Origin of the sequence: Amycolatopsis sp. NPDC051061 (assembly GCF_040682935.1) — a bacterium.
Classification (GTDB): Bacteria; Actinomycetota; Actinomycetes; order Mycobacteriales; family Pseudonocardiaceae; genus Amycolatopsis.
This window is the reverse complement of record NZ_JBFBBZ010000025.1, coordinates 1-111,896: the sequence shown is the minus strand read 5'-3', so window position 1 is coordinate 111,896 and position 111,896 is coordinate 1. Positions and strand designations below refer to the sequence as shown.

At 68.2% G+C, this 111,896-nt stretch carries 111 protein-coding genes, 3 tRNA genes and 3 pseudogenes (1 of these 117 running past the window's edge); 51 read left to right on the top strand and 66 right to left on the bottom strand.

All coding sequences use genetic code 11. The features are described 5' to 3' along the window. From AB0N03_RS30450 to AB0N03_RS30440, 3 genes are all read right to left on the bottom strand, one after another. On the bottom strand, window positions 1–1,021 hold the 5' portion of the coding sequence (locus AB0N03_RS30450; RefSeq protein WP_364378460.1) for a serine hydrolase domain-containing protein. Its footprint begins 182 nt before the window's first position; the window shows 1,021 of its 1,203 coding nt (coding positions 1–1,021); the start codon lies at window positions 1,019–1,021; its stop codon lies off the left edge, out of view. Between the two features lie 175 nt (window positions 1,022–1,196). Beyond that, entirely contained in the window at window positions 1,197–1,487 is a 291-nt protein-coding gene (locus AB0N03_RS30445; protein WP_364378457.1) for a WXG100 family type VII secretion target, read from the bottom strand. Window positions 1,488–1,530: 43 nt separating this feature from the next. After that, window positions 1,531–1,854: a WXG100 family type VII secretion target gene (locus tag AB0N03_RS30440; protein WP_364378454.1), complete on the bottom strand. Its 324-nt coding sequence runs from the start codon at window positions 1,852–1,854 to the stop codon at window positions 1,531–1,533. A 359-nt stretch (window positions 1,855–2,213) separates the two neighbouring features. On the opposite strand from AB0N03_RS30440, the gene AB0N03_RS30435 reads away from it, so the two are divergent. Further along, on the top strand, window positions 2,214–2,357 hold the full coding sequence (locus AB0N03_RS30435; RefSeq protein WP_364378451.1) for a hypothetical protein: 144 nt from the start codon (window positions 2,214–2,216) through the stop codon (window positions 2,355–2,357). A gap of 690 nt (window positions 2,358–3,047) precedes the next feature. Here AB0N03_RS30435 and AB0N03_RS30430 read toward each other — a convergent pair. Then, on the bottom strand, window positions 3,048–3,530 hold the full coding sequence (locus tag AB0N03_RS30430) for a hypothetical protein (RefSeq protein ID WP_364378448.1): 483 nt from the start codon (window positions 3,528–3,530) through the stop codon (window positions 3,048–3,050). Between the two features lie 388 nt (window positions 3,531–3,918). On the opposite strand from AB0N03_RS30430, the gene AB0N03_RS30425 reads away from it, so the two are divergent. Together AB0N03_RS30425 and AB0N03_RS30420 are read left to right on the top strand one after the other, a co-directional pair. After that, window positions 3,919–4,071, top strand: coding sequence for a hypothetical protein (locus AB0N03_RS30425; protein WP_364378445.1), 153 nt, complete (start codon window positions 3,919–3,921; stop codon window positions 4,069–4,071). A 668-nt stretch (window positions 4,072–4,739) separates the two neighbouring features. Further along, window positions 4,740–4,910 carry a hypothetical protein gene (locus AB0N03_RS30420; protein WP_364378442.1) on the top strand — a complete coding sequence of 57 codons (171 nt, stop codon included), beginning with the start codon at window positions 4,740–4,742 and terminating at the stop codon, window positions 4,908–4,910. Between the two features lie 142 nt (window positions 4,911–5,052). On the opposite strand, the gene AB0N03_RS30415 is transcribed toward AB0N03_RS30420, so the two are convergent. Both AB0N03_RS30415 and AB0N03_RS30410 read right to left on the bottom strand, forming a co-directional pair. Beyond that, on the bottom strand, window positions 5,053–5,442 hold the full coding sequence (locus tag AB0N03_RS30415; RefSeq protein ID WP_364378439.1) for a hypothetical protein: 390 nt from the start codon (window positions 5,440–5,442) through the stop codon (window positions 5,053–5,055). Then, a complete protein-coding gene (locus tag AB0N03_RS30410) occupies window positions 5,435–5,737 on the bottom strand; it encodes a PadR family transcriptional regulator (protein WP_364378437.1) in 303 nt (100 codons plus the stop codon). Before AB0N03_RS30410 ends, AB0N03_RS30415 begins: the two co-directional genes overlap by 8 nt. Window positions 5,738–5,959: 222 nt before the next feature. Here AB0N03_RS30410 and AB0N03_RS30405 point away from each other — a divergent pair, with 222 nt between their 5' ends. From AB0N03_RS30405 to AB0N03_RS30395, 3 genes are all read left to right on the top strand, one after another. Further along, window positions 5,960–6,184, top strand: a complete 225-nt coding sequence (locus AB0N03_RS30405) for a hypothetical protein (RefSeq protein WP_364378434.1) — start codon at window positions 5,960–5,962, stop codon at window positions 6,182–6,184. A gap of 433 nt (window positions 6,185–6,617) precedes the next feature. After that, window positions 6,618–6,788 (top strand): hypothetical protein, encoded by a 171-nt coding sequence (locus tag AB0N03_RS30400; protein ID WP_364378431.1) that lies wholly within the window; start codon window positions 6,618–6,620, stop codon window positions 6,786–6,788. Between the two features lie 249 nt (window positions 6,789–7,037). Continuing rightward, complete coding sequence (locus tag AB0N03_RS30395; protein ID WP_364378584.1) at window positions 7,038–7,889, top strand: glycoside hydrolase family 19 protein; 852 nt, start codon at window positions 7,038–7,040, stop codon at window positions 7,887–7,889. Between the two features lie 31 nt (window positions 7,890–7,920). Here the strand turns inward: AB0N03_RS30395 and AB0N03_RS30390 are convergent, their stop codons facing one another. The 5 genes and pseudogenes from AB0N03_RS30390 to AB0N03_RS30370 all read right to left on the bottom strand — a co-directional run bounded on the left by AB0N03_RS30390 (window position 7,921) and on the right by AB0N03_RS30370 (window position 12,946). Then, complete coding sequence (locus AB0N03_RS30390) at window positions 7,921–9,015, bottom strand: IS110 family transposase (protein ID WP_364378428.1); 1,095 nt, start codon at window positions 9,013–9,015, stop codon at window positions 7,921–7,923. Between the two features lie 436 nt (window positions 9,016–9,451). Further along, window positions 9,452–9,965, bottom strand: a pseudogene (locus tag AB0N03_RS30385) (transposase); the annotation flags it as partial. After that, a complete protein-coding gene (locus AB0N03_RS30380) occupies window positions 9,911–10,912 on the bottom strand; it encodes a glycoside hydrolase family 30 beta sandwich domain-containing protein (RefSeq protein ID WP_364378581.1) in 1,002 nt (333 codons plus the stop codon). The pseudogene AB0N03_RS30385 and the gene AB0N03_RS30380, both read right to left, overlap by 55 nt. Further along, a complete protein-coding gene (locus AB0N03_RS30375; protein ID WP_364378425.1) occupies window positions 10,878–11,855 on the bottom strand; it encodes a glycoside hydrolase in 978 nt (325 codons plus the stop codon). The genes AB0N03_RS30380 and AB0N03_RS30375 overlap by 35 nt, the downstream gene beginning before the upstream one ends. Continuing rightward, window positions 11,852–12,946 (bottom strand): GDSL-type esterase/lipase family protein, encoded by a 1,095-nt coding sequence (locus AB0N03_RS30370; protein ID WP_364378422.1) that lies wholly within the window; start codon window positions 12,944–12,946, stop codon window positions 11,852–11,854. The genes AB0N03_RS30375 and AB0N03_RS30370 overlap by 4 nt, the downstream gene beginning before the upstream one ends. A 170-nt stretch (window positions 12,947–13,116) precedes the next feature. Between AB0N03_RS30370 and AB0N03_RS30365 the strand changes: the two genes are divergently transcribed. Continuing rightward, window positions 13,117–13,383 (top strand): hypothetical protein, encoded by a 267-nt coding sequence (locus tag AB0N03_RS30365; protein WP_364378419.1) that lies wholly within the window; start codon window positions 13,117–13,119, stop codon window positions 13,381–13,383. A gap of 243 nt (window positions 13,384–13,626) precedes the next feature. On the opposite strand, the gene AB0N03_RS30360 is transcribed toward AB0N03_RS30365, so the two are convergent. Further along, window positions 13,627–13,938 (bottom strand): hypothetical protein, encoded by a 312-nt coding sequence (locus AB0N03_RS30360; RefSeq protein WP_364378416.1) that lies wholly within the window; start codon window positions 13,936–13,938, stop codon window positions 13,627–13,629. A gap of 402 nt (window positions 13,939–14,340) precedes the next feature. Here AB0N03_RS30360 and AB0N03_RS30355 point away from each other — a divergent pair, with 402 nt between their 5' ends. Next, window positions 14,341–14,865, top strand: a complete 525-nt coding sequence (locus AB0N03_RS30355; protein ID WP_364378413.1) for a sigma-70 family RNA polymerase sigma factor — start codon at window positions 14,341–14,343, stop codon at window positions 14,863–14,865. Between the two features lie 789 nt (window positions 14,866–15,654). On the opposite strand, the pseudogene AB0N03_RS30350 reads toward AB0N03_RS30355, so the two are convergent. Together AB0N03_RS30350 and AB0N03_RS30345 are read right to left on the bottom strand one after the other, a co-directional pair. Beyond that, window positions 15,655–16,763, bottom strand: a pseudogene (locus tag AB0N03_RS30350) (ISL3 family transposase); the annotation flags it as partial. Further along, a complete protein-coding gene (locus AB0N03_RS30345) occupies window positions 16,658–17,965 on the bottom strand; it encodes a site-specific integrase (RefSeq protein WP_364378578.1) in 1,308 nt (435 codons plus the stop codon). The pseudogene AB0N03_RS30350 and the gene AB0N03_RS30345, both read right to left, overlap by 106 nt. Window positions 17,966–19,083: 1,118 nt before the next feature. Between AB0N03_RS30345 and AB0N03_RS30340 the strand changes: the two are divergent. Further along, window positions 19,084–19,176: pseudogene (locus tag AB0N03_RS30340) on the top strand (IS5/IS1182 family transposase); the annotation flags it as partial. Window positions 19,177–19,318: 142 nt separating this feature from the next. Here AB0N03_RS30340 and AB0N03_RS30335 read toward each other — a convergent pair. From AB0N03_RS30335 to AB0N03_RS30275, 13 genes are all read right to left on the bottom strand, one after another. Then, window positions 19,319–21,205, bottom strand: a complete 1,887-nt coding sequence (locus AB0N03_RS30335; protein ID WP_364378410.1) for a hypothetical protein — start codon at window positions 21,203–21,205, stop codon at window positions 19,319–19,321. Window positions 21,206–21,503: 298 nt separating this feature from the next. Then, window positions 21,504–22,193, bottom strand: coding sequence for a DUF3883 domain-containing protein (locus AB0N03_RS30330; protein ID WP_364378408.1), 690 nt, complete (start codon window positions 22,191–22,193; stop codon window positions 21,504–21,506). A gap of 264 nt (window positions 22,194–22,457) precedes the next feature. Then, a complete protein-coding gene (locus tag AB0N03_RS30325; protein WP_364378405.1) occupies window positions 22,458–24,347 on the bottom strand; it encodes a DEAD/DEAH box helicase in 1,890 nt (629 codons plus the stop codon). After that, on the bottom strand, window positions 24,344–25,804 hold the full coding sequence (locus AB0N03_RS30320) for a hypothetical protein (protein ID WP_364378402.1): 1,461 nt from the start codon (window positions 25,802–25,804) through the stop codon (window positions 24,344–24,346). Before AB0N03_RS30320 ends, AB0N03_RS30325 begins: the two co-directional genes overlap by 4 nt. Continuing rightward, window positions 25,801–27,045 carry a hypothetical protein gene (locus AB0N03_RS30315; RefSeq protein ID WP_364378399.1) on the bottom strand — a complete coding sequence of 415 codons (1,245 nt, stop codon included), beginning with the start codon at window positions 27,043–27,045 and terminating at the stop codon, window positions 25,801–25,803. Before AB0N03_RS30315 ends, AB0N03_RS30320 begins: the two co-directional genes overlap by 4 nt. A gap of 619 nt (window positions 27,046–27,664) precedes the next feature. Then, window positions 27,665–28,855: a site-specific integrase gene (locus AB0N03_RS30310; RefSeq protein ID WP_364378396.1), complete on the bottom strand. Its 1,191-nt coding sequence runs from the start codon at window positions 28,853–28,855 to the stop codon at window positions 27,665–27,667. Between the two features lie 584 nt (window positions 28,856–29,439). Next, window positions 29,440–29,940, bottom strand: a complete 501-nt coding sequence (locus tag AB0N03_RS30305) for a hypothetical protein (RefSeq protein WP_364378393.1) — start codon at window positions 29,938–29,940, stop codon at window positions 29,440–29,442. A 767-nt stretch (window positions 29,941–30,707) separates the two neighbouring features. Next, window positions 30,708–31,463 (bottom strand): GAF and ANTAR domain-containing protein, encoded by a 756-nt coding sequence (locus AB0N03_RS30300; RefSeq protein WP_364378391.1) that lies wholly within the window; start codon window positions 31,461–31,463, stop codon window positions 30,708–30,710. Window positions 31,464–31,532: 69 nt separating this feature from the next. Continuing rightward, window positions 31,533–32,270, bottom strand: a complete 738-nt coding sequence (locus tag AB0N03_RS30295; protein ID WP_364378389.1) for a GAF and ANTAR domain-containing protein — start codon at window positions 32,268–32,270, stop codon at window positions 31,533–31,535. Between the two features lie 136 nt (window positions 32,271–32,406). Further along, entirely contained in the window at window positions 32,407–32,781 is a 375-nt protein-coding gene (locus AB0N03_RS30290; protein WP_364378387.1) for an STAS domain-containing protein, read from the bottom strand. A gap of 142 nt (window positions 32,782–32,923) precedes the next feature. Further along, window positions 32,924–33,682, bottom strand: a complete 759-nt coding sequence (locus AB0N03_RS30285; RefSeq protein ID WP_364378385.1) for an ATP-binding protein — start codon at window positions 33,680–33,682, stop codon at window positions 32,924–32,926. Next, window positions 33,672–33,899, bottom strand: coding sequence for a hypothetical protein (locus AB0N03_RS30280; RefSeq protein ID WP_364378383.1), 228 nt, complete (start codon window positions 33,897–33,899; stop codon window positions 33,672–33,674). The genes AB0N03_RS30285 and AB0N03_RS30280 overlap by 11 nt, the downstream gene beginning before the upstream one ends. 248 nt (window positions 33,900–34,147) lie before the next feature. After that, window positions 34,148–34,537 (bottom strand): hypothetical protein, encoded by a 390-nt coding sequence (locus tag AB0N03_RS30275; RefSeq protein ID WP_364378381.1) that lies wholly within the window; start codon window positions 34,535–34,537, stop codon window positions 34,148–34,150. A 227-nt stretch (window positions 34,538–34,764) separates the two neighbouring features. Between AB0N03_RS30275 and AB0N03_RS30270 the strand changes: the two genes are divergently transcribed. After that, on the top strand, window positions 34,765–35,367 hold the full coding sequence (locus AB0N03_RS30270) for a histidine phosphatase family protein (RefSeq protein ID WP_364378380.1): 603 nt from the start codon (window positions 34,765–34,767) through the stop codon (window positions 35,365–35,367). On the opposite strand, the gene AB0N03_RS30265 is transcribed toward AB0N03_RS30270, so the two are convergent. The 3 genes from AB0N03_RS30265 to AB0N03_RS30255 all read right to left on the bottom strand — a co-directional run bounded on the left by AB0N03_RS30265 (window position 35,324) and on the right by AB0N03_RS30255 (window position 37,178). Beyond that, window positions 35,324–36,040, bottom strand: a complete 717-nt coding sequence (locus AB0N03_RS30265) for a trypsin-like serine protease (protein ID WP_364378378.1) — start codon at window positions 36,038–36,040, stop codon at window positions 35,324–35,326. The genes AB0N03_RS30270 and AB0N03_RS30265 overlap by 44 nt on opposite strands. 378 nt (window positions 36,041–36,418) lie before the next feature. Next, on the bottom strand, window positions 36,419–36,790 hold the full coding sequence (locus AB0N03_RS30260; protein WP_364378575.1) for a hypothetical protein: 372 nt from the start codon (window positions 36,788–36,790) through the stop codon (window positions 36,419–36,421). A 22-nt stretch (window positions 36,791–36,812) separates the two neighbouring features. Further along, window positions 36,813–37,178 (bottom strand): hypothetical protein, encoded by a 366-nt coding sequence (locus AB0N03_RS30255; RefSeq protein WP_364378376.1) that lies wholly within the window; start codon window positions 37,176–37,178, stop codon window positions 36,813–36,815. Between the two features lie 449 nt (window positions 37,179–37,627). Here AB0N03_RS30255 and lanKC point away from each other — a divergent pair, with 449 nt between their 5' ends. The 4 genes from lanKC to AB0N03_RS30235 all read left to right on the top strand — a co-directional run bounded on the left by lanKC (window position 37,628) and on the right by AB0N03_RS30235 (window position 44,207). Beyond that, entirely contained in the window at window positions 37,628–40,192 is a 2,565-nt protein-coding gene (gene lanKC / locus AB0N03_RS30250) for a class III lanthionine synthetase LanKC (protein ID WP_364378374.1), read from the top strand. Window positions 40,193–40,231: 39 nt separating this feature from the next. Continuing rightward, window positions 40,232–40,375, top strand: a complete 144-nt coding sequence (locus AB0N03_RS30245) for a SapB/AmfS family lanthipeptide (RefSeq protein ID WP_364378372.1) — start codon at window positions 40,232–40,234, stop codon at window positions 40,373–40,375. 128 nt (window positions 40,376–40,503) lie between these two features. Continuing rightward, complete coding sequence (locus AB0N03_RS30240; protein ID WP_364378368.1) at window positions 40,504–42,171, top strand: ABC transporter ATP-binding protein; 1,668 nt, start codon at window positions 40,504–40,506, stop codon at window positions 42,169–42,171. Then, window positions 42,168–44,207 carry an ATP-binding cassette domain-containing protein gene (locus tag AB0N03_RS30235; RefSeq protein WP_364378366.1) on the top strand — a complete coding sequence of 680 codons (2,040 nt, stop codon included), beginning with the start codon at window positions 42,168–42,170 and terminating at the stop codon, window positions 44,205–44,207. The genes AB0N03_RS30240 and AB0N03_RS30235 overlap by 4 nt, the downstream gene beginning before the upstream one ends. Window positions 44,208–44,445: 238 nt before the next feature. On the opposite strand, the gene AB0N03_RS30230 is transcribed toward AB0N03_RS30235, so the two are convergent. Together AB0N03_RS30230 and AB0N03_RS30225 are read right to left on the bottom strand one after the other, a co-directional pair. Then, window positions 44,446–44,859 carry a thioesterase family protein gene (locus tag AB0N03_RS30230; protein WP_364378365.1) on the bottom strand — a complete coding sequence of 138 codons (414 nt, stop codon included), beginning with the start codon at window positions 44,857–44,859 and terminating at the stop codon, window positions 44,446–44,448. After that, the gene (locus AB0N03_RS30225) at window positions 44,853–46,133 is read right to left on the bottom strand and encodes a hydroxyacid-oxoacid transhydrogenase (RefSeq protein ID WP_364378363.1); all 1,281 of its coding nucleotides are present in this window, start codon (window positions 46,131–46,133) and stop codon (window positions 44,853–44,855) included. Before AB0N03_RS30225 ends, AB0N03_RS30230 begins: the two co-directional genes overlap by 7 nt. Window positions 46,134–46,268: 135 nt before the next feature. On the opposite strand from AB0N03_RS30225, the gene AB0N03_RS30220 reads away from it, so the two are divergent. The 12 genes from AB0N03_RS30220 (at window position 46,269) to AB0N03_RS30165 (ending at window position 60,463) form a co-directional block, all read left to right on the top strand. Next, window positions 46,269–47,927 carry a thiamine pyrophosphate-dependent enzyme gene (locus AB0N03_RS30220; RefSeq protein WP_364378572.1) on the top strand — a complete coding sequence of 553 codons (1,659 nt, stop codon included), beginning with the start codon at window positions 46,269–46,271 and terminating at the stop codon, window positions 47,925–47,927. Between the two features lie 213 nt (window positions 47,928–48,140). Next, window positions 48,141–48,314 carry a hypothetical protein gene (locus AB0N03_RS30215; RefSeq protein WP_364378361.1) on the top strand — a complete coding sequence of 58 codons (174 nt, stop codon included), beginning with the start codon at window positions 48,141–48,143 and terminating at the stop codon, window positions 48,312–48,314. A gap of 205 nt (window positions 48,315–48,519) precedes the next feature. Continuing rightward, entirely contained in the window at window positions 48,520–48,723 is a 204-nt protein-coding gene (locus AB0N03_RS30210) for a cold-shock protein (RefSeq protein WP_020642940.1), read from the top strand. Window positions 48,724–48,787: 64 nt separating this feature from the next. Beyond that, window positions 48,788–49,012, top strand: coding sequence for a heavy-metal-associated domain-containing protein (locus AB0N03_RS30205; protein ID WP_364378359.1), 225 nt, complete (start codon window positions 48,788–48,790; stop codon window positions 49,010–49,012). Window positions 49,013–49,432: 420 nt separating this feature from the next. Further along, the gene (locus AB0N03_RS30200) at window positions 49,433–50,446 is read left to right on the top strand and encodes an NAD(+)/NADH kinase (RefSeq protein WP_364378357.1); all 1,014 of its coding nucleotides are present in this window, start codon (window positions 49,433–49,435) and stop codon (window positions 50,444–50,446) included. Between the two features lie 16 nt (window positions 50,447–50,462). Next, entirely contained in the window at window positions 50,463–51,419 is a 957-nt protein-coding gene (locus AB0N03_RS30195) for a thiamine pyrophosphate-dependent dehydrogenase E1 component subunit alpha (RefSeq protein ID WP_364378355.1), read from the top strand. Between the two features lie 11 nt (window positions 51,420–51,430). Continuing rightward, window positions 51,431–52,444, top strand: coding sequence for an alpha-ketoacid dehydrogenase subunit beta (locus tag AB0N03_RS30190; RefSeq protein WP_364378353.1), 1,014 nt, complete (start codon window positions 51,431–51,433; stop codon window positions 52,442–52,444). A 294-nt stretch (window positions 52,445–52,738) separates the two neighbouring features. Continuing rightward, on the top strand, window positions 52,739–54,001 hold the full coding sequence (locus tag AB0N03_RS30185; protein WP_364378351.1) for a GAF domain-containing protein: 1,263 nt from the start codon (window positions 52,739–52,741) through the stop codon (window positions 53,999–54,001). A gap of 22 nt (window positions 54,002–54,023) precedes the next feature. Next, complete coding sequence (locus AB0N03_RS30180; protein ID WP_364378349.1) at window positions 54,024–55,166, top strand: histidine kinase; 1,143 nt, start codon at window positions 54,024–54,026, stop codon at window positions 55,164–55,166. A 170-nt stretch (window positions 55,167–55,336) separates the two neighbouring features. Further along, window positions 55,337–56,758, top strand: a complete 1,422-nt coding sequence (locus AB0N03_RS30175) for a hypothetical protein (RefSeq protein ID WP_364378347.1) — start codon at window positions 55,337–55,339, stop codon at window positions 56,756–56,758. Next, window positions 56,755–57,723 (top strand): glutamate ABC transporter substrate-binding protein, encoded by a 969-nt coding sequence (locus AB0N03_RS30170; protein WP_364378345.1) that lies wholly within the window; start codon window positions 56,755–56,757, stop codon window positions 57,721–57,723. Before AB0N03_RS30175 ends, AB0N03_RS30170 begins: the two co-directional genes overlap by 4 nt. 52 nt (window positions 57,724–57,775) lie before the next feature. Continuing rightward, window positions 57,776–60,463, top strand: coding sequence for a tetratricopeptide repeat protein (locus AB0N03_RS30165; protein ID WP_364378343.1), 2,688 nt, complete (start codon window positions 57,776–57,778; stop codon window positions 60,461–60,463). A gap of 22 nt (window positions 60,464–60,485) precedes the next feature. Here AB0N03_RS30165 and AB0N03_RS30160 read toward each other — a convergent pair whose 3' ends face one another. Next, window positions 60,486–61,082 (bottom strand): PaaI family thioesterase, encoded by a 597-nt coding sequence (locus AB0N03_RS30160; RefSeq protein ID WP_364378342.1) that lies wholly within the window; start codon window positions 61,080–61,082, stop codon window positions 60,486–60,488. A 201-nt stretch (window positions 61,083–61,283) separates the two neighbouring features. Here AB0N03_RS30160 and AB0N03_RS30155 point away from each other — a divergent pair, with 201 nt between their 5' ends. Continuing rightward, on the top strand, window positions 61,284–62,651 hold the full coding sequence (locus AB0N03_RS30155; RefSeq protein ID WP_364378340.1) for an MFS transporter: 1,368 nt from the start codon (window positions 61,284–61,286) through the stop codon (window positions 62,649–62,651). 352 nt (window positions 62,652–63,003) lie between these two features. On the opposite strand, the gene AB0N03_RS30150 is transcribed toward AB0N03_RS30155, so the two are convergent. The 4 genes from AB0N03_RS30150 to AB0N03_RS30135 all read right to left on the bottom strand — a co-directional run bounded on the left by AB0N03_RS30150 (window position 63,004) and on the right by AB0N03_RS30135 (window position 65,721). Continuing rightward, window positions 63,004–63,465: a hypothetical protein gene (locus AB0N03_RS30150; RefSeq protein WP_364378338.1), complete on the bottom strand. Its 462-nt coding sequence runs from the start codon at window positions 63,463–63,465 to the stop codon at window positions 63,004–63,006. Window positions 63,466–63,470: 5 nt separating this feature from the next. After that, complete coding sequence (locus AB0N03_RS30145; RefSeq protein WP_364378336.1) at window positions 63,471–64,025, bottom strand: SigE family RNA polymerase sigma factor; 555 nt, start codon at window positions 64,023–64,025, stop codon at window positions 63,471–63,473. A 4-nt stretch (window positions 64,026–64,029) separates the two neighbouring features. Then, a complete protein-coding gene (locus tag AB0N03_RS30140; RefSeq protein WP_364378334.1) occupies window positions 64,030–64,326 on the bottom strand; it encodes a hypothetical protein in 297 nt (98 codons plus the stop codon). Between the two features lie 195 nt (window positions 64,327–64,521). Beyond that, complete coding sequence (locus AB0N03_RS30135) at window positions 64,522–65,721, bottom strand: Ig-like domain-containing protein (RefSeq protein WP_364378333.1); 1,200 nt, start codon at window positions 65,719–65,721, stop codon at window positions 64,522–64,524. A 469-nt stretch (window positions 65,722–66,190) separates the two neighbouring features. Here AB0N03_RS30135 and AB0N03_RS30130 point away from each other — a divergent pair, with 469 nt between their 5' ends. Beyond that, a complete protein-coding gene (locus AB0N03_RS30130; protein ID WP_003097368.1) occupies window positions 66,191–66,394 on the top strand; it encodes a cold-shock protein in 204 nt (67 codons plus the stop codon). 90 nt (window positions 66,395–66,484) lie between these two features. On the opposite strand, the gene AB0N03_RS30125 is transcribed toward AB0N03_RS30130, so the two are convergent. Next, complete coding sequence (locus tag AB0N03_RS30125) at window positions 66,485–66,934, bottom strand: hypothetical protein (RefSeq protein WP_364378331.1); 450 nt, start codon at window positions 66,932–66,934, stop codon at window positions 66,485–66,487. A 619-nt stretch (window positions 66,935–67,553) separates the two neighbouring features. Between AB0N03_RS30125 and AB0N03_RS30120 the strand changes: the two genes are divergently transcribed. The 5 genes from AB0N03_RS30120 to AB0N03_RS30100 all read left to right on the top strand — a co-directional run bounded on the left by AB0N03_RS30120 (window position 67,554) and on the right by AB0N03_RS30100 (window position 69,143). Continuing rightward, window positions 67,554–67,808, top strand: a complete 255-nt coding sequence (locus AB0N03_RS30120) for a hypothetical protein (RefSeq protein ID WP_364378330.1) — start codon at window positions 67,554–67,556, stop codon at window positions 67,806–67,808. Window positions 67,809–67,966: 158 nt separating this feature from the next. Further along, window positions 67,967–68,746 (top strand): hypothetical protein, encoded by a 780-nt coding sequence (locus AB0N03_RS30115; RefSeq protein ID WP_364378328.1) that lies wholly within the window; start codon window positions 67,967–67,969, stop codon window positions 68,744–68,746. A gap of 108 nt (window positions 68,747–68,854) precedes the next feature. Beyond that, a tRNA-Glu gene (locus tag AB0N03_RS30110) sits at window positions 68,855–68,927 on the top strand. 37 nt (window positions 68,928–68,964) lie between these two features. Then, window positions 68,965–69,038 (top strand) — tRNA-Asp (locus AB0N03_RS30105). 31 nt (window positions 69,039–69,069) lie between these two features. Further along, window positions 69,070–69,143: transfer RNA gene (locus AB0N03_RS30100), tRNA-Phe, on the top strand. Between the two features lie 89 nt (window positions 69,144–69,232). Here the strand turns inward: AB0N03_RS30100 and AB0N03_RS30095 are convergent. The 13 genes from AB0N03_RS30095 to AB0N03_RS30035 all read right to left on the bottom strand — a co-directional run bounded on the left by AB0N03_RS30095 (window position 69,233) and on the right by AB0N03_RS30035 (window position 79,806). Beyond that, on the bottom strand, window positions 69,233–70,555 hold the full coding sequence (locus AB0N03_RS30095) for a tyrosine-type recombinase/integrase (RefSeq protein WP_364378326.1): 1,323 nt from the start codon (window positions 70,553–70,555) through the stop codon (window positions 69,233–69,235). A gap of 12 nt (window positions 70,556–70,567) precedes the next feature. Then, window positions 70,568–70,870 (bottom strand): helix-turn-helix domain-containing protein, encoded by a 303-nt coding sequence (locus AB0N03_RS30090; protein ID WP_364378324.1) that lies wholly within the window; start codon window positions 70,868–70,870, stop codon window positions 70,568–70,570. Between the two features lie 186 nt (window positions 70,871–71,056). Further along, window positions 71,057–72,382 carry a DUF3987 domain-containing protein gene (locus tag AB0N03_RS30085; RefSeq protein ID WP_364378322.1) on the bottom strand — a complete coding sequence of 442 codons (1,326 nt, stop codon included), beginning with the start codon at window positions 72,380–72,382 and terminating at the stop codon, window positions 71,057–71,059. A gap of 120 nt (window positions 72,383–72,502) precedes the next feature. Then, entirely contained in the window at window positions 72,503–73,354 is an 852-nt protein-coding gene (locus AB0N03_RS30080) for a bifunctional DNA primase/polymerase (protein ID WP_364378320.1), read from the bottom strand. A 307-nt stretch (window positions 73,355–73,661) separates the two neighbouring features. Then, window positions 73,662–76,046: an FtsK/SpoIIIE domain-containing protein gene (locus AB0N03_RS30075; RefSeq protein WP_364378318.1), complete on the bottom strand. Its 2,385-nt coding sequence runs from the start codon at window positions 76,044–76,046 to the stop codon at window positions 73,662–73,664. Then, window positions 76,046–76,981 (bottom strand): hypothetical protein, encoded by a 936-nt coding sequence (locus AB0N03_RS30070; protein ID WP_364378317.1) that lies wholly within the window; start codon window positions 76,979–76,981, stop codon window positions 76,046–76,048. Before AB0N03_RS30070 ends, AB0N03_RS30075 begins: the two co-directional genes overlap by 1 nt. Further along, window positions 76,978–77,205, bottom strand: coding sequence for a hypothetical protein (locus AB0N03_RS30065; protein WP_364378315.1), 228 nt, complete (start codon window positions 77,203–77,205; stop codon window positions 76,978–76,980). Before AB0N03_RS30065 ends, AB0N03_RS30070 begins: the two co-directional genes overlap by 4 nt. Beyond that, window positions 77,202–77,519, bottom strand: coding sequence for a hypothetical protein (locus AB0N03_RS30060; protein ID WP_364378313.1), 318 nt, complete (start codon window positions 77,517–77,519; stop codon window positions 77,202–77,204). Before AB0N03_RS30060 ends, AB0N03_RS30065 begins: the two co-directional genes overlap by 4 nt. After that, window positions 77,519–78,088 carry an RRQRL motif-containing zinc-binding protein gene (locus tag AB0N03_RS30055; protein ID WP_364378311.1) on the bottom strand — a complete coding sequence of 190 codons (570 nt, stop codon included), beginning with the start codon at window positions 78,086–78,088 and terminating at the stop codon, window positions 77,519–77,521. The genes AB0N03_RS30060 and AB0N03_RS30055 overlap by 1 nt, the downstream gene beginning before the upstream one ends. Beyond that, window positions 78,088–78,522: an SsgA family sporulation/cell division regulator gene (locus tag AB0N03_RS30050; protein WP_364378310.1), complete on the bottom strand. Its 435-nt coding sequence runs from the start codon at window positions 78,520–78,522 to the stop codon at window positions 78,088–78,090. Before AB0N03_RS30050 ends, AB0N03_RS30055 begins: the two co-directional genes overlap by 1 nt. Window positions 78,523–78,718: 196 nt before the next feature. Then, window positions 78,719–79,183 (bottom strand): Pycsar system effector family protein, encoded by a 465-nt coding sequence (locus AB0N03_RS30045; protein WP_364378308.1) that lies wholly within the window; start codon window positions 79,181–79,183, stop codon window positions 78,719–78,721. Between the two features lie 127 nt (window positions 79,184–79,310). Beyond that, window positions 79,311–79,463, bottom strand: a complete 153-nt coding sequence (locus tag AB0N03_RS30040; RefSeq protein ID WP_364378306.1) for a hypothetical protein — start codon at window positions 79,461–79,463, stop codon at window positions 79,311–79,313. Between the two features lie 52 nt (window positions 79,464–79,515). Continuing rightward, a complete protein-coding gene (locus tag AB0N03_RS30035; RefSeq protein ID WP_364378304.1) occupies window positions 79,516–79,806 on the bottom strand; it encodes a hypothetical protein in 291 nt (96 codons plus the stop codon). A gap of 118 nt (window positions 79,807–79,924) precedes the next feature. On the opposite strand from AB0N03_RS30035, the gene AB0N03_RS30030 reads away from it, so the two are divergent. The 3 genes from AB0N03_RS30030 to AB0N03_RS30020 all read left to right on the top strand — a co-directional run bounded on the left by AB0N03_RS30030 (window position 79,925) and on the right by AB0N03_RS30020 (window position 81,624). Next, window positions 79,925–80,251 (top strand): winged helix-turn-helix domain-containing protein, encoded by a 327-nt coding sequence (locus tag AB0N03_RS30030; RefSeq protein ID WP_364378302.1) that lies wholly within the window; start codon window positions 79,925–79,927, stop codon window positions 80,249–80,251. A 150-nt stretch (window positions 80,252–80,401) separates the two neighbouring features. Beyond that, window positions 80,402–81,151, top strand: a complete 750-nt coding sequence (locus AB0N03_RS30025; protein ID WP_364378300.1) for an XRE family transcriptional regulator — start codon at window positions 80,402–80,404, stop codon at window positions 81,149–81,151. Next, window positions 81,148–81,624 (top strand): NUDIX domain-containing protein, encoded by a 477-nt coding sequence (locus AB0N03_RS30020; protein ID WP_364378299.1) that lies wholly within the window; start codon window positions 81,148–81,150, stop codon window positions 81,622–81,624. The genes AB0N03_RS30025 and AB0N03_RS30020 overlap by 4 nt, the downstream gene beginning before the upstream one ends. On the opposite strand, the gene AB0N03_RS30015 is transcribed toward AB0N03_RS30020, so the two are convergent. The 3 genes from AB0N03_RS30015 to AB0N03_RS30005 form a co-directional block, all read right to left on the bottom strand. Then, window positions 81,612–82,166 (bottom strand): HD domain-containing protein, encoded by a 555-nt coding sequence (locus AB0N03_RS30015; RefSeq protein WP_364378297.1) that lies wholly within the window; start codon window positions 82,164–82,166, stop codon window positions 81,612–81,614. The genes AB0N03_RS30020 and AB0N03_RS30015 overlap by 13 nt on opposite strands. A 53-nt stretch (window positions 82,167–82,219) precedes the next feature. Continuing rightward, the gene (locus AB0N03_RS30010; protein WP_364378295.1) at window positions 82,220–82,855 is read right to left on the bottom strand and encodes a hypothetical protein; all 636 of its coding nucleotides are present in this window, start codon (window positions 82,853–82,855) and stop codon (window positions 82,220–82,222) included. Between the two features lie 1,032 nt (window positions 82,856–83,887). Then, window positions 83,888–84,271 (bottom strand): hypothetical protein, encoded by a 384-nt coding sequence (locus AB0N03_RS30005; protein WP_364378293.1) that lies wholly within the window; start codon window positions 84,269–84,271, stop codon window positions 83,888–83,890. Between the two features lie 787 nt (window positions 84,272–85,058). Between AB0N03_RS30005 and AB0N03_RS30000 the strand changes: the two genes are divergently transcribed. From AB0N03_RS30000 to AB0N03_RS29990, 3 genes are all read left to right on the top strand, one after another. Further along, complete coding sequence (locus tag AB0N03_RS30000; RefSeq protein ID WP_364378291.1) at window positions 85,059–88,214, top strand: NACHT domain-containing protein; 3,156 nt, start codon at window positions 85,059–85,061, stop codon at window positions 88,212–88,214. A gap of 140 nt (window positions 88,215–88,354) precedes the next feature. Next, a complete protein-coding gene (locus tag AB0N03_RS29995) occupies window positions 88,355–88,705 on the top strand; it encodes a YciI family protein (protein ID WP_364378289.1) in 351 nt (116 codons plus the stop codon). Window positions 88,706–88,738: 33 nt separating this feature from the next. Further along, on the top strand, window positions 88,739–89,530 hold the full coding sequence (locus AB0N03_RS29990) for an arylamine N-acetyltransferase (RefSeq protein ID WP_364378287.1): 792 nt from the start codon (window positions 88,739–88,741) through the stop codon (window positions 89,528–89,530). Here AB0N03_RS29990 and AB0N03_RS29985 read toward each other — a convergent pair. Beyond that, window positions 89,524–91,836, bottom strand: coding sequence for an EAL domain-containing protein (locus tag AB0N03_RS29985; protein WP_364378286.1), 2,313 nt, complete (start codon window positions 91,834–91,836; stop codon window positions 89,524–89,526). The two genes, AB0N03_RS29990 and AB0N03_RS29985, sit on opposite strands and share 7 nt — an antisense overlap. Window positions 91,837–91,876: 40 nt before the next feature. Beyond that, the gene (locus tag AB0N03_RS29980; protein WP_364378285.1) at window positions 91,877–92,626 is read right to left on the bottom strand and encodes a rhomboid-like protein; all 750 of its coding nucleotides are present in this window, start codon (window positions 92,624–92,626) and stop codon (window positions 91,877–91,879) included. A gap of 170 nt (window positions 92,627–92,796) precedes the next feature. Here AB0N03_RS29980 and AB0N03_RS29975 point away from each other — a divergent pair, with 170 nt between their 5' ends. Then, a complete protein-coding gene (locus AB0N03_RS29975; protein ID WP_364378283.1) occupies window positions 92,797–93,309 on the top strand; it encodes a hypothetical protein in 513 nt (170 codons plus the stop codon). 92 nt (window positions 93,310–93,401) lie between these two features. Here the strand turns inward: AB0N03_RS29975 and AB0N03_RS29970 are convergent, their stop codons facing one another. Beyond that, a complete protein-coding gene (locus AB0N03_RS29970; RefSeq protein ID WP_364378281.1) occupies window positions 93,402–94,733 on the bottom strand; it encodes a nucleobase:cation symporter-2 family protein in 1,332 nt (443 codons plus the stop codon). 118 nt (window positions 94,734–94,851) lie between these two features. On the opposite strand from AB0N03_RS29970, the gene AB0N03_RS29965 reads away from it, so the two are divergent. Genes AB0N03_RS29965 through AB0N03_RS29945 form a run of 5 tightly spaced genes read left to right on the top strand, consistent with a single transcriptional unit; the run spans window position 94,852 to window position 99,126 of the window. Continuing rightward, complete coding sequence (locus AB0N03_RS29965) at window positions 94,852–95,991, top strand: 5-methyltetrahydropteroyltriglutamate--homocysteine S-methyltransferase (RefSeq protein ID WP_364378279.1); 1,140 nt, start codon at window positions 94,852–94,854, stop codon at window positions 95,989–95,991. Continuing rightward, entirely contained in the window at window positions 95,991–96,308 is a 318-nt protein-coding gene (locus AB0N03_RS29960) for an NIPSNAP family protein (RefSeq protein ID WP_086675711.1), read from the top strand. Before AB0N03_RS29965 ends, AB0N03_RS29960 begins: the two co-directional genes overlap by 1 nt. A gap of 1 nt (window position 96,309) precedes the next feature. Continuing rightward, window positions 96,310–97,101, top strand: coding sequence for an IclR family transcriptional regulator (locus AB0N03_RS29955; RefSeq protein ID WP_364378278.1), 792 nt, complete (start codon window positions 96,310–96,312; stop codon window positions 97,099–97,101). 25 nt (window positions 97,102–97,126) lie between these two features. Then, window positions 97,127–98,356, top strand: a complete 1,230-nt coding sequence (locus tag AB0N03_RS29950; protein WP_364378276.1) for an FAD-dependent oxidoreductase — start codon at window positions 97,127–97,129, stop codon at window positions 98,354–98,356. Between the two features lie 32 nt (window positions 98,357–98,388). Further along, window positions 98,389–99,126, top strand: a complete 738-nt coding sequence (locus AB0N03_RS29945) for a Clp protease N-terminal domain-containing protein (RefSeq protein WP_364378274.1) — start codon at window positions 98,389–98,391, stop codon at window positions 99,124–99,126. A 150-nt stretch (window positions 99,127–99,276) separates the two neighbouring features. Here the strand turns inward: AB0N03_RS29945 and gndA are convergent, their stop codons facing one another. Together gndA and AB0N03_RS29935 are read right to left on the bottom strand one after the other, a co-directional pair. After that, a complete protein-coding gene (gene gndA, locus AB0N03_RS29940; RefSeq protein ID WP_364378272.1) occupies window positions 99,277–100,716 on the bottom strand; it encodes an NADP-dependent phosphogluconate dehydrogenase in 1,440 nt (479 codons plus the stop codon). Window positions 100,717–100,801: 85 nt separating this feature from the next. Then, complete coding sequence (locus AB0N03_RS29935; protein WP_364378270.1) at window positions 100,802–101,722, bottom strand: MBL fold metallo-hydrolase; 921 nt, start codon at window positions 101,720–101,722, stop codon at window positions 100,802–100,804. A gap of 234 nt (window positions 101,723–101,956) precedes the next feature. On the opposite strand from AB0N03_RS29935, the gene AB0N03_RS29930 reads away from it, so the two are divergent. The 4 genes from AB0N03_RS29930 (at window position 101,957) to AB0N03_RS29915 (ending at window position 105,195) form a co-directional block, all read left to right on the top strand. Beyond that, entirely contained in the window at window positions 101,957–102,820 is an 864-nt protein-coding gene (locus tag AB0N03_RS29930; RefSeq protein WP_364378269.1) for a helix-turn-helix transcriptional regulator, read from the top strand. A 100-nt stretch (window positions 102,821–102,920) separates the two neighbouring features. After that, complete coding sequence (locus AB0N03_RS29925) at window positions 102,921–103,748, top strand: SAM-dependent methyltransferase (RefSeq protein ID WP_364378267.1); 828 nt, start codon at window positions 102,921–102,923, stop codon at window positions 103,746–103,748. Then, window positions 103,745–104,593 carry an SAM-dependent methyltransferase gene (locus tag AB0N03_RS29920; protein WP_364378265.1) on the top strand — a complete coding sequence of 283 codons (849 nt, stop codon included), beginning with the start codon at window positions 103,745–103,747 and terminating at the stop codon, window positions 104,591–104,593. Before AB0N03_RS29925 ends, AB0N03_RS29920 begins: the two co-directional genes overlap by 4 nt. Further along, window positions 104,590–105,195, top strand: a complete 606-nt coding sequence (locus AB0N03_RS29915; protein WP_364378263.1) for a class I SAM-dependent methyltransferase — start codon at window positions 104,590–104,592, stop codon at window positions 105,193–105,195. The genes AB0N03_RS29920 and AB0N03_RS29915 overlap by 4 nt, the downstream gene beginning before the upstream one ends. A gap of 78 nt (window positions 105,196–105,273) precedes the next feature. Here AB0N03_RS29915 and AB0N03_RS29910 read toward each other — a convergent pair whose 3' ends face one another. After that, window positions 105,274–105,528: a hypothetical protein gene (locus AB0N03_RS29910; protein ID WP_364378261.1), complete on the bottom strand. Its 255-nt coding sequence runs from the start codon at window positions 105,526–105,528 to the stop codon at window positions 105,274–105,276. A gap of 461 nt (window positions 105,529–105,989) precedes the next feature. Between AB0N03_RS29910 and AB0N03_RS29905 the strand changes: the two genes are divergently transcribed. Beyond that, entirely contained in the window at window positions 105,990–106,244 is a 255-nt protein-coding gene (locus AB0N03_RS29905; RefSeq protein ID WP_285482105.1) for a DUF397 domain-containing protein, read from the top strand. 132 nt (window positions 106,245–106,376) lie between these two features. Here AB0N03_RS29905 and AB0N03_RS29900 read toward each other — a convergent pair whose 3' ends face one another. The 5 genes from AB0N03_RS29900 to AB0N03_RS29880 all read right to left on the bottom strand — a co-directional run bounded on the left by AB0N03_RS29900 (window position 106,377) and on the right by AB0N03_RS29880 (window position 110,816). Beyond that, window positions 106,377–106,922, bottom strand: a complete 546-nt coding sequence (locus tag AB0N03_RS29900; RefSeq protein WP_364378260.1) for a hypothetical protein — start codon at window positions 106,920–106,922, stop codon at window positions 106,377–106,379. Further along, complete coding sequence (locus tag AB0N03_RS29895; protein ID WP_364378259.1) at window positions 106,915–108,057, bottom strand: hypothetical protein; 1,143 nt, start codon at window positions 108,055–108,057, stop codon at window positions 106,915–106,917. Before AB0N03_RS29895 ends, AB0N03_RS29900 begins: the two co-directional genes overlap by 8 nt. A gap of 22 nt (window positions 108,058–108,079) precedes the next feature. Continuing rightward, on the bottom strand, window positions 108,080–108,472 hold the full coding sequence (locus AB0N03_RS29890; RefSeq protein ID WP_364378258.1) for a FixH family protein: 393 nt from the start codon (window positions 108,470–108,472) through the stop codon (window positions 108,080–108,082). Further along, window positions 108,469–109,866 (bottom strand): hypothetical protein, encoded by a 1,398-nt coding sequence (locus tag AB0N03_RS29885; protein WP_364378256.1) that lies wholly within the window; start codon window positions 109,864–109,866, stop codon window positions 108,469–108,471. The genes AB0N03_RS29890 and AB0N03_RS29885 overlap by 4 nt, the downstream gene beginning before the upstream one ends. Before the next feature lie 95 nt (window positions 109,867–109,961). Beyond that, entirely contained in the window at window positions 109,962–110,816 is an 855-nt protein-coding gene (locus tag AB0N03_RS29880; protein WP_364378254.1) for an alpha/beta hydrolase, read from the bottom strand. Window positions 110,817–110,869: 53 nt separating this feature from the next. Between AB0N03_RS29880 and AB0N03_RS29875 the strand changes: the two genes are divergently transcribed. Continuing rightward, window positions 110,870–111,424 carry a CGNR zinc finger domain-containing protein gene (locus AB0N03_RS29875; RefSeq protein ID WP_364378252.1) on the top strand — a complete coding sequence of 185 codons (555 nt, stop codon included), beginning with the start codon at window positions 110,870–110,872 and terminating at the stop codon, window positions 111,422–111,424. On the opposite strand, the gene AB0N03_RS29870 is transcribed toward AB0N03_RS29875, so the two are convergent. After that, window positions 111,421–111,896, bottom strand: a 476-nt coding sequence (locus tag AB0N03_RS29870; RefSeq protein WP_364378250.1) for an IS481 family transposase, incomplete at its 5' end; no start/stop codon positions are given. The two genes, AB0N03_RS29875 and AB0N03_RS29870, sit on opposite strands and share 4 nt — an antisense overlap.

Below are 111,896 nucleotides of genomic sequence, written 5' to 3'. Positions count from 1 at the left end.
GGCCGGTAGCGGAGTCGATGCGCTGCGCGACGCCGAGCCCGAAGCCGACCGGGTCCTGCGGGGTGACGGTCGGGATGGGCTTGCCGGTGGTCACGGAGACCAGCGACTGGAGTTCGCGCTGCTGCGCCGGCGGCAGCAGCCGTCCCCCGTAGAGCGCTTTGGCCCAGGTGGTCAGGTCCGGCAGCGAGCCGACCAGGCCGCCGGCGCCTTGGGCCCAGGACAATGCGAGTGCGGGCACGGGCTTGCCGAGCCACATCGGCAGCGCGGACACCCCGGAGTACCCGGGTGGCATCCTGCGGGTGGTGTTGCCCGGGCAGGCCGGCGGCAGGCAGGTGTCGTGCATCCGCAGCGGGCCGAGGATGCGGCGGTGCAGCTGGGAGTCGTAGCTGTCGTGCGTCACTCGTTCGATGATCAGCTGCGCGAGGATGTAGTTGGTGTTGGAGTAGTTGTAGCCGGCCGGTCCCAGCGGCAGGCCGGAAACGAAGGACACCAGCCGCTTCGGCGTGAACACGGTGGTCGGATCGCCGACGATCACCTCGCCGAACGCGTCCTGCTGGGCGTAGTCGGGGATGCGGCTGGTCATCGACAGCAGCTGGGTGATGGTGACGTCGCGCCACGCCGGATACTGGGGGAGCCACTTCCCGAGCTTGTCGCGGACGGACAGCCGCCCTTCGGCTTCCAGCTGGAGCAGGAGCACGGACGTGAAGGCCTTGGTGTTGCTGCCGATCTGCCACAGCGCGTCATCCGGGACCGGCTGTCCGGTGCTGACGCTCACCGCCGTCGCGGGCCGCCGGTCCGGATAGGTCACCCGCAGCGCCACAGTGGACATGTGGTCCTTCGCGCGGTGTTCGTCCAGGTAGCTCTGGAGGACGTCGTGCAGTGCTTCGCTCAGGCCCGCGGCGGGCTGCTGGGCCGCGGTGGCCGACTGCGCGATGGAGCTGTAGGCGATCGCCCCGGCGGCCAGCGCCACGAGCACGACGACCACCGGGAGCCGCCGCCAGCCGAACTTCGTCTTTGTCATCGTCATCCTCTGTGCGTTCCAACTTGACGGTGATCACGGTAGAAGCGGCCGCCGCACCGGGAAATCACCCCAGCACCCCGATCTCGTGACATGCCAGCATGTCACCGCGTCCTGCCCCGCGGACGAAAACGGGGCCCACGCCGAGCGACGGCGTGGACCCCGTTCTCCGGCCGGTTCAGTGGAACAAGGCGTTGACGGCGTTGTCCGTCGACTGGTAACCGTCCGCGATCTGGGGGAGGGCGCTGGCGATCTGCGCCAGGACCTGGTTCAGTTCGTCGTGCTTCTCGTTCCACTTGCGCTGGTATTCCACGTAATCGTCCTTCGCCTTACCGGTCCAGGTGTTCATCAGCGGGCTGAGGTCGCTGATCAGCTGGTCGAAAGCTTGCTTCAGTTCGGAGCCGGTGGACTTGCAGTCATCGGCCGCCGCCTGGATGGTCGCGTAATTGACCTTGATGTCGCTGGGCATACGTCACTCTTCCGTTGCAGATGTGGTGTCTTCGGGAGGCGAATCAGGGGTGGAGCACGTCGAACCCCTTGTTGACGGCCTTCATGATTTCCTGCTGCTGCTGCTCGCTCCGTTCGTACTTCGAGCCGGCCTGCTCAAGCAGTTCCGCGATGTTCTGCAGCTCCTTGTTCATGCTCGTCGCACTATCGTGGAAACGTCGCATGATGTTGTCAAAAGCCCTCGCGGCCTCACCGACCCAGCCCGCGCGAGTCGCCTCGATGCGGTCCGCCAGCGTCATGATGTTCTGGTCCATGCCGACTCGGACATCGGTGACCCGGCGTTCGGCGTCGGTGAACTGGGCCGGTGTGCCCTCGAAACCAGTGCTCATCCGGATGGCCCCTTCTCAAGTGAAATCAATTTCTGAAGATATACAGACCTGGCAGCGAAAATAGGCGCGCTCGACTACATCTCGGGCCAGGGCAAGCTCGACTATATACAGCCAAGCGTGGAGCTTGGGAAACGTGCTGTGCGATCTGTCCTAAGGTGCATCGATCCTGGCACTTGGTGCAACAACCACTGCTCGGATCGGGCGTCAACTTCCCTTTGGGAACTTGTGTGCATTTGGGTAACCGCCCGTCGCTCCCTATATTGAAAGGCATGTCCAGCCAGTCATGTCGAAGCTCTGGTGGACTGTGCGCTTTTCTCCCGCCGATCATCCGGCCGACCGGTGAGAAGGCGAAGGAGGCCTTGACCGCCGCGACCGAGGGTGTCGGCGGACTGGCGGACAACGTCAAGGCGGCAGTCAAGGCTTATAGAGACAACGACGAAAGCAGCGCGGAGCCGTTCAAGGAGCGGTTGACCGGCATGTCGATCGCGGACAAGCTGAGTTAATGATGTGCCCTGTCGAAAATCAGTCGAATTGATCGACGATCACACCACTGAATGTCTGAAAAAAATATCTTCGAATGTCGTGGGTCGATCGCGTCAAGAAAGCCATGGCGAGATGGGCGTCCCCGGTGGTTCGCGGGCAGTGGGAGCCGATTCTCGCCGATGATCAGTACGCGGCCGTGGTGCGCGCCTGGGAGTCCGGACAAGAGCATGAACAATCCCGCGTCACTGCGGAACGCTACTTTCCGAGTCCTGCGCGAATGGAATATAGTCCACGGTGGACGTCAGGCGCGGGGACGCGGGGTCGGAAAGGACACAGCGTCGATGGATGCGCCGCAGAACCCCCGTCGTCAGCAGCATCGCGCCAAGGCTCAGGGGAGCCGCGCGCGTGACGAACCGGCGCTCTACTTCACCATGGGTTCAGGCTCTCCCGGCCATCCGTCGCAAGATTTCCATTCCGTTGGCCAGGCCGGGCCCAGCGTGCTGCCGCACGAACGAGACACTCCCGAAGTCGCCCAAGGACGACAGCGCCCGCCTGGCCGGCCGGCTGCCGCCCTTTCCTGCGCTGCAACTGCTCACCGCCAAAGCCAGCACGAGTACGACCAGTACTGGGCGCATCCGGTGTGGACGCATGCGGGCCATCCTTCCACTGGGTTCGCCGGTGTGTCCCCGTCACCGGCGAACCGAAAGTGATCAGCGCGCGGTCTTCATCGCCGCGACATAGTCATTGGAAGGCTTGACGAAGCACCCCACGGCGCCGACTACCGCGCACAGTCCGCTCACGTAGCCGAGAGTCGTGCTCTGTCCGAACGTGATGGCGAGCAGCTGGAGCCCGGCGACCACGGTCAGCAGGATGCGAGCCCAGTTGCGACCCGCCCGCACCTTGGCGGCGAAAAGGATGTACAGCAGCGACATGATCACCGAGAAGACCAGCGCGCCCGCACTGGCAGCCGTGGTGACCTGGGTGACCTGGGTGTCGGCCCCGTCTGTGCCGTCTCCGACGATGACGGTCTGCGCGACCTGTCCCACGGAATTCCCGCTGAGGAGGGTCACGACTCCGTTGGCCAACCCGAGAAGCGTCGAGGCGATGAATGCCCAGAAAGCGATGGTGATGGTCGTCGGCCGCGCGATGTGTCCGGGCGCGTTCGACCCTGCCTCGATTGATTGATTGCTCATGAGGCGAATTCTGCACAGAAGCTCCGGCGGTGCAACCACGGCCCGGCACAAGTGACCCAAAGGGCAGGGTTTCCGCTCCTTTGCGATTTGTCACTCGCCGCTTACGGGCCATTACGATGTCGATTGGTGAACGGCGAACCTGCGCTAAGGGGCACAAAAGTCACCCAGGTTGCCCGATCGTGTGTCCACCGTGGAACGGGTCGGGTACAAAGTCACGTTGGACGGCCCAGTCTTGCTGGCCTGGTAGCGCCGTCGGCACTCGCCGACCGGCTGATCATGCCCCAGCCGCTGCGGTCGTGCCACGGAGTAGCACTCTCACAGAAGGTCTCCATGAACTCCAACAGCAGTAAACGGCACGTTTCGGTTCGCTGAAACGATCATCGCCGCGATGGCCGTGCTCCTGGTCACCGCGGGAAGCCTGGCGGTGTACCTCGTCGAGCGCGAGGCCGGCCAGACCCAGCTCGTCATGGGTGACACCACGACACCATCGGCGTCCCAACGCGAGCGGGCGAGACTGCTCGATGCCGTCCGAACGGGCTAGTGGGCCAATGGGCTGCTACGGCAGGTCATCGAGGGGTCTCAGGGGACAACTGAGACTAAGACGGAAAACGCCGGGTGTCCCGAACACGGGCACCCGGCGTTTTGCCTGATCAAACGGCGGAGGATACAGGATTCGAACCTGCGAGGGCGTGAACCCAACACGCTTTCCAAGTCTGCACAGTGGCGTACGCCAGCGTTCGCCACAGTCAAAGTGCCTGCTCGAAGCGTCGAGAAGCCTTGATCGAACTTAGGTGTACCGCGGTGAATGAGACTAAGACTGAGACTAGGGCGCGTGTGACGGCTGAGGGCGCCGTCGTGCTGTTGGTCGTTGTAGTCGCTCGCCGGAGTATGGCGCCAGTAGGCTCACCTGGCTTCAAGTCGATAAAGAGATCTGACGAATGCGGGCGATCACGTGCAACGCGGTGTTGCGCGTGTGATGCGGGACGACGAATGGCCGCGGCAGCTGCGCTCTCGTCTCTGGCAGAGCCTGCGATCGCTACCCGGAAGCTCCAGCAGGCCGAGCGCACCTTGGCCACCGGTGAGCCGCCCGCCGACGTGTGCGCGCTGCTCCGCCGGTAGAACTCTGGTGTCGTACCGCATCGAGACGGACCCGCGCGTCCCCGACCAGATCCGCACGCCCCCGACGACGTCCTGCCCGAACTGGCCGGGGTGTACGACGTCCTCGAGCTGGTGCCCTGGAACGGCGCGCCCTGCAACCTCGTCAAGCCGAAGAGCCCGATGCGCGTGCTGAACTTCGCCGACGGGAGCAGCCTGGTGACTTACCTGGTGCTGGACGACCAGGAGCACGTCGACGTCCTCGCCGTCACCTGGCTCGGCTGACTTCCGCGGCTGCCCCGCGGCGGCGCGTTATGTTGCACTCGGGATCACTTCAGAGGTCGCTCGCGCCGGATGCGGGCCGCCTTTTGCGACCGTCGCGCGTGCCGTCCACTCGGACGCCGTGGCGGGTCTTCGACGGGCCAGATCAGCTTGCGCTCTCGTTCGTATAGCTGATCAAAGGCCGCCTCATTTCGGCGAGAACTTCGATGACGTCCCCGTCGTCGGTCACCTTGTAAATCCGGTCCGTGACCGACTTGGACTTCTGGGCCTTCTTGTCGCGCCGACGCTGTCGCGAGCTGCTGATGCGATGAGGCAAGCCGTCCGTCAAGACCGTTCCGAACTGCTCGCCAACCCAGAGAGGGCGTTCGATCCACTTCATCGCCTTGAGCTCGGCGATCAGTTCCTGCCGACGCGGGTCGTCCTTCGGGTAGACGAGAACGAGCAGCCGGAGCACGAAGTTGGGCGCGAACCCGAAGACGCCGACGACGAGCAGCAGCGTCTGCCACGAGGCGACAGCCTCGATCAGTTCAGCCATGCGCCCACCCCAGCCGAGGTCCGCGCTGCTCCACAGCGCGGACCGCGGCCGTCAGTTCGGCCCGGCCCTTGTCGGTCAGCTCGTAGTACCGCCGCGGGGGCCGCTTCTCGGTGATGGTGTTCGGGTCTTCCCAGCCGTCCGTGACCAGACCGTCGTTCAGGAAGCGGGTCAGCATCGGGTATAGCACGCCGGACCGCACGCCAGAGGCCTTGCTGAGGGAGTACCCCCAGTGGCGCCCGTGCGGATCTTCCAGGAACGCAGCTGCCACGTCGGCGAGCGCTCGCGTCTTCTTCATGCTGCTAATCCTACATAGGTAGTCGGGCTAAATCTACATAGGTAGTCTCACGGCGCTGACCGTTGCCGCTTGTGCGGCGGCTCGGCATCAATCCGCGACACCAGCCAACGCATCGCCCGACGCCGGCGACTCGTCGAGTCGGGCCAGCGCCACGTACGCCGAACGCATCGCGCTTACGTCGCACGTCGACGACGAGGTGTAGCCCGTGCGATACTGCCGGACATGGCGAAGGGGCCGAACCTCGCGGCCCGGCCCCAACGTCTTGCTCAGGAAGACAGCACTGCCTGCATGAGGGTGATGACCTCGCACAGGAACAGCATGATGGTGAGGAGCGCGCTGGTGATGTCCAGTGTGTTTCTCGCCGTGCAACGCCGACAATGGCAGGCGATGCACCCGGGTTGGTTGCCGGGCATGGTGACCTCCGTGTGGGAGACCGATACAACCTGACGCCAGCTGCAGCTGGCTTGCGGAGTGCCCCAGCGGGTTGCGCTGCGGATGCTCCTGCGACCGTGGCTGAGCAGGAGCCCAGGAGCCGCGAGGATAGGGTCACTTACGATTTTGGCACCTGGGTGGATTTCGCCTGCTCAGAACCCTTTTCGAGCGCTTCGAGTCCCTGACGACGCGCAACTCCGCTTCGACCCCGCAACACCCCTCGCCGACAGCCGATGGCCTCACGATCCCTGAGCCTGCAGCCTCGAATGCCCCACCCAGCGCGGTCACTTCTCGCCAACATTGATCATGAAATCGGTCCGCAAGTGCGGTCACAACACACGAACATCCGCGGTCAGTTCACACCGTCACAATCAACCTGCCGGACGACGGCCCCGCGGGCACGGTCGCCTGGTACTCGATCATCCACGCCCCGCCGGCGCTGCTGCCGGTGGTGGGCGCGGAGCTGTTCCGCGCGCTGCGCCCGGGCGGTCACCTGCAGCTGGCGTTCCACGTCGGGCTGGTCACCGGCGCGGAGTTCGAAGTCCTGACGCAGGTGCTGCGAGATCCGGCCGCCCGGATGCCGCAGGGTCGGGTGCTGGCGCGGAAACCGGCGGACTGACCCGCCCGGAGCCGGCGGGCCGAGACGGGTTCAATTCGGGAGTCTTCCGCGCACACCCGTTGACCGCAACGCCGGAATTCTTGACTGGACTAGACCAAACTGCTCTAGTGGCCGGTGTCACCCTTGTCCCGGCCGGACGAGCACCCCCCTCCGACACCGGGCGCCCCCGCGTCCGGGCTCTGTCGTGACCGAAGGAGTGAGCCAGTCTTGAGAAGACGTCTTGTCGCGGTCCTGTCCGCATTCGCCGCCATCGCCGGGCTCGCGTTCGGCGTGCCCGCCGCCACCGGCCAGGTCCCCCAGGCCGCGGCCGCCGCATGCAGCGCACCGAAATGGGTCGCGGGCCAGTGGTACGACGTCGGCGCGATCGTGCGCTACACCAACGGTGGCTACTACCGCGCCAAGAACGCCAACCCGGGCTACGACCCGATCATCAGCACCTGGTACTGGGAGCCCTACAATTGCGGTGGCGGTACCAAGCCGGGCGCTTTCGTCGTCAGCGAGGCCCAGTTCAACCAGATCTTCCCGGGCCGCAACGGCTTCTACAGCTACAGCGGCCTGACCGCGGCCCTGTCGGCCTACCCCGGCTTCGCCACCACCGGCAGCGACACGGTCAAGAAGCAGGAAGCCGCGGCGTTCCTCGCGAACGTCAACCACGAAACCGGCGGGCTGGTCTACATCGTCGAACAGAACACGGCCAACTACCCGCACTACTGCGACGCCAGCCAGCCCTACGGCTGCCCCGCCGGCCAGGCCGCCTACTACGGCCGCGGCCCGATCCAGCTCAGCTGGAACTTCAACTACAAAGCCGCCGGCGACGCCCTCGGCATCGACCTGCTCGGCAACCCCTGGCAGGTCGAGCAGAACGCGGCCGTCGCCTGGAAGACCGGCCTCTGGTACTGGAACACCCAGAGCGGCCCCGGCACGATGACCCCGCACAACGCGATCGTCAACGGCCGCGGCTTCGGCGAGACCATCCGCAGCATCAACGGCTCCATCGAGTGCAACGGCGGCAACCCCGCCCAGGTCGAGAGCCGGGTCTCGAAGTACCGCCAGATCAGCTCCATCCTCGGCGTCAACCCCGGCGCCAACCTCTACTGCTGACCTGACGCGAACGGCTCACCCCCCGAGGCTGCTATGTCGTGTCAAGCCGCCGCCAGGCTGGCCTGAGATTCGCCGATGCGGTCTTGGGGTGTGGTTCGTTCGAGGAGTTTGAAGATCGTGCGGCGAGAGCGCGTTTGATGCACCGTTGTGCGTCGCGTGATGTCTTGCCCTCAGCGGCGCGTTTGGCGATGTAGGCCCTGGTTGCGGGGTCGACGCGCATGCGGATCAGCGTGATCGTGTGGAGGGCTCGGTTGAGCTGGCGGTCGCCGCCGCGGTTGAGGCGATGCCGGTGGGTCATTCCGGAAGAGGCTGGGATCGGGACGGCTCCAGCGAAGGCGGCGAACGCGGCTTCGGAGCGGAAACGGCCGGGGTGGGACCAGCTGATGAGGATCTGGGCTGCGCTGATCGGGCCGACGCCAGCCAAGTTGATCAGATCGGGAGCGATCTGTTGGACCAGGGTGGCCAGTTCGGTCTCCAAGTCCTTCGCCTCGGCGCGCAGAGTCAGGATGCGTCGGGCGGCTGAGCGCATCGCCCGGATCGTCATGCGGTGCTCGAGTGAGTTGTCGGGCCGGTTGTTCAGCTCGGCGCAGTAGGTGATCTGGGCAGAGCTGGACTTGCCCCGCAACTCGGCGCGCAGATCTTCGGGCGCGGAGACGATCAGAGCTTTGAGGTGGTTGATGGCGGCGGTGGCGGCCAGGACCGCGCTGTGCCGGGTGGTCAGCAGGACGCGCAGGGCTTCGCGTTCCCCGCGGCGGCGTGGGTGGATCAGTTGTTCGCTGGCCAGCGCTTCGCGTGCTGCGCGCACGGCGTCGAGTTGGTCGGTCTTGCGTCCGCCGCGCTGCGCTGGTCGTTTCGGTCGGCAGACCTCGACGACGCGTTCGCCTTCGGCGTCGAGGAACGTGGCCAGGCCGGCGCCGTAGCTGCCGGCGCCTTCCAACGCCCAGCATCGGGCGCCGGGGATGTGCCGGCGGGCGAAATGGAGCAGTTCTTTGTAGCCGTGGGCATCTGCGGTGGCGTCGGTGTGGGCGAGGACGGCGCCGATCGGGGTGACGATGGCTGCGGCGAGGGTGTCGCGGTGGGTGTCCACCCCGATGACGCCGTCGACCTGTTCTGCGAGCATGGTCATGCGGTTGTGGTTCCGCTTCTCCAAGCGGGACAAGCCGTGTGTTCGGCGTCGGCCTGGGTGGAGGTCACCCGTGTGGCGAACTGTGAGGAGTCACGCCGCGTGCGGCGGACGAGCTGCTATCAAGCCAACCAGGTGGGCCAGGCCGACGCCGACGCTCCAGCAGACATCTCGGGGGCACGGCAGATCATCATGATCGCCAGTTACCTTTCGAGTCATGCCGGAGCGGTCGGCGCCGAGCCTGGCAGCAACCAGACCAGGCCGGGTTGCCACCCCAGAGTCACAGTTACCTTTTTCGTAGTTCCTGATCAAATCAAGGAGCTGTGGTCACCAGACCCGGCATGACTAACGCCCCCAGTCGAAACCATGATCCGGGGGGTGTCACCGGGTCTGGGTGGCATCGAGGCACCGCTGAATAGACCTCCGATCTTGCTAACTGTCAAGCCGCGGCCGCGGTTGGCGTGCGGAGAGCGGGGTCGAATGCCTTGGCTGGGTCGTAGGTCTGGCCGGTCTGAAGGCAGTGGTGGAGCTGTCCGAGGAAGGCGGTTGAACAGGTGCCGCAGGGCGGCAGCGTGCCGGTCACCGTGTGCTCGGCGACGGTGGTAGTGGTCGCGTGGTGCTCCGGCTCGGCCGATGCTGGCGAAGGCCCAGACGAAGCCGGCGGCGTTGAGGCGGTCCTTCTTGACGGTCCGGCGCGTGATGGAGATGCTCCGGCCGGACGCCCGGGTGACGGGTGCTGAACCGGCGTAGGCCTTGAGGGATCGGGCGTCGGTGAAGCGTGCACGATCGTCGCCTACCTCGCCAAGGACTCGTGCGCCGGACAGATCGGCCAGGCCAGGGAAACTCGTGATGATCGCGTAGTCCGGGTGCTGCTGGAACGCGGCCGTCGTGGTCTCGGTCAGCTTGTCCGCACCGGCGCACTCAGCGTTGAGCGTGGCCAGCAGCGCGAGAACGACCCCAGCCGGTGTCCCTCGGTACACCGGGGTTCCCGGCCCTTCGTATCCGGTCCGCCACCGATGCGTGCGTCGGCGCAACCGAGTGGGCTTGAGCCTTGCCCGGACATAGCATCGGGTGGAGTTCTCTGATCAGCCGGCCCCGAGGCTGTTCCTGTGGAGTAATCTCGGAGGGCTTTCCACCCGGCCAGGCGGGCCGGCTCGAGCCGATGGCAAGGCAAGGCACTGCTCCGGTTCCTCAGAGCGTCCCGCCGGACCAGCGCGCGTCGTCGTCGTCGTCGATCGCGGCAGGCGCCGGCTGCTGTCCTGGAGACGCGGTCGCGGTTCCTCTCGCGAGGGGAATGCAAGCGCGCCTTACTGTCGAGCAGTTTGCTCGCCGGCCAGACGAAGGTGGCCAACGCCCCGCCGGGCAGTGAATACTCGAAGGTCCGATCACCCAAGGTGACGGCGAAGCTGCGCGGGGCGTCGTTTTCGTTGTGGACGACCAAGGCGGTCGAGCCGTCGGGGTTGCGGAACGCGACGTCCATGATCTGGCCGTTCCAGCCGGTGGTGCCGAAGGACGTGCTGGCGATCCGGCGGGCGCCGGGCTTCACGAACTTGGCCAGGTGGCCGATGGCGTAGTACTCGGCGTCGGTGGTGACCGTCCCGTCCGCTTGGACGGTGACCAGACCGGTGCAGGTGCCGCAACCGCCGTTGTGCGGGCCACCGGTGCTGTCGAGCGCGATGTTCCAGTTGGCCGTCGATCGAGCCCAGTTTCGCATGGTGCCGAGGACGACGTTGCGCGAGTGCCAGGTCAGCGTCTCACGGAAGACCTTGGCGGGTGGGTCGTCCGGGCTCCGTGAGCCGGAACATTCGGTGAACCAGATGCCCTTGTCCGGGAACCGGTCGTGCAGTGTGCTCTGCGCGCTCGGATCACCGTAGTAGCAGTGGAACGCCGTCCCGGCGATCCAGCGCGCGGCCGGGCTGCGCAGCGCCTCGTATGGGTAGCCGGTCTCCGGGGACGAACCCTGGCGGGGTGGTGGCGATGTCGTCGGAGTGGGTGGCCCAGTTGTGGTCGTAGGCGAGGACTTTGGTGCGCGGGCTGACCGCGCGCAGCTTCGGGCCGAGTGCTTCAATCACCCGGACCTCCTGGGCGACCGGCATATCGGTGCCAGGATAGGCGTCCGGCTTGCGGTTCTGCGGTTCGTTCTGCACGGACAGAAAGTCGATCGGCACGCCGGCCGCCGCGTCGGCCCGGACGAACTTGACCAAGTAGCGCGCGTGAGCGTCGTAGACCGCCGGGTCATCCTTGAGCCGTCCACCAACGAGTGAGCCCGAAGTCTTCATCCAGGCCGGCGGGCTCCACGGAGTGGCCATGATCTTCAGCCCGGGGTTGAGCCGCTTGGCCTCCCGCAGCAACGGGAGGACCGCGATCTGATCGTGCGAGACGCCGAAGTGATCGAGGCGGAAATCGGTCCGGCCCGGCGGTACGTCGTCGTAAGTGTAGTGCTCGGCGGAAGCGGTGAAGTCGGAAGAGCCGATCGGCTGCCGCAGAAAGCTGACACCGATGCCTTGGACAGGGTCGAACAGGCGCTGAAGGGTGTCCTTGCGCACCTCCGGCGCGAGTTTCTGCAGTACGGCCGCGGAAGAATCGGTGATCGAAGCTCCGAAACCGTCGACGGACTGGTAGCTGCGCCCGGATTCGACCACGATCGCCGGCTGAGCGGACGGCGTCGTGCCGAAGACGACGTTCGGCCGTTCGGTCAGCAGTTCGGTGCGGTCGGGAGTGGTGACCCACACCTGCGCCGAGACGGTGCCGAAAGGTGGCCGATGGCCAGGCAGAACCGGCTGCGGCAGCCCCGTCAACACCAGTAGGGCCGAGGCCAGCACCAGGTTGAAGGCGGTTTTCACCGGCGTGCTCCTCGGCCCGAAGCCGCGAACAGAGCCAGCGGAACGTAGTCGGCGAGGGCCTGCTGGCCGAGAATGTTGGCGTGGATGCCATCGCCGTTGTCGTAGCCGGGATTGATGGTGTTCGGCTTGATCGCATCCTTCAGGACCTGGTCGAAGTCCACGATGCCGTCGCACGTGCCAGCGCAGTTGTTCCATTGTTTGACGAAGGAGCTCGTCGTGTACCGGTCGCGGTTATTCTGGTCGGTGTACCCAGGGCGCGGCGTGATCGGAGTGACGTAGACCGCGATCCCGGCGTCATGCAGGCGACTGAAGATCTGTCGGTAGCTCTCGATGATCGGAGTGGCCCCGCAGCCGAAGGCGAGATCGTTCGTGCCGTAGTAGTAGATCACCGCGCTGACACCGTGCAAGGCCAGTACGTCGCGGTCGAGACGCCTCGCCGCGTCGAGGCCGTGGCTGACCGACGGCGTCTGCGGGCAAACAGCAGCGCTGGTCGTCCCCGCGATCCCCGCGTTGGCCACCGCTAGCTGCTTCGAGGCGGGGAGCTCCGCGGTGATCCGCCGGGCGAGGTCGTCGGCCCACCTCCGGTTGGACCCGGTTTCGGTGCAGCCGCTGCCGCAGTTGGTGCTGCCGGTGCCGTCGACCGCGGAACTGCCGAAGGGCACGATCGTACCCTGGAGAGCCGGATTGTGGACGTCGACCGCACTGACCAGGTAGGTGGTCGTGACCGTGCGGGTATAAGCGGCTGCGGACGTGTCCCCGGTGTGTTCCCCGGCGCCGGGTGCGGTGACATAGTTGTTCCGGAACGCGTTGTCGTGCTGGCCGGGGACGACGCTGCCGGAGGCGAACATGCTGATGGCGATGTCTTCGTCCGGGTGGGTGGCCAGCGAGACGGGATCGCTCCAGATGCCACCACCGGGCGGGATGGTGACGGATCGGCGGCCGTCGAATGTGACCGTACGGATCCCGGTCACATCGGCCTGTCCCTTGCCGTGCGCGACCGTCGTGCGGTCCACCACGAGCGGAACAGTGCCGAAGGCGTTTTGGAGGCGCACCCGGACCGCGTCACCGCCCTGGCTCAGCCGCGTGATCATGCGTACCGACTGGTCCTTCAACGCCACCGAGGCGGGGCGCTGTTGAGACTGCGCCCATGACGTGAACCAGCCTCTGGAGGGCAGACCGCAGCCCGGCGCCGCAGCGACGGTCGAGATGGCGAGAAGGGGGGAAAATATGGCTATGACAGCAGCCCGCTTTGAGGAGCGCAATGTCGTTTCCTTTCGGGAGCGGAAAGATCGCTGTTCCGGCTTTGTCCGGTTCAGGTGAGCCTGCGGCCACGGACGTGAGCTGGTACTTGATGTCGCGCGCCGCCAGCAAAACGACGATCGTGGGTGGCGCCATCCCGGACGATCGCGACGGCTGGCGCCATCAACCGGGCGTTGAGCAGCTCGCCGCGCTGCATCGCGAGTTCGTCGGGGCGATAGGCGAGCACGAAGGGGATGAACTGGCAGAATGCTGCCTGATCGGACCATGACGAGCGCCGTGGTCAAGATCACCCGTGGGGGCATACGTGGGCCGCCCACGCCAGACGGCCTTTCACCGCGGCGAAGTCGTGGCCCGTCGGCACTCTCAGGCGAACTCACAGCCCGATGTCGATGAGCACGATGCTGAAGAGAAAGGGTACGCGCCAGGCCCAGGTCGTGAACTCCGCGACACCGACCGAGGTGCGGAACCGGACTATCACGGTCGATAGCAGCGGCCCGAGCGGGACACCCGGCTAGGGCAGGCCGGCCATCCGCACCGAGCCGCCCCCCGGCGCCTTGCACGATCCGCAGCATGGTGAGCAGGATCGGGGCGGCCGCGCCGATGGCCTTGCGGCTGATCCGTAGCCGAGGTGCTCGAAGATCGCGGCGCCGACCGGCTGGGCGAGGGAGAGCGGGTTGGGGAAGATCTGGGCGGCGATGGTGACGTAGGGGACGAAGCCGTACCATCCGATGGTCGTGCCGACGTTACTGGCGACGAAGGCACATCCGCAGTGGATGCGCACTCTCCCGGTCTGCGACACGATGACCTCCATTGGCTCGTCCACCTGACCAGTACCTTGGCAACCTCCTGCGGGGACCCGAACCCGCCGAGGACGTATCCGGCCGCCAGTTCGTGCGCATGGCAGCGCTGAGGTCGCTCCAGATCAAGACATCGAGTGCCTCCTGTCCCCACTCGCTGGTACTTGCTGGCTCAGGCTTCCCGGGCAAAGCGGGTCTGCATTGCCTCCCATCGATCCTGCCCGGCACGATGCCGGACATCAACACCGAGGGCTCGTACGGGGAGGGAGGCGAGTAATAGGGGCAATGCGCTTCGCTGAAAGTGCACCTCCGGTCATTCTGGCTGGACATCACTACGGCCGTCGTTATCGACTGACCGGGTACCCCGGTCAGTGGTATGGATGTAATCGGATTTCTCTCTCGAGGGGCCTATTCGAAAGGTATGTCGGATGCTGCACACATTAGAGTGTGAACGCACGCGCGACGAGCTGCTTCAAACGCTTCTAAAACAGTACGAGAAGCCCCTTTTGCGATACATTTCCAATTTGGCAAGTGATCGCGGTGTGGCAGAAGACATCCTCCAGGAAACACTGATCCGAACCTGGAAGAACGCCGGCATTCTCGATCTCGAGAGCGAGTCGATCTGGCCATGGCTTTACAGCGTAGCCAGGAATCTGATGATCGACCATGTGCGCTGGCGCCGACGGCATCCAGAGGCGGCCGAGAGCGCGATGACCACGCCTGTGCAGTCTGACCACGTTGATCGGATCATCGACAACATAATTGTATGGCATGCGCTTGCCCAGTTGCCGACGGTATACCTGGAGATCCTGAAGCGCCGCTATCTGCTGGGGCTGACAATCAACGAGGTCGCCGAGGATCTCGGGTTGCCCGCCGGCACAGTGAAATCACGGACGCACTACGCAATCGAAAAGCTTCGCGACGTGCTGACGATCGGTCAGGTCCTGGCGTAACCTCTGGTCTCCCGCTTGAGGGTGGGCCGTGATCGCAAACCACTCCGTGCAGGAGCCGAGCCGATGGCGGCGAGGAGCGGTGGTGGAGCCGACGGCGCCACTGACGGATGACCAGCCGCCGTGACGCGTTCCATGACGGTGGCGGTGCATCTGCGACGCCTTATGGCGGCGCGGCGGCGCCGTCCGCACGGCGGAGACCTGCCGTGCTTTCCGCTTCGATGCCGGTCCGGCCGGCATCGAAGCGACGATGGCCTCGTTCGAGGTGAGCCGAGCTGGCCAGCGTTCTCGGTGCTCGCTACCTGTGGTCCCGGCACCCAGAACGCTCCGCGGGCCCAGCCTGCCCGTATGCGAAGCCCGTCAAGCTGTCGCCGAACAGCTCACAGACCATATCGGGATCGCCGTCCACTCCAATCGGAGTGACGTCACCCGCGACACCGCTCGCACTCTTACTCCATAGCTGCCGGGCACCGCACACCGGCCGAACCCGGCTCAGCTACTACCTTCAGGTCCACACTGTCTGAAACCCCGTGTCCGCCCCACGGGGGCAACTCCAAAGCTCGCCTACCCCGACGTCGAGATCCGCCGGCCGGCACCCGAATCGGGCGAAATGGCCTCTGTCGACGGCGAGGGCGGCTTGCCCGTGCCAGCGTTCCTTGCCGACCATCTGGGGTATCAGTTTCCGTCGCCGGCGTTGTTCAAGCAGATCGGCGACCGATTCTGGCAGGCCGTCCCATTTTCGCCAAGAAGGGGACTGTAAAACGTTCGGCTCTGCCACTTTCGGTGGTGTTGTTACCCGAGGAGGATGCGGTGTCGCAGGAGAGCGAAGCTGGCTCTTCCGTACATCTGCCGTTTGAGGAGCTTCGTTTTGGTGTTCACACCTTCGGTGCGTCCGTTGTGGTGATCGAGGGTGATCGCAGCAGTGACGGCGTCGATGTCCTGTTCGATGCCTCGAGTGAAGGAGTGCACGTGGGGTAGATCCGCCTCGCGTGCGGCAGTGGTCCATGCTGCCAATTGGGCCGGGTTGTCCTTGCAGGGAACGAGAAGAGCGGCGAAAAAGAACGGACGGCGCTGGCCAGCGCCGCCATCTCGGGGCAGGCCGCCGCCAGAGCTTCGAGTCGTTCGCGTTGCCGTTCAGTGAGATTCTCGGGGCGGGTCAGCAGCAGCCGGGCGGCCCGGCGTGGCGATAAGTGCGGACGCTCATCAAGATGCCGCCCCTGGTTCAGGTACCGCACGAGCAGGTTCTGACTGCCGTTGTAGCCCAGAGCGCGGATTTCGCCCAGCAACGCGGTAGCCCCGACACCCGGCTCCTGTTCACGGCGGGCGCGTAAGTGGTCCCAGTACGGGTCGACCATGCAGGCCCGGTACTTGGGGACCCGCTGGATGCGCTCCGGTGTGGCCGCGCGGGCGTATCGCTTGACTGTGTTCAGCGCCAGGCCGAGGCGGCGTGAGCAGTCCAGCAGTCCAACTCCGGCCTCGAGCAGGGCATGGATCTGCTGCCACCGCCCAAGGGTGGTCTCGGCAAGCTTTCCTTGGCGCAGTCAGGTGGCCGAGGCCCAGCACGCACTGTGGGCTGCGACCTCCTTGCCCGCGGCGTCGCACAGGCCGTGCCAGAGATGCAATCGGTCCGCGACCTGGATCGCTTGCGGCAGCGCATCCCGCACGGCTTGCGCATAGGCTGCCGAACCGTCCCGGCACACGACCCCAACTCCTGGATTCGCCCGCAGCCAACTGGCCACCACCTCAGCGCCGCGCCCAGGCAGCACGTCGACCCGGGCGCCGGTGTCGGCGTCGATCAACACGGTGGCGTAGTCATGACACCTGCGCAGGGCGAAATCATCGATCCCCAGCATCCGCGGCACCGCGTGATTCGGTAACGGGATGCCCAGCAAGACCCGCACTTTTTAATCCGTAGGTTCTGGGTTCGAGCCCCAGGCGGCCCACTCGATCGACATCCTCGCCGACCAGCGGGAGGTCCGTGCCTGCCGATCTTGCGAGCCTCGACGTGATCTCGGGTGGGCTCGCGGTGGGCTCTCGCAGTGCTCTGACCAGCAAACATATAGGTTTTTGTTGAACTGGTGCGGTCGAGGGCGTGTTTCACCGCTCTCCATTTGCCCTTTCTGATCGGCTCGATGGTTGATTCAGCGTCGTGGGTTCGGGCGGCGGTCGTGGTGGCGTGGCCGGTCCGTCTTCCGGCGGTCACGGGGCGGCGGCTGGCCGCTCGACGTCGTCGGCGCGGCGTTCGGAGACGGGTACCGGTGGTACGGGCGGCGTCGAGGACGAGCCGGGCGGTGGCCTCGGCGGATTGCCGGGCGAGGCTGGGTAGGACGCTGGTGTAGGTGTCGGCGGTGAGGACGATGCTGGCGTGGCCGAGCATGTCTTGGACGGTTTTGAGGTCGTTGCCGGCGGCGAGGGAGAGGCTGGCGGCGCCGTGCCGCAGGTCGTGCAGCCGAACCGGTGGTAGCCCGGAGCGGGTGTTCAACAAGCGGAAGAGGCTCGTGAGGGCATCGGGGCGGATCGGCTGACCGAGTCCGTTGAGGAACAGGTAGCCGATCGGTTCGCCGAACAGTGGGTCGCGGCAGGTGTCGCGGTGGCGGCGTAGCAGGGCGATGGTGGTGTGGTCGAGGGCGATGACGCGGTTGCTGGCTTCACTCTTGGGTTTGCCGACCTCGATGGTGGCGCCGACCTGGCGGATCTGGTGGGACACGGTCAGGTAGCCGGCTTCCAGGTCCACGTCGCTCCATCGCAGGCCGATGACCTCGCCTCGGCGCAGTCCGAGTAGGGCGACGAGGTGGAAGAGCGGGTAGAGCCGGTGGTCGCGGATCTCGCGGAGGAAGGTGGCGGTCTGGGCGGCGGTCCAGACGGCGACGCGGGGGCGTTCGCCGGTGGCGTGCCACTGGACGATGCGGGGTGGTGTCCAGACGACGGCGTGGGGTCGTCGTCCGCGGGGGAGTTCGACGTACCGGGCGGGGTTGCGGTCGATGAGCCCGCGCCGGACGGCGGCGTTGAGGGCGGCGCGCAAGGTGGCCTGGATGCGCTGCAACGTTCCCGCTGTGACAGGCCGGCCCGCGACGCCGTGGGTGCGAATGATGGCGGTGAACATCGCCTGGACGTGGGCGCCGGTCAGCTCTGCGAGCAGGCGGCCGCCGAGGTAGGGGATGAGGTAGGCGTGGATGTGCTGGCGGTAGCCGCGCAGCGTCGACTCGCCCGGTCCCAGCCGGGTGTCCAGCCACAGCCGCAGCCACTGCGCGGTAATGGTCGTCGCCGGCGAGAGATCGTGCCCGCTGGGGTCAAGGAGGTAGCCACGGGCCTGCCGCGCGGTCTCCTGCGAGCGGAACCCACCGCGGCGAAGTTGCCCTCGGCTTGCGTCGGCGTGTGGTGGCATCTCGATTCGGAAGTACCAGCTGCCGTGTCCCCGTCCGGACAGCTGTGGGCATCGGCTGTTGAGTAGCCGCCCCGCGCCGTCTCGACAGCCGCAACGCTTGTACACACCTTTTGAGGGCCGCACCTGGATCACCCGCTCACGCCGACGATTTCACTAGCAGCATGTGCTTCGCGAACTCGGTTGTCGACCTACCGGGGACTGCAGTGAGTAACTGTGCGTTAGCGAGCGGCGACGACATCGCGCCGCTCGTGGACCGACGCTGGTCGAACGACCGTACCGCAGGAAATTAAAGGGCTCAGTGCACTAAAATTAGCTACTTTTATTAAGAACCGAAACTAACACCGTCGGCTAGGGCTGGATACAACAGGCGAAGTATAATTAGAGCGTGGAACGACGTGCTGACCCGGATATTGTAGTTAGGATCTGCGCTCCGAGAGTTAATTCGGCCACCGCGAACAACCTCAAAATGTAGCCAGGATCCACCGGGAGGTGGCCGCGCTCCACCTCAACGTTCCCGCTGGCAGAACGACAAGGCTGCCGTCGTTGGGGTGCTCCGGCGTCGCCCCGACTTCGATGCCGCCGGGCCGCCGGGGAACCGGCGGAGAAGTCACGCCGTTGGGCATCGTGGCCTGCAGCCATACAGCGAGCAGCTGTCCTTGACCGACGAGGTGCGATCACCGATCGCAATCCGGGAACCCGCGACATGATCGTCAGCGATGTGGGCGGTGACGACCGGACGGGGCAGTTCTTGGTCTGGCAGACCGCGCAGCGTCGACAGCCCAGCTGGCAATGGCTGATTGCGGCACCGAGATGACGCTGGCAAAGGGCGAGGGGAGCAGGTCGCGATCGACGCCGGGGCCCGCTTGGTGATCGCAACCGGAGATCTGCGACCGGGCAGCCGTGTCGACTACACCCTGTACCGCGACTCCCGTAACGCGGCGAGCACGCTCGGCGGCACGGCCTCTGGAATCGCGAGCGTGCGTAACATCTCCTCGCCACCTTGTCGCAAAACCAGCCCCACAACATCAGTTACGACATCCCTTAGCAGCCGCCGTCCGATGTACTTGGAAATCAAGTAGTGCTTGGTGGTGTGTCGCTCTGCTGGGCTTCCTCGGAGTTGGTCGCCCTAGCGGTTCGGTCAGCTGGCGGACTGATAAAGGGGTGCTCAGAAAGCGTCTTATGGACCTCGATGCGCCATCCGTCCTTGAGGGCACCAACCTGCAAAAACCTATCGGCGACGACGTTGAGGAACCGTCGTTCGTCAGTGAGCGGGATGTCCCGCGCGGGTCGTGGCCGGTGCTGCTCGACGGCAGACGGTCCAGCCGGAACCAGGTCGAGTAGAAGGTCGAGGGTACAGGCGCGCACTCCTCGCTTGGCGTGGTCAGTTTCATTCTCACTGTGCACCATCTCGCAGCCCGCGGCGCGCAGGCCGGCGCTTTGCAGCGCGCCGAAGACGGCGGCCCAAGCGCGTGGACTTCGGTTGGCGTAGCTGAAGATAAGGTGTCCGTCCGGGCGGAGCGTCCGTCGAGCCTCTCTAAAGATGCGACCCAGCAGCGCCTCGTAGGCGCCGTCGTCAACGAGTTGGCCAGTGGCGCTGTTGACCACGGCTTCGCCGGTAAGTGCCTCGTTGGTGAGCTTTTCGTTCGCGAGGCGAGCCCACGCACGCAGAGGGCCGGACAGTTCTGCGTATTGGACATCGTCGTGATACGGCGGATCAGTTAGGACCAGATGTACCGAGTTCGACGGCAGGACCATCCGCTCGCTGCTACCTTCGACGACTCGTACGTCCCACTCTTTCATTGCGGTGGCCGGTGTGTTGCTGGTCAGCGGACCTTGGACGAGCAGCTCACGGCCCGTCTTCTGCTGTAGCCAAGTCGCGGATTTGACGAGCTGATTGAGGCGTCGCAGGAGTGTTCCGCGGCCGCGGCCGACACCGCCCCAGACGTTCGGCTCGACGGAGAGTGTCGTGAGGTTGAAGCGGTGGCCCGCCATCGATTCAAAGCTCTTGAGGTAGTACCGGTCCCACCGAGACAGGTGACCGGCCATCTCAGCACTGCCGACGACGGCCAGTTCCGCTGCGCGCACGACTGAAGGATCTTTCGAACAGCGGCTCGCTAGGTCGAGCATGCGTTCAAGCATGTAGCGCTGCCGGTTCGGGTACAGATCCTGCCAGCGTTGGAAGCCGTGACGGATGAGCACGCTCGTTTCCTGGCCGGGCGGGATTGGTCCCAGGTTGTGCTTCGGCTGCCATCCGTCAGAGTCGGCCTTCTCACGTTCGGCGTCCGTAGGGATGTCGACCTCACGGGCGGTGCGGCTGGATCGGTCGACGAGGACGATCTCCCATTGCCAGGTTTTGGCGCGATCGGCGAGGTGATCGCTTCTGCCGCATGCGCAGGTAATCGTTCGCATCGGCGTGTAGGTGGCTGTTGGCTCGACGAAGACGTGGCAGGTCGGGCAGCGTCGGCGTTTGTCAGACTTGGCGGAGAAGAGATGGCCACGCCGACAAGCCATCCACGCTTGGGGGTTTCCGTTCTCCTTGCGGACGCGCAGCGAGACGAGGGCATGGGGGAACATCCGCGCGCGGGTACCGCAGCCGGTGCACTCGCCTGTTGCCACCCGGATGGTGTGGGAGACGACGCCTCTGGTGCCGTCTGTGAGGGTCGTGCCGTAGGCGGCTTCGACCTCTGTGTGAGTCCACTGCTCGATCGTCGACGCAGCCTCGCGCAGTTTGTCCGGTGCAGGGAGACCGAGCATGGCCGTGAGTCCGGCGGCTGGCCAGGGGTTGAGGTCCTGGGCGTACACCTGGTGGCCTCTCGCGACGGCTGCGAGCGGGATGACGCCGCCTCCGGCGAACATGTCGGCCACGAGGAGTCGGCCGGGGATCATCGCGTTGAAGGCCTCGATGACCGCGCCGTTGACAGCGCTGGTCCGTCGGGCCCACCAGCGGTAGGTACTCACGGGGGGAAGGTGAACTTCCCGGTTTCGGCTCTCGGCTCGCGCTTCCGCGCTGACTTTGAGGTAGTCGAGTTCGCCAAGAGGGCTGCGGAGTGGTGGTCCGTGCTCCGGGGACGACTGGGCCGACGGTGGCGGGTCGGTCGTTGGGGCCGTCATCGGGGTCATGCTTGTCCTATGTTCGTTCGCTCAATCGTCGGGGCGTTCGTGTCACGTCGTTGCCGTACTGCGTCGTACACCCGATCGATCGATCATGTTACGGGTCTGTTCGCCAGAGTGGGAGCCGTCCTAACGGACTACTTGTTCAGCCCGGTTCGTTCGGTTTTCTGAGTGGGAGACCGGGCCGCAGACATTGCGCGCTGATGGTGATCCGACATGACGCCCAGCGGCCCCGAAGCTGGCCTTTGCCAAGCGGCGGGTCTGCGGGCAGCGCTGCGGCGAAGTCGCTGGGAGCGAGCCATCCGGCGACACGCATAACCGGTTCACTGATGGTGACATCACGTTCCCGACGCGTGACCACCAGTGACCAGCGTGGATCACGTTCGGCGACAACGGCCTCATTTCGGCTAATGAAGAACTCGATCCAGCCTGGTGGCGCCGAGGTCGCTTTGACCTCGAGCCGGTGACGCTGGCCGGCCGCATCGGGACTGGCGATGTCGTAGCCCAAAGTGTCGTCGATCAGGCTGACCTGCGCCACATCGGGGAGCATGTGCTGCATGCCGGCGCCGCGCAAATGGGCCCGGCATGCCTCGAGTACCGCTTGCTCGCCTTCGTTTCCGAACTCCTGCAGCACTTGAAGATCGACCTTCCGGGCAGCGGCAAGCAGCATCGCATCGCGTTCGCGTACATCCTCGAACGTTGAGGCAAACGCTGTGGCGACATCATGGGGAACGAGTTCCCACCGGACCTCATCGATAGTCGCCATCTGCGCGAGCCACACCTCACGCTGGTCGGTCAGAATCTTGAAGAGTAGGGCCTCGACGAACGTGTCCACCGGCAACCGAGCCATGGCTAACAGGTCGTCAGACGGGACGACCAAGTGTCGCTGAGTGGCGAGTAGACCGGCGCGAGCGAGTAGACGTTCGCCCGCGGCGAGGCTGCGATGGTCGTGTAGTGCGCCCGTTGCAAGGCTGCGGTAGCTCCGGTCAAGGGCGTGCCGAGGCTCGCCATCCGGCTTGAGTAGCCGGGCGACGTAGAACGCTGCCTGGAGATGGCGATGACTCGGATGTATCGGTAGCGGCTCGGGCAGCACCGTTGCTCACTGGTCCTGGCCGTTGATATGAGCAAGCAGCGCGGCCATATCCGCATCGGTCTCGATCGGTGGTCCGTAGTCTTCGTCGTCGGGAAGGGACATCCGCACGAGTTCCTTGTCGTCCAAGGCGCGGGCAAGGTTAGTGGCCTTGTCTCGGATTCGGGTGTCAACGACCTGATCGACGGTGTCGCTCGTGATCATGAAAAGCAACGTCGTGCGCTGGTCGGGATCCATGCCGAGCCGGTGGATGCGGTCGATGCTCTGCAGGTAGTGACCTGCGTTGAACGTCCTGTCGAAATAGATCGCGTCGTGGCAATCGTGGTGCAGGCTGACGCCCTCGCTCATCGCAGCAGGGTTGGCCAGCAGTACCATGCAGTCGTCATCCTTCCGAAAGCGCTGCAACTCTGACTCCCGAGTGATGGTCGCATTCGGCGCGCTCGTGACGGACGGAACCCCGCCATGGATCATGGCGGGCCGGTACTCGGCGAGCCACCGTTTTAGGCCTTCCAGGTTCGAGACGAAGTTCGACCACACCAGCGTCTTGCGGGGACCAGCCGGATCGGCGACGTTCTGAGCGATGATCTCCCGCAGGCGAGTGAACTTCGGGGGCGTCTCATAGCGGCCGTAGCCGACGATCATTTCCCACAACCGGCTTCCGGGCTCGACGGGCAACGGTGGATGAGCGAACTCGCCGGCCAGGTCACGTGACCCGACCGCGAGCAGCTGAGGGTTGCTCGCCGCCTCGAGCAGGTACATGACGACCGTGCCCATACGTGCCAACTCGACGCGGTCATTCATCGACACGCGTAGCATGCCAGCGTAGCGATCGCGGAGACTCGCGTAAATCTCGCGCTGTAGGCCGCTCAAAGGGACTACGACTCGCCGCAGGGAAGGCGGCGGTAGCTCCAGTTCCTTCTTGGTGGTACGCACGAACAGCGGCAGAATAGCTCCGTTGATCGCATGAAGTGCCTCCGGTGGAGGATTCGGCGTTAACGCCTCGGCCGGGAGTATGCGCCGCGACTGCCCCGGCCACAAGAACTCGTATAAGGCGATGAAGTCCTGCGCCGACTGCGGGGCAGGGGTCCCCGTAAGGACGTCTCGCCGGGACGCGGAGAAGGCAAGGTCGAGACACGCGCTGCCATGCTGGCCGACACGGCCCGCCTTCATCCGGTGTGCCTCATCGAGCAGCACCAAGGTTCGCCGTCTTCGGACCCAGTTGGTGAGCTCGCTTAGGTTTGCCGTCAAGCGGTGATAGTTAACTAGCAGGATCTCGGCGTCGTGGCTTTTCGGCGTGCCAAACACCTTGACGGGGGGTGCCGTGCCGGGCTTGAAGCACTCCTCGACCTCGGTCTGCCACGCGTCGAACGCCGACAGGGGCGCAACGACGAGCAGCTGGTCGACTGTGTTGGCGTGATGCTCCGCCTCGTAGACGGCGTACGCAACGGTTGTCTTGCCAGCGCCGGGTACGGAGAAATTCGCACCATGCGCCAGACCGAGCAGCTTAGCCGCGTCGCGAAGCTGGAATGGCTTGAGCGTCCTGATGAAACGGCTGCCGTCAAGTCGCCTACGCACATCGTTGGCAGTCATCGGTGTGTTGACCTGGCGGCGTGCGCGTTCGAGTTGCCCGCGTTCAAGCTTAATCGTAGTGATGATTGCTTCAGCGGCCGGCTCCCACACGATGTTTACGTTGTATCGGTTGCAGGCCGGACCCAGCCAGCCGATGTGCTCGCGAAATCGTTCGAGTGGCACCAGGACGGAGCGTGCCGGGTTGCCGTCGTAGCCCCACTCGATTCGCAGTTGGCCCCAGAACACATCCGGGACAGCGCCGACCTTCTGGGCGAGGACCACGTTCGCCGCTGGGTCGAAGTCGAGCGAGATGGCGGGACCGTCCGTCACAGGCGGTTCTCCGCCGCGGTGAATCCGCGTTCTGCCATGTAGCGCAGCAGTTCATCGTGCGAGCGCAGGTAGCCTTCGAGGGCCTGTTCAATTGCAGCCTCGTCCGGCTGTTCGCCGTCGTCTTCAAGCTCCTTATAGGCGCGCTGCGCTCGGTCGCATGCACTGCCGGCAGCGATCAACTGGCGTCGAGGGATGTCGAGGGCGTCCTGCCCCTGGTCGTCGCGCGCCTTGTTGTCCGCGGCCGTCTGCATCGCAGCCTTGACTGCGTCAAAAAAGGTGTTCTTCGGCAACATCGTGGTGCCTTCGTCGGTCGGCACCTCCACCTCGGCGTCCCAGTCACTGGCGTCGTCGACCTTGCCGTGGCGGACGAGTACGTCGAACAACGGCTGAAGGGTTACCTCCGCGAGTTGATCATCGGGTGCCTGCTCGTCAAGGTCGTCAAGGAGGGAAAGACCGCTCAGATCTGCACGGGGAACCTCGAGTTGACCAATGGTCAAGGCTTTCGCCGCGGGCCGTAGGTTCGGCTGCTCCTCGAACGCCTGAAGTACGTAGCTGTCCAGGTATGACTCATCAATGTGCCGCACCCTCCGGTAGTCCAGGCCGGCGAGGAGGCCGACGAGTTTCGCCTGCCGGATACGACGAGCCGCACCCGGAGTTTTACGTACCGACATTCTTCGGTGGGACTCGTCGATTTCGATCAGGTTTTGTCGGTCGTCGTCAAAATCGGGCCAGCTCAACACGCCGCTGCTGGCGGTGATTAATTCTTCGATGATCTGCCGAAGTCGGTCTTCGGTCTCCACTTCCTCGGCGGCGGCTTTCCGATCTTTCGGCAACGTCGGATCGTAATGAGCCTTCATCTTCACGCCGATCTCGTGCGGCTTGAGTCCGGCGTCCAGAAGATCCTTAATGAAAAGGAGCTGATTCGTGAATGTGTAGTCCTGCTGGGTGTTTCGGCGCATCTGAAACTCGAATTCGAGCTGCATGATCTCGTCGCTGTCGGCATTCTCCGGCAGCACCTGGACCTTGACGTACTCGAAGGCCTTCTCGTGTGGAACCTGTTCATGAAGGTCGCGAAGCGCGACCGCTCGCGTGTTGGCATTGATCAACACGCCTTCGTGGGTGATGAGCCCTGGCTCACGCTGCTTCTCGCGGCGGATCGTGTTCTTGACGTCGTCGTAACCCTTGGTCTGCCGGATGAGGTCGGCCAGTAACTGCTGCGCCTCGTCGCTGTGTGGGTTCGTCTCGATGATGGCGCCCTCGGCCACGAGGCTCTCGATCTGCGCGCGAACGCGGTGTGTGCGGTGATTCAGCAACACCACGCTTACTGGCACCGTGACCACGGGCAGCATGAGGTTCTCGCCGCGCCACTCAAACGGCCGGCGCTCATTCTGCTCGGTAACTGCCGCCTTGGCTGCCGCAATGATGTCGCGCCGAGCGTGTTGGGTCAGCGAGTTCACGAGTGGCCCTCCAGGGGATCGACCGATGCGGCGGGCTGTGCACCGCCGTTCTGACCGGCAGATGTGACACTTTCATCTGGTGTGACCAACGCGTGGAGGGCGTCCGCCAGTGCCGTAACTGTGCGCTCTGTGTACATTCGCCCATAGAACGGGCGGGCAAGTTCGGCCGTGGTGTTCCGCTCGGCCCATCCAGGTCCCACTAGTACCACGCTGCAGGGGATGCCGAGGCGCGATGGCAGCGTGCCAAGCCTAGCTCCGCTTTTCCTTGCCGTACCTCCGTCCCGTGCGACCGATACGGCGACCGCGTGTGTCACCGTCCCTGCATGCACTAGCACGGCGAGTTGCCCGCCCTCGTTTCGTCCATCCTTCGCGGCGGCAGCCGGGTTGGCTCCCACCTGCGTCAACAGCTCTCGTGACGCAGCGTTCATTGCAAGCCGGTGATATGGTACTGATCGTTCGTCAAGGAGCTTACACAGGGTGGTCGTTACTGCGGCTTGCACGTGCTTGGCCTTGCTGCTCCTGTGAGCGACCCAGGCGCTACCGACAGCTCGCTGGGTCAGCAGAAGCTCATACGGGACGCCGTGGACCCGCATCTGCTCAACTAACTCCCATCCCCGCTGCCGCCCCGGCTCGTCGTCGATGTCGGGCAGCAGATGTTCAACCGGCCGCGCCGGCTCGGCGGCCGGACTGCTTGCCGTCACCCGGCCGGTGATGACCGCGTCGACGACCTCGAACACCGCCTTTAACTGGTCGTTCTTCCACTTGCGACGCAGATCGGTGGGGACCGACGCATCGTGGACCCTGGCGCGCAGATCCCGGTATGACAGCCCTGCTGCCGCACAGAGCGCGGTCACAACGTTGCGGTCGTCCTCCTGTGCAGCGATGACGGCAGCCAGCGTCACACTCGCTAGGGTCCGAGTCGCAGTCCTGGCGGCCAGCGCGTCGAGGGCAGCCCTGTACTGCGCCGGTCGCAACACCTCATCCAGCGCGAGAAGCTCCTGGCTCGGATCCAAGCCCGACACCACTTCGGCTCGGCAGACCTGCCGAATCACCCGGCCAGCCTGTCCTTGGGCGTCAGCTGTCAGGGCCTGATCCTCGATCGTCAGCAGAGAAGCCAACAGGTTCGGCAGATCGATCGGCCGAGACACCGCGCGTTCCTCGCCGAGCCATGCAAGCGCATCTTTGGTCGATCTTCTCCCAGTGACCGTCCTGACGTACGCCTCGGCGTCTTGCAGTTCCAACCTAGATCCTTTCGAACGCACGAGACGAGCAAGAGGGGAACCTAACCCGGACATGCACAGTGATCACCAACGCCAAGGACGGCGACCGGAAGGGAACCCCAGGTTCCCGATTCTGCCGTACAAGGGGTGGATACGTCCGCCCACTGAGGGTTGAGGTGGTCTCGTGATCGTTAACGCATTGATCGAGTCGCGGTTTCCCGGGCGACACTGCGGAACCCGCTGCATACCAGTAGCAGCTGCAGCTGCCGAAGGGTCTGCCGGTCGCAGCAAAGCTCGGCGACCAGTTGACGCTGCCGCCCATCTTGGCGGCCGCCGGGACCCGGGTACGAACGAGGCAATCCCCAGGCCATCGATTATCTGGGACTCGTGAGCACAGCAGGAAGAACGGAGACGTAACGGAGCCCAGCGCGACCGTTAGCCGCTGCGAACATGATCTTGACGGCCGTAAAACGCCAGGTAGAACCCATGCAATCGAAGGCCGCGTTTAGCCCGTCGTGGGCGATCCCGGGGGCTTTTAATCCGTAGGTTCTGGGTTCGAGCCCCAGGCGGCCCACCAAAAGACCAGGTCAGCGGCTCATGTATGATCGAAGCAAGATCATCCGGCCGGAATACGCCCGGTTTACTGGTTCGGCCCCAAGGTCGATCCGAGCGCATCCGCACCGCGACGGCTGGCCGTGCCGCGCCCCATGTACACGTCCTGAGTCATCGACGGGTGGGCGTGTCCGAGGATGTCGGCGATCTGGCGAGCAGTCAGGCCGGCATCGTCGAGCAGGGTGGCGACCGTCTTGCGGAAGGTCCGGAAGGTCACCCACTCGTAGCCGGCGCGAGCCACGAACGGGCGCCATGCACGGTCGCGCACGTTGGACGCCTCGCGGACCGTGCCCGTGCTGCTGGGGAAGATCGGCCCGTCCAAGCTCACCGCGGTCGCCCGGCGCTGAACCAGCATCGCAACACACCAGTCCGGCAAGGGGATGTCGCGATCCGCGTTGAGGGTCTTGCCCCGATTGAGGACCTTGCCGCGGCCCTTTGCGCGGATGACGTTCCCGGCCATAGCCAGCAACCGGCGTTCCTCGTCGAAGTCCAGCCAGTGCGCCGCCAAGCCTTCGCCGGTCCTCTCGCCAGTGGCGAGGAACAAGCGCGCCAGGTCCGGCAGGTCGTCCGCGATCGCTACCTGGTCGGTGTCCAGCTTGCTCAGCAAGTCGATCGCCTCGTCGGCAGTCAACGCGCGCGGCTTCGCCCGCTGGTGCTTGGCCTTCTTACTCTCCAAGCGGCCGATCTCCCGTACGGGGTTCGCGTCCAGGGCGCCGTGGCGGACGGCGAACGCGGAGAGCCCCGACAGGATGGCTCGAACGGTCTTCGCTGAGCTGATGCTGGACTCGTCGCGGACGCGCCGGCACAGGCGGTCAAACGCCGGCACGCCCACCTTCGGGTTGTCGACCTCCCGCATCCGCAACTCGCCGACGGCCGGGACGACGATCGTCTCGAACCGGTTCCGGTAGGTGTCGATCGTGCCCCAGCTCTTGTAGTTCTTCTCGGCATCCTTTTCGAGTTCGAGCAGCCACTTCCGCCCAACCTCGGTAAGCCGGGTCTCCGAGGTGACTTCCTGCTTGGCGTCCACGGGAGCAACCCAGTCCCGAATGGCTTCCTTTAGCCGGATCTCCGCTTTCGTGGCGGTCGAGCCGAATCGCGCGACCTCGTACGTCTTGCCGTCGAAGTCGCGGTAGAGGCACCGGGCGCGGAACCGCCCCTGGGACTCTTCGGTGGTGCGGATCTTGCCGTGCGTGCCGATCGGCAGGGCTGGCCGGCCCATCAGGCGGTGCAGGATTAGAGGCGGAGAGTCGAGCCGGTATCGGCCGCGAATGCGCCGGTGGCTCCGTAGGTGACGTTGTTCGGGGTGCTGACGACGTAGTCAGGCGTGTGCAAATGCAATGACTCTGCGCGAGGAGTGGCCGCCCCTTCGCATACGGTTATCCCGACCACGGCGAAGCAAGTCATGATCCAAAAGCTTGAGTTGTATATGCTGAGATCGACCATGACGTGAGTGTGAGCGGCGCAGGCTTGCAATCTGTGCACCGCCACGACCTATGTCCTCGCCGGACGGGCAGATCTCCGGGATGGTCGAGCCGAGCGCGGAAGTCGCGTCCGTGTGTGCCTGTCGTCCATCCCGTCAACCTCCTGAGGGCTATCAAGCCTGTCAAGGGGGCGGTTGGGCGGTGTGGTTGCCAGAGCGGCTGGTGCCCCCTTGACAGGCTTGATCGGGCTGACGCCAGGTCGACGGGATGGACGAAGAGGCCCCCACTTGCGGGTTGAAATGAGAGGGCTCGCGTGGATCCACGTCATGCTTCCGTCGTGGATGACAAGAGTCCATCTAGCCTGCGGTTGCGGCAAGGCTGCCTACTTGGATCGACTCGAAGTCTGCCGGCCTGCTGCAGACTTCGTCCGACGAATCACCCGCTCGCCCTTGCTGGCAGCGGTGCGCGCAGCCAGCGTCCTTTGGGCGACACCAACCTTGCGTGCGGAGGCGCCAATCAGTTGGCTTACTCGTTGAGGTGTCAAGCCCAGTACTGCAGCGATTTCCCGTCCCGACAGTCCGGACTTGCCGAGCTTCTTGGCAACTTCTCGTTGCTTTGCCGCCGCATCTCGCAGCCTGCGTTCTGCGTCCTTGACTTGAGCGCGAGCAGACCTAACTTGATCCGCCAACTTCGTGTCAAGCTGTGGCACCACGTCCACCTCAAACGACGTCTCATCGTCGATGTCCATGGCAAACGCGATGTACTCACGAGCAACGTCTGCTGCTTTGGAGAGGGTCCCGGCCTGCGTGACGCCAACCCCGTCGATATGAAGTTCCCAGCCGCGTGTCCAGCGCTTAGCTGTAACGGTGTACACGTCAGTCACTGCAGCCACCCCTCCGGTAGACACGTGAGCTTCCTGATGGTGTCACGAACGACACCCGGTGAGACGACCTTGTCGAATTTCACGATCGCTTGGTGCTGTCCGCAGGGGCACACCCACTTCTCGTGGCTTCCGCGGGTTGACTTGTGAGTGCAGCCCTCATCGATCAGCGCTCGCTGTACATCCTTGTACCTCATCGCCTTCACCACAGAGGTTAGTCTAGTCCCTCTAGATGTGCAACGTCTAGAGGGACTAGATCAATGGTATCGACGCAGGTCAAGTGGGAGATGTGGCCTTGGTGAGCAGGAGTGCTGTGTCGCCGAGTCGGCCGCTATTGGCCAGCCATCCCGACGAAGGAGCCCAGTGACTGACCACAAGGCCGGTCTCAGGTGGCAAGATCATCCGGCCGGTTTACTCCCGGAATTCGGTGATCATCGACGACAGGCGTCGGCGAGTGACGCGGGTTTGCACTTGCCAAACTCGCAGATGATGGCTGACAGTGGCCGATGTCCACGGCGAACGCTACTGGTGGACGGCTGAACCGTAGGTTCTGGGTTCGAGCCCCAGGCGGCCCACTGCGATCATGCTTCAGCCGGCGGGAATCGATCGATGATGCCGCCGTGGCTGGCGTCGGGTAGAAGGTGAGCCGGCGAACCAGGTCGGCCGAATTGCCGCTCGACACCATCCGGTCCTGGTCGCCGTTGGGCCACCAGGACCGTGCACCCAAGCCGAGCAGCAACTCGCCGACGGCCACTGATGTCCGCGCTCGGTCACTCGCGGGTGAGGATCGTCCGAGGATCACGGGTGCCGCGTGCCAGGTCCTCGGCGATCACGCTGAGCTGCAAGTTGTGGCTCCGGCAATAGGAACGCAGACGCTCGAACGCCTGGTCCATCGGGATGCCTCCCGCGTGGAAGAGCACGCCTTTGGCCTGTTCGATGATGACCCGGCTCGTGAGCGCGGTCTGGAGCTGCTCCGTGAGGACTTCGCCGTGGCGGATGGCTCGTTCCTGCAGGATGCCGACCGTGGCGGTGTCGGCCAGGGCGCGGGCGATTTCGAGGTTCTCCTGACCCAGCAGGGTGGCGTCCCGGCCGAAGAGGTTGAGCGCGCCGATGACCTGGCGCCGCAGGCGCAGGGGGATGGCCTGGACCGAGCGGTAACCCTCGGCCAGAGCTTCGGGGGCGAATACGGGCCAGCGGTTCCGCTCGACGGCGAGGTCGTCGGTGTGCACGGGCACACCCGTACGGTAGGCGTCCAGGCAGGGACCCTGGTCAGCCTGGAGCTGCAACAGCTCCAGTAGCCGGGTGCGCTCGTCGGACGCGGCCACGACGTGCAGGCTGCCTCGCTGGTCGGACAGCAGCAGACCTGCGGCGGTCGCGCCGAGCAGAGAGACGCAGTAACCGGCGAGGCGGTGTAACAGGTCGACCACGTCGTAGTCGTCGACCAGTGTGTCGGCCATGTCGACAAAGGCGCGCACCAACTGCTGCTCGCGAGTGGGGGCGCTCCCGGCTGGTGGGGTGTTCATCATTGTCATCTCCCCTGGTTCACGATACCGGCCCGGCGGGGCCGGGGAGCCGAATCCGTAGGCTGGTGGCGTTCATTCGTCGATCACTCTCGGGTGCAGCCGGCCGGTGACCAGGTCCTCGGCGACGCCCTGGATCTGGCGGCCGGTGACGAAGACGTAGCCCCGCAGGCGTGCCAGTGCCTGCTCGGCGGGGATCGCGAACTCGGCGACGACGATCCCGGTGGCTTGGTGCACCACCGTCCGGTCGCGGACGAGCTCCGTGAGCCAGTCCTCGCGGATTTCGCCCTCCGGCCCGGTGGCCGACACCGCCAGCAGGGCGCTGGTGGCGATGTCGACGATCTGCAGAGCGGTGGCCAGTTCGGCCGGCGAGAGCCAACCCGGTGTACGCCGGTACATGTCCATCGCGCCGAACCTGGCCGCCCCGCGGCGGAGCGGGAACGCGAAGATCGCGCCGACCTGCTCCGCGGAGATCTGGGCGGCGAACACCGGCCAGGTGTGGTTCGCCCGCTGGACCAGGTCCGGGACCAGCACGGGCCGGCCGGTGTCGAACGCCTCGAAACACGGGCCTTCGCCGAGACTGAACTGAGCCTCTTCCAGGTGCTCGGCCACGGCGTCGCTGGCGTAGAGGCTCTGCCGGTGCTGTGTTCCGAGCATGACCGAGATCGACGCCCCGTCCACGGGAAGGAGGGACACGCACGCCTGGCAGACGCGGATGAGCGGGTTCAACCCGTTGTCGCCGTCGCGCAGGGAAGCCAGCACCGCGGACAGCAGGTGCGGCACCGAATCGGCGACGTCCTCCGGCTTCGTCACCCGACCCCACCGCCTTCCCGCCGCAGAGAGCTACCAGAGCTTCCCGGCAGCGGCGAGGTGGTGGATCCATGCCGGACGTGCAGCCACGAGATACTCGATGACAACGCAAACCCCGACCCTACACCGGCTCCGCCGGTCACCCGTCTCCGTTGTCCGGCCGGGCCGGGTAGACCGCCAGTGCCTCGTCCAGCCCGGTGTCGGTGACGGTTCGCAGGGGCCTGCCGGTCGCGATCACCCTCAGCCGCGTGCGGTTCCCGGCCTCGTGCCGGGCGTCGAGCAGGACGTGCAGGCCGACGGAGGACATGAAGTCGACGTCGGTCAGGTCGATGACCACGTCGGCGGGCCGCTCGGCGACGGCGGCCGTGATCGCCCGGGCCAGCTGCGGCCGGGTACGCAGGTCGATCGTTCCCGAGGCGGTCACGACCTGCGCTCCGTCGAACCGGCGCACCGACACCGCCAGCTCTTCTCTTGGGCCTGCCGGTTCACCGGGATCGGCATCGCGACGTGTCACGTGCGCTATTTTCACCCGGCAACCGGGCCGGGCGCACCCGACAGACGAGCTAACGTCCGCCGAGCCGGTGTGCGGGCTCCAGGGTGATGCCGCCGGCGGTCACGGCGCCGGCTCACGGTTCGTGGTGCGGTGCTCTTCCACGCTAGACCGCGACATCCCGCTGCTGCGGCCGGCCGGATCCCAGCACGGCCCAGACGACCTTGCCCCCGGCCCAGGACCGGCTGCACCCCCAGACGTGCGCGGTCTGGGTGACCAGCCGGAGCCCTAGCCCGTGCGCCTCGGGGCGATCGAGCAGCACCGCCTGCCGCGAGTCGTCGTCGGCGACCGAGACGGTGAAGGCGCCCGGGCGCAGCTCCAGCCGCAGCCGGGGATGCGACGTCGTGTGCCGGATCGCGTTCTCCACCAGCTCGGTCGCGACCAGGAGGGCGTCCTCGACGTGTTGGCGGACGTTCCACAGCACGCAGGTCCGGCCGACGAACGCCCGGGCGGCCGCGGAGGCTTCCGGTGACGAGGCCAGCAGCTGCACGGCCCTGCGGCGGCGTGGGCGGACCCGGGCCCGTTCGGCTGTGGCGACGTCGGCGTGGACCGGCACCGCCTGACCCATGGCCCGCGTCGCCAGCCGGGCCACGTGGTCCGCGCGGTCGGTGACCACCGCGAACGGGAGTCCGGGCCAGTCACCGATCCGCATGGCGATCACGGTGAACACGCTCACCAGGCTGTCGTCGTCGATTTCGAGGCCGCTGATGTCGGCGATGACGCTCTCCGGCGCGTCGGTGGCCACCTTGAGCACGCCGTCGCGCAGTTCCGGGTAGTTCGCCAGGGTCAAGTCGCCGGTCAGCGTCGCCACCGTCGACTCCGCCCGGTAGTGCGGCACCACCCGGAGGCCGGTTTCACCGATCATGCGCTCGCCTCGACCTGGTGACGCGACACCGGTCACCCCGGACGGGGGTGCGGGAAGCCGGGATGTCCCGGCGACGGGGATCGGCGACGCCGTCGGCGGCTTCGAGACCGAGCGTGGCGAGCAGCGACGCGCAGTCGCGGGCGTCGGTCGCGGCCGAGGCCACCACCCGGGCACCGTGGTACCGCTGGTCGGGAGTGAGCCCCGTGGAGCCGGTCACTTCAGGTGGCGCCGCGGCACGCCTCATCGGCTTGGCCGCAACCACAGGGGTGCCGGTACTCGAAGTTTCGCGCTGGCCATCAGGTCCTCCGCCGGTGTCGACCACTTTCGGTGGTACCGCCGGGGGCAGGGGCGGGACGCGCGCCGCGGCTGACGCGAACGTCAACGCGGCCAAGCCATTGATGATAGCCCCAAAGCCGACGCGGCGAGAGAGGGAGCCGATGCGTCACCTGCCTGCTCACGGACGGATCAGCGCCCGGCCGTGAGGTACGGCTCCGGATCGCCGCCGGGGCGGGCGCCGCTGTCGAGCCAGCGGCGGAAGCCGTCCGGGTCGCGGCGCTCGATTTCGTCGAGGTAGTCCTGCCGGCGCTGGACCAGACACCGGCGCGCCGTCGCGTCCCGCGTGACCAGCAGCTGGAAGTAGCTGCGCTGCCAGGCCGTGCACAGGTCGCCGGTGTCCAGCTCGACGTCACTCCTGCCGGGCCCGGACGCGGACCATGGACCGGTCACCGCCGCGACGAAGCCGAGCACCACGAGAAGGGACGTCGTCAGTCCGCTGCCCGCGGTCGCGGACAGTTCGGAGACGGCGATGCACAGCGCGGCGCAGAGCCCCGCGGCCCAGGTCGTGCGTGCGAGCATGGTTCGCCTCAGCGTTCGGGCGAGCACCGGGCAGTTCGCCCCGCGCCGCCATCGGAAACCGTGATCGCCGAGGTCTGGGGCGTCGGTGCCGACCCTAGCGGCTGCGGGGGCACCGCACCGGGTCCGAAGGGGCATTACCGTGAACGTCGGGAGCGGGCTGTTCCGGGCCCGAGCCCGGATGGCCCACTATTCCTCGGCGCGGTCCACCGGGGCGAGAGGCGGTGAACATGGACGCGACCAGGCGGCTCATCGTCCTCCGGCACGCCAAGTCGGACTGGTCGGACGCCCTCCCCGACCACGAGCGCCCCCTTGCGCCGCGCGGGATCCGGGACGCTCCCCGGCTCGGCCGATGGCTGGTCGAACGCGGGTATGTTCCCGGCTACGTCGTCTGCTCGACCGCCCGCCGCACCAGGGAGACCTGGGAGCGGGTGAGCGAGGCCCTCCCGGACAAGCCGCCCGTCGAGTACGACGAAGATCTCTACGGCGCCGGTCCCGAGGAGTACCTGGAAGCCGCGCGACGGATCCCTGACGACGTCACCACACTCGCCCTCGTCGGGCACGAGCCCGGTGTCAGCGAACTGACCCTGCACCTCGCCGGCCACGGAGACGACACGCGGCTGATCCGGACCAAGTTCCCACCGGCGCCGCGGCCGTGCTCACCACCGCCGGCACCTGGACGGACCTCGCCGCCGCGCGACTCGAAGCCTTCTTCCGGCCCCGCGACTGATTCCGACGTCCGGACAGGAAAGGGCCCGGCCGGGATGCGGCCGGGCCCTTTCTTCCGAATCAGACTCCCGCGACCTGGGAAATCCAGCTGCGATAACGCGTGATGTTCGTGTACGCCGTGTTGTTCGACCGGTCGCTGGTCGACGCGACGCCGACCTGGCGCCCGGACGCGAACATCGGGCCGCCCGAGTCGCCGCCGGCGGTGATGCCGTTGACGCGGTTCGCGCACACCGCGACGCCGCCGGTGTAGTCGCTGCAGCCGATCGAGTTGACCCGCACCGTCGCGACCTTCAGGTACCGCGACTGGCAGTTGATCTCGGAACCGCACTGGCTGGTCGCGCCCCAGCCGTAGACCGAGACGTTCTGGCCGACCGAGACGTCACCGACGCTGCCGAGCGGCGAGTAGGTGGCGTTCACCGAGGTCGTGAGCCGGACGATCGCCAGGTCGGCGCTGCCGTTGTAGCGGGTGATCGTCGAGCCGGTGGCCATCGTCCCGCCGCTCGACTGGTCCAGGCTGCCGATCCGGAACGTGTACGTCCCGGAGCTGCTGACGCAGTGCTTCGCGGTCAGGATGTACTGCGGCGCGATGATCGTCGCGGTGCAGTTCTGCTGGCCGTTCACGAACAGCCGGGCCGCCCAGGGGCCGCTCGAGGCGGTGCTGCCACCGATGATCGACGGCTGGGCCTGCGGGGTGGTCTGGGCGGTCGCCGGGCCGCCGAGGCCGACGACGGCCAGTGCGGTACTCGCGGCCAGCAGCACGAACTTGCCGAATTTCACGCTCACTCCTTTTCGTGCGGAGAACCCGCACGGGAAAGCCGGTGGGGACCGAACGAGAAGAGTGTCCGAGTTTTCGGGGAATGTCCGGAACCGACGAAAGTCCGGTCGCGTCCGTATTTATTTCGCCGAATGGACTACGTGCTGTTCCCGTACTGTTCCGCGCTCAGCCCACGGGTGGAGGCCACTCCGGTTCGTGCTGTTGCCGTAGGTGTTCCTCGAGATCGGCCGCGGTGCCGCGAAGCAGCGGACCGCCGCCGCGGTGGGGGATGCGGGCGAGCTGACCGGGCGCATCGCGTGGGAGGCGAAGCACTGCCGTCCGGTGCCGCCCGCGGATCGGGCCGGACGCCGCCACCGCCGGGGTGCTGGTCGACTACGGCGTCAGACCGTGACCTTCGCCGGGGCGGTGCGGCGGAGCCAGTACAGGCCGATGACCGGCAGCACCAGCGGGATGAACAGGTAGCCCTCGCCGTAGACCGACCAGACGGTCGGGTGCCGGAACGCGGCCGCGTCGACGAGGCTCAGCGTGCCGATGGCCAGCACGCCCAGCAGCTCGATCGAGCAGGCCGTCAGCGCCACGCGCCACCAGCCGTCGCCGCGCCGGGCCAGTGCGATCGTCGCGACGATGTACACGACCGCGGCGAACGCCGAGAGCAGGTAGGCGAGCGGTGCTTCGTGGAACTTCGTGCTGATCTGGACGCCGGCTCGCGACGTCGCGGCGAGCGCGAAGATCGCGTACACGGCGACGAGCACCCGTCCGGGGCCGGAGGCCGTCCTACGCTGTTGCTCCACTCCACACCTCGTTCAGCCGCAGCACCATCACCGGGATGGCCAGGCAGGCGATGCCGAGCACCGCGGTACTCGACCGGCTCCGCTCGGCCAGCGCCCAGGCGGCGCCGACGGGCAGCACGACCAGGGAGCCGATCAGGTAGGCGAGGTAGGTCGCCAGGCTGCCCGGCGAGTCGCCGCCGGCGAGCAGCACGATCCCGATCACCAGCTGGCCGACCAGCAGGACCTCGACGACCGCGATCCCGATCAGGAGCGGATTGTCCGGCAGCCGGTTGCGGGCCGACTGCACAAAGCTCCAGAGCGCGACGAGCGTGGCCGCCACGGCGACCGTCACGGCGAATCCGAAGATCACCCGTTCCTCCTTCCGGTCCGCCGGCCGCCAACTTACTCCGTAGTACCGGTGGGCCTGTCCGCCGAGGTGTCGCGGGCGTGGCGTGGACCACCAGGGCCGCTCCAAAGTGGACTGTCCGGAGCAACGAGGTGTGCCGGATTTGCGAAAATTGATCACCGGAAGGTCTTGATGGCATTCTGCCAATTCCGGGGTTTATTCCGTGTTATCTTGGTGTGGACCTGCGGGAATGTTGGAAAAAGCTTCGTGTTACACCCCGACAGGGTGGTTGGCCGTCTGCCAAGAATTACGCTGGGTTCGGCTACCGACTGGTAAGTGCCCTTTTTGCCTACCTCGGATAGACCAGTTGAACCCCCGGGTTGGCGGATAGGCGCGGAGCCGTCCGGCATGGGGGAATATTCCTCGTCCCCGGAGCCGAGGTGCCCGGGGGAACGCACGGAGGGGTATCTTCGATGGACCTGCGCTACGAAGCATTTTGCTTCGCCGACCCGTTGTTCTACGACGAACAACTGGAAATCGGCGCGCCGGTCGACGATTTTGCCCAGGCGCTGCCGCTGCCGGCCACCGGCTGGGTCACCGGCGACCGCGGGGTCTGGCGGGCCCTGAGTCCCGAGGGGCGACAACTCCCCGGCCAAGGCTGGAAAATCCACGTTTCCGCTGGCCTGGACAACGCCCGGCGCGTGCTCGTGCAGGTGCACGAGTACTGTGTCGAGCGCCGGATCTCCTACAAGCACCTCCGCTCGCTGATGATCCTGCTCGCCCGGAATTCGAAATACGCCCCCCGTGACGGCAGCGCCAAGCTCATCACCATTTACCCGGCTGACGAAGACGAGCTGGGGCGGGTTCTCGAAGATCTGGCCACCCTGCTCGAAGGCGAGCACGGAGCCTATATCCTGAGCGACCTCAGATACGGGGCCGGGCCACTCTACGTCCGTTACGGCGGATTCGCAGAACAGTGGGTCGAACACGACGGCAACCGCGTCCTGGCGATCCGCAAGCCGGATGGCCGGCTCGTGCCCGACAAGCGGGAACCGACGTTCTCCGTCCCCGACTGGGTGAAGATTCCGGCGTGTCTGCAGAGCAGCGTCGCCGCGCGCAAGAGCGGCGACCCGGCCCAGTTCCCCTACCAGGTGACGCGCTCCCTGCACTTCTCGAACGGCGGCGGCGTCTACCTCGCCGACCCCAAGGCGGGCGGCGAGGAGGTCGTCCTCAAGGAAGCCCGTCCGTATGCCGGCCTGGACAAAGCGGGCATCGACGCCGTCGAACGGCTGCGCCACGAGCACGAGGTGCTCGACCGGCTGAGCGACGTCCCCGGCGTGCCGCGGGTCTTCGAGCACTTCACCGTCTGGGAGCACCACTACCTGGCCATGGAGTACATGCCGGGCAACTCGCTGGGCAACTGGCTGGCCCACAACTACCCGCTGACCAGGCGCGGCACGACGGACGCCGACCTCGCCGCCTACGCCCGGCGGGCGCTCGACGTCGTCGCCCGGGTCGAGGAGACGGTCGAGGCGATCCACGCTCACGGCGTCGTCTTCGGCGACCTGCACCCGCTGAACATCCTCATCGACGAGGACGACGACGGCCGCATCTCCCTGATCGACTTCGAGATGGCCTTCGACGTCGAGTCCGGCGACCGCCCGGCGCTGGGCGCGCCGGGGTTCCGCGCCCCGGCCGATCGCACCGGCTTCGAGATCGACGAGCACGCGGTCGCGGCGTTGCGGCTGTGGCTGTTCCTGCCGCTCTCTCAGCTGACGGAGCTCGCGCCGGCGAAGCTGCGCGGCATCGCCGACTTCGTCGAACGCCGGTTCGCGCTGCCCCAGGGGTACGCGGACGCCGCAGTCGCGGTGCTGGCCCCGCGTGATGTCCCCGCGGAGCCGGCACCGATCCACACGGAGCTCGACCAGGAGAAACCCGACTGGCCGCTGGTCCGCAAGCAGATCGCTGAAGCGATCCTGGCCAGCGCGACGCCCGAGCGCCAGGACCGGCTGTTCCCCGGCGACATCGAGCAGTTCCAGGTCGGCGGCGCCTGCTTCGGCGTCGGTGCCGCGGGCGTGCTGCACGCCCTCGACGTCATCGGCGCCGGCCGGTTCCCCGAACACGAGCGCTGGCTGATCGATGCGGTCCGCCGTGAGCCGCCGACCCGCCCCGGGTTCTTCGACGGCAGCTACGGCATCGCCTACGTGCTGGAGAACTTCGGTTACCACGACGAGGCGACCAAGCTGCTGGCGTCGTCCGCGCGGCTCGTCGAGCAGACGACCGACCACGCGCTGGAAGGCGGGCTGGCCGGCATCGGGCTGGCCATGCTGCACTTCGCGACGGTCCGCCAGGACAACGAGTTCGGCCGCCAGGCCCTGACCACGGCCGTCCGGCTGGCCGAGGCGCTGGAGACGGCGGCGCCACCGGGGAACTTCGCCCGCTCCGGCCTGCTGTCCGGCTGGTCCGGACCCGCGCTGCTGTTCGTCCGGCTCTTCGAGCGCACCGGCGAGCCGGCGTGGCTGGCCTTCGCCGACCAGGCGCTGTGCCGCGACCTCGAAGAATGCGTCGAGTCCGACGACGGTTCGCTGCAGGTCCGCGACGGCGCGGCCCGCACGTTGCCCTACATGGGCATCGGCAGCAGCGGGATTCTCCTGGTCGCCGAGCAGCTGGCGCGGCACCGCCCGGACGCCGAGGCCTGCGAGAGCCTCCCCGGCCTGCGCGAATCATGCCGCGGCGAGTTCGTCATCCACCCCGGCCTGCTCTTCGGCCGGTGCGGGCTGGCGGTCGCGCTCGGCATGGACCCGGACCCGACGGAGCCGATCCGCGCGGCGATCGACCTGCACCTGGCGCGGCTGGCCTGGTACGCGGTGCCGTTCAAGGGCGGCCTCGCCTTCCCCGGCAACCAGCTGCTGCGCCTGTCGATGGACCTCAAGACCGGCAGTGCGGGGATCCTCCTCGCGCTCGCCGCCCTCCTGGACGGCAAGGAGGTGCTGCCCTTCCTGGGCGGCACGCCGTCCCCTCAGACCACCGGTCGCTGACCGGCGGACCCCGAAGTGGAAACGATGGAAGGAACACCAATGGAACTCGTTCTGGACCTGCAGGCCATGGAGACCCCCGAGGTGCTCGACGGCGGCCACGGTGGCGGCGGCGGCGGCACGTCGAACCTCAGCCTGCTGGCTTCCTGCGCCAACAGCACCATCAGCCTGCTGACCTGCCACTGACCTGGCGGATCACCGGCAAGTAGTGCCTAGGTGAACGGTGCGGGAGCGGCACAGGCCAAGTGCGCCGCTCCCGCACCTTCATTGTGGCCCCGGTACCGCCCCGGCGGTACCTCGTCCGAAGGAGTGAGATGCGCGGCCCCGCCGATCGGTTGCTGGCCAGGGTGGCCGGTCTCGATCGCCCCCGGCTGGCCGCCGTCGTGGGTACCGCGCTGGTCGCCACCGCGGCCGGCTTGCTCCTTCCCGGCGCGCTCGCGGCAGCGGTCGACAGCGTTGTCGCGGGCCGCCGGAGCTGGCCCGAGGTCTCCTGGCTGCTGCTCGTCGGCGGCGCGGAGATCGCGGCCGACGTCGTGGGCGGCATCCTGACCACCCGCGTCACCGCGACGGCGTCCGCATGGCTGCGCCGCACGGTCTCCGACAAGCTCTTCGCGGTCGGCACCCGTTCGCGCTTCGCCGAGGGCGACGCGATCAGCCGCCTCACCGGCGACTGCGTCGGTGCCGGCGGCATCGTCACGATCGTCGTCCAGTGCGGTTCGATGCTGGTCATCTCGACCGGCGCTGTCGTCCTGCTCGCCCTCCTGGACTGGCGCCTGGCGCTCGTCTTCCTGGGCAGCATCCCGTTCGCCCTGCTGCTCGCTCGCAGCCACCTCCGCCGCACCGCCGACGATGTCCTCACCTACCAGCGCGTTTCCGGTGAGCTGGCGGCCCGGATGGTCGACGCGGTCGCCGGCCTCCGCACCATCGCCGCCTCCGGCACCGCCGACCGCGAAGCCGACCGGGTCCTGCGCCCCCTGCCGAGATTGACGCTCGCCGGCCGGGGCCTCTGGCGCACCCAGGCCCGGATGGTCTGGCGCGCCGGCCTGCTGACGCCGGCAGTGGAAATCTCCGTGCTGGCCGCGGCCGGCTTCGGCGTCCTCGCGGGCCGGCTCAGCGTCGGCGACGTCGTGGCCACGCTTGGCTACGTCGCGCTCGGCCTCGGCCTGGTCACCCAGATCCCGCTGCTCACCATGCTTTCCCGGGCGCGCGGCTGCGCCGAACGGCTCGTCGAGGTCCTCGACGAGACCGAACCCGTGTCCGGCGAGCTCCCGCTCCTGCCCGGCGACGGCACCGTCGACCTCCACCACATCGGCCTCACGGGCGCGCTGGCGGAGATCGACCTGCGCATCGACGGTGGCACCTTCCTCGCGGTCGTCGGCCGGTCGGGCGCGGGCAAGTCCGCGCTGGCCGGCGTGCTCGGCGGCCTGATTACGCCGGACGAAGGCCAGGTCCTCCTCGACGGTCGCCCGCTCGAGCGCCTCCGCCGGGAGGAGTTGCGCGCCGTCATCGGCTACGCCTTCGAGCGACCCGCGCTGCTCGGCGCCACGGTCGCCGACGCGGTCGGCTACGGCACGTGGGCGGGCGAGTCCGCCGTCCGCGCCGCGTGCCGGACCGCGCAGGTCGACGAGGTCGTCGTCCGCCTGCCCGACGGCTACCACACGCCGTTGGCCGAAACGCCGCTCTCGGGCGGCGAAGCCCAACGGCTCGGCCTGGCCCGCGCGATCGTGCACAACCCGCGCGTCCTGATCTTCGACGACGCCACGGCCAGCCTCGACACGGTCACCGAGGCCGCGGTCGAGCGTGCGCTGGCCGGCGCGCTGCCCGGCCGCACCCGCGTCGTCGTGACCCACCGCGCGGGCACCGCCGCCCGCGCCGACCTCGTGGTCTGGCTCGAGGAGGGCCGGATCCGCGCGGTGGCCCCGCACGCTGCCCTCTGGCAGGAGCCCGGGTACCGAGGTGTCTTCACGGAGGACGACGAGTGAGCCTGCGCCGGTTGTACTGGTCCGCTCTCGCCGGGCAGTGGCGTGGCGGTGTCGTGCTGCTCGTGTGTTCGCTGCTCGAAGGCGTGCCTGCTTTCTTCTCGGGACGGCTCGTCGAGCTGTCCGTGGACCGTGGGTTTTCGGTCGGCGACCCGGCGGCCGGCATCGGCTGGCTGGCGCTGTTCGGCCTCGCCGCCGTGCTCGGCGCGTTCGGCTCGCGGATGGTGTGGCACCAGCTCGGCAAGGTGGTCGAGCCGCTGCGCGACGCCCTGGTGACCGCGGTCGTCCGCGGCGTGCTGCACGACGAGTCCCCGCCGCGCAACCAGCCGGACTCCAGCGGCGTCGCCCGGATCACCCAGCACGTCGAGGTGGTCCGCGACGCGACCGCCGGCCTGCTGGTGCAGGCCCGCGGCATGCTGGTGACCACAGCCTCCGCGCTCGCCGGCCTCGTGACGGTCGCCGGCGCGCTGGTGGTCCCGGTCGCGGTGCCGGTGGTCGTCTCGTTGGTCGCCTTCGTCTGCCTCCTTCCCTCTCTCGCCCGCCGCCAGCGCGCGCTCGCGCTGGCCGACGAGCACACGGCCGCGACGGCGGGCGCATCCCTGGCCGGGATGCGCGACATCGTGGCCTGCGGTGCCGAGCCGATCGCCGCGCTGGCGATGTACGACGCGGTCGACGAGCAGGCGACGGCCGCGATCCGCGTGGCGCGGTCGAGCGCCCTCCGAGCCCTGGTGATCTCGCTCGGCGGGTTCATCCCGTTGTTGCTCGCGCTGGCGTTGGCGCCGGGCCTGGTGGCGCGCGGCGAACTGACCGCGGGTGCGGCGCTCGGCGCGCTGGTCTACCTGGCCACGACGATGCAACCGGCTCTCCGCGGCCTGGCGGCCGCGGCCGGCACCGTCGTCCTGCGCCTGCTGGTCGCGCTCCGCAGGCTGGCGGAGACGGCCGAGCTGCCCGTCGTGTCCGACGGCACGGCTACCCCGCGCGGCACCGACGTCCAGGTCCGCGGCCTGACGTTCGGCTGGGGCGCGGCGGCCGAGCCCGTGGTCCGTGGACTGGACCTCGGCCTGCGGCCGGGGGAGCACCTCGCCGTCGTCGGGCCGAGCGGCATCGGCAAGTCGACATTGGCCGGCTTGCTGACCGGGATGCTGACGCCGCAGGAAGGCCGGGTGCTGCTGGGCGGTGTCCCGGTCCGAGACGTACCCGCGTCGCTCCGGCACGAGCTCGTGGCGCTGATCCCGCAGGAGGCCTACGTCTTCGCGGGAAGCGTGCGCGACAACGTCGGTCTCTTCGCGTCGTCAGCTTCGGACGACGCACTGTCGGCCGCCGTGGACGCGGTGGGCGCAGGCGCGTTGCTTCGGCGCCTCGGTGGTCTCGACGCCGAGATCGGTCACGGCGGCGAAGGCATCTCCGCGGGCGAAGCGCAGTTGCTTGCGCTGGCCAGGGTCTACGCCAGTTCGGCGGAATTCGTGATCCTCGATGAAGCGACCTCCCATCTCGACCCGGTGTCGGAAGCCCGTGCGGAGCGGGCCTTCGCCGCGCGGGGTGGTGTCCTGGTGGTGATCGCGCACCGGCTTTCGTCGGCGTTGCGCGCGGATCGCGTCCTCGTCATGGACGGTCGCGAGACCGCCCTGGGATGCCACACTGACCTGCTGGCCCGATCGGCGCGGTACGCCGAACTCATGCAGGCCTGGGCGACACCGGTGGCTGGGGAACCAGCCACCGGTGCCGAGCCGACCGCGGGTGCAGGCAGCCAACCGGCCGGTACCGGGGGCTCGCCGCCTGCGGACAGTGGTGCGACCATTGGCGGGGCGCCTGCCGGCAACGGTCGCACCACTGGGAACCCGCCAGTGGGCACAGGATCTGCGGTCGCCTCCGGGGCGCCTTCCGGCGACGGAGCCGCAGCTTCTGCTGATCCATCAGTGGATGTGGGGGCCGCCGCCGGCATGCCTGCGGGCGACGGAGCACAAGCGGGCTGCCTTCTCACAACGGTGCCACCGGATCGACGCCTAGGCCGCCATCCGTGTCGCGAGCCGCTCGAGTGAGCTGACTGCCCGTCCACTGTGGACGTATCTCATCGGGCTTCCAGATTATCGCCATCGAGCGGCCAGGGAACCCCTCGTCGCGAATCTGTGGACAACTCGCCGATCTTTTCCCCGCCTGTGGACAACTCTCGCCGTTCGACAGGTTCGGTCGGTGCAGTGGTGCATCATCGGAAGTGCGGGAAGAACCCGGCCCGGAACCGGCACCGTCAGAGAGGAGGTGAACCGCCGACGGTCGACGTCATCCGGGTTGCAGTGCTTCCAGCGCCCCACGCAGCTTGCCGGCGAGCGGCGTCGGCCGGCGGGACTCGCGGTCCACGAAGACGTGCACGAAGTGCCCTTCCGCGACCAGGGACTCGTCGGCGGCGTACATGCCGATCTCGTAGCGCACGCTGGACTTCCCGAGGTGTGCCACCCGCAAGCCCACCCGCAACGCTCCAGGAAAGGAAACCGATGAGTGATACCCGCAGTGCGACTCGACGCACAGCCCGATCACCTCCCCGGCTTCGATGTCGAGGCCGCCCTGCTCGATCAGCCACGTGTTGATCACGGTGTCCATGAGCGAGTAGTGCACCACGTTGTTGACGTGCCCGTAGACGTCGTTGTCCTTCCAGCGCAACGGAACCGTTTGCCAGTGCGGGTACCCGTTCACCACAGGGACACCGACTCGCGCAGGATGCCGGACAGGTCGTCCTCGGACGCCTCGCGGGGTGCCGTGGCCAGCAACCGTTGCTGCTTCAGCGTTCCCTCGACCAGTGAGTCCACATCGGACTCCGTGTAACCGACGGCACCGATGCCGTCCGGGATGCCGATCTGCCGCATGAGGTCGATCAGCACCGCGGGCAGGTGGTCGGCGAAGTCGCTGGGCCACTCGAAGTCGGGCGCCAGCAGGCGCGCGACGCGCAGGTGGCGGTCCGGGGCCGCGTCGAAGGTGAAGCGGAACGCGGCGGGCGCGGTCAGGGACACGGCCATGCCGTGCGGCACCATGGGTTCTTCGCCCGGGTAGCCGTCCGGGTGGAAGTCCCGGACCTGACCGGCGATCGGGTACGCGTTGGCGTGCGGGATGTGCACACCGGCGTTGCCGAACCCGAGCCCGGCGAACGTGGCGGCCAGGGCCATGGCTTCGCGCGCCTTGAGGTCGTCGCCGTCGCGCACGGCGGCAGGGAGGGCCCATGACAGCAGCCGCAGCGACTGTTCGGCGAACATGTCGGCCAGCGGGTTCGAGCCGCAGTACGGCACACGCTGTTCCGGGCGCTTGCGCTCGAACTCCGTGTACGGCTTCGCGGTGTAGCTCTCGGCGGCGTGGCAGAGGATGTCCATGCCGCTGGCGGCGGTCACGCCGGCCGGCTGGCTGACGGTGAGCCGCGGGTCGACGACGGCGAGGGTCGGGCGCAGCCGCAGGTGGCTGATCCCGCTCTTGACGCGCAGGGACAACACGTCGAGCACGCAGACCGTGGTGCTCTCCGAACCGGTGCCGGTGGTCGTGGGAACGGCGACCAGCGGCTTCAGCGGGCGAGCCGGCGCGCGGCCGCCGCCGACCGGCGCGTTGACGTAGTCCATCAGTTCGCCGTCGTTGCTGGTGAGCAGGTTCGCCGCCTTGGCGGTGTCGATGGCCGAGCCGCCGCCGACGGCGACGAAGGCGTCGTACGGACCGGTTCCGCGGGCGAAGTCAACCGCCTTCTGCATGCTGACATCGGTGGGCTCGACGTGTACGCCGTCGAAGATCTCGGTCTCGATTCCGTAGCCCGCGATCCCGTCGGCGATGCGGCGCGGCCAGCCGGTCGCGGCGACCTGCGGATCCGTCACGACGAGCACGCGGTGCGCGCCGAACTGGGTGAGGTCGTAGCCGATCTCGTCACTGGCACCGGTGCCGTACTTCAACGCCGGTGCGCCATAAGTAAAAACGGTTTCATGTTCGGTCACGGTCAAGACTGCGGTCCTCGCTCCCTTGATCGGCTAGCAGTCGGTCAAAGCGGACATTCAGCCCATCCTTACCGGGTTTCGGCGAAGATCACTTGACTGCACTGAACGGTGCCCGCCTAAGCTCTCCTTATTAGATACCAACTGGGAGCGACCGTCGCCCAGACGGCCGTGCGGATCCTGACCGAGGCGCGTGTCCGCCGCGTGTACGCGGTGGTCGGCGAGTCGTTCTTGGAACTGCTCGATGCGCTGCAGCGCGAGCGGGAAATCACGCTGGTCTCGGCGCGCCACGACGCGGGCGCGGCGTTCATGGCGGAGGCCGAGGGCAAGCTCACCGAGCGGCCCGCCGTGCTGCTCGCCAGCCGGGGGCCGAGCGCGGCGAGCCTGGCGATCGGCGTCCAAACGGCGTACCAGGACGAGACACCGATGGTCGTGCTGCTGGAGATGCCGGCGGCCGAACCGGTGCCGTCGTACTCCGGGGAGCTGCCGACGTCGGACCTGACGGCCATGTTCGAGTCGATCGCCAAGTCGACGTTGCGGGTGACCGACCCGGACGGCCTGCCCGGGCTGCTCGCGCACGCGCTGACGACGTCGCAGGAAGGACGGCCGGGGCCGGTCGTGCTCGGTGTTCCCTGTGACGTCTGGGGGATGCCCTACGACGCGGCGAAGCCGATGGCACGGGTGCGGCCGCCGGCGTCCGGCACGCTGGGCCGTTCGGCGGATGCCGTGGCGCAATTGGTGGATGAGGCGAAGTACCCCGTGGTCATCGTCGGCGGGCGGGCCCGGTCCGCGCGCGACGAGCTGATCGCGGTCGCCGACGAGCTCGCGCTGCCCGTCTACAACGCCTTCCGGCGGCAGGACGCCTTCCCGGAGAACCACGCGCGGTACGCCGGCCACCTCGGGCTCGGCATCCCGGCCCGGCAGCTCGATGCCTTGGAACGTGCTGACTTGGTGCTCGCGCTCGGCACGCAGCTCGACGAGGTGACGACCCAGGCCTATCGCTACCCGACGGCCCAGCAGACGCTGGTCATGGTCGGCACCGGCATCGAGGTGAGCATGCGGCGGCGGGGGTTGACCTTCCGCGTCGACTCCGAGGTCGAGCCGTTCCTGCGGGAGCTGCGCGAGGTGGCGTCGCCGCGGACGCGGCGGGCTTCGGCGGCGAACGCGGCCGTCCACACCTTCATGACCCCGCCCGACACGAGCGGCAACACCCGGGTGCACCCCGTCGACGTCGTCCGCGCGCTGCGGAAGCTGGCGCCCGAGGACACCATCGTGACCAGCGACGCCGGCAACTTCGCGCAGTTCATGCACCGGTACTGGTGCTTCACCGCGCCGCGCAGCCAGCTCGGCCCGAGCAACGCCGCGATGGGCTACGCCGTGCCGGCCGCGGTGGCGGCGAAGCTGGCCGAGCCGCGGCGGACCGTCGTCGCCATGGTCGGCGACGCCGGGACGCTGATGACCGGCCAGGAGATCGAAACGGCCGTGCGGTACCGGGCGCCGGTGATCGTCGTCGTCTTCCAGAACGGCGTGCACGGCGCGCTCGCCATGCACCAGGCCCGCACGCACGGCAGGCTGTCCGGGGTGTCCATCCCGCTGACCGACTTCGCGTCGTGGGCGCGTGGACTCGGCGCGGCCGGGTACACCGTGGACGATCGCGAGGAGCTCGAACCGATCATCGCCAGCGCGCTGGTGCGGCAGCGGCCGTGCGTCATCGACGTGCGCACCGACCCGGACGTGGTGAACCCGGACGTGCGGCTTTCGGCCCTGCTCGGGCAGGCTCGTCCGCAACCGCCCGCCCAGTAAGGGTTTGCTCGGCTTCGCTTCGGAAAACGCCGGGGAAGTTGTGTGGTAGGACAGCGGCGGCTCGGGTAATCTGGCGTTGTTCCGGTGGTGGTTCGCCGCTGAACCTTCCCGGCCGGGTCCCGGTGGGAAACAACCGGTTTCTGTCGGTGCCGCATGGCACCATCACGGTCATGACCCGCGCCGAAGCGGGCAGGGAACGAGGGGAGTTTCGACGTGACCGATCACCAGCACGCATCCGAACCAGCGCGGAAGTCCTCCGGCGTCGTACCGGTGCTGTTCAGCGCCAGCGCGGAGACCCACGACGACGCCGTGGTCGCCGCCGAACACGACACGACCTGGCGTTCGCCGTTCACGTCGGAGGGGCTGCGTCCGGCGAGTGGCGAATAGCTCACCCCGGCCGAGTGAAGACGGCTTGTCCGCCGTGCTCGAGGTGTGCTTTACTGACCATGGTCTCGATTTTTGTGTTCGTGTTGAGTCACGCTCGCAGAATTCAGCGGGCGTAGTGTCTCCTCGCCGAGGAAGCAAACCGTCCTGGTGGTGACCCGGGATGCCGAAGTGGCTTCCTGTTTTGTGGTTGCATATGGAGATTTTGATGACTCAGGGCACTGTGAAGTGGTTCAACTCCGAGAAGGGGTTCGGCTTCATCACCCCCGACAACGGTGGCGGCGACGTCTTCGTTCACTACAGCGAGATCCAGGGTAACGGCTTCAAGAGCCTGGAGGAGAACGCTCGCGTCGAGTTCGAGATCGGCCAGGGCCAGAAGGGTCCGCAGGCCACGTCGGTCACCTTGATCTGACTTTGATCTTGGGAAAGGGCCGTCACCCGTTCGGGGTGGCGGCCCTTTTCGTATGCTGCGCGCCATGATCGAGCACGGTTACACCGTCTCCGGGATGAGCTGCGGGCACTGCGCCCAGTCGGTCACCGAAGAACTCACCGGCTTGCCGGGAGTGACCGAAGTGGACGTCGACGTCGCGACCGGCCGGGTGGTCGTTCGCGCCGAAGCCGCGTTGGCTGAGCATGACGTGCGGGCCGCGGTCGAGGAGGCGGGCTTCTCCTACGAGGGCACGGCGAGCCTGGTCTCGTAGCTCTTCACCGAGGGTTGACCTCGGTTTGTTCTTCTCCGCCGAGTCGGTCTCCAGGGTGGACAGTCCATTGGAGACCCGAGCGCCGGTGTGATCTTCGGCTCAGTCGCGGGCGGTCGCCGACCTGGCAAACGCTGCGCGGGTGGGCACACTGTGCGGCGAACGACCACGCGATGCGCGCGGGCACGGGCCGCCGTCGGGCGGGCGAGCACGGCTTCAGATGCGGCGCGCGCGGTGGATGGCGCGGAGGCACTGCCCGACTCGGCCGGCACGGCTGCGTGATCCGGCCGCCAAAACTCGCGAGCGGACAGCCCCTGCGAACCGCGACAGACAGCCCCTGTGAACACTGCAACGCCCTGCAACCCTTCCCTTTCGCCCGCGCTCGGAGTCTGCTGTTCTCCTGTGCCGTGACAGGAGGTCAGGTTGGGCGAGACGGTGGCGGGGATCGTCGCGAATCCGGCTTCGGGACGGGACATCCGCCGGCTGGTTGCGCAGGCTTCCGTGTTCCCCACCGCGGAAAAGGCGAACATGGTCCAGCGGCTGCTGGCCGCCTTCGCGGTTACCGGGCTTGATCGGGCCCTTGTCTCCACCGATCTCGGGGGCATCTCCGCCGCGGTGCTCAAGGCGCTCGGGCGGGGTGGGACCTGGCCCACCGTCGACTTCTGCGCCGACGATCCCATCACCGGCACCGCCGCCGACACGACCAATGCGGTACGCCGGATGGTGGAGGCCGGCGCCTCGGTCATCGTTGTCCTCGGGGGCGATGGCACCGCTCGCGTTGCTGCCGCGGCCTGCGAGGACGTTCCGATCCTCGCCCTCTCCACCGGGACCAACAACGCCTTTCCGCAGATGCGGGAAGCGACCGTCGCCGGGTTGGCCGCCGGGCTGATCGCCTCCGGGCAGATCGACCCCGATCTCGTCACGCACCGCGTCAGCGTTCTGGAAGTCGTCACCAAGGCGCGCCGCGAGATCGCGCTCGTCGACGTCTGCGTTTCGTCGAGCCGGCACATCGGTGCCCGGGCGCTGTGGGATCCGTCCTCGCTCACCGAGCTCTACTGCACCTTCGCCGAACCCGACGGTATCGGCCTCTCCAGCGTGGCCGGGCAGCTCTGCCCCAGCCCGCGGTCGAGCCCGGACGGCGTCGCGCTGCAGCTCGGGCCCGTCGAGGAGACGCCGTACGTCGTGCACGCGCCCATCGCGCCGGGGCTCGTGCGGCCCGTCGGGGTGCGCGGGTGGGGTGTGCTCAAGCCCGGGATGCGGGTCGAGCTGGCCGCGTCGGGCGGCGTCATCGCGCTCGACGGCGAGCGCGAACTCGAGCTGAAGACCGGCGAAAGCGCGTTCGTCGAGCTCAAGCCGGACGGGCCGTGGGTCGTGGACGTCCGGGCGGCGATGGCGGAAGCGGCGCGGAAAGGGCTGTTGCGCACCGAACCGAACTAGGGAAGGAGTGCCGGGGATGACGGACACCCTGCGGGAGGCGTATCGCGTGATGCGCACCATCCGAGCGTTCGAAGAACGGGTGCACGAGGAGTTCGCGACCGGCGAGATCCCCGGGTTCGTGCACCTCTACGCGGGTGAGGAGGCCTCGGCCGCCGGGGTCTGCGCCCACCTCGACGACCGGGACGCCATCGCCGGCACCCACCGCGGCCACGGCCACTGCATCGCCAAGGGCGTCGACGTCAAAGCCATGATGGCCGAGATCTACGGCCGCCGGACCGGCTCCTGCCACGGCAAGGGCGGCTCCATGCACATCGCCGACCTCTCGAAGGGCATGCTCGGCGCGAACGGCATCGTCGGCGGCGGCCCGCCGCTCATCTGCGGTACCGCCCTCGCCGCGAAGCAGCAGAACACCGGCGGCGTCGGCGTCGCCTTCTTCGGTGACGGCGCCAGCAACCAGGGGACGACCCTGGAAGCGCTGAATCTCGCGTCGGTCTGGGACCTGCCCGCCCTCTTCATCGCCGAGAACGACGGCTACGCCGAAGCGACGTCGAGCACCTGGTCGGTCGCCTCGGACAACATCGCCGACCGCGCCGCCGGGTTCGGCATGCCGGGCGTGATCGTCGACGGGTTCGACTTCTTCGCCGTCCACGAAGCCGCGGGGGAGGCCGTCGAACGTGCCCGCGGCGGTGGTGGCCCGACGCTCATCGAGGTCAAGTTCACCCGCTACTTCGGGCACTTCGAGCGCGACCAGCAGGCCTACCGGGCCGGCGAATTCGCCGACGCCCGCGAGAACCTCGACTGCCTCAAGCGGTTCCGGGAACGCGTCACCGACAGCGGTGAGCTGCCCGGACAGGTTCTCGACGACATCGACGCCGAAGTCGCGAAGCTCATCGAGGACGCCGTCTCCGAGGCGAAGGCCGCGCCGAAACCCACGAAGGAAGACCTCGAAACCGACGTCTACGTCTCGTACTGAAAGGGCAGGCCATGGCGCGCACGATCAGCTACCGCGAGGCGATCAACGAGGCGCTCACGCAGGAGATGGAGCGTGACGAGTCGGTCATCGTCATGGGTGAGGACAACGCGGGCGGTGCCGGCAGCCCCGGTGACGACGACGCCTGGGGCGGGGTCCTCGGCGTCACGAAGGGCCTCTTCCACAAGTTCCCGGGCCGGGTGCTCGACACGCCGATCTCCGAGTCGGCTTTCGTCGGCGCGGCGATCGGCGCCGCGACGCGCGGGCAGCGGCCGGTCGCGGAACTCGTGTTCATCGACTTCATGGGCGTCTGCTTCGACCAGATCTTCAACCAGGCGGCCAAGTTCCGGTACATGTTCGGCGGCAGAGCGCGCACGCCGGTGGTGATCCGGACGATGTACGGCGCCGGGCTGCGGGCCGCGGCGCAGCATTCGCAGTGCCTGTACCCGATCTTCACGCACATCCCGGGCCTGAAGGTCGTCGTGCCGTCGAACCCGTACGAGGCGAAAGGCCTGCTCATCCAGGCCATCCGCGACGACGACCCGGTGATCTTCTGCGAGCACAAGGCCCTCTACGACACCAGCGGCGACGTCCCCGAGGACAGCTACACGATCCCGTTCGGCGAGGCGAACGTCGTGCGCGACGGCGGTGACGTCACGATCGTCGCCATCGGGCGCATGGTCGCCGTGGCCGAAGAAGCGGCGAAAGAGCTGGCGAGCACCGGTATCGAAGCCGAGATCATCGACCCCCGCACCACCAGCCCGCTCGACCGCGACACGATCCTCGAAAGCGTCGGGAACACCGGACGCCTGGTCGTCGTCGACGAGGCGTCGCCGCGGTGCAACCTCGCCACGGACATCTCCGCGCTCGTCGCGAAGGAGGCGTTCGGCTCGCTGCGGGCCCCGATCGAGATGGTGACGCCGCCGCACACGCCGGTCCCGTTCTCCGACGCGCTCGAGGACCTCTACATCCCGGACGCGCAGAAGGTCCTCAACGCGGCGAAGGCGGTCGTGGAGTACCGGCGATGATCCGGCCCGGGCAGGATCGAAAGACTCACGCTCCTCGACGGCGACGCGCAGGCCATCGATGCAGCTCCGCTGCTGTCCGAAGTGGACGTACCAACGACGACGATCCGGGGTCGCCAGGACGCCGTGCCGGGCACAGGGTCCACCTGGAAGCGCCGAACTCCGTGATCGCCGCGATCACGGGCTGACCGTCTCGCCTCCGGTGGCTCTTGGCCCCACCGGAGGCGAGACTGTCGCCACCTTCCGATCAGCGGACCGAAAAGGCAGACTGAGGAGGCGGAGCGCAAGGAGCGGCGGTTGGGGCAGCGAGACCTCGAGGCAGCGTTGCCTGCCGGGGTGGACCCCCGGCGGTACGCGCGTGTCCTCGCGCAGGTGCACGAAGCGGCCCTGACCGGCAAGGCACTGCCCAGCCGGCCGCGGCCGGTCATCGACGCGTCCTGGCAGCGGATGCGCCGCCTCGGCATCGATCCCGACAGCCGGTCCGCCGCGCCCGTCCTGACCTTCGAAGAGCTGGAAGGGCGCCGCCGCACGAGCCGGCTGGCGGAGGCGCTGCCGACGCTGCGCGGCGGCCTGATCAGCCTCGCCGAGCAGGCCGCGCACATCATGGTGATCGTCGACGCGGGCGGCCACGTGCTCTGGCGCGACGGCAGCGCCGCGGTCCGCCGCCGCGCCGACGGGCTCGGGTTCGTCGAAGGCGTCGACTGGCAGGAGGAAGCCGTCGGCACCAACGCGATCGGCACCGCGCTGGTCACGCGCCGCCCGGTCCAGATGTACGCCGCCGAGCACTACGTCCGCGCGCACCACTCCTGGACGTGCGCCGCCGTGCCGCTGCACGACCCGCGCGACGGGCGGCTGCTCGGCGTCGTCGACCTCTCCGGCCCGGCCTCGACGGTCCACGCGACGACGTTGGCGCTGGTCGACGCCGTGACGCGGCTCGCGGAGTCCCAGCTGCGCACCACCCACCTCACCGAGCTGGAACGGCTGCGCGGCTTCGCCGTCCCGGTGCTCGCGAAGATCGGCGGGCAGGCCGTCGTCGCCGACGAACACGGCTGGGTCGCCGCGGCCGCCGGGCTCGCGCCGGTCGACCGGATCGCGCTGCCCGCGAACCTCGCGCCGGGCGGGGTCTGGCTGCCGGCGTACGGCCACTGCGCGGTCGAGCCCGTGCCCGGCGGCTGGCTGATCCGGCCCACCGAGAACGATGCCGCCTCGCCGACCCGCGTCGTCCTCGACGTCCGGTCGCCGCGCGAACCCGAGCTGACCGTGGCCGGCGCGGCCGGGACCTGGACGCACCGGCTCAGCCCCCGCCACGCCGAGATGCTGTACGTGCTGGCCAGCCACCGCGCCGGCCGCTCGGCGTCCGAGCTGTCGGCGGACCTGTTCGGCGACGCGGGCCGCACGGTCACCGTCCGCGCGGAGATGTCCCGGCTGCGCCGCCACTTCGGCGGCATCCTCGGCGCGAAGCCGTACCGCTTCGCCGACGACGTCGAAGTGCTGGTCCGGCGCCCGCCGAGCCCCGAGGCGGTGCTGCCGCACTCGCTCGCCCCCGCCATCCGCGGCTGATCCCGCCGGGGAAGATGGGGACGTGCCGAAACGTCCCCTGCTGCCCGACACCATCGCGCCGAGCTGGCTCGTGGTGCAGGTGCTCGGCACGCTGTTCGTCGCGGGGACGCTGGTGACCGCGCGCGAGCCGGACCCGCGGATCTGGACCGCGTACGGCGTCGCGAGCGCGTGCTGGCTCGGTTTCGTCGTGCTCGCGTCCCGGCGCCCGAAGACGGCGGCCGCGCTGCTCGCCGTGGCCAGCGCGCTGCCGGCGGCGCTCGTCGGCCGGGCCGGGGACTCGTCGGCGATCCTCCTGTCCGTCATCGCGCTCGGCCGGCTCGCGGCGCTCACCACAGCCGGCGTCGGCGTCATCCTCGGCATCGGGCTGCTCGACATCGCGCTGGCGGTGACGACGCACCTGGTCACCGGGGACTCCTTCGGCGACGCGCTCGGGGATGCCGCCGTGATGCTGCTGCTCGTGCTGGTCGGGCTCAACCGCCGTCAGTACGAGGTCCAGGCCATCCAGGCCGGCGCCCTGCTCGAACAGACCCGGCTCGCGCAGGCCGAACACGCGCGCGCCGCCGCGCTCGACGAACGCACGCGCATCGCCCGCGAGATCCACGACGTCCTGGCGCATTCCCTGGGCGCGCTGGGTGTCCAGCTCGAACTCGCCGAGGCGCTGCTCGCGGAACGGTCCGATGTGGACGGTGCGCTGCGCGCGGTCCGCCGGTCGCGGCGGCTTGCCGCCGACGGGCTGGCCGAAGCGCGCAACGCCGTCGCCGCGCTGCGGCGGGACGTCCTGCCGCCGGACGAGGCGCTCGCCGCGGTGGCCGCCGAGCACGCCGGCAACCACGGCGTCGAAGTCGGCTTCGACACCGGCGGCGAGGCCAGGCCGCTGCCGTCCGCCGCGGTCGTCGCGCTGGTCAGCGTCGCGCGGGAAGCCCTGACGAACGCGGGCAAGCACGCTCCCGGCGAAGCCGTCCGGATGCGGCTGGACTACGCGCCCGGCGTCGTCCGGCTCGACGTCCGCAACACGGTGGGGCGTGACAAGCCAAGCGAATTCACTCGGACGAGTGAAGGCTTCGGCTTGGCCGGCATGCGCGAGCGCTTGGCCCTCGCCGATGGCACGCTGGAATCGGGCCCGGCAGACGGCTACTGGCGCGTACTCGCCGAAATTCGAGGCTGACCGCCTGCGCCGAGATCACGTGCTGGTGACGGCGGGCGGTGCCCGTGCCCGCCCGCGCGGCGACTCGGCTACCTTCTGCGGGGAAGGCTATGAGGAGCTTTTCGGGGGTTCCGGGTGGCGAAGCCCCCGGCCTGGGGCGAAGCCCCGGAAGGCACGGGGAGGAATCGGGGATGACCAGCACTGCGACGGCCCCGGGTCCCACGGCGCCCGCGCCGGGACCCCCACCGCCGTCGCCGCCGGACGGCCGCGACCGCGCCGGTGGCCGCAGCGGCCTCCTCGGGCTGCTGGACCTGCCGGGCCAGGGGGTGCGCGCGATCATCCGGTCCGCCGCGACCACGCCGGGCCGGCTCACCGTGATCGCCGTCGGGCTGGTGCTGCTGGCCCTCGTCGCCGGGCTGGTCGCGACGCTGTCGGTGCAGAATCGCGACGACACGATCAGCGGCGTCATCGACCACCGCGAGCCGCTCGCCGCCGCGGCGCAGCAGGTCTACAAGTCGCTGTCGGACGCCGACGCGACCGCGGCGAGCGCGTTCCTGTCGATCGGCACCGAGCCGCCCGAGCTCCGCTCGCGCTACGAGCGCGACGTCGCCGAAGCCGGCGCCGCGCTCGCGAAGGCCGCGTCCGACTCCTCCGACGTCGCCGACGCGGCCGCCCCGGTCGACGTCCTCAACCAGTCGCTGCCGGTCTACACCGGGCTCGTCGAGACGGCCCGCGCGAACAACCGCCTCGGCTACCCGGTCGGCGCGTCCTACCTGCGCGAGGCCTCCGAGCTGATGCGCGCGAAGATCCTGCCCGCCGCGCAGGACCTCTACCGCGTCGACACCGAGAAACTGATCGAAGAGCAGAACAGCGCCACCGGGTTCCCGTGGCTCGCCACGATCCTCGTGGTCGCGCTGCTCGCCGCGCTGATCGCGGCGCAGGTCTACCTGACCAAGCGCACCAACCGCGTGCTCAACGTCGGGCTCGTCGTCGCGACGGCCGCCGTCGTCGTGTCGCTGCTGTGGGGCTCGGTCGCGCTGGTCGTGCAGGGCAGCCTGGTCGGCAGCGGCCAGGACGACGGTTCGCACCGCGTCGACGTGCTCGTCCGCGCGCGGATCGCCGCGTTGCAGGCCCGCGCCGACGAAACGCTGACGCTGGTCGCCCGCGGCGACGGCGCGGCGTACGAACGGGACTTCGGCACCAACGCGGCCCAGCTGGTCGGCCCGGACGGGACGGGTGGCCTGCTCGCGGAAGCCCGCGGCCTGATCCAGGACGGCCAAGGCGCCGCGAAGGTCGCCGACGCGACGAGGGCCGCCGAAGACTGGCTGAAGGCGCACAAGCAGGTCCGCGGCCAGGACGACTCCGGGCAGTACCAGGAAGCGGTCGACACCGCCGTGCTGGAGGACCGCAAGACCGGCTCGGCCCCGGCGTTCCGGCGGCTCGACGACAGCCTCCAGGCGGCGATCGACGTCGGCAGGCAGGAGTTCCTCGACGACACCCACGACGGCGACGCCGCGCTGACGCTCCTCGCGCCCGGCCTGGCCGTGCTCGCCGTCATCGCCGCGGCGGGTGTCACCATGGGGATCCGGGAGCGACTGAGGGAGTACCGGTGAGCAGGCGGGGGAACACGGTCCGGGCGGGCGTGCTGGCGGTCGTCGCGCTGCTCGCGGCGTCGTGCGGCAGTCCGGGGAAACCGGTCGACCCGGCCCCGGTGAGCAACGCGGCGTGGCCGCAGCCGGCGCACGTCGGCGGCCCGGATTCGACCGCCGGCGGCGGCGCGGACACCAGCTGCGACCCGCTGGCCAGCCTCCCGCCGAACGGGACCATCGGCAGCGACACGACGATGGCGAAGATCAAGGAACGCGGGAAGCTGATCGCCGGCGTCGACCAGACCACCTACCTCTTCGGGTTCCGCAACCCCACCTCGGGCAACCTCGAGGGCTTCGACATCGACATGGTCAACGCGATCGCCCGGGCGCTGTTCGGCACCTCCGAGGGGCACGTCCAGTTCCGCGCGATCCCGTCGCTGCAGCGCGAGGACGTCCTGAAGGCGCACCAGGTCGACGTCGTGGTCCGGACCTACAGCATCACCTGCTCCCGCAAGAAGGACGTCGACTTCTCGTCCGTCTACTACCAGTCGGGGCAGCGGATCCTGGTCGCCAAGGAGTCGAAGGCGGAGAAGCTCTCCGACCTGAGCGGCAAGCGGGTGTGCGCGACGAAGAAGTCGACGTCGCTGGCGAAGATCGCGACGGACCCGGCCAAGCCGGTGCCGGTCTCGGTGGACAACTGGTCCGACTGCCTGGTGATGCTCCAGCAGGGACAGGTCGCCGCGGTGTCGACCGACGACACGATCCTCGCCGGGATGGCCGCGCAGGACCCGACGCTGAAGGTCGTCGGCGAGCAGTTCACGCAGGAGAACTACGGCATCGGCATCCCCAAGGACAACCAGGACATGGTCCGGTACGTCAACGCCGTGCTCGACGAAATCCGCGGTACCGGGGTCTGGCAGGACAGCTACCGGAAATGGGTGGAGCCGTCGCTGGGGCCGGCCACGCCGCCGTCGCCGCAGTACCGGTGAGCGCGTCGCGACTAGGATCGGTCCTCGCACGCCGGGGATCTGGGAGGTAGCAGTGTCGGAGGAGTCGCGCCGTCCTCGGCACGCCGCGCCGGACGAAGAGCAGCAGCAGCAGCAGGTGGCCCGGCCGACCTGGCAACCGCCGCCACCGGTGCGGTGGGAGACGCCGGAGCCGTCGATCTCGGGCCGCCTCGACGACGGCGTGCCCCCCGGTGGTTCCGGTGGCGAGGAGACCGTCATCCACGCGCCGGTCCGCCGTCCGCCGACGCCGCCGGGCGGACAGCCGTCGGTCGTGCGCGGGACCATCCCCGGCGCGGAAGACCCGACGCGCCCGCCGGGCAGCATCAACCCCGTCCTGCCGCCGGTCCAGGCGACGCAGGCGGTGCAGCCCCCGACGCAGGCGATCCGCCCGGACCCGAACGCGCCGCAGCCGACGAGCGTGCTCGCCGCGCCGGCGCCGGAGACCCAGAGCATCATGCCGCCGGCGCCGCGGCCGGACACCGGTCCGGACACGCCGCTGCCCGACCCGGGCACCGAAAGCGTCCTGCCCGAACGCAGCAGCGAAGGCCGGCACACCGGCACCGGGACCGGCGCGGGAACCGGCAGCGGCTCGGGCTCCGGCTCGGGGTCGTTCCCCGGCACCTCGCGGCGGACGTCGTCGCGGACGTCGCGCTCGCGCCGCGGCCGGCTCGGCGCCGGGCTGGTCGAGGTCCCGCCGGTGCCCGCGCGCGATCCCGCGTCGGCGGTGCTGGCGAACCCGATGGTGTCGGAGGAAAAGCGGTTCTGCGGCAGCTGCGCCGCGAAGGTCGGCCGGGGCAAGGACGGCAAACCCGGTGCGCCGGAAGGAAAGTGCGAGAACTGCGGCGCGTCGTTCTCGTTCGTCCCGAAGCTGGAGCCGCACGAGCTCGTCGGCGGTCAGTACGAAGTACTCGGCGCGATCGCCTACGGCGGCCTGGGCTGGATCTACCTGGCGCAGGACCACAACGTCAGCGACCGCTGGGTCGTCCTCAAAGGACTGATCGACACCGGCGACCAGACGGCGATGGCGGCCGCGGCCAACGAGCAGCGGTTCCTGGCCGAGGTCGAGCACCCGAACATCGTCAAGATCCACAACTTCGTGCAGCACCCGGACGCCCACAGCGGGACGACCGTCGGCTACATCGTCATGGAGTACGTCGGCGGCCAGTCGCTGCGGCAGCTCGCGCTGGCGCACCACCGCGAGAGCCGGCGCCCGGAGCCGCTGCCGATCGGCCAGGTCATCGCGTACGGGCTGGAGATCCTGCCCGCGCTGGGGTACCTGCACAGCCAGAACCTGCTCTACTGCGACCTCAAGCCGGACAACGTGATCCAGACCAACGAACAGCTGAAGCTGATCGACCTGGGTGCGGTCCGGCGGATGGACGACTACGAGAGCCCGCTGTTCTTCACCACCGGCTACAGCGCGCCGGAGCTGGCGAAACAGGGCGCGTCGGTGGCGTCGGACCTGTTCACCGTCGGGCGCACGCTCGCGGTGCTGAGCTTCGAGTTCACCGGCTACACCAGCAAGTTCAAGACGACGCTGCCCGGCCCGGACGCGGTCCCGCTGTTCGCGCTCTTCGGTTCCTACTACCGGTTCCTGCGGCGCGCGACGCACGCCGACCCGGACCGGCGGTTCCTCTCCGCCGAGGAGATGGGCGACCAGCTGACCGGGGTGCTGCGCGAGATCATGGCGCTCGGCACCGGCAAGCCGCGGCCCGGCGCGTCGACGGTGTTCGGCCCGGAGAGCCGCACGTTCGGCGTGCAGCTGGTGGTGCCGGAGACCGGCCAGAGCGTGCCGCTGCCCGGCGCGGCCGAGGTCGTCGCCGGCCTGCCGATCCCGCAGGTCGACACGGACGACCCGGCGGCGGGCGTGCTCGCCACGACGACCGCGCTCGACCCGCGCGGCGCCATCGAGGCGCTGGCCGGCGCGCCGCGGGAGTCGATCGAGGTGCGGCTGCGGATCGTGCGCGCCCGGATCGAGCTGGGCGAGCTGGCCGAGGCGCAGCGGCAGCTGCAGGCGGGGCAGTACCTGGCGATCAAGAACGGTTTCCCGCACGACTGGCGGATCGACTGGTACCGCGGCCTGATCGAGCTGGCCGGCAGCCGGCCGCGGGTCGCGCAGGTCGCGTTCGAGTCCGTGTACGACGACCTGCCGGGCGAGATCGCGCCGAAGCTCGCGCTGGGGATCAGCGCCGAGGGCGTCGGCGACTACTTCGCCGCCGCGCGGTTCTACGAGCTGGTCTGGCGGACCGACCGCACGTACGTCAGCGCGGCGTTCGGCCTCGCGCGGGTGTACCTCGCGCAGGGCGCGCGCAACAGCGCGGTGGAGGTGCTGGAGACAGTCCCGCCGTCCTCGACGCACTACGTCGACGCCCAGGTCGCGGCGATCAAGATCAAGACGACGGCGACCAAGGCGAACGGCCGCGAGACGCCGGTGACCGAACACGACCTGCTGGACGCGTCGTCCCGCTTGGAGCGGCTCCGGCTCGACCTCGAGCGGCAGACGCGGCTGTCCGCCGGGGTGCTCGAGGCCGCGCACGACTGGCTCAAGCAGGGCAAGCCCACGCCGGGCGCGCGGGTGCTGGGGTGGTCGCTGGACGAGCGGGAGCTGCGGTTCGGGCTGGAGCGGTGCTACCGCGCGCTGGCGCGGCTGGCGAGCACGGTCGACGAGCGCGTGAAGCTCGTGGACCGCGCCAACGCCATCCGCCCGCGCACCCTCACCTGACAAGCCGCGGGAGTCCGCTGAGTCAGGGGTTGATGTCCCAGTCGCGCTCTTCGCGCCGGCTCTGCTGGTTCTTCTCGTGCTGCGCGGCCAGCTTCTCCAGCGCCTGGGAGTCGCCGTGCGTGCTGAAGTGCTCGAAGCCCACGACGATGAACAGCGCCCGCGCGCTCACCGCGATCGGGCCGTCCTCGGCGTCGAGGCGGCCGTCGGCGCTGACGTAGATCTTGCGGCCCGCGATGCCGTCCAGCCGGGCCTCGATGAACAGCGTCGAGCCGACCGGGACCGGGCGGCGGAAGTCCGTCTCGAGCTTGCCCGTCACCGCCGGGCGGCGCATCAGGTTGCCGACCGTCGAGCCGAGGGCCTCGTCGAACGCGCAGGCCAGGAGGCCGCCGTGGGCGAGCCCGGGTGCGCCCTGGTGCGCCGCCGTCACGGTGAACCGCGAGTGGATGACCTGGCCCTCGCCGACCGTCGAGCGCAGGTGCAGCCCGGCGTCGGCCTCGTCGCCGCAGCCGAAGCACTCGCTGAAGTGCACGCCGAGCTCAGTGCCCGGTGCCGGCGCCTTCGGGTGCGGGACGGCCGGCTCGACCTGCACCGGCGGCCAGGGTTGAGAAACACGACTCATGCGCTGACGTTAACTCGCCGGTAGCCGCCCGGCGCGCCCGGCCCGTGCCGTAAGCAGGCAACGTATACCTCTCGGTAGCCGGAAAGTCCCCCACCGTAGAAGATCTCCGGCTCAGGCTGCCGACCCCGGCCGACCGGGCAAGACTGAGCGGATGAGCTCGAACGGCCCAATGGGCACTGCACGGAGGAGGTTGTCGCCGGCATGAGCGAACCAGCAGCAACGACGGGCAAACCCCAGGCGGACGAGAGAACCGTCAAGCGCGCCGTGTGGGCGTCCGCGATGGGCAACGCGACCGAGTGGTACGACTACGGCGTCTTCACCTCGGGCGCGATCGCGGTGAGCATCGGCTCGCAGTTCTTCCCCGGCGAGGGGAACGCGGTGCTGAAATCACTGGCGCTGCTGGCGGTCGGGTTCATCGTGCGGCCGTTCGGCGGGGCGTTCTTCGGGCCGCTCGGCGACAAGATCGGCCGCAAGAGGGTCCTCGCCATCACGATCCTGCTGATGTCCGGCTGCACCTTCCTGGTCGGCGTCCTGCCGACGTACGCCGGTGGCTACAGCATGGGCATCGCGGCACCGATCGCGATCCTGCTGCTGCGGATCATCCAGGGCTTCTCCACCGGTGGTGAATACGGCGGAGCGGCGACGTTCATCGCCGAGTACTCGCCGACGAAACGCCGAGGGTTCTTCGGCAGCTTCCTCGAGCTCGGCACGCTGGCCGGCTACGTGCTCGGCAACCTCGTGGTGCTCTCCGTGACGCTGTCCCTGTCGGCCGACCAGGTCGACGCCTGGGGCTGGCGGATCCCGTTCTTCGTCGCGCTGCCGCTCGGCCTGATCGGGCTGTACCTGCGGAACAAGCTCGAGGACACCCCCGAGTTCCGCCGGCTGGAAGCCTCGGGCGAGAAGCCGCGGAAGGCGCCGCTCAAGGAGATCTTCACCCGCAACTGGCGGATGATCCTCAACCTGATCGGCATCGTCCTGCTGCTGAACGTCGCGGACTACCTGCTGCTGACCACGATGCCGACGTACTTCACGGAAACGTTGAAGATCAACGACAACACGTCGACGCTGATCATCATCGCGGTCGAGGTCCTCCAGATGGCGATCATCATCCCGCTCGGCGCGCTGTCCGACCGGATCGGCCGGAAACCCTTGCTGCTCACCGCGGCGATCGGGTTCCTCGTGCTGAGCTGGCCGTCCCTCAAGCTGATGCAGTCCGGCAGCATCCTGTGGCTCTTCGTCGGGTTCCTGATCGTGGCGATCCTGCTGGTGCTGATGCTCGCGGTGATCGGCTCGACGTTCCCGGCGATGTTCCCGACCCGCGTTCGGTACGGCTCGTTCGCGATCGGCTACAACGTCTCGACGTCGCTGTTCGGTGGCACCTGCGGTGTCATCGTGACGGCGTTGATCCAGAGCACGGGCAACCCGGACTGGCCGGCGTACTACCTGATGGCCGCGGCGCTGATCGCGATCATCCCGATCATCAGGATCCCGGAGACGTCGCAGGTGCCGATGGACCAGATCGACACCGAGGACGGCAAGTCCTTGACCGGCACGGCCGCTCAGCGCTGAGCGGCCCGCGCCCGAAACACGTGTGCCCCGTCCGGATCACCGGGCGGGGCACACGTGCGCTGAGGGTCAGCCTGGTCAGTTCGCGTCGCTCCGAGGAGTGAAGCGCTTGCGGGACCAAGCGGCCAGCGCTCCGGCGACCACGACAGCGATTCCGGTTTCGACGATCAATGCGGCGAGCACCATGTGCTTCCTCCTCGGGTTCTCGGGCCGGCGGCGGAGCGTCCGGCTGAGCAGTCGTCCGGCGTTCCCAGCGGAACACCACAGGGCATATCGCCACGGGAAGCCCGGGTATTTCGTCGGAAACCCACTTTGAAACGGTGATCTGCGACACGTCGCTGACCTGCGGAAACGTCTAGCGTGACGTGGTCGCCACGGGCGCTTCCTTGCTCGTCTCCGTCGGATTCGCCGACGGCGGGGCCGTCGGCCGCTCGACCTTCCGGGTGGACGGGGTCGGCACCGTCGTCTTCGACGCGCGCGGCTGCGTCCGGCCCGGCTGCGCCGCCGGCGGCGCGATCGACGTCGCCGGGACCTCGGCGGGCGGCGGTGAGCTGGGAGCGGTGGTGCCGATCGTGGACAGTCCCGGGTCGGCGGGTTGCACGGGGTCCGGCGGCCCGGCGCGGTGACCGGCCAGGAAACCGGCCACCGCGAGGATCACCGCCGTCGCCGTCGAGGTGCCGGCTACTGCCCAGCGCTTGCGTCGTCGCCGGACCCGGCCGCCGCGCTCGATCACGTCGGTGGCTTCGAGGCGCAACGGCGGCTGCGCGCCGCCGGCCGCGCCCGTCAGGAACGCGCGGACGTCGTCTTCGGGGTCCATGTTCGTCACCTCCCCTCCGTGGGCGCGCTGAAGGTCAGCGCACCGTAGTGCGGGCCGAGCCGGTTGCGCAGCGTCGCCAGGCCGCGGGAGGCCTGGCTCTTCACCGTGCCGGTGCTGCAGCCGAGGGCTTGCGCCGTCTCCTCGACGCTCAGGTCCTCGAAGTACCGCAGCACCAGCACGGCGCGCTGCTTGGGGGCCAGTACGGCCAGCGCCTGCCGGACCAGCAGGTCCTGGTCGCTCCCGGTGGCGTCCGCCGGGAGCTCCGGCGGGGCGTCGGTGAGCCGCTCCCGTTTCCACCTGCTGCGCCGGTGCTCGGCGAGGAACGTGCGCAGCACGACCTTGCGGGCGTAGGCGTCCAAGGCGTCGTGGCGCGACAGCCTCGGCCAGGCGAGGTAGAGCTTGAGCAGCGCGGCCTGCGTGAGGTCCTCGGCTTGGTGCCAGTCGCCGCAGAGCAGGAAGGCGGTGGACCGCAGGCTGTGCGCGCGCTCGCCGAAGTACCGGGCGAACTCGCCGTCCCACGGCGAGCCCGGCCCGGTCGACGGACGGGAGCGGGAGATCACCGGGCTATCGGGTCGCCCCGATGGCCGGCAGGTGCAGGTCGCCGGTCGGGCCGGCGGGCACGGCGCGGGGGACGCGCACCGCGCCGGGGGCCTTCGTCGCCTCGCGCGGCGGGGCGGGCACGGCGGTCGGCGCCTTGGTCGGCCGGCGGCTGGTGGTCGGCATCGCGGACGGCGGCTCGGTGGGCCGGGTCGTCGCGGACGGTGCCGGCGGCTGCGCCTCCGAAGCCAGCGCGATGCCACCGGTCAGGGCACCACCGGCGAGCACGAGAGCGCCGAGGGAAAGGGCGATACGGATACGCAAGACAGCTCCTCTTCTCGCGGGCGCGGCCGGGATCGGCGCGCCTCTGCCCTTAGTCATGCGGTGGGCGGGCACCGGGGTTGCATCGAATTCCCGCCGATCTCGAAGACGTTCGGCGGGGAGTTCGGTGGCCCGGGAACGACGAACGGCCGGGAGGTCCGCGTGGACTTCCCGGCCGCCCGGTGGTCGTGAAAGGTCTCAGCCGGCGAGCGCCGACAGCTTCTGCCAGCCCGCCCAGTCGTACGTCCAGTCGCTGTAGTCGCCGTCCTTGGCGCTCAGCGTCTGCGTGCTTCCCGTGATCTCGACGGGGTCACCCGTGAGCACGCCGTCGTAGTACTCCTTGGCCCGCGCCGGCGACAGGTTCAGGCAACCGTGCGAGATGTTCTTCTTGCCCTGCGCCCAGACCGACGCCGCCAGGCCGTGGATGAACTCGCCGTTGTTGGAGATCCGGACCGCCCACGGCACCACGACGTTTTCGTAGTGGTACTTCGGGTTGCTCATCGCGTACGTCGACTGCTTGCCCATCACGACGTGCACGCCGCTGTGGGTGACGCGGCCCGGGTCGGAGTCGAGGCCGTAGCTCACCGGGTAGTCGGCGATCTGCTGGCCGTCGCGGATCACCTGCATCGTGTGCTGCGTGGTGTTGCCCTTGACGATCTGCGAACGGCCGATGGCGAAGCTGGCCGACACGTCCTGCTTGCCGTACACGCCTTCACCGATCTTGACGCCGTAGATCTTGGCGTTGACCTTCACCGTGGTGCCCGGCTTGTAGTACTCCTTGGGCCGCCAGTGCACCGAGGTGTCGCCGTCCGTCCAGCCCCACGAGCCCTCGGTCTTCGGCGTGGTCTCGACGGAAAGCGCCTTCTCGACGGAAGCCTTGTCGGTGACGCGGCTCGGGAAGGACAGCGCGATCGGCATCGCGATGCCGTACGTCTGCCCGTCGCCGACGTTCAGGCTGGCCGACATCTGGCGCTTCGGCTTCACCGTGGTGAACGCGCCGCCGATGGGCACGTTCTTGCCGTCGGCGCCCTGCGCCTGGCCGGACCACGTGTAGGTCTTGCCGTAGCCGAGCTGCTCGGTGGTGTTCCAGGTCTTCTTGTCCGCCGACGTCTGGCCCTGGACCTGCTTGCCGTCCGGGTTCGTCAGCGAGACCGACACGATCGTGCCGCTGTCGACCTTGACCTCGACCGGTTCGCCCGGTGGCACGTCCTGCGCGCCACCGGCCGGCGTCACCGTCAGTTTCGCCGGCTGCGCGGTGGGCGCGGGCGACTGCGTCGGGCCCCCGCCCGACGTCCCGCTCGCCGACACCGTCGGTTCACTGCTGCACGCCCCCAGCGTGAGCACGGCGACCAAGCCCAGTGCCACAGCCGCGCCCCGGCGCCGCGTGGAAGTCCTCACCGTCAACACATTTCCCCTTTGCCCCTTTGGTGCTTCCCCTCAACGAGACGTCTCGCGGACCTGCTACGTTGAGCAACAGTGACGTGACGAAGGTCACATATTCCCGCGGAGGCTTTCACTAAGGGGGCACGGGCGACTCCGAGCCGTATCCGGTGATCACGGGGTCGCTGTGCGGCCCAAGACTAACCGGTGGGTCCGACAGAACGTGGCCGGGAGCCCTACGACGTTCCGGTGACCTTGGCCCGGACAGGCGGTTTTCGCCTCGATCACGGGGTTCAACTTTGGCCAGATCCCGGTAGTCTGCGTGCAGGCCGTCGTTTTGCGTGTTCGTGGCTTCACACTCGCGGAACTTCTGACGCGAGCCATGGAGCCGACACGCTCTCGACTCGACTCGTTGGAACCGCCCGGGACGGCCGGGGTGCCGCTTCGGTGGCATTCGAAGCGGATCTGTGCAACGAGGAGAACAGCGGTGGCGCAAGGCACTGTGAAGTGGTTCAACGCGGAGAAGGGCTTCGGCTTCATCGCGCAGGACGGCGGCGAAGGCGACGTGTTCGTTCACTACTCGGAGATCGAAGGCCGCGGTTTCCGCACCCTCGAGGAGAACCAGCGAGTGGAGTTCGAGGTCGGCCAAGGACAGAAGGGCCCGCAGGCCCAGAAGGTCCGCGCGATCTGAGACAGGCCCCTTCAGCGTTGTCTTGAGGCCTGAGCGAAGGGCCCCCGGCGAGCATGCCGGGGGCCCTTTCTCATGGAGAAAAGAGGACGCTCAGCGTCGCCCGACGGCCGGCGTCGGCGCGTCGAAGGCATCAGCGGGGAAGTGGAACTCGTCGGTGAGCTCGGTCAGTTCGCCGAGGTTCCCGGCCTGCTGCCGCTGGTCCTGCAGCGACGATGCCTGACCTTCCCAGTTGAGCCGCTCGAGGATCCACTCCTGAGCAAGCACCTGGGGCGAGATGTCCCGATCGGCGGCGATGTCCTTCAGTTGCTGGTTGGCGATGAGGCTCATCCGGAGCTGGATGACCTGAGCCTCACCGAACCGCTTGCCGGTCCCGGTGCTCTCGTTGTCAGCGTCCGGGGCCAGCGCGGCCAGGTAGGAGGTGAGTTCCGTGTCCTCGACAACGCCATCATCCGCAGGCTTCGCGGCACCACGATGGCGTCCGGAGGACGCGGCTTTGAGGTTCGTCCGGCTGCTCAAGCGGCCAAGGGAGGGAAGAGGCACGAACGCCACGATAACGGTTAGGTCTCACCCCGCAAACCACTGTGAGCCACAACACGCCAAGCGGTCGCCTCAATCAGCCCAACGGCACCCCATTCAGCCAAACCCCCAATAAGCCGAGTGTAATCCCCCACTAACACACCGAGTCGATCACGAGGCTCGCCAGGGCGCTCCGCGCCCGAGGCGAAAACCGGCACCGGCTGGAAGCCGAGCCAGAGGCACCGTGGGGGTCCGGGGGGCTCGGCCCCCCGGGCAACACACCGGAATGAATGGGGCAGGGCGAAGGGCGAAGCCCGAGCCGCCCCAGAAATGGAGGACCCCCGCGCCAGGGGGAGGAACGCGGGGGTCGGAGGGGATCTCCACAGGCGCTGACCGGGGGTGTGTCAGCACTTCGATTGTTGCACGAGTTCCCTCTTCGGGCGAGTGGAGAGCGGGAAATTTCCGCGTGCGGTGTCACTTCCGGGCCAGGTGACCGTCGTTCGGGTGGTGACCTTCTCTCTCTGTGCCGATTGCGCTGCGTTGAGCGGAGCGTGGCCTCAGGTTCACTCTCCGGGGGGCTGTGTGCGGCGGCCGGTGCTGGCTAGCCTCGCGGCCAAGCTGTTGTGAGCCGTATGGAGGGGCTATGAGCGGGTCTGTTGAAGTGCGGCAGTTCCTCCTTCGGTACGAAGGTGCCGATGGGGGGAGTGCTCCGTTCGCCGGGGGGTTGCCGGCGCAGCGGAGCGGGGCCGCGGATGCGCAGCGGGTGTCGGACGATCAGGTCCGGCGGGCTCGGCTGGCGGTGGCGAACGGTGCGCTGGGGGTCGAAGACTGCGCGCAGCTGCTGGAGATGCTGGGTTTGGATCTGGACGCGGGCGGGCAGGCGCCGGTTCAGCGCTGAGGTTGTGGTGGCCGGGGGCCTGGCGGGATCGCCGGGCCTGTCCGGTGATGTTCGTGCTGGTTGCCGCCGTTTCCGGTGAGTGATTCGCAAGGTCGCGAGTCTTTCTTGACGCAGGTTTTGTAACAGTGTTACGTTTGCCGTGTCGAAAGGGGACGGACATGACGACGATCGAGGGTGCGGCCGGGCCGGCGAACCGGATCCGGCCGGTGGTCCAGGTGCTGGGCGGCCGGTTCATGACGTCGCCGGAGCTGGCGGAGGTCGAGGCGGAAGCTGGGTTGCCACCGCGTTCGCTGTACGTGCGGGGCCGGTCGGCGGTGCTCGGGGACGTCCCGCCGAAGGTGGCCGCGGAACTGTTCGGGATTTTCCCGCACTGGCTCTTCGACTTCGTCCTCCCGCCGGCGACGGCGGCGTTGGACGCACCCGCCTCCGTCCGTGCCTACGCGGAGTCATCGGCGCGGTGGTCGCGCGTCAACCTTTCGGCCGTATCGGAGCCCGCCCGTCTGGCGGAGCTGCTGTTTCGCGTGGTCGACGCCGCGGACGCGAGCGGGCTGGCGCTGTTCGCCGGCTGGAAGCACGCGTCGCGCCCCACCGGCGACGTCGAACGGCTCGGGTTCGCGCTGATGGTCTTCCGCGAGCTGCGCGGCGGCCTGCACTTCGCGGCGCTGCGGGCGCTGGGCTTGTCGGTACCGGAGGCGGTGATCGCGGACCCGGAGGGCGGCCGCGAGCGGCTCCTGCGCACGGCGTGGCTGGCGGAGGCGGCGGATGAGCTGCTGGCGGCGGCTTCGCGGAAGCCGGATCTGCGCGAACGCTGGCAGCGTGCGGAGTCCTTGACGGACTCACGGGTCGACGAGCTTCTGGCGTCGGTGCTGACGTCTCCGGAGCAGGAGGAGCTCGATCGTCGTCTGGCGGAGCTGTTTACGCAGGTCTCGGCTTCGTAGGGGGCTTAAGGGAACCCCCGTGCAAAGCGGTGGCGGCGTGCCCTATGCTGGTAATCGCTCCCGGGGGGACCTGAGAGCGCGGTCGGTCGGTCACCCGAAACCGATCGGGCTCCCATCGTCCAGCGGCCTAGGACTCCGCCCTTTCAAGGCGGCAACGCGGGTTCGAATCCCGTTGGGAGTACGCAGTATCGCAGTAAAGGCAAGACTGTAGTGCGCAAGGCCCTGTGGCGCAGTTGGTTAGCGCGTCGCCCTGTCACGGCGAAGGTCGCGGGTTCGAGTCCCGTCAGGGTCGCAAGATCGTTCGGCTCCTTGCCGGCGTTCCCGGCCAGGTAGCTCAGTTGGTACGAGCGTCCGCCTGAAAAGCGGAAGGTCGCCGGTTCGACCCCGGCCCTGGCCACCGTTCTGATCAGCCAAAACAGCCCCCGCCCTAACCGGACGGGGGCTGTTTCGTGCGTCAGGTGCCCAAAGAAGTGCCCAATGGGTGCCTCACGCGGCCTTCCAGAAGTAGCCGTTGAGCTGCCCTGCGACGTCCTGCCTGAGCTCTTCCGTCACGTGCTGGTAGCGCTTCCGCATGCTCTCCGTGGACCAGCCCATCATCTGCATGACGACGCGAGGGTCCACACCGAGCAGCAGCAGCACGGTAGCCGCGGTGTGGCGTGCGTCATGCAGTCGAGCCGGCCGCACCTTCGCTTCGGCGAGCAACTCGCACCAGGTGCCGTAGTCGGCCCTCGGATCGATGGGGTTGCCGGTGGGCTGAGTGAACATCCACCCGCCTTCCTGCCACTCGCTGCCCGCGTGCTCCCGGGCGCGCTGCTGCTGCTCTTCGTGGCGCTCGATCAGGCCGAACAGCTCGTCAGGAAGCGTCCACGTTCGGCGGCCGGCGCGCGACTTCACGTCGACCTCAACGAGTCCGCCACCGTGGCGCTGAGGACACATTCGCGCGTGTTCCACGCAATCGGGTGGGCATGGTGGCGGGCACGGGCGCGTGTGCTTCGCGCAGGGCTCCTTACACGGTTTGGTCTTGTGGTACTTCGCTCCGCACGCATTGAAGTCGTCGCATCCGTGCTTCCACTTCTGCCGCTGAATCGCCTTCCGGACGCGCAGCGTCTTCCGCTTCTTATCCAGAGCGGTCCACTTGAACCCGAGCGATTCCCCCTGCCGCGCGCCGAGAGCCAATGCGATTACGTACCTGACGCCGTTCGGCCTTTTCAGCGCTGCCGTGATGACGTTCTGGACGTCCTCCAGTTCCAAGGGCTCAATTTCTTCTTCCTCGACACGTGGGGCACGTGCGAGCCGGACGACGTTGCGGAACACGATGCCGCGCCGTTCTGCTTCCCCGAACGCGGTCCTGGCCGTCCGGTGGACCTGGTGCACGGTGGCGGGCTTGAGCTTCGCTTCCAGCATCTTCGCGTACAGCTTCTCGAAGTGGTCGGGCTCAATCTGGCGGAGCCAGTGCGCGCCGACGCCGGGCACGAGGTGCTTGTAAACGGCCGTCTTGTAACCCACAACCGTCTTGTATCGCGCGGTGAGCGGCGCGATGTTCTCAACCCAGTGAATCAGCCAGGCGTCCACCTTCCACTTCCTGCCCTTCTTTCGGACAGTGCCGTTGTCACGCTCGTTGAGCAAGGCTCGATATTCCTCGCGAGCTTCGGTTTCGTCGCGACGCTTCACATGACGACGATCCGGCTTGCCGTTGTCGAGAACTCCAACGGTGACCTTCGCGTGCCAGTAGCCGTCGTATTCGCTGTAGTAGAAGCTCCCTTCGCCGTTCGGATTGCGCGTACCTTCGGGGCGCTTGCTGCGTGCCACTTGAAGTTCCTCCTAGGCGGCTTTTTGCGTGGTGTCGCCGGCGACCAGGCGAGCGGCGAACGCGTCGATGGCGGATACGGAGATGCGGCGGAGTCGGCCGATGCGGACGGATTCCAGCTCTCCGGAGCGGACCAGGCTGTAGGCGGTGGTGCGGCCGATGCCGAGCCGTTCCCCGGCCTCTTCGACGGTCAGCAGAACCCGCGGCGGCAGCGGCCGGGGCGCCGGCGGCGCGTCGGCGACGTGCTGTGTGGCGAGACGTTCGGCGAGCTGGGCGAGGCCGGCGGCGAGCTGAGCAATGTCGTTGGCGGTAGCCATTGGTGGTGAGCCCTTCGTGCTGCGGTGCGGTGGGTGGTGGCGATGTGCACGGGGCCTCCTCGGTACGTAGGAAACGAAGGAACGAAGTAAGTGCCTGACCTGGGGTTTCTTCGGTGACTTAGTTCGTTCGGTGCGAACTAAGTCGACTAAGTCGGCGACGTTTCCGCAGGTCAGCGACTTAGTTCGTTAGTTCGTTTTGTTCGTGGGGTTGTCGGGGGCGCGGGCGGTGTAGACCTCGCTCGGGCGGCCCCGGCCGCTGGCCGGCGGGCGGGTGGTGACGGTGATCTGCCCGGCGGCCTTGAGCTGGTCGAGCAGGGTGGTGACTTCGGCGGCGGGGGTGTTGCCGCGGAAGTACTCCGCCGTAATCGCCTTCCGGGTCCGGCCGTCGGCGCCGGCCGCGCCGATCCACGCGGCGAGCTTGGCGAGGGCGGTGGTGTCGGTGAAGACGGCGCGGGCGGAGGCAATGGAGTAGCGGACCAGCGCGGCCGCGGCGGTCAGGTGCGCCACCCCGATCGTCGGGGTGCCGTCGAGCGCGGCGTGGATGCCGGCGATGCGCAGGCAGTTCGGGGCCGCGCGGGAGGAGAACTCCTCCACCGGTCCGCCTTCGGCGTCGCCGTGGTCGCCTCCGAGTTCGATGTAGAGCCGCCGCCACAGCCCCACCGCGTCGTCGGTGAATCCGAGCGTCCCGAACTGCGCACCTTCGGCCAGCCGCTCCCGCAGCTCGGAGCCGAGCCGGTCGATCAGGTTCGGGTCGGCGCCTTGGGAGAACGGGAGGAACTGGCATTGGGCGACGGCGATGGGGAGGAACCGGTTGTAGGTGCCGCCGGCGAGGTCGGACGCGGAGACCTTGGCGCGGAACTCCTTCGGGGTGATGTGCCCGAGGATGCCGACGTGGGTGTCCTTGGCGATGCGGGCGGACACGGCGAGGGTGGACAGGTCCCCGCCGTCCCACGCGTTCCGCAGGGTCGCGGACAGGGAGTTGCCTTCGCGCTTCATGCGCTGCATGACCCCGGCCCACTCCGCCTCGAACACCAACAGCCGCTTGTCGCCGGGCGGGAGCGCGCCGGGTGCGCGCTTGCCGTCGTCGTCGGGGCCGTCCTCGTCGGCGGCGAACATCGCGGCGAGCCCTTCCCCGGAGGTGAGTCCGGAGCGGACGTTGACCGTCATGAAGTCCGCATCAGCGGCGGTGAGCACCCGCCGTGCCGAGCCCCACCCGGCCCCTTTCCGGCCGCCGCCGGTGCGGCCGACGATCAGCGGCCAGACCAGTAGCGGGTGTGAGTCGTCCCCGGCCCGCACGTGCGGGGAGCGTCCGAGGTGGACACCCGCGGCGCAGAGCAGGGAGGCGAGGATGCCGATCGGGTCCGCTTCGGTGGTCGGGGCGATCTGGTGGGTGATCCACCCGAGGTAGGTGTCGTAGACGGCGGAGTCCAGGCCGGGCAATGCCTTGCGGGCGTGGGCGACCTGCGCGCGGGCGCGTTCCTCGGTGTCGGTCAGGTCGGCGAGTGCGGGCATGTCACCTCCTCCGGTGCCGGGTTGGGGCGGGACCGACCGCAGGGGCCGGGCGGGACTGGTCATCGGCGCGGTTCCTTCCGATGGGCGAGCGGGGTCAGGCCGCGGTGGTCGGCGTGGTCATCACGCGGCCTGCCGGCGGGCGACGGGGTTGCGGATGCCGGCGGTTAGTCCGGCGTCGACGACGCGGGTGATCTCGCGGTCGGTGCAGGCGCATCCGGCGGTGACCATGTGCCCGGCCGCGTCGATCAGCGCGGTGCGGGCGGTGGTGTGGTCGATCAGGTCGGCGCCGACCTTGCGGCCGATGGTGTAGGCCGCGGCGGACAGGACGGCGTTGTGGGTGTCCGGTCCGGCCGTACGGACGCGTTCGCACTCCCCGGCGAGTGCGGCCGCCCCGTAGCGAGTCGGTGTGGCAGAACGGATCTGGACGGGCGCTGAGTTGGCCGTAGACGCACGTTCCGCGCAGGCTTGGACCAACCAGCCCGGCAGCTCGACCGGGTCGGTGTCGTCGAGCAGTTCGTACGCGCCGGCGTCGGTGACCGACCCTGGTCCTACCGCGTACCCGCCGGCCGCCCGAACGTCCACATGAGCCGCGATGGCGCTCTGCGAGTTGCGCAGGCTCGTTCCGGCCGGGGCGAGGTAGTACAGGTGCCGGCCGCCGGACGGCGTGGCCACGGTGTAGGTCGTCGGCAGCGGGCCGCCCCGCTCCGCGGCCACGGCGGTGAGGTTGTCCCATCCGTCGGGGGCGTCCGGGTCCAGTACCACCAGCCGGGCCGGGCCGGTCGCGACGGCGATGTTGAACCGGCCGGTGTCCCAGCAGCGGCGGATGCGGTCGGTGTCGCGGTGGGCGCGGTTCTCCCAGTCCTTGACCATCGGGCGGTTCTTGGTGCCGGGGGCGAGCGGGAAGATCGGCCACCCCATCCCGGCGAGGTAGAGCGCCCATTCGAGCAAGTCGTTGCGTTCCACAGTGGACATCCCTTCCGAGCGGCCCGCTGACGGGGCGGATACGGGGCTGGTGGCGGTGGTGTGCGCAGTCAAGACGAGTCCTCACGTCAGTCACGTTGCGTGACGACAAATGGGTGTGCGAGACCTAGCCCTAGAAGTCCGGAGGTGTGGCGGTTCCGGGGTTTCGCGGGCTTTGAGGGTGTTTCTGCAGGTGGGCGCTAGGTCGCTAGGTTGCTGGTCAGAACCGGCGCGGGGTGCTAGCGGGGATGCTAGATCTAGCATCGGGTGATGCTAGGTCGGTGATCGACGCTAGGCCCCGCGCCGGTGACGCTCTGTGCTAGTTCTGGTTGTGCTTGTCGACCGCGGCGAACACGTCCACGCGGTTGACGCCGCGCCGGTTGACGGCCTTGCCGGTGTCGTCCTTGCCGTAGACCTGGATCGTGTCGACGCCCCACGGGGCGAGGGACTGCGCGAGCTGGTTGGCTTTGCCGCGGCTGTCCAGCGTGCCCCACGCGCCGTAGACCTCGGGGCGGAGCGCGGCGAGCCGGTCCACGATGGACTCCGACCACACCTTTTTCTCCCCGGGCTTGAGGACCGCGGCCACGTCCAGGACCAGCACGTGGCCCTTCGTGTCGTCGGTGGGCTGGTCGACCTGCCCGGCGGCGTAGCCGGTGATGGTGCCGGCGGCTTCGCGGGCGACGCGGGCGCGTTCCACGATCCCTTCGGCGGCCGGGCCGTCGATCAGGTAGGTGCGGGTGATCTTCGGGTCGTCGCTCTCGCCGGCGAGGTAGCCGATTCCCTTGTCGTTGAACGAGAACAGCGCCGCGTTGATCCCGCGCTTGTACGCGCCGGTCCCGAGGATCATGTCGTTCTCCGGCTGTGCCATCACTCGCAGGCAGAACCGCAGGCCGGCGTTGGCGGAGATGCCCTTTGGGAGGCTGGAGGCGTCCGGGCGCTGCGTGGCCAGGACCAGCATCAGCCCCATCGCCGGGCCGCGCTTGGTGATGGCTTCGGCGAGCTTGTTGGCTTCCTCCTTGAAGTCCTCGTGGGAGAACAGCTCCTGGCACTCGTCGATCACCGCGAAGATCGGGTGCAAGCCCAGGTCGCGGGTGCTCGACAGGTGCGGGGTGACCTTGTTCTCCGGGCACAGCTTCGGGTCGGTCTCGGCGATGCGGGAGAGCACCTTGGCGCGGCGGTCCATCTCCTTGACCAGGTACCGCAGCCCGTCCATCACCTCTTCCAGGGTGGCGTTGTCCGCGCCGGAGGCGTAGCGGTGCGCCACTGGCTTGCACATGCCCAGGTCACCGGTGCCCTTGAGCTCGAACAGCAGCAGCTCCGCCATCGGGTCCAGCGCGGCGGCGAGGACCAGGATGCGCAGCGCGAACGTCTTGCCCATGCGCGGCATCGCGCCGATCAGCATCGCGACGAACATCATGGTCAGGACCACCGGGCGGCCGCGCTGGTCGGTGCCGAACGGGATCGGCTCGAACAGGTTCACCCGCCCGCGCTTGGCCAGCGGCCACGTCGGGGCCTTCTGCTTGTTCAGCGGCTTGTCCCCGACCCAGATCACCAGCCGCCCGGGGTGCTCATCGGAGACCGGTTCGGGCCACACGCACCCGAGCGGCCGGCGCAGGCCGGAGGCGAGCTTGTCCCGGCGTTCCATCACCATGTCCACGGTGACGCCGTACGGGAGTTCGACTTCGGCGCGCCACCCGTCGCCGTCGCGCACGATCGGCGCCGGAAAGTGGATCTTCTCGCCCTTCCCCGCGATGGTCTGGTCGATCTTGGCGATGCCAAGCGACCCGAGCGCGTTCAGGACCACGTCGGAGGTCAGCTTCGGCACCCGCGCGGCGATGACCGCGCGGGACACGATCGGCTTGTCTGCCCGGCCGCCGGCGGTGCCCAGCAGCGCCGCGGCGGTGGTGCCGGCGGCGAGGTACCAGCCCCACCCGGTCACCGCGCCGACGAACAGGTACAGGCCGGCCACCAGGACCAGGAAGGCGAGGAACACGGCGGTGGAGCGCTTGCGCACGCGCTGTTCACGGATTTCCGCGAGCTTGCGGTAGTCCTCGGTGTTGCCCGCGGCCACGGCGTTCGCGCGCAGCGGCTTGGCTTCGGCGTCGAACATCCAGCGGTGGGTGTTCACGACGATCCGCGCGAGGCCGCGCGGGGAGTGCAGGACCAGCACGCCGACGTAGGCCGGGGTGCGCACGGCGTGGTAGGCGCAGGTGTGCCCGGCGTATCCGGCCAGCCACTTCGCCCGGGAGAGCAGCTCGTTGTGCGAGCGCGCCCACCCGGGGATGACCTCTCGGGTCTTGGCCTCGCGTGCCCCGGCCCACCAGGACGGCGCGGCCTTCGGGTCCGGTGCGTCGACCAGCAGCGGGTTGACCCGGGCGGCCGGGTCCTCGTCGTCGATGACCCCCTCGACCACCACCACGTCGCCGTCGACCACGGCCGGCGGAGCGTCGGTGCGGTCCTGGGCCGGGATGTCGTCGGCGGTGCGGGCGGTGTCCGGGCGGATCGAGACGACGGTGCCGGAGCGGGTGACGGCGGTGTCGGTGGCCGTCGTGTCGGCACCGTTCACGGCGTCGGTGGTGTCGGTGTTCACGGTCGTGTCGGCCGGGGTGTTCGTGGACGGGTTGGGTGTGGTGTTCACGGAAGAGAGCCCTTCGGGGTTGGTGACGTTCACGGGGTCGGGGGTGTGGTCGGTGGTGGTGGACATCAGGCGGCCTCCCTCTCTTCGGTGGCGGGCTGGTCGGCGGGTGCCGGCAGCGCGGCCGGGGCGGTGGCGGTCTCGGTGGTCAGGTCGTCGGCGACGTTCTTGCTCGTGCCGCGGGAGATCTCCGGGCACACCGAGCGGACCCAGGCCGGGGTGATCTCGATCCCGGGCGCCCACGCGGCGCGGGCTTCGGCGAGGTAGTCACCGCGGAGCTTGCGGGCCGGCTTGGCCGCGGCCTTGCGGGTGGCCGGGCGTCGTCGGGCCGGAGCAGGCGCGGTGACCGCGGGGGCGGCCTCGGTGGCGCCGGGCACCTCGGGTGCCGACTCCGTGGCGGATACGCGGGTGACAGGCGACTGTCCGGCCGTATCCGCCTGTCCCGTGAACGCGGTGCCGGCGGCGGCCATGACCGCCTCGGTCAGCTTGTCCCGCAGCACGGGTGCGGTCTCCGCGGCGAGGAACACCAGCACCGGCGGAACCGAGTGCAACACGACCCCGGCGACGGCGAGGTGCGTCCAGGACTCCCAGGTGTTCATCACGTAGGTGGCCAGGAACGCGAACCACTTCGTCCGGTGCGCCCACACCCCAGTCGACACGCGGTAGCGGGCGGTGACCTGCTCTGCCCGCAGTACCGCGATCAGGACCAGCGACACCATCGGGTCCAGCAGCCACCCCGCGACCCACCCGGCGGACCACATGGGCGCGCCGGCCGCGGCGAAGCTCTGGACGTTGACCATCGTGAACGCCAAGCCCAGGAAGATCCCGAGCCAGATCACCGTGTCGATCTGCGTGCGGACCTTCTCCACCCGCAGCGCGATCACGTCGGGGTGGTTCGCCAGCCGCCGGACCTGGGCGGCGGTGGCGGCGTCCTGGGCGAGCTTGTCGGCCTGGGTGAGCGGGACGTGGCGGGCGTCGGTCGGGGCGAGTTCGGTGGTGGTCATCGGGTGCCTCCCTCGGTGGTGACGGGCTGGGCGGTGGTGGCGTGGGTGTGGCAGGTGCCGGAGCAGGCGAACACCTGCGAGCCGGTGTCGGCCGCGATGCCGACCGGGCGGGACGGCTGCGGGTCGGTGAGGTAGCCGCGGTGGCAGAGGACGCACGCCAGGCCATCGGCCGCGGCCGGGGACAGTCCGGTGTAGACGGTTGCGAGGTAAGGGGTGGCGGTCATCGGCGACCACCCCCGTGGTGCGTGACGATCTCGGTGATGGCCATCAGCCGCACGATCGTGTTCGCGGCGAGCAGGGCCGGGACGATGAGCGTGATCCACGTGGCCGTGGTGTTGTCGACCTTGACGACGATGAGCCACTGGACGAACGCGATGACCGCGGTACACAGGACCAGCCGGACCAGGTTGGCGGTCATGCGGGTGACCTCCCGGACACCGCGCAGGCTCTTGGTGGCGGACTTCCGGCCGGCGCGCCACACGGAAAGCGTGCCGATCAGGGCGAGTCCACCGAGGACGTAGAGGGTTGTCGTGGGCATCAGGCCACCACCTTCGGGAGGTCGACACGCGCACAGCGCGCGGCGGGAAGCGGGATCACCGGGGCCAGCCCGGCAGCGGCACCGGACCGCGGCGCGGTCGGCAGGTCGGCGGGGTCTGCGGTCGGCTCCCCGGTCACGTACTCGTGCAGGTGGGAATCCGGGGCGAGGCCGGCGGAGTAGAGGCAGGCATCGCAGGTGCGGTGCGGCTTGGGCAGCTCCGCCCACCCGGTCTCCCCGCACTCGCGGCAGGTCCGGCGGGCGGCCAGCGCCTTGCCCAGCGCGGCGGCGCGGGCCGGGGTCATCGGCCGGACCGGCTTGGCCGCGGCGATGAGGTAGAGGTTGGCGTAGACGAGCTTTCCGGCGCGGTGGCAGCGGAAGTACAGCACCGCTACCGGGTCTGCTCCGCCCGGCCGCAACCCGAGCGTGCGGAGCTGCCTGCGGGTGGCGAGCAGAGTGCGGGGCGCGATGCCGTAGGACAGCAGCGGCAGCCCGTCCACCCGGCCGCGGGTGAATTCCAGGTCTGGGGACCACGTCACCGGGGCGAGGACCCATGGGAACTTGCGGGCCATCACCGATCACCCGCCAGCAGCTCGAGTTCCCGGTTCCAGTTGATCCGGGTCGCTTCGGTGCCGGCCGGGACCATCGCGTCGGTGTCGTCGAGGAACCGTTCGAGGTCGGCGCGCTTGAACGCGAGGTGGCAGGACCCGGAGCCCTTGGGTGCGAACAGCGCGATCCAGATCACCGCGTCGTCCTTGACCGCGGGGGTGACGTAGACGTCGCCGGGGCCGATGCCGTGGTTCATGCCGTCGGTCAGCAGCTCGCGGCCGAGCAGCCACACCACGGAGATCGCGCCGTCCGGGACGTCCAGTTCGACCGCGAACGGGTCCGACACGCGGTAGGTGAGGGTGACGGTGCGGTGCCCGCCGTCCAGGGCGGGCGCGCCGGCCGGGCAGATCACCGTTGCGGCGGTGAGTCGCCGGCGGAGTGTCGTGCGGGCGGTCATCGGGTCACCTCGGTGACCTCGCTGAGCGCGGTGGTGGTGCCTACCATGAGAGACCTCTCCGAGTTGCTACCTGCGTGGTGGTGGGGAGTCCCGGCCTGGTCGGAGCGTTCTTGGCGGTTCGAGCCGCCCAGGCTGGGGTCACTCGCGTTTATGGCGCCGGCCGGCGCCTCCATGGCGCAGATGCCGTGACCGGCGGTCATGTCAGCACCGCCAGCAGTAGCGCGACGGCCAGCAGCGACAGCCCGACCACCAGCAGCCCCATGGCCGTGGAGATCTGCTGGTACTTGCGGACCGCGATCCCACCGAGGTGGGCGGTGTCGACGGCGAGGGTCATGGAGACGGGGACGCTGTCGGCTTCGAGCAGCGCGGCCGGGCCGTTGTAGGCGGCGTCCAGCCACGATCCCGGGGTGGGGAACTGGGTGAGCCGGGGCCGGACGGCGGAGAGCAGGACCAGCACCGCGGCGAAGATCGGCGCGGCGGCGAGCCACAGTCCGAACGTTGCCGGCACCGAGGTCTGGCGGGTGGTCAGGGCCACGACGCCGGAGAAGGCCAGGCCGACAAGTCCGAGCAGGGTGGTCACCTTCGTATCCGCCTTGCCCAGCTCCGAGCGGGCCTGTTCGTGAGCGACGTGGACATGGGGCATCGCGTCGGCGTAGGTCATCGGTTCCCTCCCCTGCGGGCGGCTTCGCGGCGGGCCGCCTCGGCGGCTTCTGCGTCGCGCTGGACCTTGTCGTGCCAGGCGCCGGAGTCGTTCGTGGTCACGTGGTGTCCTTTCCAGACAGAGGAGGTCACTTGTGGCGTTTGCTGTTGGCGTTCCAGCAGGAGTCGTTGAAGCAGTTGCCGTTGGCGTTGGTCGGCCAGCCACAACCGGGGCAGGGCGGGTTGCCCTTGCTGCACGGGCAGGGCGTGGCGATCACGGCGAGAACGGTGGTGCGAGACATGCTTTCCTCCAGGAGCGACGTGATTTCAGGCTGTGCGAGTGGGGTGGGTGGCTTACGCCGCTTCCTCGCGGGGCGAGGTGGTGGTGTCCAGCCGGGCCGGCAGCACCCGCAGTGCCGCGCGGTCGGTGCGCCGGCGGGCGCGGTGGGCGTGCTGGGAGTCGGTGAACGCGTGCCGGGTGCGGACCTCGGCAACGGCCGTCGCGGCGGTCAGCTCCTGGTCGATCTCGGCGAGCAGCGCGTCAATGGCCGTCTCGTCCAGTCCGTCCGGGGAGTGGCTGTGACCAGCGGAAACGCCGTCGACGGCGGCCCGGGCGATGCGGTCGGTGATTCGTGCGGAGTTCATTGGCGTCCTTCCGAGTTACTCAACTGACATAGACCAATCTAGATCGATATGTGTCGGTTTGCACTACGTCTTTCGAGTGATGTATGTCGGGTTGAGTCAGTCTGACTAGACTTGCTCTATGGACGGCAGCGCGGCGGCAATGGCTACCTACGAGCGAGTGGCCGAACGAATCCGAGCGGACATCCGGCGGGGTGTCTTGAAGCCAGGCGAGAAGCTTCCTGGCAACCGAGTTCTGGCAGACAAGTACGACGTAGCGCTAGGCACGGCGCAGAAGGCGTTGCGGCTGCTGCAGGACGAGAAGTGGCTCACGGCGACGCCGTCCGTTGGCGTCTTCGTCAACGAGATCCCGGGTGAGGCGGTCGACCCTCTGGGTGCGATGGCCGGCGAGCTAGCGGCGCTGCGCAAGAGGGTCGACGCCTTGGAGAAGTTGGTGGGGGAGCGTTGAGGGCTGGGGTTCCGGTGCGGTGTCATGTCCTAAGGAAACCGCAGGTCAGGGGACGCGAGTACCGCACTTTAAAGGATCTTTGTGGACGTCCCGGCGCCGCGAAGTGTCCCGGTGAAACGTCCGGAAACGTCCCGGCGGGGAGGGTGCGGCATGGCTAACGATCGGCTGCGCACCGCCATGTTGGCCGTCAACCTGACGGTGGATGACCTCGCCGCGCGAGTGGGCGTCGACCCGAAGACGGCAGCCAGGTGGATCAGCAACGAACGGGTGCCCCACCGCGGCACCCGGCACAAGATTCTCGCGGTGCTCGGCGGGCGCGAGGAGGACATCTGGCCGTCCCTCGCATCCGACTCGCGTCCCGCGCCAACGGAGTCTGAGCTTGTGCACCTGTACCCGTCCCGATCCGCGATCACGGGTGCTGGCTGGGAAGCGTTGCTCGCCGGCGTCCAGGAGCGCATGGACGTCCTCGTCTTCTCGGGCGCCTTCCTTGTCGAGCAGTACAACTTCGTGCCGCTGGTTCGCGCGAAAGCCGCGGCCGGCGTGCGGTTCCGTCTGCTGGTCGGCGATGAGACCGCGTTGGCCGTCAAGCAGCGTGGTATCGAGGAGGGGACTCCTGGCGGTCTGGAGGGGCGCATTCAGCTCATGCGGCGCTATCTCGCCGACGTGGTCGAACTCGACGGCGTCGAGGTCCGGACGCACGGCGAGATCCTGTACAACTCGCTCTACCGCTTCGACGATGACTTGCTGGTCAACGGACATGCGTTCGGTGCTCTCGCTGGTCAGAGCCCGGTGATGCACCTTCGGCGGCAGCCGAACGGCCAGATGTGGCAGCACTACATGAAGTCGTTCGAGCGGACCTGGACTGCCGGCGTCCCCGAGAAGCCTCAGGAGAGCGTGTGAGCCGAATCGACTACCTCAACGACCCGAACGCACCTGCCGCGAACAGCGTGGTTCCGTCCGTGACGGTGGCGATTCGCGACGGAGCGGGCCGGATTCTGCTCATCCACAAGATCGACAATGACCTGTGGGCTCTGCCGGGCGGTGGGCATGACGCGGGGGAGCGGATCACGGACACCGCAGTTCGCGAGGTCAGAGAAGAGACCGGCTTGGACGTCGAGATCGTCCGCCTGGTCGGGACATACACCGACCCGAACCACGTCATGGCGTATGACGACGGCGAAGTCCGGCAACAGTTCTCGCTCTGCTTCGAAGGGCGGTGGACTGGCGGTCAGCCGCGGGAGGATGGCACCGAGACTAAAGCGGTGCGTTGGGTGAACCCCGCAGAAATAGATAACTTGAACATCCACCCCTCCATGCGACTGAGGATTTCTCATGCGTTGGACAGTGCTCGGACTGCTCCCTACCTAGGTTGAGGTTCGGTAAGTCGTTGCTCGGTTCGCCGCACAGAATCTTTTAGGATCGGCCCCGCTTTCAGCCAAGTGCGGTGTACCGGGTCGTCAGCCGGATACCGCCTGAGAATTTCAGAAATCCGCTCATCGTAGCTAAGGCGCTGGCCATCGGGGCCGGTCGTTAGGTCTGCGGTAACTAAGGCATCTAAGGTTGGGCTATCGTCGAACGGGAATTCACTCAGCTCCGCGGACATTCCGCGTTCGGCTGCTTCGAAACGGGCGCCTGAATGGTGTGCAACTAGGTTCACGATCTCGTCTGGCCAGTCAAGGCGCTTAAGGTAGCGTGCGCCGTCTAAGGGGTGGAACTTGGTCAGGCCGATTTCAGGCGCATAGCCAATATCGTGCAGCCAGGCGGCGGCCACTAGCGTCTCGCTCTGCTCTGGCCTGATGGCGCCTGTCAGTTCGAGTGCGCGTGTCGCTACAGCCTGAACGTGAGTCCAACGACGCCCGATGGGGCTAACAAGCTGCTCCGCAAGCTGCGCGGCTTCCTCGACTAGTTCTGCCATGCTCAGACTGTACCCCTCTGAGGTTGAAAAGGTCGTTACGGTGACAGCGCTGCTTACTGGCATGTGAACGCCGGTTCTGCTGGTACCTCGCATCGCATTCGTTTTTGAAACTCCCAGTACGCGGACTTAAATTTTTCCTGATCTACTCGCTGGAAACGGACTGTTGAACCGACGGCTGACGGAAGGATTAAAGCCAAATTTGCAGCGCGCTCTCCTGCTTCCTTGCTTCCGTACAAGTATACTTGATTGAGTGTGCTCTGAAATTTTTGCTTTGAGTCTTGCCAGGCGTTGGTGATGTTCTGGTCGGTAGAGACTTGCGGTCTAGATAAGAGTGCACGTTCGTGTTCGTCGGCCAGATTATTACTCTTTAGTTCATAGTCGTTCGCTGCGTCGATTAAAGCTTCATAGACTTGCGACCGCTTGATTCTGGCTTCATCGGCGAGGGCGGCTTTTCGAGTAGCTTCCTGTTGTCCTATGGCAGCTTCGTATGCGCCGTTGGCCGAGATGGAAGAAGCGATAACAGCCGCACTTCCGGTCACAAGCGCTGCCACGAGCGCTACCACGAAGGTCTTCAGGTAGTCCTTATTGAGAGTTCTCGACAGGCGCCCCTCGCCCCTGTCCTCCTGCGCGGTTCCGGGCGCGCCGGCCGCCTCTCTGTCGACGGACTCCGGTTCGTCGGGGCCATCCACGGCAGTCACCGTACCTTTGGTGGGGTCGAAGTGATGTGCTGTTCCAGTCGCACCGTTGGCTCTAGGAGATCAGTCGTGTGCTGTGCACCTGGGGTTACGCAGGGGTCCACGGTGCCCAAATAGGGTTCCAGTCACCAGCGGTCACGACCGTCTGTGAGAGTGCGCGCACACGGCCTGAGCTGCGGCGACGTACGCGCTGAACCCGCGTGAACGGACTACCCGAGACCTGAAAAGCGGAAGGTCGCCGGTTCGACCCCGGCCCTGGCCACGCTTGTAGAAGCCGTCTTGACCCAGGTCAGGGCGGCTTTTCCCATGTCTGGGCCGATCTTGGCCGTGGCTGTCGTTGACCGCCGGTTGGCCGTCTAGTTGCACATATGTTGCACGGCGGCATTGGCGCCCTTGGACCTCGTGCCAGTCGACCGCCTGCGCCCATTGTGTCCCTCACCACATTCCGGGCCAACCCTCCGGAGGTTCCTTCGCCCCGTACGGGGCGAAGGAACGGGGGATCGCCAACCCAAAGCAGGTCGCCGAGGTCGTGGAGGCGATCACTCCTCGATACCGGGCGGCCGTGCTGCTCGTGGCCTTGTGCGGCCTTCGACGTAGGGAAGTGTGCGGATTGTGAACGGAAGACGTCGGACCCAAGACGGACGCGGGGCGCCGGCCGGTGTCGGTCTCTCCGCACGTCATGCCCTACCTTCGGGTCTACATGAAGGAGTGGGCTGGTCGAGAGAGGTTCTCCATCGGCAGCGACGGGCGACTAATGAACGGCACGCCGTCTACTAGGCGTTCGTCCGGGCTCGGGTGAAGGTCGGCATTGGGGTCAGCCTCCACGACCTGCGGCACACCGGCCAGACGCTCGCAGCCAGTGCGGGGGCAACGCTGGCCGACCTGAAGAAGCGGCTGGGGCACTCGCTGGCGGCTGCGTCGCTGCGCTATCTCCACGCGGTGGTGAGGCGGGACCGGGAGGTGGCCGACGAACTGAGCAAGCTTGCCGCACGCGGAGACGCTGCCAAGTTACCCAAGTCTGTCTCGTCAAGCACTGAACGGGACGACTACGATTTGATCGACATCCTCGTAGATGATCTTCCCAGGAGCCTGGTGCGAGACCAGCTTGTCGCACCGGACGCCATGGGTTTTGAGGACTTCGAGGTAGTCGGCAGCGCGAGCGATGAGCGCTTCGGCCGACTCCTTGAACCAGGCAGTTGCGCCCGGGTTGACCGCGTGGTCGTAGATGGTCGGATCGACAGTCGCGGGATTGGTGTAGTGGGACTCGTACCAAGCGTGGTTGGTCCGGCGGAACTCTTCCTGTTCGGCGGTGAGGCCATCGGCCTTGCTCAGGTTGTTGATCAAGCCGAGGAAGCCGGGATGGCGCCCTTCGGCGTTGGGCTCGGCGCTCTGGAACCTGACGTAGACCATGCGGAATTCATATCGAGGCACCTGTCGTGATGTTGCACGGGGTTGCACGAGGCGGTAGTGCAACCCGTGACCTGCGGAACGTCTGCGGCTGAAAAGCGGAAGGTCGCTGGTTCGACCCGACCCTGGCCACACGGCTGACTACGAGATCGGGCCCTCAGTCTTAGAAGGCTGGGGCCTGACCCGTTTGTAAGGTCTCAACGGGTGTCTTGTCACTCCATCGCCATATGACATGGGGTGTGTTGACACCCGATGTCGACCCGAGTTGCGGGCACGGTTCGACGTGCTGCCCGGTGCAGGACGCTGCCGGCCTTAGTTGACCAGCCGGTTGCGGTCGCCTCCGCGTCCCCGTCACCAGGCGACCTGACGGCCTGGCATCGCGATGCGCCGGTATCGCCGGCTTGGCAGAACGACACCTGTGTTGCGCTCGTCATCGCCGACGTCACCCGGTCCTTGCGGCATACATTGCGCCCGCCTACGTGGGGCGACGAGACATCGGCCAATCTGGGGGTGCTGGCCGGGTTCGACGACGACCTGCGGGAGAGCACACCGACAAGCAACCGCGTTAACGGCTGTTCACCGGCGTCCATCCTTTTGGAACGGTGTGGGTGATCCCGTTGCCGGATTCCTACCGCGCTGCGAAGGCAGTCACGTTTCCGTCGTGCGGGTCGTAACAGATTGCTGCTCGACGACGACTGGAAGGTCATGATGCCCAGTCTGCCAACTGCGAGAGACGCAGTTTTCCGGTAGCCGTCGTTGTCGACCAAGTCGAATTACGGGAGTGCTTATCGTGTTCACTTCTCTCTGGCCGTATCTGAGTGGCGGCGGGGCCTTGCTTGCCTCCGGGCTAACGTGGCTGTACCGGCGCTACAAGAAGAAAGCAATGCAAGAAGTAGAGGCGACTACGCGCTACTCGGTTGGCGCGCTGCGTCATCGGATTGCATCGGCGATCGCGCCTCGATTGGCGAGGCAGGTTTCACTTCGCCGGTACGCCCGTGTCTCGCTCTCTACGGAGTCCGACCGCCTTCAGGTACCCATTCGGGTGGACGTCCCGCTTGACATCGACCGGTGTTACATACCTCTTCGGTTTTCGTCCGCCGCAGGCTCCAGTTCGGAGGATGCGCATCTGGAATTTCTCAAGCAATCAGGAATATTTCTGATTTTCGGTGAGCCGGGCTCGGGGAAGACGACGTTGTCGCGCAAGCTTTTCCGTGATACCTGTCGAGAGGTGATTTCTGAGCCGCAGATTGCTCGCTTTCCTGTCCGGATCGTGTTGCGTGAGCTTGTGTGGCCCGAGCAGGAGGAACTGCCGGAGGAGGAAGACGAGAAGGAGGAGTCATTTCGTTTGTTGAATTCGTCGTATGAAACCGCTAGGCTTCCGCGGATATTTCCGACAAATTTTCTGCTTGAGCAAATCCGCAGTCAAGCAGCTGCCGTCTCGGGTGTCTATGATGGTGGGGGACTATTCGATTCTATCCTCGGCGGCGATCAAGGGCCGTTGATAATCCTGGATGGCCTGGACGAAGTGCCGTACACTCAGTTGAATAGGGCGTGTGAGGAGATAACATCCCTGATTCGCGTCTTGTCGCACTCGTCGCTGTTGGGATCGACGGTTATCGTCACGGCTCGCAGTCAGCTTGCGGCGACGCTCGGGAGAAATTTCATCGATAAGTTCAGATCGATAATATCGCTGAAGCCTTTCTCTCCTGCCGATATCTACGAATTCTTGCGGCGTTGGCCATTCGCCGGCCATCAACCTCTTGAGCAGCGCAGGATATTCGATGACTTGCGGTCCAATGAATCATTGCTCCAAATGTGCACGAATCCGCTGATCTTGGCAATGTATGTCGCGCGCGACCAGCAATTTATCGCTGAGGAATCAGGGCGTTCACCACGACTCTCGGAGAACAGATCGGATTTCTACAAGCAGGTGACCGAGGAGCTCCTCTACTTTCGACGGGCTGGGCAGTCGACGAGAGAAAGGGCACTTTCTTCTCGTGATCGCCGGAAGCGATTCTCGTTCTTTGGTCGGCTCGCTCTGGAGCATATATCCGACGAAGCTCAACCGCTGAATTCCCTGGATTGGAGTCGGGCTCTCGAGTTGCTCGACGACGTTTATGGGTGCGGCATTGCGGAAGAGGCGGAAAATTTACTGCAGAAGATTTGCACGGAAACTGGTGTCATGGGGCGCGAACGAGAAGGAGAGTCGCTACGCTTTTTTCATTTGACCATCTGCGAGTATCTGGCCTCGGTTGAACTGCGGGAAGGGCCCGTGCGACGCATCGTAGATCTAGTTGATGGTTTGAACAAATTTTACACTGCTTGGTTCGGTCGTTCTCGCTATGCGGAGAGCCTCAATCGTCTTGAAGTAAAAAATAGTGATCGTCTTGACTTGGATAGCGGTGGGTTTCTTCGACTCGAAGAAACCCTATTATTCGCCTTGGTTCAGTGTTCTCGGTCGCAGAGAGAGCAGATTCTAAACCACTTTAAAAATGCGCGACTATGTGTTCTTGGAATGAAGATCCTTGCTGAGGCTCATGAGTTTGAATCCTTACATTTCCGCCGCCTGGCATTTGGTGAAATTGAGCGTTGCGGCGACACTGCCTTGGGCGACGAAGAAGACGGATTTGCGGAAAGTGTCGACTTCCTGTTTTCTGTTTTGAAGCGAGCTGAGGATGAGTTTCCAGAGCTTGCATCAAAGTCATTTCCTTCTATGAGGCAAGCCTTCATGCGCTTGGCATTAAGACTTCCGCGGGGCATTGAGACGTTGCTTCGTGTCGCTCTGCTTTATGACGCCGGTTTCGCGGCGGCGGAGGCACGGTCTCTCGGTTTGGCTGGTACTGTTTTGACGCCGTCGCAGCTGACCAAATCACTGACTAGTCCCAAAAATATTCTCGGCGCGATTGATGAATTTTCCGGTGCGGACCAGGATGATAGGCTCAATTGGGCTCTCAGTTTGACCGAAGCTGCGTTGGAGCATGAACTTGTCGCGCATATTCTGGTCAACTTCAAAACTCCCTGCCGGGCGACTGGTGAAAAGCTGGGGTGGCTGGAGGTAAGTCCTGTTGCTGGCACGATGTTCAGTAAGGTTGTCGCCTATGCGCTTGGTTACGTCGGCAGCTTCGACGTACTAACAGCCTTGAAGCTCTATCGGACCGCTTATCTGTCTTTGGTGCGCACGGGATGGGTGGGGAGTTCCAGTGTGGCGCGAAAGCGTCGGCGAGTCGGCTTGGTCGGAAAAGACTGGGTATCGACTATCGAAGTAATGCTCAATCTGAAACAGGATGACTCAGGGTCCGATCGAGAATACAAGTCTGCGTGGCATGGTGCGGATCCGCGAAGATTGGACGACTCTCTTGCGATCAGCGATCGCGCAAAACACGAGATTCACCTTTCGGATATTACTGGCAAGCTGGTTGCTTGGCAGCCTGCCCGCTACGACAGAGGCACGTTCTTGTCTACGAACTACAGCGAGTCGAACGTAATCGCCACTAGAAGGCAATTGTTTCGACGAAAGAGTCTCGTGGTGTTCAGAATGTCTGGGAACTCGTCAATTATGCCGATTAATGACATGGATGCCCTGTCGCAGGCGACCGTGTTGCAGCGCGGATTTTTCGAGCCTCGCTACGACACTGTGATCATCTCGGTCGGATTATTAAAATTCTGGCGGATCAAGAGGCTCAATGAAAGACTGCGTGGTAGGGCGCCACTTGAGCTCACTGATGAGCAGCGTGAGGACATCAATTCGGCGGTGTATCAAATGATCGAAGTCGCTCAAAAAAATCGGGACGCTGTACGTGTGGGGCTCGAGGCGCTTCTTAATGACGAGAAATCAGCGCGTGAGATGGCTGATGCGAGCAGGCTGATGGATGAGCTTGCGAAGCGAAGTGATGAGATCAGCCATGCTGCGGGCGTGAGCGACGAACTTGACTTTCCGGCAGGCTAGTGGTCGGCGCTCCTCGGCAAGCCTGCCCGTTAGGCCGAACGAGTGAACCCCGAACCCCCGTGTCCGGACCGGACGACCGGCGCCGACCACCCGGCGAAAGGCAGCCCACCCGGGGCCGCCGTCCACACCGGGGAGCCGACGTGCGATACCTCCTGACCCTCCACATGAACCCGACCCTCTGGGCCACCCTCACCGACGACCAGAAGAACGGCGTCTACGAAGGCCACGGCGATTTCACCAAGCGCATCACCGACACCGGCGAGATGGTCGGCACCAAGGCGCTCGCCGAGCCCGCCGAGACCAAGACGGTCCGCGTCAAGGGCGGCACGACCCACGTCCAGGACGGCGCCTTCATCGAGGCGGAAGCCTTCTTCTGCGGCTACTACATCGTCGACGTCGAAACCGAGGAACGCGCCGTCGAGCTCGCCGCGATGATCCCCGACGCCCAGTACACCGCCGTCGAGGTGCGGAAGATCATCCACGAAGGTTGACCTCCAGCGAGGTCGAGGGTGCACGCTCGGCGCATGACCACTGCAGGGGAATGGGGCATCGACGCCGTCGACCTCGACGCGTACCTCGCGCGGATCGGGCAACCGCCGAATCCGCCGTCGGCGCAAGCGCTGCGAGACCTCGTGCGCGCCCACGTCCAGGCCATCCCGTTCGAGAACATCGACGTCGTTCTCGAGCAGCACAAGGGAATTTCCCTCGACGTCGTGAGCGCGAAGCTCGTCGGACGGCGGCGAGGCGGCTACTGCTACGAGCAGAGCGGCCTCTTCGCCGCCGTCCTCGAGCGGCTCGGCTACACCGTCCACCGGCTCGCCGCGCGCGTCCAGCCGCGGCGGCCGGGGCCCTGCACCCACATGACGCTGGTCGTCGAGGTCGACGGCCGGCGGTTCCACGCCGACGTCGGCTTCGGCGCCGGGATCCTCGCCCCGATGCCGCTCGTCGACGGCCAGGAAACCGACCAGGCCGGCTGGCTCCACCGGCTGACCGAGAAGAACGGCTGGTGGACGCTCGCGAAGGGCGACGAGGACCTGCTCGGCTTCCGGCTCGACGGCATGCACCCGATCGACTTCGAGGTCTACCACCACTACACCTCGACGCACCCGAAGTCGCCGTTCACCGGGCGGCTGGTGATCATGACGCTCGAACCGGGCGTCAGCCGGAAGCTGCTGGGCCGCGAGCTGACCGTCGAAAAACCCCATGGCAGCAGCGAAACCACCACCGTCGCGCCGGATCAGCTCGACGCGACCCTCAAGGACCTCGGCATCGAGCTGACGGCGGACGAGCTGGAGCGCCTGAAAGCCGTCTACTGACCGAACAGCTCGGCCGCCGGCACCGGCCGGCCGAGGTGGTAGCCCTGTGCCTGGTCACACCCCAGCGAGCGGAGCAGCTCGAGCTGCTCCGCGGACTCGACGCCCTCGGCGATCACCGTCAGGTCGACGGCGTGGGCCATCGCGATGATGCTCGTGACGATCGCCGCCGCGTCCCGGGACTCGGCGATGCCGGTGATGAACGAGCGGTCGATCTTGAGCGTGTCCAGCGTCAGCCGGCGCAGCTGCGCGAGGGACGAATAGCCGGTGCCGAAGTCGTCGATCGCCAGCAGCACGCCCAGCGAACGCAGGGACGCCAGCACTTCCGCGGCCGCTTCCTGGTCGCGCATCAACGCGCTTTCGGTGACCTCCAGGCACAGCGCGCCGGCCGGCAGCCCGGTGTTGGCCAGCGCGTCCTGCACCGCGGGCACCAGGTGCGGGTCGTCGAGCTGGCGGGTGGAGAGGTTCACCTTCAGCGTCAGGTCCAGGTGGTGATCGCGACGGCGCGCGGCGAGCTCACGCGTCGTCGCGCGGAGCATCTCCTTGCCGATCACGTTGATCAGTTCGCTCTCCTCGGCGAGCGGGATGAACTCCGCGGGCGAGATCGCGCCGTGGCGGGGGTGCGTCCAGCGCAGCAGCGCCTCGACCGCGACCATCTCGCCGGTCCGCAGGTCGACGACCGGCTGGTACGCGGGCCAGAGCTGGCCGTCGTGCACCGCGTCGCGCAGGTCCTGCTCCATCCGCAGCCGCCGCTGCATCCGCTCGCGCAGGCCGACGTCGAAGAAGTGGTGGCGGCCCCGGCCGAGCGTCTTGGCCTGGTACATCGCGACGTCGGCGTCGCGCAGCAGGTCTTCGGCGCTGCGGCGGTCGGCGCTCCCGACGAGCACGACGCCGATGCTGGCGTCGAGGTGCAGCTGCCGGCCGAGCACGCCGATCGGCTCGGCCAGCGCGGCCCGCAGGTGCTCGGCCAGCGCCCGCACTTCGCCGGGCTCGGTGACTTCGCCGGTGACGACGACGAACTCGTCGCCGCCGAGCCGGCCGACCAGGTCGTCGCGGCCGGAGCAGCGGCGCAGGCGCTCGCCGACGATCCGCAGCACCTGGTCGCCGACCGAGTGCCCGAGCGAGTCGTTGATGACCTTGAACTTGTCCAGGTCGAGGAACAGCACCGTGCCGGCGCCGCGCTCGCGGACGTCGAGGCGGGCGAGCACCAGGGTCCGGTTGGCCAGCCGGGTGAGCGGGTCGTGGGTCGCGTCGTGCGCGAGCTGCGCGCTGATCGCGCGGGTCTCGGTGATGTCGGTGAACGACGTGACGACGGCCAGCGCCGCCGGGTCGTCGGGGTTGAGCAGCCGCGAGGTGAGCGACACCCAGACGTCGCGGCCGTCGGGCCGGCGCAGGCGCACGACCAGGCCGTTGTGCGCGACGCCGGTCCGCCGCGTCCGCACCGACGGCGTCTCGTCCGGCGGGATCCAGTGCCCGGACTCGGTGAACAGCACGAGCGTGTGGCACGGGACGCCGACCAGCTCGGCTTCGGTGACACCGATGATCCGGCAGGCCGCCGGGTTCGCCGCCTCGATGAGCCCGCCCGGGCCCATCACCAGCACGCCTTCGTCGAGGGACGCGACGACCGTGCGGTAGTTCTGCTCGGCCCGCCGCCGCGCGGTTTCGTCGGCGCAGACGAGCACGTACCCGTCGTTCATTTCCGCCGCCGAAACGCGGACCGCGAGGGGCGCGCCGTCCCGCCGCCGGTGCACCGCTTCGGTGACCCCGCCGCCGCGCAGGTCGAGCGGCGCGCCCAGCAGCTCGCTCGCCCGCCGTCCGACGGCTTCGGCCGCGGTCCAGCCGTACACCGCTTCGGCGGCCGGGTTCCAGCTGGTCACGACGCCTTCGCCGGTGGTCGCGATCAGCGCGTCGCTGACGTGCGACACCAACGCGGCCTGGAAGCGCAGGGCGTCGGCGGCCGCCTTCTTCGCCGTGATGTCCCGCATGACGACCTGGTAGGCGAGCCGCCCGGCCAGGCGCACCGACACCGTCTCGACGGCGAACTTGCTCCCGTCCAGCCGGGACATCAGCGCTTCGACCGGCTCGCTCGCCTGACCCGGTTCGGTCAGTTCGGCGAGCTTCTCGACGAGCGCGGCGCGCGAGTCCTCGGCGACGAAGTCGGTGAACCGACGGCCGACGACCTCGGCCGCGGATCGGGCGGCGAACGTCTCGAGGGCCGCGCGGTTGGCATAGGTCAGGACGCCGTTCTCGTGGACGCAGATCGCGTCCGGACCCAGCTCGACCAGCTCGGCGAGGGAGTCAGCCTCCATGAGCGTCCGTCCCCCATGCTTCGCGGCTGTGGCCCGTCGATTACACCACCGACCCGGGCCCCTGCCTACCCGCCGGAATCCGGGCCCGGCCTGCGGCTGGACCGCGCAGCCGCGGTCCCCAGAACAGCAGCCCGAAGTGCGCGGCGAACGCGTGGCCGAACAGCGTGACGACCGAGTCGAGGCTCGCCGGGTCGTCGCCGAGCCAGATCACCGCGATGAACGCCTCCAGGACGGCCAGCGCCACCAGGCGCGTGCGGCCGCGCACCAGGAAGACGAGCGCGCCGGCGGTGGTGAAGAAGCCGTAGCTGACGCCGATGTCGAGCCAGTGGCCGGCCGAGTTCGGCAGGACGTGGGCGCTGATCAGCGCCATCACCGGCAGCTCGGTGACGAGGGTGGCCAGCACGTGGCCGGAGAAGAACACGGTCGCCGCGCGACGGGCGCCGAAGCGGCGTTCCAGCGGCGCGACGGCGATCGTGAAGATCACGACGTACGCGAGCCAGCCCTCGTCGGACAGCCAGATCGCGCTGGTCAGCAGCGAGGTCAGCGGCCGCCGCCACAGGTTGTGGGCGTCGGTGCTCGACAGCTGGAGCAGCCGCGCGGTCAGCTCCGGGTCGACGAACTTGAGCAGGAGCGTCGTGCCGAGCAGGAGAACGAGGTAACCGAACGTGAAGGGGGTCACCTTCGGATTGGGGATGATCTTGGCGAACGCCGTCGAGCCGCGACGCGGAACGGCGATCCGGGGGACCGGCCGATCGGCTTTCAGCAGCATGGTTCGAGCTTCGCCGGTCATGCTGGGAGTCTCCCGAACCGCAGCTGTGAATCCGCTGTGGAATGTCACCCACCGTCAATCCGTCCGTTACGTGACGAATTTTTGCCAAAAACTCACCCTTTTGGGGGTCTTGTGCGGTAAAAATACGATCACGACACCGGCCGAAAGGCCTCTCGGGAAGGTCTGTCGGGGTGAACGACGAGGTATCGGTCGCCGAGCTGCTCGTGCGCGAGGGCTGGGGCGACCGTTCGGGACCGGGGCAGTCGCGCTGGCGCGTGCTCGCGGTGATGCTCGCCGTCGTCATCGGCTGCGGAGCCGCCGCGGTCCTGGTCGGCCTCAGCGGCAAGGGCACCGAGAACGCCTCCCCGGTCGACCAGATCCAGGTGATCCCGTTCCCCGGGCGCACCACCGGGCTCGGCGGCGCCGACCAGGCCACGGACTCCCCGCCGGAGGGCGGTACCGGCGGCGGCGACGTCGTTCCCGGCGTCGGCGTGCCCCGCGAGACCGTCACCGAGGTGCCGGGCCGAGCGCCGGCCACCGAGAGCAGCACCACCGACACCGCGACGACGACTACGCCGACCAGCGGCGACCCGGGCAGCTCGGTCACCCCGACCACGAGCCCCCCAGCGGGCGGTCAACCGCCCGCTCACACGACGACGCAGACGCCGCCGCGGCCGTCGTGCATCCTGATCATCTGCTGGTGATCAGGCGAGCTTCTCCGCGAGGTCGCTGAAGTCCGAGGTGTTCCGGCGCGCGGTCGAGCCGGGCATCGGGGCCCGGCTCGTCGAGCGGTTGCTCACGGCGCTTCCAGCAGATCCGGCTCCGAGCGCCGGCCGAGGTGGTTGAACAGCAGGTTCAGCGCGAACGCCAGCACCGCCGCCACCGTGATCGAGCTGCCGCAAATCGTCTGGAGCCAGGCCGGGAAGTGCTGGAAGATCTTCGGCGCGAACGCCGGCAGCAGGCCGGCGCCGAGCGCGACCGCGACGATGAAGGTGTTGTGGTTGCCCGAAAATTCTACCCTCGCAAGGTTCTGCGCGCCGACCGCGGCGACCATCGCGAACATCACCACCGCGACTCCGCCGACCACCGGCTGGGGGATCGCCGCGATGAACGCGCCGATCTTCGGCACCAAGCCCATCAGCACCAGGATCCCGCCGGTCACCGCGACCACCCAGCGGCTGCGCACGCCGGTCATCCGCACCAGCCCGACGTTCTGCGCGAACGCCGTGTCGGGGAAGGAGTTCAGCACGCCGCCGAGCACCGCCGAGAAACCGTCGGTGGCCAGGCCGCGCGCGAGGTCGGAGTCGGTCGGCGGGCGCCCGGTGATCTCGCCGACGGCGATCATGTCCGCGGTGGACTCGGTGAACGTCACGAGCATGACCACGCACATCGAGAGGATCGCGGCGACCGGGAACGTCGGCGCGCCGAAGTGGAACGGTGAAGCCAGCCCGAACCAGCCGGCCGCGCCGACGCCGTCCCAGTGCACGAGCCCCATCGGGATCGCCACGACCAGGCCGATCGCGAGCGCGAGCAGCGGCCCGATCTGGTTGGCGAACCCGCGCAGCACCCGCGTGAACAGCACGAGCAGCGCGAGCACGCCGAACGCGAGCAGGATGTGCGACAGGGCCGCGTAGTCCGGCGCGCCGGTGTCGTTGCCCGCGATCAGCCCCGCGCCCGGGCCGAGCAGCGAGACGCCGATGACGAGCAGCAGCGTCCCGGTGACCAGCGGCGGGAAGAACCGGATCAGCTTCGCGAACGGCTTCGCGATGATCAGCCCGAAGACGCCGGACGCCAGCATCGCGCCGTAGACCGCGGGCAGGCCGTACTGGGACGCGATCAGGATCATCGGGTTGACGACGCTGAACGTCGCGCCCGCGACCACCGGCAGCCGGATGCCGAGGATCTTGCCGATGCCGATCGACTGGATCAACGTCGCGATGCCCGCGACGAGGAGGTCGGCGTTGACCAGCAGCCCGATCGTCGCCGGGTCCAGCTTCAACGCGCTGCCGACGATCAGCGGCACGGCGACCGCGCCCGCGTACATGATCGACATGTGCTGCAGGCCGAGTAGGGTCAGCCGACCGGCCGGCAGGCCCTGGTCGACGGGGTGCACCGCGGGTTTCGTCATGATCAAGCCCCTTCCCGGCACACAGCCAACGCTTCGCGCGTGACCGTAGCAAGACCCGGGTGTCATGATCTTGTTTCCGGGGGCGGCGCGACGGCCGGGAATGTGTGACCATCGGTGCATGACTTCGGGCGGTATTTCCCAGGTGGGCCCGCCGTTTCGCGCCGATCACGTCGGGAGCCTCCTGCGGCCCCCGGTGCTGCGCGACGCGCGACGGCGGCACGAATCCGGCGAGATCGGCGTGGAGCAGCTCCGCGCGGTCGAGGACGACGCGATCCGCGACGTCATCAAGATGCAACGGGTGGCCGGGCTGAGCTCGGCGACCGACGGCGAGTTCCGGCGCGCGTCGTGGCACATGGACTTCATCTACGCGCTCGGCGGCATCTCCAAGAGCGACGAGCGGCTGCACGTCAAGTTCCACAACCTGGCGGGCGATCTCGAGTTCAGCCCGCCGGGCTTGCAGGTCGACGGCAAGGTGCGGCTCGACGAGCCGATCTTCGCCGACCACTTCGAGTTCCTCAAGTCCCATGTGGACGAAGGCGTGACGCCGAAGCTGACCATCCCGTCGCCGAGCATGGTCTACTACCGCGGCGGCCGGGCGGCGGTGAGCGAAAGCGTTTACCCGGACCTCGAGGAGTTCTACGCCGACCTGAGCGCGGCGTACCACGCGCAGATCGCCGCGATGGCCGGCCTCGGCTGCCGGTACCTGCAGCTCGACGACACCAGCCTCGCCTACCTCAACGACCCGGCGCAGCGGGAGCTCGTCGCGCGGATGGGCGGCGACCCGGACACCCAGCACCTGCGCAACATCGCGACGCTGAACGCGGCGCTGGCCGGCCGTCCCGGGGGGCTGGCGGTGACGACCCACCTGTGCCGCGGCAACTTCCGGTCGTCGTGGGTCGCTTCGGGGAGCTACGAATTCGTCGCGGAAGCGCTGTTCGGCGAGCTCGCCGTCGACGGGTTCTTCCTGGAGTTCGACGACGAACGCTCCGGCGGCTTCGAGCCGCTGCGGTTCGTGCCGAAGGACAAGAAGGTCGTCCTCGGCCTGGTCACGACGAAGCGGCCGGAGCTGGAGGACCCCGACGTCCTGGTGCGGCGGATCGAGGAGGCGTCGGCCTACGTCGACGTCGACCAGCTTTGCCTTTCGCCGCAGTGCGGGTTCTCCTCGACCGAGGAGGGCAACGACCTGACGCCGGACGAGCAGCTGCGGAAGCTGGAGCTGCTCGTGGCGACGGCCGACCGCGTCTGGGGCGGCCGGTGATGATCACGTGCGTCGTCGACTACGTCATCGACCCCGCGAAGCTCGCCGACTTCGAACGCTTCGCCGCCGCGTGGATGCGGTTGGTGCAGCGTGAGGGCGGCGTCCACCACGGCTACTTCCTGCCGTCGGAGGGCGCGAGCGACGAAGCCCGGGCGCTGTTCAGCTTCGAGAGCTTCGCCGCGTACGAGCGCTACCGGACGCTGTTCGGCGTCGACCCGGACTTCATCGAGGCCGACAAGATCCGGGAAGAAAGCGGGTGCGTGGTGCGGTACCGGCGGTCGTTCATGCGCCCGCTCCTGCCGGACGACGACCTCTGACGTGCGGCACAGCGCGCGGCGGCCGCCTTCGGTCGTGGATCGCGTCCTCGATCTGCTGGGCGCCTTCACGGCCGAGCGGCCGCAGCTGACGCTGTCCGAGCTCAGCCGCCGCGTCGACTTGCCGCTGTCGACCACGCACCGGCTGGCCGGTGAGCTGACCAAGCGCGGCGCCCTCGTGCGCGACGAAGACGGCCTGTACCGCGTCGGGCTGTGGCTGTGGGAAGTCGCTTCGCTCGCTCCGCACGGCGCGGAGCTGCGAGAGAGCGCGATGCCGTTCTTGGAGGACCTCTACGAGGCCACGCACCAGAACGTCCAGCTCGCGGTGCTCGACGGCGCGGAGGTCGTCTACGTCGAGCGCATCTCCGGGCGCGGCGCGGTCAACGTCCTGACGCGCGTCGGCGGCCGGCTGCCCGCGCACGCGACCGGCGTCGGCCAGGTGCTGCTCGCGCACGCCCCGGCCGAGGTCCAGGAGGAAGTCCTGGCCGCGCCGCTGAAGACCTTCACCCCGAAGACGATCGGCTCGGCTGTGCAGCTGCGGCGGGTACTGGCCGACGTCCGCCGCGACGGCTACGCGATCAGCGACGGCCAGATCGAGCTGATCTCCTTGTCGGTGGCGGCCCCGGTCCACGACTCGACGGACGAGGTGGTCGCGGCGATCTCGGTGGTCGTCCCGGCCGAGGGGACGGACCCGCGGACGCTGGTCCCGGCGGTGCGGGCCGCGGCGCGGGGGATCTCCCGGGTCCTCGGGGCACCCCGGGCCCGGCGGTCCTCGGGTGACTCCTCGACGACCTGACCGGGGTTGTGATCGGATGGCGGGTATGGGTGCACAGAACACGGTTGTCGTCGTCGGGGCGGGTCAGAGCGGGTTCCAGGCGGTGGCGTCGTTGCGGGATCGCGGCTTCGCCGGCCGGGTCGTGCTGGCCGGGGACGAGCCGGGCGTGCCGTACCAGCGGCCGCCGCTGTCGAAGGCCTACCTGGCCGGGACGGCGGGGCTCGAACAGCTGCACCTGCGCGGCGCGGGCTTCTTCGCCGAGAAGGACATCGAGCTGGTCGCCGGCCGGGTCGCTTCGCTCGATCGCGCGGCTTCGCTGGTGCGGCTCGAAGACGGCACCGAACTCGCGTACGACCACCTCGTCCTGGCCACCGGCTCGCGCAACCGGACGCTGCCCGTCCCCGGCGCGGACCTGCCGGGCGTGCTGACCCTGCGCACCCGCGACGACGCCGACCGGCTCCGCGAATCCCTGGCGCACGCCGGGAACGTCGTCGTGGTCGGCGGCGGGTTCATCGGGCTGGAGTTCGCGTCGCACGCCGGCCGCCCGGTGACGATCGTCGAGGCTCAGGACCGGCTGCTCAACCGCGTCGCGACGCCGGAGATCTCCGCCTACTTCGCCACTCTGCACCGCGAAGCCGGGCACACGGTGCTGCTCGGCCAAGGCGTCTCGGCGCTGCACGGTGACTCGCGGGTGCGCGAAGTCGAGCTGTCCGACGGCAGCCGGCTGCCCGCCGACCTGGTCGTCATCGCCGTCGGCGTCGTGCCGGAGACGGCGCTCGCGGCGGAAGCCGGGCTGCCCGTGAACAACGGCGTGGTCGTCGACGCGCACCTGCGCACGACCGACGAGAAGATCTTCGCGATCGGCGACTGCGCGAACTTCCCGTGCGTGCAGGCGGGCGCCGCGACCCGGCTGGAGTCCGTGCAGAACGCCGTCGACCAGGCCCGGTGCGTGGCCGCGGCGATCACCGGGGCGCCCGAACCGTACGCGAGCCTGCCGTGGTTCTGGACCGACCAGTCCGGCGCGAAGCTGCAGATCGCCGGGATCCTTTCGGGCGCCGACCGGACGGTCGTCGCGGGCGACCAGGCCGCGGGCAAGTTCTCGGTGCTGTCCTTCCGCGACGACGTCCTGATCGCGGTCGAGTCGGTGAACCGGCCCGCGGACCACATCGCCGCGCGGCGCCTGTTCACCGCGAACCCGCACCCGAAGTACGCGGACCTGGAAGCGAGCGCCTTCGACTTGAAAGCACACCTGAAGGCAGCGTCAACTCGCGGTTGACGATCTCGCATCGTCAACCTACAGTTGACGGCATGACGCCACCGGAATACCCCATCAAGCTCGACGACCTCATCTCCGCCATCAAGAGCAACAACGACAAGGACGCGCTGGCCCAGCTGTCCGACGCCGTCTACATGGGTGAGCACCTCGGCGAAGTGGCCGACCACCTGATCGGCCACTTCGTCGACCAGGCTCGCCGCTCCGGCGCCTCCTGGACCGAGATCGGCCAGAGCATGGGCGTCACCAAGCAGGCGGCGCAGAAGCGGTTCGTGCCGAAGGTCGACCCGGGCGGCGACGCCTCCGGGGCGATCGAGCGCGTCTACGGCCGCTACACCGACCGCGCCCGGCACGTGATCGTCGAGTCCCAGAAGGCTGCCGTCGAGCACGGCAGCCCGTACATCGACACCGTGCACATCCTGCTGGGCCTGCTCACCGAACCCGCGGCGCTCGCGGCCGGGGCGATTGTCTCTCAGGGCGTACAACTGGGCGACGTCCGCGAAGCCGCCGAGGCGCGGCTGCCCGAGGCGGTCGTTCCCGTGCCGAGCCCGACGCCGTTCTCCGGGGCGGCCAAGAAGACCCTCGAGCTGACCCTTCGCGAGGGCTTGCGGCTGGGGCACAACTACATCGGCACCGAGCACATCCTCCTGGCGCTGCTGGAGCAGCGCGAAGGTGCCGGCTTCGAGGTGCTCGACAGCCTCGGGATCACGAAGGAGGAGTCCGAAAGGAAGATCCTGGCGGTGCTGGAAGAGATCCTCGCCGCGCGGGGATGAGACCGCTCTGGGTAGCCGCGCTTCTCGCGTTGCTCCTGGTGACGCTGCTCTGACCGGGCGGGACCAGGGGGTCTTCCCGTTCGCGAGCCCGAAAAGCCGTGAAGGCCTCCTTACCGGCCATAAGCGCCGGTAAGGAGGCCTTCACGGACGTCAGGCGTCGGACTCCGGGCGGCCGTCCTCGGCCCAGGCCGTGTGGAACGAGCCGTCGCGGTCGACGCGGCGGTACGTGTGCGCTCCGAAGAAGTCACGCTGGCCCTGGACCAGCGCCGCCGGGAGCCGGTCCGCGCGGAGTCCGTCGTAGTACGCCAGCGCCGTCGAGAAGCCCGGCGTCGGGATGCCGAGACGGACGGCCGTCGAGATCACCGAGCGCCACGAGTCCTGCGCGTCCTCGACCGCCTTGCGGAAGCCGCCCGACGTCAGCAACGTCGGCAACGACGGCTCGTCGGCGTAGGCCGCGGTGATGTCGTTGAGGAACTTCGCGCGGATGATGCAGCCGCCGCGCCAGATCGAGGCGACCTTGCCCAGGTCGATGTCCCAGCCGTACTCCGTCGCGCCGGCCTGGATCTGGTTGAAGCCCTGCGCGTACGCGACGACCTTCGACGCGTACAGCGCCTGCTCGACGTCGTCGGCGAAGCGCTCCAGCGAGGAGCCCGCCAGCGGCGACCGCGAAGGACCGCCGAGCCCGCGAGCCGCCGAGCGCAGCGAAGTCGAGCCGGACAGCGAACGCGCGAAGACGGCTTCGGCGATGCCCGAGATCGGGACGCCCAGGTCGAGGCCGATCTGCACGGTCCAGCGGCCGGTGCCCTTCTGCTCGGCGGCGTCCGCGACGACGTCGACGAACGGCTTGCCGGACGACTTGTCGACGTGGGCCAGCACGTCGGCCGTGATTTCGATCAGGTAGGAGTCGAGCCGCCCGGTGTTCCAGGTCCGGAACACGTCGGCGATCTCGGCGGGGGAGTAGCCGCCCGCGCCGCGCAGCAGGTCGAACGACTCCGCGATCAGCTGCATGTCGGCGTACTCGATGCCGTTGTGCACCATCTTGACGAAGTGCCCGGCGCCGTCCGCGCCGATGTGCGTGCAGCACGGCTCGCCGTCGACCTTCGCCGAGATGTCCTCGAACAGCGGACCGAGGGACTCGTACGACTCCTTCGAGCCGCCGGGCATGATGCTCGGCCCGTGCAGCGCGCCTTCCTCGCCGCCGGAGACGCCGCTGCCGACGAAGTGCAGCCCGCGCTCGCGCAGCGCCTTCTCCCGGCGGCGGGTGTCGGCGAAGTGCGCGTTGCCGGCGTCGATGATCACGTCGCCCTCTTCGAGCAGCGGCGCGAACTCGTCGATGACGGCGTCGGTCGGGCCGCCCGCCTTGACCATGATCACGACCTGCCGCGGCCGCTCCAGCGCGTTGACGAACTCCTGCGCCGAGTACGCCGGGATGAACTCGCCCTCGTCGCCGAACTGCTCCACCAGCGCGCGGGTCCGCTCCTCGGACCGGTTGTGCAGGGCCACCGTGTGGCCGTGCCGCGCGAGGTTGCGCGCCAGGTTGCGGCCCATGACCGCCAGGCCGGTGACCCCGATGCTCGCCTTCTTGCTCATCCGCATCCTCTCGAAGACTCTCTCGATTCAGACAGTAGTCCGATCGAGGCCTCAAGGAAGGGCACGGAGGACCAGCTCACTCAGTTCAGGAGAAGCAGCGGATCGGGCCGCGGTTGATCGCGACCATGTCCGTGACCGCGGCGACGAGGTCGATGTCCGCACCCCGCTCGGCGCCGTCCAGCTCGGCGTACGCCCGGTGCAGGTTCCCCGGCAGCCGCTCCTGCTCGCTCAGCGACGAGAACTCGCCCAGGTCGGTCTCCTTCGCGACCTCCAGCGGCGACAGCCCGGCGGCCTTCCCGCGCTCAGCCGTCTCCTGGACGAACTTCAGGTAGCGGTCGACGCTCTCCACCACGGAGAGGTCGCAAGGGCCGCCGTGGCCGGGCAAGATCACCTCCGGCGAAAGCTCCCGGATGAGGTCGAGGCCCTGGCGCCAGCCGGCCACCGAGCCCATCAGCGCGAACGGGCTGCCGCCGTTGAACACCAGGTCACCGGCGTAGAGCACGCGCTGCTCCGGCAGCCAGACCAGGACGTCGTTGGTCGTGTGGGCCGCGTGGCCGGGGTGGATCAGCTCGAGGGTGACGTCGCCGGCGTGCACGGTCAGCCGGTCGTCGAACACGACCTCCGGCGGCCGCGACTCGAGCTCGCCCCAATCGCTGCCGACGAAGATGCCCTCGAACGTCTGGATGCCCTCGGCGACCATCAGCTCCCGGGTCTTGCGGTGCCCGATGATCGTCGCGCCCCCGACCAGGTAGTTGCCGTTGGTGTGGTCGCCGTGGTGGTGGGTGTTCACCAGCGTCGTCACCGGGCTGCCGGTGGCGGCTTCGACCGTCTCGAGCAGCGCGCGCGTGCGGCGCTCGGTCGAGCACGTGTCGATGAGCACGGTGTGGTCGCCGGCGTCGACGAACCCGCAGTTGTTGATGTACCAGGAGCCGTCCGGCTGGACGTAGCCGTGGACCCGGTCGGCCAGGCGGGTGACGGCGGCGGCGGAGGGCGAACGATCGGTCACCGGCCCAGTGTGCCCGAGACCGGGCTCCGCCGGTTGGCGGAATAATTCGGAATTTCGCTGGTCCAGGAGAGTGACAACCCAGGTGACTGGCATTCCGCGGCGTTTCCTGGAACGCTGCGCGATGTCATCATCGAGATCCGCAAGGTGAAGCACTAACCTGGGTGGGTTCGATAGTTCGCGTGCGACGGCGGCCGGTGGCCGCCGTCGCTTGTAGTGGTCCGGGAGAGCAGGGCGATGGCCAGCACCGTCACCTCGCGCCGGAAGCAGCTCGGGAACGAGCTCCGGCATGCCCGCACCGCGGCGCGGATGACACAGCAGCAGGTCGCCGAGGTCCTCGGCTGCACCCAGGGCAAGGTCAACAAGATCGAGTCCGGTGCCGTCGGGGTGAAGCTCGGGGATGTGCGATCGATGCTGAACGCGTTCGGGATCAACGGCGAAGAAGCCGACACGCTGATGAACCTGGCGCGCGCCGCCGCCGGGCAGCGCGGCCACTGGTCGGGCTACCGCTCGGTGGTGCCGCACTGGTTCCGCACCTTCACGGACCTGGAGCCCGCGGCCGCGGAGATCCTCACCTGGCACGGTGAGCGCATCCCCGGCCCGCTGCAGTCCGAGCACTACATGCTCAAGCAGTTCACCGAGTTCGGCGCGACGGACGTGACGTCCCTGGTGCGCAACCGGCTCGACCGCAAGGCCGTGTTCGAGCAGCAGCAGCCGCCGTACTATCGGTTCATCATCAGCGAGGGCGCGCTGCGCCGGGCTCCCGGCGGGTACGCGCCCGCGGTGATGCTGGACCAGGTCGAGCACCTGCTCTCGCTCGAACGGCACCCGCGGGTCTACGTCCACGTGCTGCCGTTCGCGGCCCGGCTGGCCGCGGTGCCCAACGACTTCACGATCATGCGCTTCCCGGACCGCACCCGGGACTTCGTCTACATCGAGCACTCCGCCGGCGGGCTCTACCTCGACGACGTCAAGGACTTCAACATCTTCGTCGACTCGTGGGACAGGCTGCGCGGAGCGGCGCTGGAGCGGCAAGAGACCCGGCAGTTCCTCAAGGAGCTTGCAGAGGGTTACCGCGCCCAGATGCAGCAGATCCAATAGGGCGAACGGCCCCCTCAACTGTCCCGGGTGGTGAACAACTTTCGGTAGGGTCGCTCTGTTGCGCCCGAAGCCACCGGAAGTGCCGCCCGAAGGGGACATCGTGGACCCCGACTTCCTCCCCGACGCCGTCGATCTCGAGCGGCCGAACGTGGCGAGGATCTACGACTGGGCGCTCGGCGGCACCGCGAACTGGGCGATCGACCGCCAGTACGGCGAGCTGGCCGTGAAAGCGTTTCCGCTGGTGAAGACCCTGGCGCGCGGCAACCGCGACTTCCTCGGCCGGGCCGTGCGCCACTGCGTCTCCCTCGGCATCACGCAGTTCCTCGACCTCGGGTCCGGCATCCCGACCGCCGGCAACGTCCACGAGGTGGCCGACGAGTGCGCCGACGACAGCCGTTGCGTCTACGTCGACAACGAGCCGGTGGCCGTCGCGCACGGGCGGATCCTACTCGACGAAGAGGGCGACCCCGAGCGCCACGCCGTCCTGCACGCCGACCTGCGGGACGCCGCGGAGGTCTGGGAGGCCGCGCTGGCCACCGGCGTGCTCGACCCCGACCGGCCGATCTGCCTGCTCAGCGTGGCCGTGCTGCACTTCCTGCCGGACGCCACGGGCGTGCGCGAAGCCATCCGGGACTACCGGACGCTGCTGGCGCCGGGGTCGGCGTACGTGCTCTCGCACGCGACCGAGTCCGGCGTCGAGGGCGACGAGCTGGCGCAGATCCGGCGGCTCGTGGAGCTGTCCGAGCGGTCGAGCTCGCCCGCGGTTTCCCGGTCGCTCGACGAGATCGCCGCGTTCTTCGGTAACTTCGACGTCGTCGACCCCGGGATCGTGCCTGTGGGAGAGTGGCGCCCCGAGCCCGGCGCCGCCCCGGTCCCCCTCGCGAGCGTGGTCGGCGGTGTCGGCCGCAAGCCTGGAGGACGGAAATGACGACGCAGGATCCCGAAGCCCCCGAAGGCGTCGACCTCGATCGGCCGAACGCGGCCCGCATCTACGACTGGTTCCTCGGCGGCGACGCCAACTGGGCCATCGACCGCCAGTTCGGCGAGCAGGCGGTCAAGACGTTCCCGATGATCAAGACGGTCGCGCGCGTCGGCCGCGACTTCCTCGGCCGCGGCGTCCAGTACCTGGCGCGCAACGGCATCGACCAGTTCCTCGACCTGGGGTCGGGCGTGCCGACGGTCGGGAACGTCCACGAGGTCGCGGCGGAGGTGAACCCGGACGCGCGGTGCGTGTACGTCGACAACGAGCCGGTCGCGGTGGCGCACTCGCAGGTCCTGCTGGAGAAGGAGGGCGTGGCGGACCGGCACGCGGTGCTGCAGGGCGACCTGCGCGACCCGGCCGACATCTGGAAGCGCGCGCTCGACACCGGCGTCCTCGACACGAACCGGCCGATCGGCCTGATCATCGTCGGCGTCCTGTACTTCCTCGGCGAGGACGAGCCGGTGGCCGAGATCATCCAGAAGTACCTGTCGCTGCTGCCGTCCGGCTCGTACTTCCTGTCCTCGCACCTGACCACCGAAGGCCTCGACGCGCTGGCCGACTCCGAGAGCCGGTCGTCGATCGTGGAGCAGTACAAGCGGTCGAGCACGCCGCTGCACCTGCGCAGCAAGGCGGAGTTCACGACGTTCTTCGAGGGCTTGGAGCTGGTGGAGCCGGGCATCGTCTACCTGCCGGAGTGGCACCCGGAGGAGATCGAGTCCCGCGCGACGAAGAAGCTCGCGAACGACCCGGCCTTCAGCGGCCACATCTGCGGCCTCGGCCGCAAACCGTGACGGCGGCCTACGACGCGGTCGCCGACCGGTACGCGGAGTTCGTCCGCGACATCTGGGACGCCGACCCGCTGGACCGGGCCGCGTGGACGGCGTTCGCGGACTTCGTGCGCGGCCGCGGCCCGGTCGCCGACCTCGGGTGCGGGCCCGGCCACCTGACGGCGCACCTGCGCTCGCTGGGACTCGACGCGTTCGGCGTCGACGTGTCGCCGGCGATGGTCGAGCTGGCGCGCGCGGCCGAGCCTTCGCTGCGGTTCGAAGTGGGTTCGATGGCGGCGCTGGACCTGCCCGACGAGTCGCTCGCCGGGATCCTGTCGTGGTACTCGGTGATCCACACGCCGCCGGCGGAGGTGCCGGGGTACTTCGCCGAATTCACTCGGACGTTGGCGTCCGGCGGTCACGTTCTGTTGGGGTTCTTCGAGTCCGGCGACGGCCCGGTCTCGGAGTTCGACCACAAGGTCACGACGGCGTACCGGTGGCCGCTCGGCGAGCTGGTGGGCGTCGCGGCCGAGGCGGGCCTCGTCGAGGTGGGACGGATGTACCGCGAGGCCACGGAAGGAGAGCGTCCCTTCCGCCAAGGACGGCTGCTGCTGCGGAAACCGTAGCCAGGCCACCACGAGACGGCGAGAGCCCCGGTCCCATCAGGGAACCGGGGCTCTTGTGGTGGTGCGGCAATGCGGGTTCTAGGCGCGGGAACCGACGCGGCCGCGCAGGAGCGGGCTCAGGTCGATCGACGCCTCCAGCGGCCGGGTCGTCCGGACGCCGTCGGAGTAGCGCCGCGGCGGAAGGTCCTGGTCCGCCGCCCACGTCGTCGTCTTGCGCAGGGGCGCCTGGATCAGGCTGAAGCCGAAGCGGTTCCGGAGCTCGTTCGCGATTCCCCGGCGGCCATGGTGCACTTCGTCTTCGCGCCGGAAGAGCGAGTTCAGCCGGACGGCCATCGTCTACACCCCCAACTCTCGTCGCGGTGACCGTGCAACGGCCAGTCCGGGACAGAGTTCGATCGCGGTGCGGGAAAACGCTTCCCCGCCTGTGGTTCGGACCAGCTCGGTCGCCCCGTGGGCGAGCCTGCCCACGACGATCGCGCTCGGTGGCGCGCTGTCCTCGACGATCACGCTGATCCTCCCCCATGAGGTCCTGCTGTGGTGGTTGGTCGGTCGTCAGCCTGAGGCGTGCGGCATCCGCGGACCGCCCGTCGCAGAGAGGCAGTCATTCACCGACACCAGCGCCCCGGCCGATGCGATTAATCCTACTCCTGGAATAATCTTCATGTCGAGGCCGGACCTAGTTGATCACCCGCTTGGCCGTGCGGCGTACTCCGTTGAGACACTGAGTAGCCGGACGCGGGTACTTTCGACCTGGTCCCGGCCGCGCCCCCCATCGATGCACGGAGGTACGACCCATGGCGGATTATCCGTCGTTCGCGGATTACGATCCGAACACGGCCGTGTCCCTCTTCCAAGAGGCTGCCTGGGAAAAGTCGTTCGCCAGCGAGCCCAACGGTGGGAGCTGCGTCGAGGTCAACCTCGGCCGGGAAGGCCTGATCGGCGTCCGCGACACCAAGCTCGCGACCAGCCCCGTCTTCGTGTTCGACACCGCCGAGTGGGAAGCGTTCCTGGTCGCCGTGAAGGCCGGGCAGTTCGACCTGCCCGCCTGATCCATCCCCCGTGCCGGTGATCGTGATCACGGCTGTGTCCGAAAAAATGGCGAAGGCCCCCTTCCCCGTCTGTGGTGAAGGAGGCCTTCGCGACGACACGGATACGCCCGGACGCCGGTTGTGAGGGGAATCTCACCCGATTGCCGGAAGCTCACCCCCGCGCAACCGGCTCCGGGTCCGGCGCCAGGCCACCACGACCAGCGCCACGAGCCCGATCAACGGCAGCGTGCTGATCGCCCAGCTCAAGCCCATCGGCGGCCCCGGCTGCTCGAGCACCGGCAGCGCCCGCAGGTCGCCGGTGCCGGCCCCGGCCGGGCCGTTGACCGCGAAGCGGAACGTCCAGTCACCTGGCCGCGGCATCGAGCGGACGTCGAGCCCCCACACCTCGAGCTTGCGCGGGTGGCGGACCAGCGGCTGCGTGCGGTTCTTGCCGCCCTCGGGGTTGATCATCGTGAGCGTGCCGGACTTGTCGTCGATCCCGCCGTCGGGGATGAACGTGAAGTCCAGCGACTGCATGGCTTTCAGCGGCCAGGTGCTGAACCCGATCGTCATCCCGTACGGCCCGGCCTGCACGTGCTCGGTGTGCACGATGTTGACCGGCTCGTAGGCGTTCGCCGGCGCCGCGGTGGCGAACAGCAGCCCGGCCACGGCCGCCAAGGCCAGAAGTGTCTTACGCATCAGCGGTTTCCCCCTTCTTCGCGGGCGCCAGCAGGCAGAGCATCCCGCCGAACCGCCACCCGGCGAACCCGCCGAGCAGCCCGAGCAGGCCGCTGAGCACGGCCGTCGTCGTCAGGTACCAGGCCGGCGGCAGGTGCGCGCCGGTGTAGAGCAGGGTGCGCTGGAGCGGCAGGCTCAGCCCGATCAGCAGCCCGGCGATCCCGCCGGCGAGCACGGACACCCGGCCCGCGCGCCACCCCCGGCGCCGGCCGGCGAAGTAGGCCAGCTCCATCAGTGCGGCCACCGGCAGCAGCGCCATCGGCGTCAGCGACGGCATTTCCGGCACCCCGGAGATCGCGTCGCGCATCGGCAGGCCGACGAGATCCGCGTAAGCCCGGGCCGCCCACGGCGAGAACCACCAGAAGACCGCCTGCACGGCCGCGACCAACGCGGCGGTGCCGACCGCCCCACCGGGCCGGCGGAAGAACCCCGCGCCGACGGCGACGAGCAGCACCGCCATCATCGAGCAGCCGATCGAGACGGCGTCGGCGTAGTCGTCCGGCACCTGCTGCAGCCCGAGCGCGAGCACCGGCCCGAACGTGAGCAGCACGGTCAGCGACGCCAGCGTGCCGATCCGCCCCCAGCGGTGCTCGCGTGCGGCGGCGAACACCGCGGTCGTGCCGATGAGCGACACCGTGATCGACAGCAGCAGCCCGATGTGCGGCGGCGAGTCGATGACCGCGTCGAAGCCGTAGAGCCCGTGCCACCACTGGTCCCACAGGCCGTACAGCAGGAACGTGGCCGCGCCGACGCCCGAGACCAGGTAGCCCAGCGGCGCCGCGAACGTCTTGCCGAACACGTTGACGACGCGGCCGCCGATCCGTGGGTCGACCGGCCGTCCCGCGCGGCGCGCCGCCGTTGTCAGCAGCACGACGGCGAGGCTCGCCAGGCCGACGACCGCGCTGCCCGCGTACAGGAACAGGTGCGGCAGCGTGAAGAACGTGTCCGGCCCGACGTCGCTGTGCCACTGGATGTCCCAGGTCAGCCCGACCAGTGACAGCAGCGAGCCGCCGAGCACGACGTTCGCCGGCAGCAACCCCGTTCGCGCCTGTTTCGCCACCGACGTGGTGCGCACGCCGGATGCGGTGAGATCCATTTCCCCCGACCTTTCTACTTGTCTATCTGACGAGCAACGGAAAAACGACTTGGGCGGGCCCGCCGGGCCCGTGCACGGACACGGAGATCTCCCACTGCCCGGACATCGGCAGCCCGACACCCGTCGCGCGGAACCGGCCGGGTCCGTCCGGCACGGCGAGCACCGGGGCGAACGCGTGCCCCATCTGCGCCATGACCGGCTCGACCGTGACGCTGTCGGGCGCCGGCCCGGTGACGGCCACGGCGAACGTGTTGCCGCCGAGGCGCGGCGGGTCCGCGGAGAACTGGACCGTGTAGGGCCCGGAAACCGCTTGCTGCGTGGTGGCTTTCGCGGCGCCGGCGGGCCAGAGCAGCCAGGCGGCACCGGCCGCGACCACCAGCACGACGACGGCGATCAGCGCCGGGGGGCGTTTCATCGGCCGGCTCCTGTCGTCGGAACGTCGACCACGGCGGGGATGGTCAGCACGCGGTAGCCGCGTTCGGCCTGCAGCCAGATCCGGTACCGGCCGGGCGCCGCGAAGGTGTAGGTGAAGCCGACGTCCGGGCCGTAGGCGGCGACGGTCTCGTCGGGGCGGTCCAGCTGGCCCGCGACCGGCGGGATCATCGCGTGGACGTGCGCCCACGTCGGTGCCTTCGCGGCGCTCTCGCCGACCGGCCCGGTGATCGGCCCGGCGACGATCAGGTGGCCGAGCATGCCCAGCCACGGCTGGAGGTCCTGGGTCTTGAAGTGCGCGGTGATCGTGGTCGGCGTGCCGGGCGTGATCGTGAGGTCGACCGGTGTGCCGTCGATCGTCCGCGGTCCGGCGCCGGGCGGTTCGGGCGCGGGTGCGGCGGTGCCGGTCAGGTCCACTGTGGACCTGACCAGCTGGACCCCGCCGCCGCGCCGGACGAGCTCCGCGGCGACGGTGTACGTGCCCGCTTCCGGATCGGCCACGCCGACGCGGTAGGCGCCGGGCCCGACGCGCACCGGGTGCAGGTGGCTCATCCGGCCGGACGGCGAGACCAGCACCAGGTGCACGAGCGCGTTGTCGTGGATCAGCAGGTCGTCGACCGGGCGGCCGGTGGCGCCGTCGGTGAGGCTCAGCGTCAGCTCGCCGCGTTCGTTCTCGACGCTCAGGTTCACCGGTGGCCGCGAGTAGTCCACAGTGGACAACTGCGCGTTGGCGTACGGGTCGGTGACGTTGTCGAACGTCGGATCGAGCTGGCTGCCGGGCGCGGGCGGCGGGGGAGTGCTCGCCGACAGCAGCGCCCCGGTGACCGCGACGGCGAGCGCGGCGACCACACCGCCCGCCGGGATCAGCGCGTAGGCGGTTCGCCGCGCCTTGACGCCGACGACCAGGGCGAGCAGCAGGAAGACGCCCGCGGCGACGAACCCGCCGTAGGTCGCCTTCTCCCACGGCGGAACCACCCGCGCCGGGACGATGAACGGGATGGTCGCGGTCGTCCCGCTGCCGTCGTCCAGCGACAGCATCCACGGCCCCGGCTTGTCCACTCGGAGATTTCCCGCGTACACGCCCGGTTCCGCGCCGAGGACGACGTCACCCCGCGACGTCACGACACCGTCGGCCGCGACGGCCAGGTGCAGCGTGCCGGGCGCGGTGCCCTGGTGCGTCACGACGTCGACCCGCAGCGGCGACGGCGTGACGTCGACCCGGCGGATGAGCACGGTCAGTTCGCGCGCGCCGAGCGTCTGCGCGACCTGGATGTCGGTGCCGGACGGCGCGCCGTCGGCGTGCGCGGTCCCGCCGGCCAGCGCGATCCCCAGCACGGCCAGCAGCATCAGCAACGCGGCTTTCGATTTGCTCCCCATCGTGGTTCGAACCTAGCGACGGCGGACTGTGCCGGGCGTCACGGCGGGGAGGGAACTCCGGTCCCCAGTGCGGGGGACCGGAGCCCCCGGGAGTCTCAGGGGTGCAGGAACTCCCGCAGGTGGGCGACGACTTCCGCGGGCTGTTCCTCGGGCAGGAAGTGGCCGCATTCGGCCAGCGCCGCGCCCGTGACGTCGTTCGCGTACTCCTGCCAGATTTCGCGGGTCGGCAGGGTGCCGAGCAGGCCGTCGGCGCCCCAGAGCGCCAGAAGTGGCTGGGTGACGCGCTTTCCGGCTTCGTAGTCGGCGTCGTCGAGTTCGGCGTCGTCCGGGAAGGACGCGCGGTAGTCGTCGAAGCCGGCGCGCAGGGCGCCGGGCTGGGAGAAGGCGCGGACGTACTCGGCGACGGCGTCCGGGTCGAGGCTGTGGCGCTGGTAGGTCCAGCGCTCGTAGAAGTAGCCGAGGTAGGCGGCGATGTTCTGGCCGGCGAGCAGTTCCGGCAGGTCGGGCTGCAGGTGGAAGAGCCAGTGCCAGTAGGCCTTCGCGATGCCGGTGTCGAGGCGCTGCCACATCGCGCGGGTCGGCGCGATGTCGAGGACGGCGAGGCGTTCGACCTGATCCGGGCGGTCGAGGGCCCAGCGGTGGGCGACGCGGCCGCCGCGGTCGTGCCCGGCGACGGCTGTCTTCGGGTACCCGAGGTGTTCGGCGAGGGCGGCGACGTCGGCGGCCATCGTGCGCTTGTCGAAGCCGGTCTTCGGCTTGTCCGTGCGGCCGTAGCCGCGCAGGTCGGGGGCGATGACCGTGTGCGTCTCGGCGAGGGGTTCGAGGACTTTGTGCCAGCAGTGCGACGTCTGCGGCCAGCCGTGGAGCAGGAACAGCGGCGGCCCTTCGCCCGCGCGCAGGTAGTGCATCCGGATCCCGTTGACCGTGGCCATACCTTCTAACCTGTTCATAGGGTTAGAAGGTAGCGGCACTTCTAACTGTTCGCAACGGTTAGAGTGGGGGCATGGAGTGGGCTTTCGACGGCGGACGGCCGTGCCTCGACCTGGTCAACACGCTGCGCTCCCGGTACGCCGAGGGCGTGGAGATGCTGACCGGGCCCGACGCGCTGGCGGAGTGGCTCGAGCTGGCGGGCTTCACGACGGGCCCGGTGCCGGTGACGGCCGGGAACGTGCTGGCGGCGAAGGCGTTGCGCGAGGCAGTGGACCGGGTGCTGCTCGCGGACGGGCGGCCGGCGGAGATGGACATCGACCTGGTGAACAACGCGGCGGCCGCGGCGCCGGCACCGCCGCCCCGCCTGGTCCTGGCCGAGGGCCGGCTGCGCCGCGAGGTCCCGGCGCCGAAGGATCCGGTGGCGTCGGCGTTCGCGGCGTTGGCGGCGGACGCGATCGACTTGGCGACGAGCGACGCGGACGTCCGCATCTGCGCGGCGGACGACTGCGGGGTCCGGTTCTGCGACGCCTCGCCGCGGCGGAACCGCCAGTGGTGTTCGATGGCTCGGTGCGGGAACCGGGCCAAGGCCCGCGCCCACTACGCCCGGGTCAGCGGCCGCGACGACTAGCTGTATTGACCCGTGAGGTTGGGGACGCGGCTGGCGGGTGGTTTGCCAGCGAGTGCGGTGTGGCCGCGATGGTGATTGTAGGTGTGCAGCCAGCCCGGAAAGGCGTCGCGGCGTTCGGTCTCGGTGCGATAGGGCTGGTTGTAGGCCCATTCGTCGAGCAGAGTGCGGTTGAATCGCTCCACCTTGCCGTTGGTTTGCGGCCGGTAGGGCCGGGTGCGTTTGTGGGTGATTCCCGCGTCGCGCAGCGTGTCGCGCCACAGGCGTGAGCGGTAGCAAGACCCGTTGTCGGTGAGGACCCGCACGATGGTGATCCCGCAGTCGGTGAAGAACGCCTGGGCCCGCCTCCAGAACGCGGCCGCGGTTTCCTTGGTCTCATCCGGCAGGATCTCGGAGTAGGCCAGGCGGGAGTGATCGTCGACGGCGTTGTGCAGGTAGCTGTAACCCAGGTTCGCGCGGCCACCGACTTTGCGGG

Excerpts from the sequence above, each read along its gene's own strand:
- lanKC (WP_364378374.1), top strand. The coding sequence starts at position 37,628 with ATGGACCTGCGCTACGAAGCATTTTGCTTCGCCGACCCGTTGTTCTAC.
- AB0N03_RS29950 (WP_364378276.1), top strand. The coding sequence starts at position 97,127 with ATGGGTGCACAGAACACGGTTGTCGTCGTCGGGGCGGGTCAGAGCGGG.
- AB0N03_RS30035 (WP_364378304.1), bottom strand. The coding sequence starts at position 79,806 with ATGAACTCCGCACGAATCACCGACCGCATCGCCCGGGCCGCCGTCGAC.
- AB0N03_RS30425 (WP_364378445.1), top strand. The coding sequence starts at position 3,919 with ATGGCCGTGCTCCTGGTCACCGCGGGAAGCCTGGCGGTGTACCTCGTC.
- AB0N03_RS30030 (WP_364378302.1), top strand. The coding sequence starts at position 79,925 with ATGGACGGCAGCGCGGCGGCAATGGCTACCTACGAGCGAGTGGCCGAA.
- AB0N03_RS29970 (WP_364378281.1), bottom strand. The coding sequence starts at position 94,733 with ATGACGAAACCCGCGGTGCACCCCGTCGACCAGGGCCTGCCGGCCGGT.
- AB0N03_RS29945 (WP_364378274.1), top strand. The coding sequence starts at position 98,389 with ATGACGCCACCGGAATACCCCATCAAGCTCGACGACCTCATCTCCGCC.
- AB0N03_RS30075 (WP_364378318.1), bottom strand. The coding sequence starts at position 76,046 with ATGTCCACCACCACCGACCACACCCCCGACCCCGTGAACGTCACCAAC.
- AB0N03_RS29875 (WP_364378252.1), top strand. The coding sequence starts at position 110,870 with ATGGAGTGGGCTTTCGACGGCGGACGGCCGTGCCTCGACCTGGTCAAC.
- AB0N03_RS30205 (WP_364378359.1), top strand. The coding sequence starts at position 48,788 with ATGATCGAGCACGGTTACACCGTCTCCGGGATGAGCTGCGGGCACTGC.
- AB0N03_RS30355 (WP_364378413.1), top strand. The coding sequence starts at position 14,341 with ATGCTGCACACATTAGAGTGTGAACGCACGCGCGACGAGCTGCTTCAA.
- AB0N03_RS29920 (WP_364378265.1), top strand. The coding sequence starts at position 103,745 with ATGACGACGCAGGATCCCGAAGCCCCCGAAGGCGTCGACCTCGATCGG.
- AB0N03_RS30195 (WP_364378355.1), top strand. The coding sequence starts at position 50,463 with ATGACGGACACCCTGCGGGAGGCGTATCGCGTGATGCGCACCATCCGA.
- AB0N03_RS29885 (WP_364378256.1), bottom strand. The coding sequence starts at position 109,866 with ATGGGGAGCAAATCGAAAGCCGCGTTGCTGATGCTGCTGGCCGTGCTG.
- AB0N03_RS30240 (WP_364378368.1), top strand. The coding sequence starts at position 40,504 with ATGCGCGGCCCCGCCGATCGGTTGCTGGCCAGGGTGGCCGGTCTCGAT.
- AB0N03_RS30405 (WP_364378434.1), top strand. The coding sequence starts at position 5,960 with ATGGCGAAGGGGCCGAACCTCGCGGCCCGGCCCCAACGTCTTGCTCAG.
- AB0N03_RS30055 (WP_364378311.1), bottom strand. The coding sequence starts at position 78,088 with ATGGCCCGCAAGTTCCCATGGGTCCTCGCCCCGGTGACGTGGTCCCCA.
- AB0N03_RS30115 (WP_364378328.1), top strand. The coding sequence starts at position 67,967 with ATGACGACGATCGAGGGTGCGGCCGGGCCGGCGAACCGGATCCGGCCG.
- AB0N03_RS30415 (WP_364378439.1), bottom strand. The coding sequence starts at position 5,442 with ATGGCTGAACTGATCGAGGCTGTCGCCTCGTGGCAGACGCTGCTGCTC.
- AB0N03_RS30015 (WP_364378297.1), bottom strand. The coding sequence starts at position 82,166 with ATGGCAGAACTAGTCGAGGAAGCCGCGCAGCTTGCGGAGCAGCTTGTT.
- AB0N03_RS30005 (WP_364378293.1), bottom strand. The coding sequence starts at position 84,271 with ATGGTCTACGTCAGGTTCCAGAGCGCCGAGCCCAACGCCGAAGGGCGC.
- AB0N03_RS30245 (WP_364378372.1), top strand. The coding sequence starts at position 40,232 with ATGGAACTCGTTCTGGACCTGCAGGCCATGGAGACCCCCGAGGTGCTC.
- AB0N03_RS30060 (WP_364378313.1), bottom strand. The coding sequence starts at position 77,519 with ATGCCCACGACAACCCTCTACGTCCTCGGTGGACTCGCCCTGATCGGC.
- AB0N03_RS30025 (WP_364378300.1), top strand. The coding sequence starts at position 80,402 with ATGGCTAACGATCGGCTGCGCACCGCCATGTTGGCCGTCAACCTGACG.
- AB0N03_RS30390 (WP_364378428.1), bottom strand. The coding sequence starts at position 9,015 with ATGACCATGCTCGCAGAACAGGTCGACGGCGTCATCGGGGTGGACACC.
- gndA (WP_364378272.1), bottom strand. The coding sequence starts at position 100,716 with ATGAGCAAGAAGGCGAGCATCGGGGTCACCGGCCTGGCGGTCATGGGC.
- AB0N03_RS30275 (WP_364378381.1), bottom strand. The coding sequence starts at position 34,537 with ATGCTCGCACGCACGACCTGGGCCGCGGGGCTCTGCGCCGCGCTGTGC.
- AB0N03_RS29890 (WP_364378258.1), bottom strand. The coding sequence starts at position 108,472 with ATGAAACGCCCCCCGGCGCTGATCGCCGTCGTCGTGCTGGTGGTCGCG.
- AB0N03_RS30070 (WP_364378317.1), bottom strand. The coding sequence starts at position 76,981 with ATGACCACCACCGAACTCGCCCCGACCGACGCCCGCCACGTCCCGCTC.
- AB0N03_RS30270 (WP_364378380.1), top strand. The coding sequence starts at position 34,765 with ATGGACGCGACCAGGCGGCTCATCGTCCTCCGGCACGCCAAGTCGGAC.
- AB0N03_RS30310 (WP_364378396.1), bottom strand. The coding sequence starts at position 28,855 with ATGGGCCGGCCAGCCCTGCCGATCGGCACGCACGGCAAGATCCGCACC.
- AB0N03_RS29985 (WP_364378286.1), bottom strand. The coding sequence starts at position 91,836 with ATGGAGGCTGACTCCCTCGCCGAGCTGGTCGAGCTGGGTCCGGACGCG.
- AB0N03_RS30040 (WP_364378306.1), bottom strand. The coding sequence starts at position 79,463 with ATGTCTCGCACCACCGTTCTCGCCGTGATCGCCACGCCCTGCCCGTGC.
- AB0N03_RS30430 (WP_364378448.1), bottom strand. The coding sequence starts at position 3,530 with ATGAGCAATCAATCAATCGAGGCAGGGTCGAACGCGCCCGGACACATC.
- AB0N03_RS29960 (WP_086675711.1), top strand. The coding sequence starts at position 95,991 with ATGATCACGTGCGTCGTCGACTACGTCATCGACCCCGCGAAGCTCGCC.
- AB0N03_RS29965 (WP_364378279.1), top strand. The coding sequence starts at position 94,852 with ATGACTTCGGGCGGTATTTCCCAGGTGGGCCCGCCGTTTCGCGCCGAT.
- AB0N03_RS30370 (WP_364378422.1), bottom strand. The coding sequence starts at position 12,946 with ATGATCACGCGGCTGAGCCAGGGCGGTGACGCGGTCCGGGTGCGCCTC.
- AB0N03_RS30160 (WP_364378342.1), bottom strand. The coding sequence starts at position 61,082 with ATGAGTCGTGTTTCTCAACCCTGGCCGCCGGTGCAGGTCGAGCCGGCC.
- AB0N03_RS30445 (WP_364378457.1), bottom strand. The coding sequence starts at position 1,487 with ATGCCCAGCGACATCAAGGTCAATTACGCGACCATCCAGGCGGCGGCC.
- AB0N03_RS30045 (WP_364378308.1), bottom strand. The coding sequence starts at position 79,183 with ATGACCTACGCCGACGCGATGCCCCATGTCCACGTCGCTCACGAACAG.
- AB0N03_RS30175 (WP_364378347.1), top strand. The coding sequence starts at position 55,337 with ATGACCAGCACTGCGACGGCCCCGGGTCCCACGGCGCCCGCGCCGGGA.
- AB0N03_RS29930 (WP_364378269.1), top strand. The coding sequence starts at position 101,957 with ATGGCCAGCACCGTCACCTCGCGCCGGAAGCAGCTCGGGAACGAGCTC.
- AB0N03_RS29895 (WP_364378259.1), bottom strand. The coding sequence starts at position 108,057 with ATGGATCTCACCGCATCCGGCGTGCGCACCACGTCGGTGGCGAAACAG.
- AB0N03_RS30365 (WP_364378419.1), top strand. The coding sequence starts at position 13,117 with ATGTCGTTTCCTTTCGGGAGCGGAAAGATCGCTGTTCCGGCTTTGTCC.
- AB0N03_RS30410 (WP_364378437.1), bottom strand. The coding sequence starts at position 5,737 with ATGAAGAAGACGCGAGCGCTCGCCGACGTGGCAGCTGCGTTCCTGGAA.
- AB0N03_RS30090 (WP_364378324.1), bottom strand. The coding sequence starts at position 70,870 with ATGGCTACCGCCAACGACATTGCTCAGCTCGCCGCCGGCCTCGCCCAG.
- AB0N03_RS29980 (WP_364378285.1), bottom strand. The coding sequence starts at position 92,626 with ATGACCGGCGAAGCTCGAACCATGCTGCTGAAAGCCGATCGGCCGGTC.
- AB0N03_RS29880 (WP_364378254.1), bottom strand. The coding sequence starts at position 110,816 with ATGAACAGGTTAGAAGGTATGGCCACGGTCAACGGGATCCGGATGCAC.
- AB0N03_RS29905 (WP_285482105.1), top strand. The coding sequence starts at position 105,990 with ATGGCGGATTATCCGTCGTTCGCGGATTACGATCCGAACACGGCCGTG.
- AB0N03_RS30440 (WP_364378454.1), bottom strand. The coding sequence starts at position 1,854 with ATGAGCACTGGTTTCGAGGGCACACCGGCCCAGTTCACCGACGCCGAA.
- AB0N03_RS29910 (WP_364378261.1), bottom strand. The coding sequence starts at position 105,528 with ATGGCCGTCCGGCTGAACTCGCTCTTCCGGCGCGAAGACGAAGTGCAC.
- AB0N03_RS30210 (WP_020642940.1), top strand. The coding sequence starts at position 48,520 with ATGACTCAGGGCACTGTGAAGTGGTTCAACTCCGAGAAGGGGTTCGGC.
- AB0N03_RS30085 (WP_364378322.1), bottom strand. The coding sequence starts at position 72,382 with ATGCCCGCACTCGCCGACCTGACCGACACCGAGGAACGCGCCCGCGCG.
- AB0N03_RS30050 (WP_364378310.1), bottom strand. The coding sequence starts at position 78,522 with ATGACCGCCCGCACGACACTCCGCCGGCGACTCACCGCCGCAACGGTG.
- AB0N03_RS30080 (WP_364378320.1), bottom strand. The coding sequence starts at position 73,354 with ATGTCCACTGTGGAACGCAACGACTTGCTCGAATGGGCGCTCTACCTC.
- AB0N03_RS30190 (WP_364378353.1), top strand. The coding sequence starts at position 51,431 with ATGGCGCGCACGATCAGCTACCGCGAGGCGATCAACGAGGCGCTCACG.
- AB0N03_RS30065 (WP_364378315.1), bottom strand. The coding sequence starts at position 77,205 with ATGACCGCCACCCCTTACCTCGCAACCGTCTACACCGGACTGTCCCCG.
- AB0N03_RS29990 (WP_364378287.1), top strand. The coding sequence starts at position 88,739 with ATGACCACTGCAGGGGAATGGGGCATCGACGCCGTCGACCTCGACGCG.
- AB0N03_RS29900 (WP_364378260.1), bottom strand. The coding sequence starts at position 106,922 with ATGCGTAAGACACTTCTGGCCTTGGCGGCCGTGGCCGGGCTGCTGTTC.
- AB0N03_RS30345 (WP_364378578.1), bottom strand. The coding sequence starts at position 17,965 with ATGTTCACCGCCATCATTCGCACCCACGGCGTCGCGGGCCGGCCTGTC.
- AB0N03_RS30150 (WP_364378338.1), bottom strand. The coding sequence starts at position 63,465 with ATGGACCCCGAAGACGACGTCCGCGCGTTCCTGACGGGCGCGGCCGGC.
- AB0N03_RS30120 (WP_364378330.1), top strand. The coding sequence starts at position 67,554 with ATGAGCGGGTCTGTTGAAGTGCGGCAGTTCCTCCTTCGGTACGAAGGT.
- AB0N03_RS30285 (WP_364378385.1), bottom strand. The coding sequence starts at position 33,682 with ATGATCGGTGAAACCGGCCTCCGGGTGGTGCCGCACTACCGGGCGGAG.
- AB0N03_RS30155 (WP_364378340.1), top strand. The coding sequence starts at position 61,284 with ATGAGCGAACCAGCAGCAACGACGGGCAAACCCCAGGCGGACGAGAGA.
- AB0N03_RS30300 (WP_364378391.1), bottom strand. The coding sequence starts at position 31,463 with ATGATGAACACCCCACCAGCCGGGAGCGCCCCCACTCGCGAGCAGCAG.